Source organism: Aliiroseovarius sp. D2-2 (genome assembly GCF_055809455.1).
In genome coordinates this window covers 3,118,497-3,220,661 of sequence record NZ_CM147913.1, presented here as the reverse complement: position 1 = coordinate 3,220,661, position 102,165 = coordinate 3,118,497, and the positions used below count along the sequence as shown (strand labels likewise).

Sequence of the window (102,165 nt, the reverse complement as noted above, 5' to 3'; positions counted from 1 at the left end):
ACGTCCCCAATCAATGTTCTGGTGACGAGCAGTTCTCCTGAGTAATCTGTTGGAATAAGCCATCCTTGGAATGATCGCAAAGCAGGGTTTGACGCATCGTCCCTAGAGATAAGGAGCGTCCGTACATGTCGCCTGATGTCCTAGTTTTCGCCGCAGCGGCCACATTTGTTTTTGGCTATTTGATCATCAATCAGGTGATCCTGCGGGTGATGCTGTTGATCGGCACCGGTCTATACATTTGGTATTATGCCGTCGTGGCCGATACTCCTCTTTGGCCTGCAATATGGGCCAGTACTGCCACCGGAATGGCGAACCTGATTGGGTTGTCCAATCTGTTCATTAGGAGGTCCAGATGGATCCTTCCGAAGCGGGATATAGATCTCTATCCTTCGTTCAGCGCTCTCCCTCCTGGGGATTTTAGAAAACTAATGTTAATGGCGCGACGGGAAAATCACCCAAAGAACAAAGTGTTAACGACCGCAAGCGCGGAAGTTCCCGACCTGTACTATGTCATTTCTGGACTGGTGGATGTGCAAAAGCAGGGCAGCTGCTTTCATATGCGAAGCGGCAACTTTGTTGGTGAAGTCGCGTTTCTGACGAACGAAAAGGCTTCTGCAACGGTCGTTATGGCAGAGGAGGGCGAACTGTTGTGCTGGGATGTTAATCAGCTGAGAGCACGCGCGGCGCGGGACGTTAGATTTCGGTTGGCGTTGGATGCCATCATATCTCTCGACCTAGCGCGCAAAGTAGCAAAGGCAGGGGCGCCGAAGGCGACGGCGATGAACGACCTTGAGAATGCAGTGTGAAACTATCGCGCGTAGCGAAGTAGCAACGTCTCAAGTCCAGGATTCGGAACGGGGTGATTCAGATCTCCATTAGACCGGTGATCCAGCGACACACCAACCCGTTCTCCATTGTCCCGATAGTATCCAGCCTCGATCCCAGACCGGAACTCTAAGGGGTAGCCCAGAACGGGCCCTTCCTCTGATCGCATCCACCAGCCTGGCATGAAGCTCAGCTCGGCGTAGCCGGGACCTTGGGGCGTGCGAAACTCGTTTACCGCTCCAACGCCGACCCAAACATCTCCGAGAGTATCGAAGGACACTCCGACTGTTGGGCGGAAAGGGCCAAAGCTGATGGGGGCGTCGTAGCGATAGTAAGCTTCGCCGCCAATGGAATCGGCTTCAAAGATCAGCGCACCGGCCGAAGCGACATGGCGAACGGCCTCGATACTGGGTTTCACGCAGCCGCGGTCGCAGTGATTGACGAACATGTCGATCAACCCTGTCAGAAGAAACAAAACTGCAAGCGTGCCGTCCATGAAACCCTCGTGCGTTGCCAGAGACTTAGCGGAGGAGGAACCCAAAGTCACGCCCACCTCTTGCCGCCCGCATTTTGTGACGGTTTTTTTGCCGATTGCGCTTGTGGTTCCTAAATCATCGCCCTATATACGCTCTACTACTGGCGCGGGATGGAGCAGCCCGGTAGCTCGTCAGGCTCATAACCTGAAGGTCGTAGGTTCAAATCCTACTCCCGCAACCAAAATCAGCGATTTGTCGCTTTGATCAAAGCCCGCCACTATGGCGGGCTTTGTCGTTTTCCGGGGATAGATCATTGATGGTTGGGCAAGCAGCGTGGTGGCTTGGTTGCAATAGGTTGGTGTCCTGAGTGCGGATACATCGCTGTCGAATGCGTGCGAAATGACAAACCCTTCTAAAACTGGTACTTAAGGTTAAAAGAAGTGTGTGGGGAGCGGTTTGGAACAGGTTTTTTTTACGTTTGAGATGGGCGTTGTTTGCGCCTTGTTGGCATTCACAGTTTTTCTTTTTGTCTCGGAAATAGTCCGAATAGATCTGGCGGCCATTTTGGTTTTGGTCCTGCTGGGGATTCTTAGTTACCTGCCGCCATTGTCCAACCTTGCCAACGTAAACGAGCTGTTCAACGGGTTCGCTTCAAACGCTGTGATCTCAATCATTGCCGTTATGATCGTTGGGGCCGGGCTTGATAAAACCGGCATCATGAACAAAGTCGCTGCTACGATCATGAAGCGTGGCGGCTCGACCGAGGCGCGTATTCAGCCAATTGTTGCGGGCACAGTTGGGGTGATTTCCAGCTTTATGCAGAATGTTGGGGCTGCGGCATTGTTCCTTCCAGTGATCAGTCGAATTTCGACGCGTTCCGGGATCCCGATGAACCGCCTAGCGATGCCCATGGGTTTCTGTGCGATCTTGGGCGGGACGATGACCATGGTTGGGTCTTCCCCGCTGATCTTGTTGAATGATTTGCTGCAAACCGCGAACTCGACATTGCCAGAGCATCAGAAGATGGAGCCATTTGGCCTATTTTCTGTGACACCGATTGGGGCGGTGTTGGTCTTGTCCGGAATTCTGTACTTTCTTTTGCTTGGCCGCTGGGTGCTGCCGGGCGGGGGCGCAACCAGTGATGGCTCTGTCGGGCATGGGATGTCTGCCTATCTGAAACGCGTTTATGGGCTGAAGGCCGAGGTGTACGAGCTGGAGGTTCCTGAGGACAGTCCACTTGTTGGGCAGATTTTGGCAGACGTAAATCTGGACAATCATCTGTACATTATCTCCACCTTCTATCGCGGCAAGACCTCGATGGTGCAGGTGCTGACGGCTGAGATCGCAGCCCCCTGTCGCTTGGCCATTATCGGCCGGAAGATGGTGATTGACGCATTTGCCGAAAAATACGGCCTGAATGTGCTTCCACAGCTTGATGTCTTTGGAGAGGATTTTGCCCCCACAAATGCGGGTATAGCCGAGATCGTGATCCCCCCGGAATCCGACCTTATTGGGAAATCTCCGCGCGAGCTGCTTCTTCGGAAGAACTATGGCCTGTCGCTGCTGGCGATCCATCGTGGTGAAGAAACGTTAAGCCATGTTGAAACTGATGATCACATGCCGACCGCCATTGGTTTGGTCGAGTTTCAGGTGGGGGACATGCTTGTGTCCCACACGCGTTGGGACAATCTGACAAGGCTGAAGGATGATCGCAATCTGGTCATCATGACATCCGATTTCCCGCAAGAGGAGCTTCGTCCACACAAGGTTGGGTGGGCGATGCTATTTTTTGCGATATCTATTTCGATGATCTTGTTTACGGATGTTCGGCTGTCACTGTGTCTTCTGACGGGTGCCGTCGGGATGTTGCTGTCCCGCGTGCTGTCGATCGACGAAGCCTATCAGGCCGTTGGCTGGAACACCGTTTTCTTGCTGGCCTGTCTTATTCCGCTTGGTCAAGCTGTGCAAAACACCGGGACGGCGGAATGGATTGCTCAGGGCATCTTGGTGCTTCTTGATGGTTGGCCACTTTGGGCTTTGCAGGCTGGCATTGCCGTTTTGGCCACCGCATTTTCGCTGGTTATGTCCAATGTTGGTGCAACGGTGTTGCTGGTGCCATTGGCAGTTTCGATCGCCATAGCAGCGGGCGGTAATCCTGCGGTGTTCGCGCTGACTGTCGCTATTTCTACGTCGAACTCGTTCATCATCCCAACCCATCAGGTGAATGCGCTGATCATGGGTCCAGCTGGCTACAAGGTGAAGGATTTCATCAAGAGCGGCGGCATAATGACCGTTATCTTCATGCTGGTCTCGTTGCTAATGCTGAACTTGGTGTACTGACCCACAGCACTTATGGGTGGGTAGGGAACGGTACATAGAACATCCGTCGTGTCAGGCGACCAAATGTTCGTCCCTAATCTGAAATTGGACGTTTTAACCTTCTGAAGAGGTCGCCATGAGGGTGCGCATCTTTTCAATGGCCGATTGCATAGCGCCTTCAAGCCAAAGCCGGGCGCCATCACCCATGGTCGTGTATTGGTCCAATGCACCTTGTGCCTGTGGGAAGCGGGCAGAGATCATGGGGGCCAGCACATAGAGAGCAACCAAAAGCACTGCCAACAGCAGTGTCAGGCTGAACCCACGACGAAATCCGCTGCGGCCAGATGCCACTTCGGCGCCGGTTGGGCTTAAATCGATTTTTTCGTTTTCAGCTTCTGCTGGAGCGTCGAGGGTCGAATTGATTTCCTCAATATCAGGAAGCATATCGCGGCTTTTTAGTTCGCGTTCTGTGACTGCTTCTTCAGGAACTTCTTCCTCGGATTTCATGCGCTTGATGCGTTCAGAAAGCTCTTCTTCGACCTCTTGCGCGGCATCCAGACCAAGATCGGGCTGCGTTTCCAATCCAGTTTGATCCGCTTCGCGCGCGCGCAGCTCTTGCTGGGCTTCTTCTTGCAGGATCTGTTTGACGTCTTCGCTGACTTCTGTTCGCGGTGGGGTGACGGATGCAGCGACTGCTTCTTCTAGTTCTGAAGTGTCTTCGTCATCTTCCACCTCCGGCAACTCGGCCTCAGGTGCTTCAGGCGCGTCATCTACTAATTCGGGTTCTGGCTCTGGATCAGATGCAGCGGGGGCGGAAATTTCGACCTTGGGTTCCTGAGCATCATCATCAGATGGCGTCGATGGAGCTGGGGCCTGAAACCAGGTGTGACTACAATTCGAACATTGCACATCTCGACCCGTCTCGGGCATGACGCGATCATCAACTTCGTATTGAGCACCGCAATTGGGACAAACCAAACGCATTTTTTCCCGTTCCCCTAAAACTGGCAGGATATTCATTGCCTTATTCATGAGTAATATGAGCAAAGATGTTGTGAAAATCAAACACTCCTGTGTCGCACATTGAAACAATCGTCTAGCTGAGGCACAACTGGCGACAAGTAAGCACGAGGACATCAAATTGATCGAGCTGGAACAGGTCGCCTACGGGTATGGCACCGGGACACTATTGTCCGGTGTTTCAATGTCTTTGGCGCAAGGGTCTTTTCACTTTCTGACTGGTCCTTCAGGCGCAGGCAAAACCACCTTGATGAAGCTTTGTTATGGCGAACTGGTCGCCGAACAGGGGCATGTCGCGCTGTTTGGGCAGAATGTTCAGGCGATGGAGCGGGACGATATCGCCGAGATGCGCCGGCGCATTGGCGTTGTGCATCAGGATTGTCAGTTTTTGGATCATCTGAATTTGGCAGAAAACGTGATGCTTCCACTGACCGTTTCTGGCCGGTCGTTGCATGATCCGTCTGAGCTGCAAGACCTTTTGGCGTGGGTCGGACTTGAGCGACAGGCCGATGCTAAGCCGCCAGAATTGTCCGGGGGTGAACGTCAACGCGCGGCCTTGGCGCGGGCGGTTATCATGTCTCCGGATGTCATTCTTGCCGACGAGCCAACAGGTAACGTGGATTGGGAAATGTCGTTACGGCTTTTGCAGCTGTTGATCGAACTGAACCGCATGGGCAAGACAGTGGTGATCGCAACCCACGATATGAACTTGATCCGGTCTGCAAAATCGCATGTTCAGGCGCGTGTTCTTCGGATTTCGAACCATCAGATAACTCTGGCGGGGGCGGATCTATGAAGAGCTTCCTACCCACCCTGCTTCGGTTCCTGTCTGGCGATGCCCAAGCGGATCGCGTGGTTCCACCAACCGGATTCACAGCTCGCTTGACGGTGTTTGCTTCTGCGGCAATGGCGTTCCTTGCTGTGTTTGCCTTGGCGTTGTCTTTGGCAACAGGTCGGCTTGCTGATCGTTGGGGCGAGGCTTTGGCGAAAAGCGCGACAATTCGCATTTCTGCCCCGGCTGACCAGATGGACGCACAGCTTCTTGCCGTGACCGAAATTCTGGCCACAACACCGGGAGTGAAAGAAGCGCGACCATTGGGTGAGGAAGAGCAGCGCGCTTTGCTTGAACCTTGGTTCGGTCCAGATCTGCCGCTTGATCGCCTTCCAATCCCGCGACTGGTTGAGGTTATTGAGGATGATGAAGGGTTCGATGCTGACGGTCTTCGCGCCCGATTGGCTGGTGAAGCGCCGGGTGCCATTCTGGATGATCACGCGCGTTGGCGTGAGCCATTGGTGAAAGCGGCCAAACGGCTGAGATCTCTGGGCTGGCTGGCGATTGTGTTAATCACGACCCTTGCTGGCGTGGTTATCACACTCGCGGCCTCGGCTGCGTTGTCCGCCAACGAACAGGTCATTCGGGTTCTGCGTCTCATCGGCGCGCGCGACAGCTATATCGCGCATGCGTTCGTGCGCCGCTACACGCTGCGTGCACTAGCGGGCGCTGCTGTTGGTACGGTTCTGGGGGCGTTGGCTCTGTTTCTTCTACCATCTGCTGGCCAACAAGGCGGCTTCCTGACCGGGCTGGGCTTGCAGGGGTGGCAATGGCTGTGGCCATTCCTAATCCCGCCATTCGCAGCGTTGGTTGCTTTCGCAGCCACCCGTCAGGCAGCATTGACCGTCTTGCAGGAGAAACGCTGATGCGCCACGCATTTCAATGGCTAAGGTCACTTCTGTTCATCACTCAGATGTACATCATGTTGCCAATCGTTGGTTTCGTGGGTGTCCCGCTTGTGTGGATCAAACGCGATAACGCGTTCAAGGTGATCCACTTCTATTGCAATTGGGTCCGTTGGACTGCGTCTTGGATGATCGGCCTGAAAAGCGAGATCCGGGGCGAGGTGCCAACAGGCGAGGTTTTGGTCGCTGCAAAACACCAGTCTTTCTTCGATATCCTGCTGCTGGCATCCGTCCTACCGCGTTTGAAGTTCATTTATAAAAGCCAACTGAAATGGGCGCCGATTATCAATATATACGCCGTTTACACAAACTCGGTGCCAGTTAACCGTGGCAAGAAGGGCGCTGCGATGAAGCAGATGGTTGCCGCTGTGAAAGATGGACAAACGGAACCGGGGCAGCTTGTGATCTTCCCTCAGGGCACGCGCGTCGCTGCCGGGGCAAAGAAGAACTACAAGGTTGGGATCGGCGTGCTTTACAATGAAACTGGTCTACCGGTTGTTCCGGCATCAACCAATGTCGGTGTGTTCTGGAAGCGTCATGGCATCATGCGCCACCCTGGCCTTGCTGTGCTCGAATTTCACGATCCGATCGAACCAGGGTTTGAGGTGGAACCCTTCATGGTGAAGGTGGAAGCCGCTGTTGAAACAGGCTCGAATACCCTGATGGAAGAAGCCGGGCTGAAACTGGAGAGCTAATGGATTTCATCGAAAGTGAAGCCGCGCTTGAGGCGCTTTACGGCACGCCCGGAGAGGCGTCTTTGGTCAAGGTCGCAGATCGACTGACGCCCACCTATCGGTCTTGGATTATGGCGTCGCGTTTCTGTGTTCTTACGACGATTGGACCAGAGGGCACCGATGGCAGCCCACGCGGAGATGATGGTCCCGTGGTGCTTGAATTGGATGAACATCACTTGGCGATGCCGGATTGGCGCGGCAATGAACGCATCGACAGTTTGCGCAATATCGTGCGCGACCCCCGTGTTTCATTGATGTTTATGGTGCCGGGGTCCAACAATGTCGTGCGTGTGAATGGTGAAGCAAAGCTTACCGCTGATCCCGATCTATGCGCCCGGTTCGAGAAAACTGGGAAACAGCCCCGGACCGTGGCTGTTATCCGTATCCACGAAATCTATTCCCAATGTGCCCGCGCCATCATGCGCTCTGGTATTTGGAGTGCCGGCGACGAAAGTATAGGCCTGCCCAGTGTAGGCGACATGTTGAAAGAGATGACGTCTGGCACATTTGACGGCGCAAGCTATGACAAGGAATGGCCCCAGAGGGCGAAAGCCACGTTTTGGTAGCCGTCAGGCGCTGAACTGCGCATAGGCGTCACGTGCCTTGGCGCTGTATGCCAATGACGGGCCGCCGCCCATATAGGTCGCCATGGCAAGGGCCTCGTTTAATTCGTCCAGCGTGGTGCCCAGACGGACAAGGGATCGAACGTGGAAGCCAATGCAGCTGTCGCACCGGGTCGAGATGGCGATGCCAAGAGCAATCAGTTCCTTGGTTTTCTCGCTCAGCGCGCCGTCGGTCTTTGCGGCGGTCCCCATCTGGCCGAAACCCTTCATCGTGTTGGGTACGTCCTTGGCGAGATGTCCAATATTGCGTTCGGTTTCTGCAAGAAATGCTTTCCAATCCACGGGGAACCCTCCTGATATGTGGTTCCTGTGAATATTGTGGACGAAGGCCGGGCTTCCAACCCGTCCCACGAAAGCGTGATCTGGTCTTTAAGCCGCCAGACCCTTCGATCCCATCTTCAGGAACTTCTCGCGACGCTCTTTCAAAAGCTTGTCGCCTTTTTGGCGTTTCATCAGCTTTTTCAACTCGGCCTCGATGGCGCCGCCAACGGCAGAAATCGCTTCGTCGCGACCGCGCTGTGCGCCACCCATGGGTTCCGGAATAATCTGGTCGATCACGCCAAGCTGCTTCAGGTCCTGAGCCGTCAGGCGCAATGCTTCGGCCGCTTCGCGCATCTTCTCGGCATCTTTCCACAGGATCGACGCACAGCCCTCGGGCGAGATCACGGAGTAGATTGAATGTTCAAGCATCATGACCGAATTGGCCGTCGCAAGCGCAACCGCGCCGCCCGATCCGCCTTCGCCAATGATCACCGAAACCACCGGGGATTTCACGTTCAAGCAGCGTTCGGTGGACCGCGCAATCGCCTCGGACTGGCCGCGTTCTTCTGCCCCTTTGCCGGGATAGGCACCGGGGGTGTCGACAATCATCACAATGGGAAGACCAAAGCGATCGGCCAAATCCATCAATCGGATCGCCTTGCGGTAACCTTCCGGGCGGGCCATGCCAAAGTTGCGTTCGATCCGCGTCTTTGTGTCGTGGCCTTTTTCCTGGCCCATAACGACAACAGGGATGTCGCCGATCCGGCCTAATCCACCCATGACAGCATGGTCGTCAGCAAAGTTCCGGTCACCCGCAAGCGGAGTGTATTCTGTGAACAATGCTTTGATGTAGTCACGGCAATGTGGACGATCGGGGTGACGCGCGACTTGGCATTTGCGCCACGGTGTCAGGCCCTCGTAAAGCTCTTTCAGAAGTTTCTCGGCCTTTGCATCAAGCGCCTGTGCCTCGCCTTCCACATCCATCTCTTCGTTGTTACGCGCCAGCGCGCGCAGTTCTTCGGCTTTGCCTTCGATTTCGGCCAGCGGTTTTTCAAACTCGAGATAATTGGTCATAAGTCAGCCTGATTGCATGTCGTTCAGAACTATATGCCGTTTGACGCGCGGTATTACAACTGCTGCTCTATTTCTGAAAGCGGCAACCGGGCAAGATTTTTGCGTTTCGTTTGTCGCAATAGGCTCACACCAAAGCAAAAGGGACTTCATGCGACTTTGGTCTAAGTGAGGATGTGGCGGGCTGTTAGGCCCACCACAACAATCTTAACCGGTTGCCATCGCGATGAGTTTCGCGAATTGATCTTCGCTTAGTACGCTGCGCCAGTGATCGGTGCAGTTAGACCGCATCATCACCAGTTTAACTTCGTTTGCGCCGATCTTGTCAGCTATGGCCTGGCGATCTTCAGTCGATTGACCTTCGATGATAGCTTGCCGTAGGGATGCGCGCAGTTCGACGGTCTCGGTTTCCAGCGCTTTGCGTTTGGCCGGCATTGTCGAAATCCAGTTTTTGACATCAGCGCGCTGATCTTCATTCAGTTCCAGAACATCCATGTTCTTTGCCAAGATCCCAGTCAGCTGAATAACAGGCCGCGAAAGACCAGTTTCGGCTGGGTTGGACGGCTGCATTTGCGCCATCCCAGCCCCCGAAAGGCCGAGGGTAAGGGCGGTAGCGATTAGAAGCGGTTTCATCAATGAACCTTTCAGATTGGGATGCGTCCCCAATAGGCCTCGTCATGACCCACCGCCAATTTATCGTCGACTGAGGTTTTGCCCATGCGACCGGATGCCCTGCGACAGTCTGTTCCAACGAAAAAGGCCCCGCAATTTGCGGGGCCAGTCGGAGTGTGTCCTTCGTTCAGTGTCCGGCGATCAGCTCGGACTGAGCGACAATTACCTCGGCCTGTTTGATCGACGCGATGTCGACAAGGCGGCCTTTGTAGACGGTTGCGCCCTCGCCGTTGGCTTTGGCTTGTTCCATCGCGGCTAGAATCTCGCGGGCTTCAGCAACGGCTTCTTCAGAGGGCGTGAAAACCTCGTTCGCCAGCGCGATTTGTTTCGGGTGGATGGCCCATTTGCCGACCATACCCAACGTGGCCGAACGCTTGGCCTGTGCGATGTAGCCTTCGTCATCCGAGAAGTCGCCGAAAGGTCCGTCGACAGGCAGGATGCCATGTGTGCGGCAGGCGGCGACGATGGCGGCCTGTGCCCAGTGCCACGGGTCGGACCAGTGCTTTTCACCTTCGCGCATCATGTAATAGTTTTCCTGCGTGCCACCGATGCCGGTGGTCTGCATGCCCATCGATGCTGCGAAGTCAGCGGCGCCAAGCGACATGGCCTGCAGGCGCGGGCTGGAGGCTGCGATAGCTTCCACATGTGCAATACCTGCTGCGGATTCGATGATGACTTCGAAGCTAACAGGTTTGGTGCGACCTTTGGCTTGCTCGATCGCGGTGACCAGCGCATCCACGGCATAGACGTCTTCAGCGCAACCCACTTTCGGGATCATGATCTGGTCGATGCGGTCCCCGGCCTGTTCCAGCAGGTCCACGACATCGCGATACCAATAAGGCGTATCAAGGCTGTTGATCCGCACTGACATGTACTTGTTGCCCCAGTCGATGGTGTTCAGGGCCTCGATGATATTGGCGCGGGCCACGTCTTTGTCAGATGGCGCGACTGAGTTTTCGAGAATCCAAGTTGATCACGTCAGCAGCAGAAGCCGCCATTTTCGGGAAGAGCTTGGTGTTTGAGCCCGGGCCAAACAGCTGGCAGCGGTTTGGGCGAGACGGGGCGGCGGGTTGCAGTCGGAAGGACATGGCGGGCCTTTCGGTAAGGATGTTGCGATTTCTTAGCTGCAATCGTTATTAAATTGCCGCGCCGCCCGCAAGGTTATTTTGCAGTTGCAGCATATCGGACGATTCCGAGGGATTTGCCAAAGTGTGTCGAAGAATTTCGCGTGATATCGTCAAACTGTCGTAGCTTCTTGCCTATCTGTCGTGTTTTCGGGGGATTTCGCAAAGATTTGCACCACATAATCGTGAAAATGCTCCGAAGGATCTCCAACATTTTATCGAAAGGGCCACGGCCATGATCAAGACACCGTATCTTTTGTTCCTGGGCGACGCGCCCGATCAACTGGCCGCAAAAGTGGCCATTGGAATCCGTGATTGGCGTCCGGAAAACGCCGTGGGACAGTTCCGCATGGAAGGCTGTGGCGCGGATCTTGGCCTGACCGACATGTCCCTGCAGGAAGCTAAAGCTGCTGGCGCCAAAACGCTGGTGGTTGGCGTGGCGAACCGGGGTGGTGTGATCTCGAAAGAATGGAAGAAGGTTTTGGTGATGGCGCTGGAGGAAGGGTTCGACCTCGCCTCGGGTCTTCATAACCTTCTGCGCGATGAACCCGATTTGGTGGCCGTCGCCGAAGCGACCGGGCAGGAGTTGCACGACGTGCGCATCCCGGAAGTCGAATACCCAATTGCCAATGGCAAAACGCGCACCGGCAAGCGGTGTCTGGCTGTCGGGACCGATTGTTCCGTCGGCAAAATGTACACTGCGCTGTGCATGGATGCCGAAATGCGCGAGCGTGGCATGAAATCGACCTTCCGTGCCACCGGTCAGACTGGCATCCTGATCACCGGTGATGGCGTGCCTTTGGACGCAGTGATTGCTGATTTCATGGCTGGTTCGGTCGAATATCTGACCCCCGACAATGATGAAGATCACTGGGATCACATCGAAGGACAGGGATCACTGTTCCACGTGTCGTATTCAGGTGTGACCATGGCGCTGATCCATGGCGGCCAGCCAGATGCGCTGATCCTTGCCCACGAGCCGACCCGTGAACACATGCGTGGTTTGCCGGAGTATCAGCAGCCCGGGCTGGTAGCGTTGCGCGATACTGCGTTGACGCTGGCGAAGGTGGCAAATCCGGCCTGTCAGGTGATCGGTATTTCGGTGAACACGCAGCATTTGTCGGATGACGACGCGAAGGCTTATTTGGCCAAAGTCGAAGCCGATATGGGCCTGCCGACCACGGACCCGTTCCGTTATGGCGCGGGCAAACTGGTGGATGCGTTGGCCGCCGTGTAAGACTAGACAAGGCTGGGTCCACCCGGCCTTTCATTTCACGTTACGAAAGAGGCTCCCGTGCAGCTATCCGTCACCGCAGATGTTTTCAAACTGGCGCAGGTCTTCACGATCTCGCGCGGCTCGCGCACTGAAGCCAAAGTTCTGACCGTGCGCGTTCAGGATGGTGATCATGCGGGTTGGGGCGAATGTGTGCCCTATGCGCGCTATGACGAAACGCTTGAAAGCGTGACGGACGAGATCATGGGCTTGCCCGGCGACATCACGCGCGATGCGCTTTATGATCTGTTGCCTGCAGGGGCTGCACGCAATGCGGTGGATTGCGCGCTTTGGGACCTAGAGGCAAAGAAAGCGGGCAAACGGGTTTGGGAGCTGGCAGGTTTGAGCGCGCCGGGACCCGAGATCACCGCCTACACGCTGTCACTGGCGGAACCCGCCGAGATGCAGGCACAAGCCGCAAAAAACGCACATCGTCCGCTGCTGAAGATCAAGCTGGGCACGCCCGATGACATGCAGCGACTAGAAGCGGTGCGCGCCGGTGCCCCCAAATCCCGTATCATCGTGGATGCCAACGAAGGCTGGTCCGCCGAGGTATACGCCGAACTTGCCCCGCATCTGGTGCGGCTGGGCGTTGGGCTGGTGGAACAGCCGTTGCCTGCGGGCGAGGATGAAGCGCTTATCGGGATGGAACGCCCGGTGCCGGTTTGTGCTGATGAAAGCTGTCATGACCGCACGAGCCTTCCCAAACTGAAGGGCAAATATGATGTGGTGAACATCAAGCTCGACAAAACTGGCGGGCTGACCGAGGCGCTGGCGCTGCGCACGGCTGCGTTGGCTGAAGGTTATGATGTAATGGTCGGCTGTATGGTTGGTTCATCCCTTGCGATGGCGCCCGCTACGTTGGTCGCCCAAGGGGTCATGGTCACCGATCTGGACGGGCCGCTGTTGCTGGCCGAGGACCGGGATACTCCGCTTCAGTTTGACGACGCGGGCGTTCACCCGCCCAAGGCCGCGCTTTGGGGCTGATGTCAGCCGCGCCCGGCGATCTGGGTCAGAAAGACGCCCAGCCCCATGACCGTAATCCCTGCTACGCGCCAGAAGGTAAGCGGAGTGACTTGCGCGCCGAACAGACCGTAATGGTCAATTGCGGCTGCCGCGATCAACTGTCCGATCAGCACGAAGAACACCGCATTTCCGACGCCGAAACTGGGTGCGACCCAAGTGATGGTCAGCACGTAAAACGCAACCAGACAGCCCGCGAGAAACAGATGTGGTGGCGATCCGGTAGCGGTTTTCAGCGACGCGCCCGACATCAAGAACACGATGACAGTGGTCAAAAGCGCCACCATGAACAGGATCACACCGGCCGCAATTGGCGACCCCATGCGCTGCCCCAAAGCGGCGTTCAGGGCGGCCAGAACCGGTATGCCGATCCCGGCGGTCAGCATGATGGCGGCGGATTGTGTGGCGCTGGGCATGGGGATTCCTTTGACTCTGGCGTCGGTATTTGTATCAACAGCCCAACAGGAAACGCCGCGCGGGTCAAATGCCCCGTAGCGTCACATCAAGGAGACCTCAAATGACCCGCACCGTATACGTGAACGGAGAGTTCTTGCCCGAGACCGAGGCGAGCGTTTCAATCTTTGACCGTGGGTTCCTGTTTGCGGACGCGGTGTACGAGGTGACCAGCGTTCTGAACGGAAAGCTGATCGACTTTGAAGGTCATGTTGTACGTCTGGCGCGTTCGCTGAACGAGTTGGGTATCGAGAACCCCATTTCGAAAGAAGACTTGTTGGAAGTGCACCGCGAACTGGTGCGGGTGAACGAAATCGACGAGGGTCTGGTCTATCTGCAAATCTCGCGCGGGGCCGACAGCGACCGTGATTTCGTGTTCCCGGACCCCGAGAAGGTGAAGCCGACTGTTGTGCTGTTCACCCAGAACAAGCCCGGTCTGGCCGCGACTGTGAAGTCGATGAAGGTGATTTCGATCGACGATATCCGCTGGGGTCGTCGCGATATCAAGACGGTTCAGTTGCTCTACCCGTCGATGGGTAAGATGATGGCCAAAGCTGCCGGTGCGGATGACGCGTGGCTGATCGAAGATGGCTATGTGACCGAAGGCACATCGAACAACGTCTATATCGTGAAAGGCGGCAAGATCATCACCCGCGGCCTGTCCAATGACATCCTGCACGGCATCACCCGTGCGGCCGTTCTGCGCTTTGCTGAAGAAGCCCAGATGGAGATCGAAGAACGGAACTTCACCATCGAAGAAGCACAAAACGCGGACGAGGCATTCTTCACCTCAGCCTCGGCCTTCGTGATGCCAGTGGTCGAGATTGACGGCCATGCGCTGGGCGGTGGTGCGCCGGGCAAAGTAGCGCTTCGTTTGCGCGAGATTTATTTGGATGAGAGTCTTAAAGCAGCGGTTTGATCTGAAATCGATACAGACACTTAAGGGGGCCGCATCAGTGGCCCTTTTCTTTATGAGGGCGTTTGGGAGGCTCGTCAGGCGTGCAATCAACTCCGGCGATTTTGGTGCTCCGAACTTCCCCAAACGCCAGGCGCAATGCACCTCAACCTTTCGCGGCGAAATATCACGTCAGCGAGCAATCCTGTTGGCTTCTGCCTGCGAGCCGTGCCAACCCCATTGACTTAAATCGCACTCGCTCCCTCAGACCTTTGCCGGGAGCAGGTTTTGAAGACGAGCTACTACAGGCTTAGCCCAAAACCAACTCTGACCGGCTAAGCTATTGGTCAAAAAGGAACGGCTCTGCCGCGGCGGGCCGAACGTTGTATCGTATCACAAAAATGGTGTAGAGCGTCGCGCACCATTGACTCGATGCTGCGGTTTTTCTGAAACTGATCAGTGGGCCGCGCCACGCAATACTGACCCAAACGTCAAGTATTCTGACCCAGACCGACCTTTCGCCTCTGCAATCGCCAAGGGGCAAGTCGCGGGAGGAAACGGTCCTTGGCGGATGCTAGGTCTGTGATACCTCTCTGACATGACAGTTTCTCTTTCAGATGCGAAGAAACTGAACTCCAGACAAACAATGGCAGCACTTGGTGTACTATTTGCGTCGGTCTGTTTTGGCATCGTTCCGTATTTCAGCAGAAATTTGACCGACCAAGGACTTGTCCCACATGCAGTCGCTTTTTACCGATATGTCATTGCCGCAGTGATCCTCTTCCCTGCGTTTCTGAGCCAGCTGAAAGCGTGGCGTGAACTCGTCTGGGGTTTATGCGCGGGTGCCGCAATGGGTTTGGGCTGGATCGGATATGTGACAGCAGTCGAGACGATATCCGCGTCAACTGTTGGTGTGCTCTACATGACCTACCCCGTATTCACCGTAGTTATCGCGTGGACACTATTTTCCGAAACGCCATCACACCGAGCTTTGATTGCTTCTAGTTTGATCATTTTGGCTGCCGTTATTGCGGGCAATCCGTCTGCGATTCCATCTAACCAGTTGGCTACGCTGGCTATTTCTCTGGCGGCCCCTTTAGGGTTCGGGTTTGGCATATACGTGCTTGTTCATCGCCTTTCGCGAATACCCCCGCTTGCAAGGATCGCTTCAGTTTCATTGGAATCCGTATTGGCACTGGCACCCCTTGTGGCAAGCTCGACATCGGCCGATATTCTGCCCAAAGATTTTGACACATGGATGTTGATTTTGGGAATTGCGGTCTTGTCCGCTCTCGTCCCGCAGTTGATTTACACCGTAAGCTCGCCAATCATCGGAGCGTCGCGCACTGCAGTTATCGGGAGTGTCGAACTTCCGACGATGTTCTTCGTCAGCATGTTTGCATTCGGAGAAACCCTAACCTTTTCTCAACTCATTGCCTGTGCGCTAGTCGTCATAGCAATTATAGTTACACGAAGCCGCGTCACACGAAACGTAACGACAAATATCGCCCGTACCCCTTAAGGCTTGTCTCGGTTTGACTGTCACGATGGGCTCGAACTGGACATTCGTTGCACATTTCACGAACGCCCGGTTCTTGCGGAAAAGGTCAACTTTTGACGCGAAGGTCAAATTCGCCTGACGTTCGACAAAATGGAAAATGGCGCTCTGGGGAGGATTCGAACCCCCGACCCCCTGATTCGTAGTCAGGTACTCTATCCAGCTGAGCTACCAGAGCGCGGTAGGCGGGGATGTAACTGGCCCGACGGGGGTTTGCAAGGGCGAAAGTTGACCTTTTTTCGAATTTGTCGACCTAATGGACCTCGCCAGAGGTGTTGCATTTTTTAGTAGCCCTGAAAGGGTCAGTTGGCCCAACGATCCAGTATGACGTGAAGGCTCTGCGGGGTCTGATCGCAACCAGCTTTGGTGTCTTCTGTGTGATCAGAAAGCTGAGGGGCAGGGGAGGGCTGGATCACACCATTCAGCTTGGTAAAGCTACTGCGCGCTGCATTGTGGGGGTGATCTGGTGCCTCTGCTAAGGACAAAACGGGTGCGCAGCATGCATCCGTTCCCTCAAGCAGCTCGGCCCATTCATCGCGTGTTTTTTCCCTGAACTTGGCACTGAACTTCGCGCGTAGATTTGGCCAAGAGTTGACATCATGCTGATCAGGAAGGTCAGCGTCTGCCAGCCCGATGCGTTCCAGAAGCTCGGCATAGAATTTCGCCTCAAGCGCGCCAACAGACATGTGACCGCCACAAGCACATTCATAGACCGTATAAAAGGGTGCGCCGCCATCCAGCAGGTTGGCTTCGCGTTCGTCCGCCCAGATGGCTGAGCCGTAGAGCGAATAGATCATTGCCATCAGATGCGCGGTGCCATCTGTGATGGCGGCATCTACCACCTGACCTTTCCCGGTTGTTTTCGCGGCGTGCAGTGCGGCCAGCATCCCTGCGACCAGATACATGCCACCACCACCGAAATCGCCAAGAAGATTTAGGGGCGGCACAGGATGTGCACCGCCTATGGCATGAAGCGCGCCAGTGATCGCGATGTAGTTGATGTCGTGCCCTGCAGATTGTGCCAGCGGACCGGTTTGGCCCCAGCCGGTCATGCGGCCGTAAATCAAAGCGGGATTTTCTGGAAAGTCCTCTGGCCCCAGCCCCAAACGCTCCATCACCCCGGGGCGCATGCCTTCGATCAGCATGTCGGCGCGCGTGATCAGATCATGAGCGCGCTTAAGATCTGCGCTGTCCTTAAGGTCCAGTTCGACATAGCCGCGCCCACGGTTCAGAACATCCACCGTTTGCGGGATAAGTGGCTTAAGGTTCGGGCGCTGGATGCGCACAACATCCGCACCCATATCGGCCAGCCACATGGCGGCAAAGGGAGTAGGGCCAAGCCCTTGTATTTCTACAACTTTCAATCCATCGAGTGGGCGCATCAAGGGCTCCGTTTTAGGTGTCGATCGAACGCGCGATCAGCTCTTTCATAATCTCGTTTGTGCCACCATAGATCATCTGCACGCGGGCGTCCGCATAGAGACGGGCAATAGGGTATTCAGTCATATAGCCATACCCTCCGAACAACTGCAGGCATTCGTGCATAATCTCGTTCTGCACTTCACTGCCCCAGTACTTCGCCATGGATGCCGTCGGAGCGTCGAGCGTCCCGGCGATCAGCTGTGCGATGCAATCATTCACGAAGCTGCGCAGCACCTCGGCTTTGGTTTTGCATTCGGCCAGCTTGAAGCGGGTGTTCTGAAAATCCATCACGCGCTGGCCGAAGGCTTTGCGTTCTTGCGTGTAGGCGATGGTCTGTTCCAGGGCGAAATCGATGGCGCCCAACGCCTGAATGGCAATCAAAAGGCGCTCCCACGGAAGCTGTTTCATCAGTTGATAGAAGCCTTGCCCCTCTTCACTGCCCAATAGGTTGGTCAGCGGTACCTTTACGTCTTGGTAAAAAAGCTCGGACGTATCGTTGGCTTTCATGCCCAGTTTCTTAAGGTTCTTCCCGCGCTGAAATCCCTCACACTGATCGGGTTCAACAACGATCAGCGAGACACCCTTGGAGCCTGCATCTGGATCCGTCTTGCAAACCGTGATGACCAGATCTGCGGCCTGTCCATTGGTGATGAAGATTTTAGAGCCATTGATCTTGTATTGGTTCCCATCTTTCTCAGCGCGCGTTTTCACAGCCTGAAGATCAGATCCTGTACCCGGTTCCGTCATCGCAATCGCGCCCACGATGTCACCTGATGCAAGCCCCGGCAGCCAACGCGCCTTCTGTTCCTCAGTGCCATAAGCGGTGATGTAGTGGATCACGATCGACTGGATGCCATAGCCCCATCCGCAATCCCCGGTGCGGGTTTGTTCATATATTACAACGCTTTCGAAGCCCATATCGCCGCCGGCGCCGCCGTGCTCGTCCGGGATAGCGCCACCCATGATGCCGGCTTGACCTGCCGTGCGCCAAAAATCGCGATCCACAATGCCCTGATCCACCCAACGTTCGATGTTGGGACTAAGTTCGTCTGCAAAGAAACGATTGGTCATATCAGCAAACATGCGGTGTTCGTCGCTGATCCAGCTGGCCGAGGGCGAAAACAGGCTCATATTGGGCTCCGATTTAGGTGTTTTTCAAACTATACGCGGGTCTCATGGCAATCGGACTGGTAACGTGGCGTTACACGGGTTAAGCCGACGCAAGGGAACGTGTGTATTTGCGCGACAATGCCCCACAAACCGCCGATGCGGATATGTTTTTCGTGCGTTGTATGTACGGATCACGTATTGAGATTGAAAAAAGACGTTAGACGGAGATTGCGGTGACTACTGCACGGGTGGATTATCTCAAATATGCGGTGCTTGGCCTGTTGGGTTCAACAGCAACACCTGCGATGGCGCAGCTCGGAACCGAGACGACAAGCTACACGCTGTTCGGTACGCCGGGTTTGATTCTTATGCCGACCGCCGAAGTTGCGGAAGACAGCGAATTGGCCTTTTCGTATTCTCAATTTGGCCCAAACGCGAACGGCACACTGAGCTTTCAGGTACTGCCACGGCTGACCGGTAGTTTTCGCTATACAAAGCTGGACAACTACTGGGTCAGTGGACCCCTACGTGGTCAGGATTTCTTCGATCGTAGTTTCGATTTGCAGTACCGAGTGCTGAACGAATCCAAATATCTTCCGGCCGTGTCGGTCGGTGTCCGCGACTTTATTGGCACCGGTGTCTACTCGAGCGAATACGTCGTTGCGACGAAAAGCTTTGGCGACAAGCTTCGTGTGCATGGCGGCTTGGGCTGGGGACGCTTGGCGTCGCACAATCCCATTGGTCGGATCGGAGACGCGCGCCCGGATTTTGACGTAGGCAATGGTGGCAATCTGAACTTCGGTCAATGGTTTCGCGGGGATTTCGCCCCGTTTGCCGGTCTTAGCTACAAAGTAAACGACAAGCTTACCTTCAAGGCCGAGTATTCATCGGATGCGTTCGTAAAGGAAACCGAACGCGGCACCATGGAATACAATTCACCCTTCAACTTCGGGGTCGACTATGAACTGTCCCCCGCTTTCCACCTGAATGCGTCTTATGTTGCCGGCAGCACTTTCGGCGCAGGTTTGACCATTCGCCTGAACCCTCGCAATCCGCAGGCGCGTTCAGGCAATGAAAGGGCACCGCTGCCCGTCAAGCCACGCCCAGCACGCACGGGTTCGGCGGCCTGGAGCACCGATTGGGTGTCAACGCCCGAGGATCAGGCCAGCATTCGTAAAGTCGTTTCCGACGCTCTGGGCAAGGAAGGCATCCGCTTGAAATCCCTTTCGCTGGGCGCAACGCGGGCCGAGTTGAAAATCGATAATAAGCGCTACAACTCGCAACCGCAGGCTATCGGACGCACCGCACGTGTTCTGACACACGCATTGCCGCCGTCGGTCGAAACTTTCAAAATCACGCTCACACAAAACGGCATTCCTTTGTCCACGGTCACAATGCGCCGCAGTGACATTGAAAAGCTGGAACACGCACCCGCGATTGATATTTACGAACGCGTAACGATCGACGAAGCCACGCCGAACTCGCTGAAAAATTCAGACCTTCCTAACTATGACACGCGGTTTACTTGGGCGCTGGCACCTTACATGGCGATCAGCTTCTTTGATCCGTCCAGCCCGGTACGTGGCGACTTCGGTCTGCGCTTTAGTGCGAAGTATGAACTTGCACCGAATATCATTCTGTCAGGTGCCATTCAGAAAAGCATCTGGGGCAACTTGGATGATGATCAACATTTGGACACATCTGTTCTGCCGCATGTGCGGACCGATGGAGCGCTTTACGCTCAACAGGGTGACCCCGCAATCGAGCATCTGACCGCATCTTGGTACGAACGTCCGGGCAAGAACCTCTACAGCCGTGTCACTATTGGTTACTTGGAAAAGATGTTTGGCGGTGTTTCTGCAGAAGTGCTGTGGAAGCCTGTTGATAGCCCCTTGGCACTTGGCGCTGAAGTCGCATGGGTTAAACAACGTGACTATGATCAGCTGTTCGGCTTTCGTGACTACGATGTCGTGACGGGTCATGTTTCTGCTTACTATGACTTTGGCAATGGCTTCTCGACGCGCGTCGACGCAGGTCGTTATCTTGCCGGGGACTACGGCGCGACATTCTCGGTCGACCGGACCTTTGCGAACGGCTGGAAAGTCGGTGGTTACTTCACCAAGACAAATGTTTCGGCCGAAGATTTCGGCGAAGGCTCATTCGACAAAGGGATTCGCATCTCGATCCCATTTGAGTGGGCGCTAGGCACACCATCGAAAAGTGAATCAGCTGCAGAACTGCGGTCCCTTGAACGTGATGGTGGTGCACGCCTGAATGTCGATGGACGCCTGTTTGATTGGGTCGAAGAAGGTCACGGCGATGCCTATGCTGGCCGCTGGGGCAAGTTCTGGAGGTAACAGTGCTGGGTTTTAATCTGAAATCGCCGCTCCGTGCGGTAGCTTTGGTGATGTGTGCGGCTGCAGGTCTTACAGCATGTGGATCTGACAATGACGAAATCGCGCTTTCGAAAGCGACGGCCGGTTTCTTGAAGCAGACCGGCAAGAAGATCACGTCCAAGGTAGCCGGAGGAGGTGGCGACGCAAAAGCTGCCACCGCTCAACCCGCGGCCGCAGCTGATCCAAATGCCCTGATTACCAATGCGCTTTCGGCCACGAAGGGCCCGATTGCGATTGTTGTTCGTCTGGATACCAACGCGGTTCTTGCTATGAACCCTGTGGGTCGGAACGGGGACTACGTAACTTGGGGCAGCGCGCCGGGGCAGGGGATCACTTATAAGCGTGGCGTGATGACAAACACCCGTGGCTTAGGTGAGGACCTGATGTCTTCACGTGTTGATACTGCGATTTCGGCAATCACTTCGCGACGCGATGCGGACTATTCGCGCGAGCATTTCTATCTTGGTGATTTGGGACAAACCAGTCAGTTGACACTTAACTGTTCGCTGCGCCGTTCAGGCACCGAAAAAGTAGCAATTGGCGAGATCAATGCAAACGCTGTCATCATGAAAGAAAACTGCCGCAAGGACGGGATTGCATTCACCAATATCTATTGGGTGGATGGGGCTGGCCGCGTGTTGAAATCCAGCCAATGGGTTGGGCAGCGCATGGGCAGCTTGGCAATTCAAAACCTGCGCATGTAACCGGCATTCGCCTATGCGCTATGATCGCGCATAGGCGTCTTCGTAGCGTGTAATGTCATCTTCACCTAGATAAGCGCCGGTTTGCACTTCGATCAGAACGACATCTTGCGTACCGTTGTTTTCCAATCGATGCTGCGCCCCCAAGGGAACATATACGGATTGGTTGGCGGGCACGTCGAAACTGTCCGGACCAATCGTAACGGTTGGACAGCCTTCAACAACCACCCAGTGTTCAGATCGATGTTCGTGCGATTGCAACGAAAGCACCCCACCAGGATGCACGGTAATAATCTTGACCTGAAAACCGGGTCTGCTGACCAATCGCTCGAACCAGCCCCAAGGGCGATAGTCGCGCGGCATGGTCTTTGCTTGCCCCTTACCCAGTTTGCTCAGGTCTTTTACCAGCTCCCCAATCTCGGCTGATCGGCTTTTGTCCGCGACCAGAACAGCGTCTTTGGTCGCGACGGCAATCATGTTTTCAAGCCCCAGTCCCACCAGCAATTGCTCTGGATCATCGGCCAGCAATAAAGATGACGTACAGTCCACAGCATGGCTGTCACCCAGCGTGACTGTTCCATCATCCAAAGCCTCGGGCTGTTCTTCGCGCCAAATGCTTTGCCATCCGCCCAAATCCGACCAGCGCCCGCCAAAGGGGACCACATGCAAATCACGTTGCTTTTCCATGATTGCGTAATCGATCGAAACGTCAGGCAGCTTTTCCCAATCGCCTTTGGGTAACCGGGTGAATCCCAGGTCACGTTCTTCATTGCACAATGCCGACTGAACCGGTGCGATCATCTCGGGTGCGTGTTCTTTGAAGGCGTCGATCATGTCGCACGCGCGGAAAAGAAATATCCCTGCGTTCCACATGTGACGCCCCTCTGCGAGCATTTGCGCAGCAGTTTCGGGATCGGGTTTTTCGGTGAAGCTTTTCAGCGGAAGGGTGTGCTGGTCGGCTGTGGGTTTACTGGACAGTTCCAGATAACCATAGCCGGTTTCGGGCCGATCCGGAGTTATGCCAAATGTGGTTAGGTGCCCACCTGTGACAGCGCTTATCCCCTTCACAACGCTGTTGGTGAAGTCCTCATGGTCTGGCAACAGGTGATCAGCTGGCGTGACAATGCAGATCGCCTCAGGGTCTTTGCTGTAGGCGGACAGGGTTGCGGCCAGGACTGCTGGGGCCGTGTTGCGCGAAACCGGTTCGAGCAGAATCTGTTCAGGCAAGCTTGTGATCTCGCCCATCTGCTCAACCACGTGGAAGCGATAGCTTTCGTTGGTGACAATGATCGGGCGCATGTAGGCCGGACCTTGAAACCGTTTGATGGTGTCTTGAAACAGGCTATCTGCACCGGCCAGTTTTCTGAACTGCTTGGGATAGGATTGTCGCGAGATTGGCCAGAGCCGTGTTCCGATGCCGCCTGCCAATACAATCGGAACAATCTTTTTCACGTTGGAGATTCTCCGGATGCATGATGCCTGTGCCCAAGACGCGTTTCACACGTCTTGATAGAATCATGTCCGCTCCAACGAAAAACGGCAAGCCCGAAGGCTTGCCGTTTCAAACAAAATCTTCTTGCGAAGAAATTGTTATTATTCGCTCGACGAATCCGAAGCAGCGATGATGCCAGCAACCAGGGCCAGGCCCAGCAGTGCCATGCCGGTGTTACCCAGCGAGCTTGCAGCTTCTTCAACTACAACTACTTCTTCTTCAACAACCGGGTCGCTGTAACCGCCAGCAAAAGCAGGTGCGGTCAGGGCGAACATGCCAGCAGCGGCAAGGGTCATGACTTTTTTCATGTCTCATACTCCATAATTAATTAGCGGGCGCCGCTTGTTTAGCGAGCCGTCCATGATTGTTTTGCATACTCGTGACCGCATTGGAAGTCTGATTTTCGGATCAATGCCCATATGATATGTAAGTTTTTGACCCTGTGGCAGTGTTGCAATACCCGCCATCAGCCCGAAAATATCTGGGTAAGGAAAACCGCACCACAGTGCCGGGAATTAGGGCGAATACCAGCACCAGCACCCGTATGGCGCAGGTTTCGACGCAAAATGTTCTTTCTATGGCCCGGTGATTCCATCCATTCGCGCACTGCCAGTTGTGCCAAACTGCGATAACTATGGCGCCCGATTGGCTTGCCAGAAGGGGTAGTGAATACACATTTTCCAGAAGAGCGAATCAAGAAACGGCGGCCGTCGACATTGTACAGACGCATGACGCCGATATTCTCGGCACCGGTCCTGAATTTAAGCCCCGAAGACTTCAGTCGCTTGCTTAGTGTCCTTGAGGATCCACCGGACGCTTTGTGACTCAATTTCCCTGACCGTGCCATCCAGACAGAATGCTTGCTTGCCTGCCGCCGCAGACCGCTGGCCGCTGAGAGCTTGGAGCGACCGTGTTTGCAGCGATAATAGTTCACTTGGGCAAGGATTGCAGCATCCAGTTTGGATTGATTTAACCGTTTGTTAGATATGATTTTTTCCTCACCGGACACTCGCTGAACAGCGCATTTTGCACTGGCAGATGCAGGTGTGACGATGACGGCAAGACAAGCCATCAAAACTAAGGGCAACAGTTGGCGCAGCATTCTGAGCTCCGGTACGAGTGGTGTGATCAGGTTTAGCACGTGATTGCTAACAAAGTCATTGGGGAATACAGGGCGAATTTCGAGCGATTATCTGGCGCTTTCCATTGACTTGATGCGTTGTTTACCGCACCAAAGTTCTACTGATTTATTAATTATATGAGAGAAAAGACCGATGAAAATCGCGATGATTGGAACGGGCTATGTTGGGCTTGTATCGGGTGTTTGTTTTTCTGATTTTGGACATGAAGTTGTGTGCGTCGACAAGGACCCGCGCAAGATCCAGATGCTTGAAGCCGGCAAGGTGCCGATTTTCGAGCCGGGACTTGAAGATTTGATGGCGAAAAACGTTCAGGCTGGCCGGCTGACATTCACAGAAGATTTGAAAACAGCGGTAAAAGATGCGGAAGCCGTTTTTATTGCCGTTGGAACGCCGACACGGCGCGGAGACGGCCATGCGGACCTGACATATGTCTTTGCTGCCGCCGAGGAAATTGCTGATTCGCTGGATCACTATGCCGTAATCGTTACCAAATCGACGGTCCCTGTTGGCACCAATCGCCGGGTTTCCGAGGTCGTTGCAAAAGCCAATCCTAATCTCGAATTCGACGTGGCTTCTAATCCCGAATTTTTGCGTGAAGGTGCTGCGATTGATGATTTCATGCGCCCAGATCGCGTGGTGGTTGGCGTTGAAAACGATCGCGCCGCAGATGTCATGGCTGATATCTATCGACCTCTTTTCCTGCGTGACTTCCCGATCGTTGCAACTGATCTGGAAAGCGCCGAGATGATCAAGTACGCCGCCAATGCATTCCTGGCGACCAAGATCACCTTCATGAACGAGATTGCCGCGCTTTGTGAACGCGTGGACGCGGATGTGAAGCAGGTTTCCAAAGGTATTGGGCTAGATGGCCGCATTGGAAACAAGTTCTTGCATGCCGGGCCGGGCTATGGCGGCAGCTGTTTTCCGAAAGACACCAAAGCACTTGCCCGCATCGGTCAGGAAAACGGCATGGCAATGCAGATTACTGAAACCGTTATCAATGTGAATGAAGATGCCAAACGGCGGATGATCGACAAGGTCGTTGACATGTGCGGTGGCTCGGTTGCGGGTAAGACAATCGCTGTTCTTGGCGTCACGTTCAAACCCAATACGGACGACATGCGTGATGCGCCCAGTCTGACCATCGTTCCGGCTTTGATCGGCAGCGGTGCGACTGTCCGCGTGGTGGATCCACAGGGTCTTGCTGAAGGCGAGGCACTTTTGCCGGGTGCACATTGGTTCGAAGATGCGTATAAGGCAGCCGAGAATGCGGATGCGGTTGTGCTTCTGACCGAATGGAACGAGTTCCGTGCACTGGACTTGAAACGTCTGGCCGGTTGCATGGAAACAGCGGCGATGGCCGATTTGCGCAACATCTATTCGCCATTGGATGCGGAGCGCGCGGGATTTTCGGCTTATAGTGCCGTAGGTCGTCGCGGGTTTGGCACCGGAGAATGGTATGACTGAGGCAGCTTTCCAGAACTGGGAGGCGGCAGGCAAAGAACGGAACGGGCAGAGGTTGAAACGACTTTTCGACATTGTGTTGGCGCTTGTGCTTTTGGTGCCGGTGATTCCCGCGCTTGCGGTGCTGTATATTGTCGTGCTTGTGAAAGATGGACGCCCGTTCCTCTATCGCTCGCGTCGCAATACCGCGTTTGATCAGGAATTTGACTTGATGAAAATCCGCACAATGCGGACCGTACCAGCGCATGAAAACGTTGGTATCACAGGTGGGCACAAAAAAGGTCGAATCACCAGACTGGGCCGTTATCTACGCAATCACCGTTTGGATGAACTGCCGCAGCTATGGAACGTCTTGAAGGGCGAGATGAGCTTTGTTGGCCCGCGTCCACCCGAACCACGCTATGTTGCCGAATGCCCAGAAATTTACAAACAGGTGTTGTTGGATCGACCTGGCATTACCGGGTTGGCCTCGATTGTTTTCCATTCGCATGAAGAAAAGATGCTGGCTGAATGCGAGTCTCAAAAAGAATCGGAAGATGTCTATATTCGGCGTTGCATCCCTCGTAAGGCACATCTGGACATGATCTATCACCGGAACAAATCGCCGATGTTGGACATGTATGTGCTGTACCTGACAGCGGCAAAGCTTTTGCCGCTGCCTGGACGTCGCGCTGCCCGCATCCGCGGGCAGTAATCTTGGCTTAAAGCGCTGTTCCGTCCGCAACTTTCAGCCAAGATGTCCCGTCGCAATAGGCCAGTTGAGCACCTCCGATCGCATCTGACACAAAGGCAATCCCACCGGCACCAATGATGGCAGGAGTTGGCAGGTTGGCGGTGAAGACGGGGGTTAATTTCATAACGCCGTCGACGTCCAGCTTGGCGTCTGGGGTCTTGCCGATCCCCACGTCTCCGTCCCCGGTTGCGACAAGCGTGTTGTGCCATGTCGATCCGTCCGCGCTGGTTTTGACCGAGAAATCATCATTTCCAGCCAGCCCCATTTCGGCGCGTCCTGACCAATTGTCCTGAAACAGCAGTGAACCCGTGTCGCTGCTGCCCGCCTTGTTGATCTTCAACTGGTGCGAGCCGCCGGCATGCGACAGAAGGGTTGCTTCGGACGAGACAGAAAGACGGTTGGTTGCATCGGCGCTTGTGTTGATTCCGACCAAATTCAGGTTGTTGGTATCGGGCGTGACTTTGGCCCACACGCTACCGTCAAACCGCATTTGGGAAGACGTAGCTGCTACATCCGCGCGCCAGCCTTCCTGCGGGGTAAAAAACAGCCAGATGCCGTTCTCACGCAAAGCGATGGCGTGATCTTGACCTGCCCAAGCGCCTGTTGCGCCAGTGGTTACGATGTGACGGTCTCCGTCCACCGCAGCGACAGGAGGTGCCGTGTCATCGGAACTGCGAACGCTCAATTGGACCAACACATCCAGCAGCCGCAGGGCTTCGTTGTGGGTCACATGCTTTTGCGCCTGTGAGGGTTGAATAAGGGGAAGGGACAGCACTGTTGATTGGCTCATGGGGATCTCCGCGAAATGGTCGTTCCCGTCCGAGTGATTGGTGAAATTGATTAACGCCATCACATCTAAGCGTACGTTGCGTGGCCCAGATTTCGGCTAGTAGAAACCGATATTGTCTTCCAATTGCGACAGGCTGCTGATCCCGTCGATGGTCAACTTATCGCCGTCACCAAAGTCGAAAATAGCCTTGTTTCCCTTGATTTTGGCGAATTTCAGGATATTTCCGACCGATTTTCGGCCACCACCCCAGAGATCACTGTCAAACAGAACCTTGTCCTGACGATGGTGAAAATCCCGAATTCGATCTGCGCCGTCGTTGAATACAAATGTGTCGCGCCCCCTACCGCCAATCAGCGTATCCCGCCCAGCGCCGCCGTCCAGCCTGTCGTTTCCGTTTCCACCCCGTAGGGTATCGCGCCCACCGTTTCCATACAGATTGTCCCTACCGGAACCACCCCATAGTTGGTCGTTGTAAGTGCCGCCAAAGATACGATCATCGCCTCGTTCACCGAAAAGTTTATCATTTCCAGTACCACCCTCCAACCTGTCGTTTCCGTTTCCGCCATGAAGAATGTCATGTCCTGCATTCCCATAAAGCTTGTCGTTTCCGGTATCGCCCCACAACTGGTCGTTAGAGTTTCCACCAAGCATCCGGTCATAACCGCCCCCTCCGAAAAGTCGGTCATTTCCCGACCCTCCTTCCATGAAATCCCCTCCGTCACCACCTCTCAGAACATCCCAGCCGTCCCCGCCAAACAGAGTATCGCGACCATCGCCACCCCAAAGGTAATCGTATCCCCGACCACCGGTCAGTTGATCGTCTCCACGACCCCCCATCAGCATGTCGCGGCCATCGGCGCCGGCAATGGTGTCAGACCCGTCATGGCCCACAATTTTATTATGACCCGCGTCGCCAATTAATCGATCATCGTAGGCTGTTCCCAACAGATGTTCGGCATTCACAATTTGATCACCGATCATGCTGCCCGCGCCTTCGCCAATGCTCAAATCGACGATTGCGCCACTTGAATTGGCACGCATGTCGATTGTGTCGATCCCGTCCGAACCGTCGAACCAGTCTGCCCCATCCCCTGCAATGAGCCAGTCGTTCCCACCACCGCCGATCAACCTGTCATTCCCATCACCACCGTCAATTCGATCACGCCCCCCGCCGCCTTCCAGAACATCATCGGTTGCGGCGCCTGTCAGTGTGTCGGCGCCCATCCCGCCTGAAATTCCTTCAATGGAATCAAATGTATCGTTTGCTGCTGCCCCGGTGTGCTGCCCTGTGGCAAAGTTGAAGATGAAGCCATCCGTTTCGTTGCTATAGTCGGCGATATCGATCCCGCCGCCGCCATATAGAATGTCAGCACCTTTCCCACCGATTAGTCGGTCATCTCCGCTTTGGCCGTACAGCAGATCATCGCCATCACCGCCTGAAACGACATCATGTCCTGTGCCACCCCAGATTCGGTCATCCCCGGAGCATCCGAAAACGGTATCGTCCCCGCCGTTGGCACGAATAGTATCATCGCCACCGTTTCCAACCAGCGTCTCGGCGTCATGCGATCCGCCCAGGTTGTCATCGAAGTCTGTCGCAGCGATCACTTCGATCGAGTGGAGCTGGTCCCCGATGGCCCATCCCACCCTTAGACCTGTCACGAGGTCCATAATCAGGGCAGAACCCATTGTGGAATAGTCGACGGTGTCGGTCCCATTCCCACCGATGAATTGGTCGGCTCCGTTGCCACCTATCAGAATGTCGTCCCCATCCCCTCCGTCCAACAGGTCGTCCCCATCTCCGCCGATCAAAGTATCGTTTCCTTGGTTGCCGATCAGCTCATCATTGCCACCCAGCCCTCTAAGCGTGTCGCTACCACCACCTCCGGCCAATCGGTTTTGCCCATCATCTCCGGTTACGTCGTCCGCATGCGCGCTGCCGACCACGCCTTCGATACTGATCAGAACGTCACCCGTGCCCCCGCTGCCATCCTGAAGTGAAATGGTGATGCCCGTCGCGCTTGTGGCATAGCTCACACTGTCCAGCCCGATGCCACCGTCCAGCCAATCCTGACCAGACCCGCCACACAGTATGTCATCCCCGGCACCGCCGATCAGTGTGTTGTTCCCTGCGTCACCGACCAGAACATCATTGAAATCTGACCCCAACAGGTTCTCGATGGAATCGAACTGCTCGCCTATTGCGGCATGATCTGTCTCGCCGGTTTGAAGGTTGACCACCACGCAATCATTGGCTCCGGCATAGGACACGGTGTCGATGCCCGACCCGCCATAGAAAAGATCGCCCCCGCCGGACCAAAGCAGCACGTCGTCACCGGCCATCCCATGCAATGTATCAAAACCTACGTTGCCTGCGATCGTGTCATTGCTTGCGGTGCCGTTTACGGTTTCGGGGAAATAATCGAATCCGCTTGGTGGACGGTCTAAGGACAGCGTGTCTTTCGTCGTGAAATCGGATGCATTCAGCGACCCGCCCCCAGCCCTATGGACGTGCAGGACTTCATCCCGGTAGGTGATGATCGCCCCCCAACCCGTCGAGGTAATCTGTAGTTGGCTGGCGTCATACAGCATGTGATAGCCGCTTAAATCTAACTTGTCCTGCGCGGGATTGAAGTCGGTGATCGTGTCTAGGCTGTCATCGCCGGTCAAGCGGAAAAAATCCGCACCTGCCCCGCCGGTCATTGTGTCCTGACCCGCGCCGTCGTCCAGAATGTCGCGACCTGCGCCACCAGATAAAGTGTCGTCGCCATATCCACCAAGAAGGATATCGCTGTTGCTTCCACCTGACAACGTATCGGCAGAGATCCCTCCCTGCAGCGTGACCCCAGCAGGCTCGGGATCGACAGTGAAACGCGTTATACCGGTTTCAGTTTCACTTGTGGCAAAGATCACAATCTGCCCGTCTACAAAGGCTGCATCCAGAGCGGAAACATTTTGCAAAGCGGTGGCATTGGTGTCCCAGATCGTGTCCAGATGGACCAGCTTCCCGTTGGGCAGCAGTGTGAACAACGATAGCCCGTCATCCGATCCTCCTGCAATGACATATAAGCGATCCCCCACTTGGACTGTCGTCATCTCGGTCACGTCCGCAAAGCGTGTGAACCTGTTGTCGATCACGTGGTCCACCGGGGTAAGTTCTCCTGTCGGTTCGACTTTCAAAACGGTCAGAGACGAACTGCCCGCGCTGGCCATCACGACGTATTTCTGGTTCCCAACTGCGCCTGTTGCCAGCTTGGTTGGGGTCCCGACAGGCAGCACTGTATCGGCGGAATGTTCAGACACGAGCGTTGGTGCGCCATTTGCATCCAGAACGTAACTGGCAATGCCATTCCCAGAAGACGAGGCCGTAATCAGGACCTTTTGCGTGCCAAGGTCGATGGTTTCGAAATCAACCAAATCCGGCTCGGATTGGTAGCCGGGTTGACTGAAATCTCCTTGTAAAATGAACTCGTTATTGCTGTTGATCGTGTAGTGGTGGAACCCGGTTCCCGTGATGCTTGCTGCGTATATATGTGTGACGCCGTTGATCACTTCGGCGTGCAGCGCGGTCAGCAGCCCGATCCCACCCGGCCCCCATTGATAGGATGCCGGATCGGACAGTGTTGCGTTGGGCTCAAGCGTTAATCCACTGATTGCCCAATCGCTTTGACCAAAGGCCATAAAAACGGTCGTGCCATTGTGGTCGACCGCTTCAATTACCGGAGTGGACGACGACACCGCCCCCCCTCCGGTCCAGACCTGATCCGACAGCGACAGCGTAGCCCCCGTGCCGACCTCATAGATCATTGCACCATTGCTGGATGCGCTGATCGACATCAGACACGCTTGGCCACCTTGCCAAACGATTTGAAGATCCGAGATACCGGAATCGTATAGTTGGCTGACACCAGAACTGATGCCAGCAAAATTGAATATGGTCACCCCAACCACCCTCGATTTCACCCTCGCGCCTAAAACGCCCTTTGAGTGTGTTGGTTGGGGGTTAACGAGAGTTTATCTGCCGTCAGGGATTTGTTTAGGAATTGTTTGCAATTGAATCTTAGCAATTCCCTAACAACTGCGCGCCAATTTGCCCAATTGAAGGCTGTGCCGTGTCGTCATGTTGCCTTAATTCTTGCTTTGATTGAGGTTCCATGTGAATCAGACGTTCATTTCGCAACTAGTGGAGATTTCAGGAATGATGAGTGCCCCACAGAATACCAGCTTCGAATTTCCGCAGCAGGTAAATGCTTCGAATTCTAAGTATGCGAGTAAGCCCTTTGGGGATGTCAGTGACTTTGTGAAGCAGCTAACTGTGGATTTCGCGAACTATTTTGGCGACCCCGTGAATGCATCTTTCGATTTGCGTCCGGGGCGGGTGCTGACCTACAACGTGTCAAATCTTTCGAAGGCCGGGCAGTGGTTTGCGAAAAAAGCTTTGGCGGCATGGTCTGCCACGACGGGCATCACGTTCAAGCAAGCCAAAGCAAGCAATGCGGACATTAGCTTCGTTCAGAATGATAACTCCGGAGCGTACGCCTCGAGCCAGTTCAATTCCAAAGGCGATATTGTTAAGGCTAAAGTTAACATCCCACCGAGTTGGTATAAGGGCGAGGAATACGACCTCGGCAGCTATGGCTACCAGACATTTCTTCACGAAATCGGCCACGCATTAGGGCTTGGGCATGCCGGAAACTACAATGGCACAGGCGGTTTCGCAGGTGACGCGCGTTTCTCAAATGACAGCTGGCAGATGTCGGTAATGTCATATTTCTCGCAAGCCGAGAATCCGAACGTTTCGGGATCTTTCGCCTACATCTTGACGCCAATGCCTGCGGACATCGCGGCAATTCACAAGCTATATGGTGTCCCGTCATGGGGTAAAAAGGTTAACCCTTGGAAAACCACATGGGGTTTCAACTCGAACGCTGAAGGCCCTGCCAAAGAATTTGCGAAAATCAAACCCGTAGGGGCGATGACCATCTTCGACCAAGGCGGTCACGATGTAATTGATTTTTCCAAGACAAGCGCGAACCAGAAAATTAGCTTGGTTCCAGGTTCATTTTCAAACGTACTTGGAAAAAGCAAGAATGTTCAGATCGAATCCAACACCTTGATTGAAGATGTCAAATCGGGTCGCGGAAAGGACCTGCTCAACGGAAATGACTTGGGAAATACCATGTTTGCGGGGGGGAAGGCCGATATCGTGTTTGGCCGGAAGGGCAACGATTTCCTGTACGGTCAAGATGGCTGGGATGATTTGCAAGGTGGAGATGACAAAGACTATATTTATGGCGGCAATGGGTCAGATAAACTGAGTGGTGGATCAGGGAATGACAGGCTTAAAGGCAATGCTGGAAATGACAAGCTTATCGGCGGAACGGGCGCAGATCGGCTGGATGGCGGATTTGGCAATGACACGCTTACTGGTGGCGCGGATGCAGATACCTTCGTATTTGAGTTCGGAGGGAATGATAGAATAACCGACTTTAATGCCGCAGAAGGTGATACGATCCAGATTGATAGAGATTTGGTGTGGACATCTAATGTCACCACCTTCTTGACCAATCACGCGAAAGTTGTTGGATCTAACGTGGTTATAAGCGTTGCGAAGGGTTACACTCTAACGGTTGAAGGGGTTACTGATCCGATGGAACTTGTCGACGACATTACGTTCATCTGATCATGGCTTGATCCGGTATTTTGGGGGCTGAGCATGTATTGTGCCAGCCCCTTTTGCTTTCCTGCAAACCTGCCTGTTTCAGCGCCCTCGATGCCATTCCTGTTTGCCAAAAAACGTGGGATGTGGAACAACGCCGAGGGTATTCAGGTTGGAGATTAGGATGAACATCTTACTTGTCGGGGCAGGTCTAAGCGGCGCGGTTATCGGTCGCGAACTGGCAGAAGACGGGCATCAGGTTACCATCGTTGAAAGCCGTGATCACATTGCGGGCAACTGCCATACCCTGCGTGATCAGGAAACGGGCATTATGGTCCATGTTTATGGCCCGCATATCTTCCATACCGACGACACCGAGGTTTGGAACTATGTGAACCAACATGCCAATTTTCTGCCCTTCAAAAATCGCGTAAAGACGACCTCGAAAGGCACTGTATTTTCACTGCCGATCAACCTTCATACCATCAACCAGTTTTTTGGCCGTTCGATGCGACCGGATGAGGCGCATGACTTCATCACAAGCGAACAGGCGGATACCTCAATTGATGATCCGAAAACGTTTGAAGAGCAAGCTCTGCGTTTCGTGGGCAAAGACCTCTATGAGGCATTCTTCAAAGGCTACACGATCAAGCAGTGGGGGATGCAACCCTCTGAACTTCCAGCAAGTATCTTGAAGCGGTTACCAGTTCGCTTCAACTATGATGACAACTACTTCTTCCACAAGTTCCAAGGTATGCCGGAAGACGGCTATACTGCGATGGTCGAGAAGATTTTGGATCACCCATCCATCACTGTGCACCTGAACACTCGGTTCAGTCGGGAACAAGCGGATCAGTATGATCATGTGTTCTATTCTGGCCCGCTGGATGGGTATTTTGACTTTGAACTTGGCCGTCTGGGCTATCGCACATTGGACTTTGAACGCTTCACGTATGATGGCGATTATCAAGGGTGCGCGGTCATGAACTATGGTGAAGAGGACGTGCCCTTCACACGCATCACCGAACACAAGTATTTCAGCCCGTGGGAGGAACACGAGGGGTCTGTTTGCTATCGCGAGTTTTCGCGTGCATGTGAACCTGATGACATCCCCTATTACCCAATCCGTCAGATCGACGAAAAAGCGTTGCTGGCAGAGTACGTCGAACTTGCTAAGGCCACAAAGGGCGTAACCTTCGTCGGTCGCTTGGGTACTTATCGTTACCTCGACATGGATGTGACAATTCGTGAGGCACTGGACACAGCAAACATGTTCCGAGGATCCGTTGCGGATAAATCGGACATGCCAACTTTTGCAGTAACGCCCTAAGGCGTCTTTAGGTCGTGATGCGTCTGTCTTGAATAGAAAGGCGCGCGTCTCTGTCGCGAGCATAAGTGCCGTTTGAACGCCAATTTCTGGCGCGAGGGTCAGGCCTTATTTCCCGACCTTCGTCATTTCCAGTATCTCAGAATGTGACCGCGTCGTGCGTTTGCGCAGCCCATCTGTCACGGCAGCCCGGCGTAGCGCATTGTAAGCAGGTTTCTTATCCCCGTAGCGGCTTGCCGCCATGCGCCACGATATTAGAAGCAGCGGCAACAAAGCCCAAAACAGCACACCAGCCGCGCGTCGATACATGATCAACCCATTGCGATAGGCGTAGTAGACCTTCCAAAGCGGCTTGTAGGTCTTCTTTTTGTCTTTTTGGAAAGTCGAGCAGTCATGCACAAAGCGAACCGACGGATCAAAGTCGATCTTGAACCCGCGTTTGCGCAGCCCCAGCGTATAAATCACGTCATCGCCGTATATAAAAAGCCCTGGGTCAGGCAGCCCCACCGTGTCCAGCATTCGTTTCGAAATGAACAACCCAACGAAGGACGTCAAGTCGATCGGGTGTGGTTTCTTCGCCGTGTAGGCGCTGTGTGGAATGTGATAACCGTCACGCCGTTTGATCAAAGTGCGCACGAATGTGCGGGGTGACCAGAACGGGTTTACCGACGGGCGGTTCATTTCGCAAATGCGGCCATCGGGATAGTACACCGCCGCAGCGACTGCCGTGTCGTCCGGGCGTGCATCCGACATAAAGTTGTCCAGCATGCCCGGTTCCGGCCACGCGTCATCGTCCATCACCACATACCAATCGGCCTTGTGATGCGAAAAGGCGCGGCGCAACCCCTGTTCGAACCCGCCCGCACCGCCGCGATTGGTCGAACTGGTCAGAATATCAAGTCGTGGATCATTTTGAGTGGCCAACCAATCCGCCGTGCCGTCCGTGCTGGCATTGTCCACAACAACAATTGTGGCCAGACCAAAGGGAGTGTTTTTCAAGAGGTTCGCCAAGGTTAACTTCAGCTTATCGAGCCGGTTGAATGTCACGACCACAGCAACCAGACTGCCATTCGGACTGGCTTTATCATGCATTTTCAGAACCTTACTCTTACTTGATCGGGTGCGGCGTTGCGGTGGGTTTTCCCCTTAATTTGCAGGGCTTGTCAATGCTCTTACCCTGGCAGCCGGGGTATTGGGTGCCAAAAGGGGACAATGCTTTGAATTGAGGACACAGTGTTTGACCTTTGGGGTGGAGAGCTTTAGTTGAACGGGCAACATTTACAGATATTTTACTGGGCAAACGAACATGAAAAATTCAACTTCGCTGGTGCTGATCGGGGGCTTTGGCTTCGTCGGGCGAAACATTCTTGACGTGATCGCACAGGACGATCAGTTCGAAGGCCTCGAGCCTATGGTGATCGACGATCTATCCAACGCGGTACCCGGACACGAAGCACTGGATCTGCCAAGCTTTGCCGGCGGTTACGAGGATGCTGGGGCTATCGATTTCCTTGACCAGCAGAAAGCCACCGATGGTGGGCGCGTGTTTGTGTTCCTTGCAGGCGAAACCCGCGTGGCGGAATCCAAAGATCGCCCTCTGGACTTCATCGATGCCAATATCGCCAATCCCTCTAAATTCGTGATGGAGGCCGTCCAGCCCGGCGACCACTTCATTCTGATCTCGACTGCTGGCGCACTGTTTGATGGCACGTTCGAGGTTCGCACGAGTTCGGCCTATTGCCCCAAGAATTTCTATGGCGCGACTAAAGCGGCAGAAGAGATGATCCTTGAGAAGCTGGTCGAACTGCGCGGCGGCACGTTCTCAGTCATTCGCATGACCAACGTCTATGGCCGCTTCTCGGACAAGAAGAAAAGCGCTATCCACGCCTTCACCCGTGCCATCGTCGAAGGTGGCGAGGTGTTCATCAACGGCGACGGCGAGCAGTCGCGCGATTTCATCTATGCAGGTGATATTGGGCGCGGGATTGCCACTCAGGCCAAGCGCGTGCGCGATGGCGAGGAATATGATCGCGTGAACATGCTGGGTGCTGGCGTCTCGACCACTTTGATGGATGTCGTGGGTGCGATCGAAGAGGCAAGCGGTGAAAAACTGAACTACACCAAAATCCCGGCTGAGGATCTTTTGAAGACCGAACCGCGTGATGTGATCGCCTCGGCTGACGACGTGAAAGTTCTTCTGGGCGACCAGATCACCAATTTCGCCGACGGCATTCGCCAAACCTATACCTACTATTCGCGCTAGGCTGTCGCAGCTTCACGGATAGAGGTTTTCCTTTGATAGAAACGGGTCTATAGCTCGTTCGAACCTTATTATAGCGGGTAGAGAAACATGAAAGTAATCATTCTAGGTGGTGACGGATTTTGCGGCTGGCCGAATGCGTTGTATCTGTCAAACCGTGGCCATGACGTCATTCTCGTCGACAACCTGTCGCGCCGTGAGATCGACATTGAGCTGGAAGTTGACAGCCTGACCCCGATCCGTCCGATCGGCGAACGCATCCGCGTTTGGAAAGAGCTGACCGGCAAAGATATCCAGTTCCACAACTTCACCGTGGGCGAGCAATACCACCGCCTTCTGACGCTGATCAAAGACGAAAAGCCGGATGCAATCATCCACTTCGCCGAACAGCGCGCAGCGCCTTATTCGATGAAGTCGGCCCAGCACAAGCGCTACACGGTTTCGAACAACCTGAACGCCACCAACGACGTTCTGGCTGCGATCGTCGACAGTGGTCTGGACATTCACCTGATCCACCTGGGCACTATGGGTGTCTATGGTTACGGCACCGCCGGCATGAAAATCCCTGAAGGCTATCTGAAGGTGAAGGTCAACACCCCCGAGGGTGAAACCGAGACCGAGATCCTGTACCCAACCAACCCGGGTTCGATCTATCACATGACGAAAAGCCAAGACCAGCTGCTGTTCGCCTTCTACAACAAGAACGACGACGTGAAGGTCACCGACCTGCACCAAGGTATTGTTTGGGGCACGCAAACCGCTGAAACCAAGATGGACGAACGTCTGATCAACCGTTTTGACTACGATGGTGACTATGGCACGGTTCTGAATCGCTTCATCATGCAGGCTGCTGTGGACTATCCGATGACCGTACACGGCACCGGCGGACAAACTCGCGCATTCATCCACATTCAGGACACCTGCCGTTGTATCGAGCTTGCGCTGGAAAACCCGCCGCAAGCTGGCGAGCGTGTGAACATCCTGAACCAGATGACTGAAACGCACCGCGTGCGTGATCTGGCCACAATGATCCACGACATGATGGGCGCCGAGATTGCCTATCTGGAAAACCCACGCAACGAAGCCGCCGAGAACGAGCTACACGTCGCCAATGACCGCTTCCTGGGTCTGGGTCTTGAGCCGATCAAGCTGGAAGGTGGCTTGATGGACGAAGTCAAAGAGATCGCCGAGAAATACGCAGGTCGCTGCGACACGACCAAAATCCCCTGCGTCTCGCTCTGGAAATAATACAACTAGGGCCGCTGCTGAATAGTAGCGGCCCTTATTCTTTCTTGTCCTTGGCAAGTAACGGTTGGGGCTCTCGCCCGGCGCCCAACATCGGCCTTTTCACCTTTTTCAAAATCATGTTCCTGTCAAACCCGTCTCGCGCTAGTTTGAGCACAACTACGTATGTGTGTGGACCAGTGCCTGTTGTTGACGTTGCCGTGCCACGCCTTAGGCGTTTGACTGTGTAGCTGAATACTCGCAAGAAGCGGTGTTCACTGAGGGACAAGGGATCAAGAAGGTCATGACAAGGCTCATTATTCACGCAGGTCTTGGGAAGACGGGGACCTCTGCGTTTCAAGAGGCGATGAAAAGCACTCAAGGCCACCTGCGCCAAGGGGGCATGGTGTACCTTGGACCGCAAGCAACAACTCTTACTTTTGGTGATGATCAGTTTGCCTTCGAAGCGACCCGCGGCCGGCCAGAGAGGGTCAAGAATTCCCTAGCCATGCTCGAACGTATGGTCAGCGGAAACCCAAGCATAAAACAGGTTGTTTGGTCGGATGAGAAGATTGGTATGAGCCGAGCTCTGCCCGCCCTTGTTAAGACCTTCGGTGAATTCATCGACAACAGTGCAGCGTTTGAAGACCTTGAGGTTATTCTGTGCTTCCGTAGGCAGGATGAATGGGCTGAATCCGCGTATCGTCAATGGGGGACTAAGCACAAGACCAGCGCTGGTACAGGCGTTGAGCACCCGATGGAATGGCTGAAGCGCAACCAGCATTTTCTGAACTATCTTGGTCAATACAAAACCTGGTCCCAGCTTGGTCAGTCACGTGTTCGGGTCATATCCTATGACGACATCAAAGCGTCCGGTGGGACTGTTCGACACTTGTTTGGTGCGTTGAACATTCCATACGAAGCCAACTCTCTTGAGGCATTTGATAAAAGCCATACTTCGATGGATGTCGCGCGCAGCTATATGAACGCTTTGTTTAATGCCTCTGAGGAAGGTTCAGTAAAGCCAAATTCTTTCAAGGAGTTGATGGATTTTTATCAGCTCCCGAGATTGGCCAGAAAGAACAGTATCCTTTTTCTCGAACGAGGGTTGCCGCGAAATTTTAGCCAAATACGAGGGCGATAACCGGGAGCTTGCCAGCATTGCCTTGGGACGTGAAGAGCTGTTCCCATCCGAGCGCACCGAAACACTCAGACCCTACACGAATGGCACCGAGGACGCCTTGATCTATCTAACGAAGATAACGGCGCGTCAGCACAAGTTGATTGTGTCGCAAGAGGATCAGCTGAATGCATTGAAAAGCAAAGTGGACTCACTGGAACGTCGCAGCGTTCTGACGTGGTTTTCTAAATTAGTATCGCAAAAGCAACGCTGATTAGACCGAGAGGCCGCACTTGCACATTGGCCAATCCCTCCAACTTTTCACTAGCAATGCGTGCTAGCTTTGTTATTCAAGGCGCCAGTAAACAGAGGTAATAATTGTGTCGAGATTGATCTCAAAGAGCTCCATTGTCGCTCTGGTTAAGCGTTCATTTAATTTCGGATTTCGCCCGCTGGAGTTGCCCGAAAAATACAAGCAGAAAGGTCAGCTCGAGACGCAGTCCGAGTTTGAGGCTCTGCAGCGCTTGTTTCTCAAAAATGACCTCCACGCGCTGTCCAGCGCAAGACGTTGGATTGGCTTTCTTCCGAAGTACCGCAAGATTTACAACACCGTTAAGTCCAATTTCGACTATCGCTATTACTTGGCCCGCAATCCCTCATTGGTTTTGGAAGACATGGATCCAGTGGCGCATTACATTCGCCATGGTGAGCAATACCGGTATCAGCCAACGCCTTGGTTTCTTGGGGATGCCTATCAAACGCTCCATCCGAAGAACAAAGGCAAGTTCAATCTGTTCTATTACTGGCTGACTTCGGGGCGGGACAAAGGTGAGATTCCGATCCCTTTTCCGGGTTATGAAAAGCTGCAACGGCTATCCAATAAAGATGCACTGGCTGGATTTCACGAGTTTGTTCATACAACAACTGATCTGCAAGAACGCTTGGAGCATGGTGAGCTTGGGCGGATGGTGCTGCAGGCCAGTAAGGTTGAACCTTTGGTTGCCGAGACGTTCGCAGTTCGACAAAACGTGAAGGTGCCACCACTGAACACTCCGCGTTCGGTCGATCGCATGGCTGGCCTAAAAGACCTTCATCTTCAACTGAACCACAAGCGGTTCAAGGCCGTCGTCGTCGTGGATGATCTGCGCAGCTTGCTGAACAAGGGCGCATGGTCGGATAGCATGTTGAATATCGCGAAGCTGTTCCCTAAGGGGCAATTGCTTGTCCTTGTGACACGAGTGCAAACCGGGAGTGCCCCTAATATTTCCGGAGACATCTCAGTCGTTTTCCTGCCCAAAATGATAAACTTGTCCAATTCAGAAAAGTACCGATTTGTCGCAGAATTCTTAAAGACAATTCGGCCGGGTATCGTCATTTCAGCCATGTCCGTTTTCTACTCTGAAGTCTTGTCTGGTTTCAGAATTCCACTTAGCTACAGCTTCCGATCGGTTCTGTTGTGCGGTGATGAAAAGGCACCAAATGAAGCGCGCGGCAATGCAAAGCTGATCTATAGGTTCCTAGAAACCGGCATGGATTTCGTTTTCCAATCAGAAGAGGGTTTGGAGAGGGCGGTGAAAAAGCACGCTATCCCCACTGCATTGCGATCGCATTTGCATGTGATGCCCAGCGGCTCTGACCTATCGCCAAGCGAAGAAGCAACTTTAAAATCCATCATTGTAGGAGAGCTGACTGATGAGCGCTAAGTTCGATCTTGCAGTTGTCATGACAGCCCATAATGAAACGATTGTTTCGGCACCAACGATTGAAGCTGCGGACCTTGCCGTCGAATGCGCCGTGGCCGCTGGATATACGGTACAGCGACTGATCGTTCTGGATAATGCCACCGATGCGACCACCGAGTATTTTTCACAGGATTGTTTTGATCACTGGGAAAAGCAGGTTGAAACAAAGGGGGATCTTGGTCTGGTCAGGAACGCGGTTATTGACCAACTCGATTGCGAAAATGTTGCGTTTCTGGATGCCGATGATCTTTTCAGCGAAAACTGGCTGAAGAATGGGTTGGACGAGTTGGCAAAAGCAAAACGCGCAAATGAGAAAGTGATCTTGCACCCCGAACTGAACTGGTTCTTTGATGGTGGCCAAAGCGCGTTTACCAAAATCAATCAGGATTCTATCCTGTTCGATCCCTATCATTTCGTGTTCGCAAACTACTATGACTTACTGTGCATGTCTCCATTGGCGGCGCATAAAGAATGCCGCTATGTTAGCCGTGAAGTGAAAAAGGGGCTGGCGTTTCAGGACTGGCAATATGGTGTCGAAACCATGGATCAGGGTTGGAAGCATATTCATGCACCCGACACGATCATTTTTAAGCGCAAGCGTGACAACTCGCTTGTCAGCGATGCACGCGCACATCGTTCAATTCTCAGGATGATCGAGCCGCTGGCAATCGACAAGATAGACAAGCTTGGTTCGGCCTAACTCGCTAAGGTGGGTTCTTTTCTGCAAAGCCTAATCGGTAGTTATGTCGGATGAAGGGGGCAGTCAGAGGCCCAGCAATCCATGCCTTGCGCTTGCACCGCATTTAGCGCTTCTGTAGGCAATGGGATGACCAAGGCATTTGCATTTGTGTTCTGGCGGTAACTCAAACGACATTAGGACCAAGATTTTAGAATGGCACTTGAAAAATACTCTGCTCAGAACGCGTTTGAAATATTCAAAGACAATGAATACTCAAACTGGCCCGAACGCAATTCGATGCAAGATCGTTTTGCTGGGCAGGCGTCCCCAGAATTCAGTGCAGGCATCCAGCTTAATCCGGGCGAAAAAGTTTTTACTATCGGGTCCTGTTTCGCGCGCAATGTCGAGCGTGAGTTGAGCACACTTGGTTTCGAAATCCCCATGAGGTCTTTCGAAGTCGACAAAAAGTATTGGGGTGGCGAGCCAACTACCCTTTTGAACAATTACGTGGTTGGGGCCGTTATCCCGCAGATCAACTGGGCTTTCGGAAACGGCGAACCGTTCTCGATCGAAAAGAACTGCGTTCCCATCGGCAAGAAGTTTAAAGACCTACTGATTGCCGGGAATACCCGCCCGATGGAGAAAGATGATGTGCTGGATCAACGTGAGCGCATCAACGAAATCTACCGACAGCTTTCGGATACACGTGTAGTCATTCTGACCTTGGGGTTGATCGAAGCCTGGTGGGATAAAGCCGCCCAGATTTATATTAATACCGCACCTCCAAAGCAGGCCGTACGGGCCGAGCCAGATCGCTTCGAGCTTCATGTTCTTGAATACGAAGACGTTCTAAAAGATCTTCAGCAACTGGCAAAGATGCTCAAAACACACTGCCTAGACGGCTTTCATCTTGTTTTGACTGTATCTCCTGTTCCGTTGACCTCAACATTCCGCAATGCCGACATTGCTGTTGCCAACAGCTATTCGAAAGCCGTGTTGCGTGCTGCCGCTGAAAAGCTTGTTCTGGAAAATGAGTTTGTGTCGTATTTTCCGTCATATGAATCTTTCATGCTGACGGCTAAATCAAGGGCCTTCGTTGGGGATCAGGTGCACCCTAACCCGCAGCTCGTGGCACACAACATTTCGCGATTGGTGCAGGCTTACACGGGTCAAGATGCAGAAGATCCAAACTTCTTCATCAGCAAATCCGCAGCGCTGGTGAGAGAAAACCGAAAAGAAGATGCCACCAATATCCTAAAGGAAGGGCTTGATGCTTTCCCTCAAAGTGGTGAACTTCGCACCCGTTTGGCAGAGCTTTACGTTAAACAGAAAGAGCCAGATACTGCACTTCAGATCCTAGATCATGAAGCGACCAATTCAATCGCAGAAGCGTGGCTTTTGAAGTCCAAAATGGCATATAGAGCGAAAGATTTCGAAGCAGCGCTTAACCATGCGCAAAGCGCTACAGAGCTTTGGCCGAACTACAAGGCGGGGCTGTTTAACCTGGCCCTGGCGCAGATTGAGCGAGGTCAGCTTGAAGATGCTGAAAAGGCAACGAAAAAGCTATCTTCACATAGCCAAATCTCAATCTGGAGAAGTAATGTCTTCTTCTTGCAGGGCTTGATCAATGAAAAGCAAGGCAATGCGGAAAGCGCACACGAACTGTTCAAACGTGGCGCAAGTTACAATGAAACGAAACACATCAAAGAAGCTCTTCAACGTGTTGGTCCAAAGCCTTCGAAAGCAAGGAAGGTTTTAGGTCGCTTGCGCTCTCTACTTTCGTCCTGATTTAAGAAGGGCGGGGTGCTTTCAGCTCACTATTCTGAAGCTCTGATAAGCAGTTACAGCAATCCATTATATGTTCGAACGAAGCATACCCATAAGGGCATGTAGGCTTTCCGGAATTGTAGAGCCATTGCTTTTGCACAACCGAAAGCATGTACTTGATTGCTCAGCATTTGCTGATGAGGTGCCCCCTGAATTCTTGTATGTGCAACCCTGCGACACTATACAACCAGCGACGCAAGAAAGGTTTGTTATGAAAGTTTCGATTTACTCCGCCTATCACAAGTTATCGCCGCGGGTTTCGTCGAAAAGCATCAAGCCCATTCATGTGGGTGCGGCTCAAGCTGGCTCCCCTTTGTCAGGCATGTTGGCCGACAACACCGGCGATCATATCTCGGATAAAAATGGATCGTTCTGCGAGCTAACAGCCCTTTACTGGGCATGGAAAAACGATACCGACAGTGACTTCATCGGGCTGATGCATTACCGGCGCCTTCTGGACGTGTCGGGTGTGATCACCGATGGCCCACCCGAGGCTTATGTAGGTGCTTTAGATATCGAAGAATGGACGGGTCGAGCTGAGGCGTGGATGGACGCCGAGTTGGATAACTGGGACATCGTATTGCCGCGTCTGCACAAGATGGGGGTGAGCGTCGAGAACAACTATCTTCAAGGTCATCACAAAGAAGATTTCGACAAGATGCGTGATGTGATTGCTGAAGATCACCCGCAGTATTTGGAAGCTTTTAATACAGCTGCCAAATCTATGGATATTCGACTTGGCAATATCGCCTTGATGCGTCGCGAGATTTTCGATCGGTACTGTGCGTGGCTGTTTGACATCCTTCTGAAGGTGGATGCCGCAGCGATTGATCGTTCAAATTACAGCGCCTACCAAGCCCGTTATATCGGCTTCCTTGCGGAGCGGCTTATGACAGCGTTCATCATTCATGAACAGAGAACAAACCCATCGACGCGGATCCGTGAAACCGCGATTATTAACCTGTCAAAAGCTGTCGTGACGCCTTACCTGACCAAGCAGGATAAGCCCGCCGACGACGTGGTGAGTATCGCGATCGCGGCTGACCGCGCTTATCTGCCCCATGCGTCTGCAATGATGAACTCGCTACTGACACATGCTGACCCTAAACGGCCAATCGACCTCTATTTTCTGCATTCTGGAATCGAAGACGACGATATTGGAGTGTTCGACAGCTGGCTAAGCTCTCAGCGGTCAAATATCAAATTGCATGCGATTGACACTGGCAACTACTTTGATGACAGCTATCGGTCCTCCAGCCGCGCACCTTCGAACGCGACCTACAACCGCTTCTTGTTGTTCAACCTGCTTCCAGGCCTGGATCGGTTGCTGTATCTGGATGTGGATATCATCCTGAAAGAAGACGTCTGCAAACTTTATGACTCAGTCATTGGCGACGCCAAGATCGGGGCAGTTCCAGATTGGATCATGACTCGGACTTTGACCGGTCCAATTCCAACGATTGATCCTGAAGTTCCCGACCTATCCGCCTATCACCGCAACCGGCTGGAGATGTCGGACACGCAGATTGCACGTTACTTCAACGCGGGCGTTCTTTTGTTCAATTTCAAAGCCATGGGTGATCTAAGCGCATTGGGGCACCATCTGCTGCACGAGGCTCAGAACGGCCGTTACTTATTCCGCGATCAGGATATTTTGAACAAGGCATTCAAAGATGACTTGTGCCTCTTAGATGCGCGCTGGAACGTCTTCAACTCGGTCGATGCGGCCTTTTCCAAGGTGCCAAAGCCAAACCACACCAAGGCGATGGAAGCGCGGCGCGACCCTTGGATTATCCATTATGCCGATCGCGCCTATAAACCCTGGCACGGGGTAGCTGTCCCACAATCCGGCTTTTATTGGCAAGCCTTGATCAACACACCTTACTACGGTGAGGTCATGGCAAACCTTCAGGCTGCCAGTAAACGCAAGTTGTTTGATAAAACCCGTATCGTTGACGCCGGAAAGGCTGTGGGGCAAAAATACCCTGCGCTAAACCGCCCACTTTTGATTGCCTACAACATCATTCGAAAGATCCGGTGAGGATATGAGGAAGGTCCTGAAAACCCTAAGCAAACGCTTGCAGCGAAGGCCGTCACCGTCGCAAATCGAGGGGCAAGTACACATCATAGCGTCGCCCTATAAAACCGGTTCGACGTCGGTGGGGAAGTCGTTGATTGCACTTGGGGTTGGGCGAAGCGAGATGCCACATGATGGCGCGCTCTTAAAAAGCCTTAAACCTTCTGTACAATTTTACAGAAAGAAGCTGGCGGAGGGTCCGGATTTTCACAGTTTTAAAACGGCTGAAAAAGAACGACTGCTGGAAAGATTTCAGCCCTTGGTGGCGAGCGCTTCACAGTATGACATCTTTCATGATGCTCCTATGGGCCACGCACATCTACACCCGTTCATTCGCAAAATTCTTGCACCAGAGGCGCGGTTCATTTGGGTTAACAGAGACGCTGAAGGTTGGTTGGAAAGTGTGCGAAAATGGGAAACATCACACCCAGAAATCTATCGCCAGCACGCCTTATGGGAAAGTAATCCAGAGGCGCGTATCACCAACCGTTTGGCATTTTGGAAACGTCAACACGAAGCATTTCTTCGATTGGCTGAAACGTTCCCCGAGCATTGCCTCGAACTTCGCTGGAGTGATTTGAAAAGCTATTCAGCATTGGCTCAGTTCTATGGAGTGCCGGAACCCGCAGAGGATTTCCCTCATAGCAACGCCGCAAAATCTTAACGATTATCCGCGTTCAGCTTCCGCCGCCGCGAACTATCTTTCCATCCACAATGTGGATTCCACATTCGGTTTTGTCACTGTCAGCCCAGCGTCCTGCACGGGCGTCTTCACCCGGTTTGACGGCACGTGTGCAAGGCTGGCACCCGACTGAAAGATATCCCTGCTCTTTCAAAGGATGCTCTGGTAGATCATGCACTTTGAAATACTCCGCCACGTCATCGGCGCTCCAGTTCAGTAGAGGGTTAACCTTCAACCAACGATCTTGGGTCTCAAACAACTCAAGTTCGGACCGTGTAGCGGCTTGCCCACGCTTTCTACCGGTGATCCAACAGTCCAGCCCTCTGAGGGCCGCCAACATCGGGAGCGTTTTGCGCACGTGGCAACACAGGTCGGAATTTGTTTTGTGCAATGAGTCATTTGGATCATCTGCAAGAACACTGGCCGGGCGGGGTGTGATGGTCTGAATGTTGCACAAACCAAGTTTCGAAACGAGTTCCTCGCGATAAGCCATTGTCTCGGGAAAGTGCATCCAAGTATCAAGAAAGATCACTGGAACATATGGATCAATTCTCGACACCATATGAAGAAGTACGGCTGCTTCAGTCCCGAAGGAGGATACCAGCCCGATACGTCCGGGAAACAATGTCTTGATTGCATGTTTAAGAACATCTTCAGCGGCAAGCTGATCATAGCTCTTGGTCAGGCCCTGCGCTTTTTCACGTAGCTCAATACGTGCATTTGTTTCCAGAGCGTGCATGACACTGCCTTCGGTATCTTAGTAACCAGATGTTTAGGGCCGCTACTATTCAGCAGCGGCCCTAGTTGTATTATTTCCAGAGCGAGACGCAGGGGATTTTGGTCGTGTCGCAGCGACCCGAGTATTTCTCGGCGATCTCTTTGACTTCGTCCATCAAGCCGCCTTCCAGCTTGATCGGCTCAAGACCCAGACCCAGGAAGCGGTCATTGGCGACGTGTAGCTCGTTCTCGGCGGCTTCGTTGCGTGGGTTTTCCAGATAGGCAATCTCGGCGCCCATCATGTCGTGGATCATCTTTGCCAGATCACGCACACGGTGCGTTTCAGTCATCTGGTTCAGGATGTTCACACGCTCGCCAGCTTGCGGCGGGTTTTCCAGCGCAAGCTCGATACAACGGCAGGTGTCCTGAATGTGGATGAATGCGCGAGTTTGTCCGCCGGTGCCGTGTACGGTCATCGGATAGTCCACAGCAGCCTGCATGATGAAGCGATTCAGAACCGTGCCATAGTCACCATCGTAGTCAAAACGGTTGATCAGACGTTCGTCCATCTTGGTTTCAGCGGTTTGCGTGCCCCAAACAATACCTTGGTGCAGGTCGGTGACCTTCACGTCGTCGTTCTTGTTGTAGAAGGCGAACAGCAGCTGGTCTTGGCTTTTCGTCATGTGATAGATCGAACCCGGGTTGGTTGGGTACAGGATCTCGGTCTCGGTTTCACCCTCGGGGGTGTTGACCTTCACCTTCAGATAGCCTTCAGGGATTTTCATACCGGCGGTGCCGTAACCATAGACACCCATAGTGCCTAGGTGGATCAGGTGAATGTCCAGACCACTGTCGACGATCGCAGCCAGAACGTCGTTGGTGGCGTTCAGGTTGTTCGAAACCGTGTAGCGCTTGTGCTGGGCCAACTTCATCGAATAAGGCGCTGCGCGCTGTTCGGCGAAGTGGATGATTGCATCCGGCTTTTCGTCTTTGATCAGCGTCAGAAGGCGGTGGTATTGCTCGCCCACGGTGAAGTTGTGGAACTGGATATCTTTGCCGGTCAGTTCTTTCCAAACGCGGATGCGTTCGCCGATCGGACGGATCGGGGTCAGGCTGTCAACTTCCAGCTCAATGTCGATCTCACGGCGCGACAGGTTGTCGACGAGAATGACGTCATGGCCACGGTTTGACAGATACAACGCATTCGGCCAGCCGCAAAATCCGTCACCACCTAGAATGATTACTTTCATGTTTCTCTACCCGCTATAATAAGGTTCGAACGAGCTATAGACCCGTTTCTATCAAAGGAAAACCTCTATCCCGTACGCCAACAAAGCATGGCTGGTTTAGGTATCTTTGGGGCTGAGTATGTTGATGTAGATAGGCAATTTAACCGCCGAAATCGGCGAAAATCTGCTTACTGAACCTTAGGACATCGTGCGGATTACTGTCCGAAACCCCACCGGCAGAATGAGCCAAGTAGTACCTACTTGTACATGATGTCGTCGTGGTAGCGGTTCAACAACGTCAGTCCTAATGACAAGGTCGCAAGAGAAACGCCGAATGTGTAGATGTACGAGATATAGGTGGGTTCATAAGTGGCATAAACTCCCATCCGCATTTGGCCGACCACATGAATCATTGGGTTCCACCAAAGTATGTCTTGAATGAAGCCGGGCAGGTCGTCGAAATTGTAGAGTACGCCAGAAATCAGGAACAGAGGCCGCATAATTACTTTCCAAAGTTGCCGCCACCAATCGAAACGCCAGAATAGAAAACAATTGAGTGTACCAACGCCAATTCCCAAAGAAATTGTCATTAAGAAAGAAAGCCCCATTTCTGGAATGTTTAGGAACACGAAAGATGGGCTTATCATCACCATACCGCCGATCAAAATCGCGCTGATCAGCATTTGAGTGATGCTATTAAGGATTACACGAGCCAAAATGGCATCGACAAATGTCACGCGAGGATAACCCAGCAGCGGCCTCGAGTACTTGATCGCATTCGCCGATTTTGAAGAAAGCTGGCGGAAAAGGCCAAGAGGCAGCATGCCGGTGGCATAGTAGAGCGCAAAACTGTCACCGATCGATGGGGCGCGAAGCGCCAAAGAGAAAATGATAGTTAGAAAGGCGATGCCGCTGATGGGCTCAATCAAGGCCCAGAGATACCCACCAGAAGACCTGCCATAGGTTGATGACATCTCGCGCAACATTAGTGCGCTAATGGTTCGTCCCATTTTGAAACGGGTAGGATCTGCAGTGCGTGAAGTGATCATGTGAGTATTATCGAGTTGATTCGTCCTTACAGGTATCCGATAACTGCCGACAATGCATATGATTTGCAAAATGTTTTGCCGTGGATATCTGAATGACCGAGCCTTCCGAAGCGCCCAAACCCGAACCAAAAGCAAAAAACGTCAAGGAAGCTCAACCGTCTAATGCCGAGCAGGACGAGCTTGATGACGATGGTTGGGGTGAAAAAGAGAAGAGTGAGCAGATGGAAAAGCAGCTGCCACCTCTTCGTCCCCACGCAAAGAAAGCGCGAGTTCGCAAAAGGCACAGCACGATTCGCCGCCTATTCTTGCTGGGCATACTTGTGCCGATCTTTCTGGCAACGGGTTACCTGTATCTGGTCGCTAAGGATCAGTACGCTTCCTATCTGGGATTTTCGGTGCGGGCCGAAGAAAATGCGTCGCCGGTTGAAATGCTTGGCGGAATTACCGAGCTGACTGGATCGTCCAGCGGCACTGATACCGATGTACTGTTCGAATTCATCAAAAGTCAGCGGATTGTCCGACTTGTCGATGCTAAGCTGAATCTGCGCGAAATGTATCATATGCCGTCAGACCCGTTTTTCGGCATTGATCCTGACGTTACGATCGAAGGGCTTCAAAAGTTCTGGTCGCGTGTAGTGAAAGTTTTCTACGATAGTGGGTCTGGTCTGATCGAAGTGCGTGTCACTGCTTTCAGCCCAGAGGATGCGAAGGCAGTTGCCGATGCGATCTATGACGAAAGCACCGTCATGATCAACAAACTGACCGCCGTTGCTCGTGATGATGCCACCAGTTATGCACGAAGCGAGCTTGAGAAAGCCGTAGAGCGGCTTAGTAGCGCGCGCGCCGCCATCCAGAAGTTTCGGCTGGAGACACAAATCATTGACCCTGAAGCCGACATCGTTGGTCGCATGGGGCTGTTGAATTCACTTCAAAACCAATTGGCTACGGCACAGATTGATCTGGATATTCTGATGCAAACTGCTCGTGAAGGGGACCCTAGGCTTATTCAGGCGCGTCGTCGCGTCGAGGTGATCCAACAGCGACTTGATCAGGAACGCGCTCGGTTTAGCTCGACTGATGGTACAGTAAATGGTGCTTACGCAAACCTGATTGGTGACTACGAACGACTGTCCGTCGATAAACAGTTTGCAGAGCAATCTTATTTGTCGGCACTTGCATCGTTGGACGTTGCGACTTCTGAAGCCGCACGTAAGTCGCGCTACCTAGCTGCCTATATCGAGCCGACTTTGGCCGAAAAAGCTGAATACCCGAAGCGACTGATAATTCTTGCCACCTTGTCATGCTTTTTGGTCGGCATCTGGGTCGTGGCAGTTATGATTTATTACTCGGTTCGTGACAGGCGATAGGGCTTTCCTATGATCCGAATTCGAAATCTACGCAAAGCGTATCGCCTGAAAGGGCAGACCAAGGTCGTTGCAGATAACATCTCGATTGATTTTGAATCGGGAAAGGTGATTGGTCTTTTAGGTCGAAATGGAGCCGGTAAGTCCAGCTTGCTGCGTATGGTCGCTGGGACCATGCGACAAGACAGTGGAACCATCGAATATGACGGTACCGTCAGTTGGCCCGTTGGGTTTGCAGGCAGCTTCCACGCCGATTTGACGGGTGCGCAAAATACTAAGTTTCTTGCCCGCATTTACGGCGTTGATACCCAAGAACTACGTGAATATGTCGAAGATTTTTCCGAGCTGGGTCAACAGTTCTACTTACCTGTTCGGACATATTCTTCCGGGATGAGATCACGGCTTGCCTTCGGCCTATCAATGGGGATCAAGTTCGATGTCTATCTGGTGGACGAAGTGACATCGGTCGGGGATGCGTCATTCCGTAAGAAAAGCATGCGCGTTTTCAGGGATCGGATGAAAAGCAGTGGTGCGCTTCTGGTAACTCACAACCTGCGTGTCATTCAGAATGTATGCGATGCAGCTTGCATTTTGAATGAGGGCCGGTTGACCTACTATGATGACGTTGTTGAAGCGGTTGAAACTCACCGAAAAATGACTGCCTGATAGCCACAAGTAGCGGACGGGATACTGCAAATTGTGCTCAGTCCGGAAATAACACCGAAATATGCTTCTGTGTGCTTGAGAAATTAGTGCATCGTTACTAATGTGGCGCGAAATTGGTTTGCTGCCTTGAACCACAAAGATATCTGGGGGTTGCGCGTATGCGTTTTATTTTAATTGCAGTTTCGGCTTTAGTATTGGCCAGCTGTGGAGCGCCTCGTGGGGCGCCCATTCAGTCCGAAATTGTCGGCGGAAACGCTGAGGACCGAACCGATCTGGCCGTCTACAACGTCACCAAAGCAACTTTGCCAGCAATTTCTCGCTGGCCTGCACCGAATGCGGATGGAAATTATTCCTGGCCGTCGCGTGGGGCTGCTGGTGCAGAAAAGCCGATCCGGTCCTTTGATCGCGTGGATGTGACGGTCTGGGACAGTGAGGAATCCTCTCTACTGTCGACGCCGAACCAGAACACCGTTCAAATGCAGAATATGCAGGTATCCGCTGGCGGGACGATCTTCCTACCTTTCGTTGGTACTGTTCATATCGCAGGAATGCCGCAGTCCGCAGCTCGTGCCCGAATTCAGCGCAAATATGTCGAAGTCATCCCCTCGGCGCAGGTTCAGCTGAACGTCACCCAAGGCACACGCGGAACTGTGTCCGTGGTCTCGGGCGTTGCACGCCCCGGACCAATCACGCTTGATGATCCAAGTTTCACTGTCCTCAACGCGATCGCAGCGGCTGGTGGTCCTCGGAAAGGCGTAGACAATCCAAGTGTCAAATTGATCCGAGGCAACCGGACGTACTCACGCCCGCTGGATCAGTTGATGTCGAATTCATCCTATGATGCTTTTATGCGTCCCGGCGACAAGCTGGCACTAGAATCTGACCGTCGCTACTTCCGCTCGTTGGGAGCCGCGTCGAAAGAGGCTCTGATCCCGTTCTCAAAATCCGAGTATCTCGGCCCTTGATGCCGTATCCTTGATTGGTGGCCTGACCGCTTCTCGTGCAGATCCCAAAGGGATTCTGGTGCTGCGTGAGTATCCGCAATCCGCGGTGCGTAAGGACAACAAAGGTCCCGACAACGCTCGTAGTGTCTTCGTTATCGATTTAACCACAGCTGACGGCCTGTTCAGCGCGGGCAAGTTCAGCATTCGAAGCAAGGACACCGTATTGGTAACCGAAAGCTCGGTTGCTGCCGCCAACACGTTGATTGGGCTTCTGGGTAGGCTTACAGGCATCGCAGTTGATGTGAACAAGCTCTAGAAACCGAAACCTTCGGAAGAAAACTTGGGGCGTGCTTAAAGGCACGCCCTTTTTCGTTGTTAATCCACATGCCGCATCCTTAGCTTTCGCGCCCAATTGCTTGACCCTTCTGCGCGCTGTCCTTACCCATTATGTTTCAAGGAGAACCGCCCATGCGCAACGCAGACGAAGCCCTTATCGTGATCGACGTGCAGAACGATTTCTGCCCCGGCGGCGCACTTGCCGTGACTGAGGGCGATCTGATCGTGCCACTGATCAATGCCATGCTGCCCGACTTCGCCGTGAAGGTCTTCACGCAGGATTGGCACCCGGCGGGCCACAGCTCGTTCGCAACCTCCCACGATGGCAAAGCGCCCTTCGAGGTGACTAAGATGCCTTATGGCACCCAAGTCCTATGGCCCGATCATTGCATGCAGGGCACTGACGGCGCGGCTTTCCACACAGACCTTATGACCGACCCCGCCGACATGGTGATCCGCAAAGGGTTCCGCCCACAGATCGACAGCTACTCAGCGTTCTTTGAGAATGACCAGACCACCCCCACCGGGCTGGAAGGTTACCTGCGCACCCGTGGCGTCACCAAGCTGACCCTCGTGGGTCTCGCCACTGATTTCTGCGTCGCCTATTCCGCCATCGACGGCGCAAAACTGGGCTTTGACGTGACCGTTCTGGAACAAGCCTGCCGCGCCATTGACCTTGATGGATCACTGGCTGCTGCCCGTGACAACATGCGCGCCGCAGGCGTCAAGCTGGAGGCCTAAATGGTTGATATTGCGTCCCGAGTTTATAACCACAACTGGAAGATCGACCCGATCGTCCGCTCGTTGATCGACACCGACTTTTACAAGCTTCTCATGTGCCAGTCGGTTTTCCGCAACAAGCCCGACACCAATGTCACCTTCAGCCTGATCAATCGCTCGAAACACGTGCCACTCGCCGACTTGATCGACGAAGGTGAACTGCGCGAGCAATTGGACCACATCCGATCCCTCTCGCTGTCCCGCGGTGAAAGCACTTGGCTGCGCGGCAACACGTTCTACGGCAAACGCCAGATGTTCCGCCCGGACTTCATGGAGTGGTTCGAGGGCATGCGCCTGCCGCCCTACCACCTTGAACGCGTCGGTGACCAATACGAGCTGACCTTCGAAGGCTCTTGGCCCGAAGTCATGCTGTGGGAAATCCCCGCGCTTTCGGTCTTGATGGAGCTGCGTGGCCGCGCCGTCCTGCGCGGCATGGGCAAGTTCGAACTGCAAGTGCTTTACGCCCGCGCCATGACCCGCGCGTGGGAGAAGATATCAGGCCTCCGATCCCTCGACGGCCTGCGCCTCGCTGATTTCGGCACAAGACGCCGCCATTCCTACCTCTGGCAGGACTGGTGCGTGCAAGCAGCGATGGAGGGGCTGGGCAGCAACTTTGTCGGCACGTCAAACTGCCACATCGCCATGAAGCGCGATATCGAAGCCATCGGCACCAACGCCCACGAGCTTCCCATGGTCTATGCCGCCTTGGCCCAAGATGACGACGCACTGGCGCAGGCCCCTTATGACGTGCTGGCCGATTGGCAACAGGAACACGACGGCAACCTGCGCATCATCCTGCCCGACACCTATGGCACCAAGGGCTTTCTGGACAACGCCCCCGATTGGCTGGCCGGCTGGACCGGCATCCGCATCGACAGCGGAGACCCCGCAACGGGCGCCGAGAATGCGATCAACTGGTGGAAATCCCGCGGCGAGGATCCGACCCAGAAAATGGTCATCTTCTCGGACGGTCTGGACACCGACAAAATCATCGAACTGCACAGCCAATTCGCGGGCCGCGTCCGCACCAGCTTTGGTTGGGGCACGTTGCTTACGAATGATTTCCGAGACCTCGTCCCCGACAACGCCCTCGCCCCATTCTCGCTGGTCTGTAAAGCAGTCGAAGCGAACGGGAGGGCGACAGTGAAACTGTCGGACAACCCCAACAAGGCGATGGGGCCGGAGGATGAGATTGCGCGTTATAAGCGCGTGTTCGGCGTTGGGGATCAGGTCGGGATGGAGGTTGTGGTTTAGATACTATTCCCGACCAAAGACCGCGATGGCAGCCGGAACAGTGGTACTTGTATTTCCCAAAAAGACAGGATCGCCATCATTTGACAATATTACACCGGCATCACCAAACGAAGATATTGCTACGGCCCAGTACTCACAGCTTTTTGACCTATTCAGCCCCAGTTCCCACGGCTTGCAGTTCCGCGCGGACAGTTTGTAAAAACTCTCGCTTTCGAGAAGTTCCGCGAGGTTCGAAAGAGAAGTGGGATTGATGGTATGAAGAAACGTAACGCTCCCAGTTAGATCCCATGCAGCAACATTCCATCTCTCATTTCTCCCGACGAAAGCTTTAATATCATCAGATCTTCTGGATCTAGCATTTCTCGCTCCAATCGCTCGCGGCTCAAGAATACGTGGACCTACCTGGATAACATCATTGCAGGAGGTGAAGTACTCAATCCGCGTTTCATCCCATTCTCGCGATTCCTCTAATAGTGTCATATCGGGGATATACCGAAATCTTTGGTCAGGTAGAAATTTCACATCGAATACATAAGGTACCTGCCCAGAAGATTCGTCTTTTCCGCTATTTTCACGCCAAGCTATTGCATCGACACAAAATGCGGCTGTGAGGTTCTGCGCGCTCATAAACGGATTCAGTTCTTGGCCTCCGATTCTCAGAAAACCTGCAATCTGCGGGTTGTTTGTCTGTTCCAAATATCCGGAAGAAAAAAGTGCGATTAGATTCTCATCCTTCTCTCTTAGAGCAGAATATATCTCCTTGAGAGAGTATTTTGGTGTTTCGAATTTGCCAGATTCCTGAGCTACAAGGTTATGATTTCTTTCCAGTTCTGTCTTTGAGTAGATATTCTTACTTTCAATGATCTCTACTCTAATGTCCGCTGGTTTTGATCTAACAGCTGCGAAGCGAATATTTCCCGATGTGCTGTCGGTAGTGGTTGCGGGGCCGTCGTTAGTGCTCGGCCATTCACCGGCGCAAACAGCGCTGGCTGATACAAACACAAAGACGAAGGTAACCCATCTAGCTGCACCCATCTGCTTCCTCCTTCGTCGAAAGGACGAATATGTCGAAATCATATTCGATGTTTGGTTTTTCTCCTGACGCCTGAATCGAAATCGGGATTACCGCTTCGTCGGGGTTATTTTTGAAATGGGATATTATCGAACAAGTAATTTCAGTGTTTCTGATCGTCAGATCGTTCCCAAACGGTATAGGCTTGGGCTCGTTTCCAACCTTCAGAAAATACTCTCCCTGAAAGTAATTCAGGGGTCTTTCCTTGTCGCCTCTCTCGTCGTTCCCACTGTATCGTGTATTGTGAAAGGCGCTTACCCTGTAAGTCTGGTTGGCTGTGAAGTAAGTTCGCTGTTGGCTTTTTTCGATTAAGACCTGTTGCGCATCACTACTGTTGGTGATGCCAAGCGCTGAAAGACTAGACGGCACTCCCTTCCCGAGATGTCTGTGGAGGTTAAATGAGAAAACCGTATCAGTTTGGCGCTGCATGTCGTCAAGTTTTGACAGCCGGGTTTCCAGAAGCTTGTCATTCTCTACCAACATCCTCAGAAAATTGGCATCTTCGATTGCTTTAGAACCAAGGACATCAAATATGGTTCTATCATCGACGACTTCATTTTGACCCGCTAGCAGTCGAAGCACATAGTGCCGCGCTTGTTCGTCGACCATATCTTTTAGAAGAAACCGATAAATGCCCGCTACAGCTGTTGTGACAACAGCAATTGCCCCTATCAGCTTTGCCAGATTGATAACACCTTGGGTCAGTGTTTGCCGAATATCCGTTTTCTTGACATTCGGTTTGCCTTCCGCACCCAAAGATTCACCTTTTTTGCTATTCTCCATTGAAAAAAATTCTCGATTTTTAATTTATGGTTGCATAGCACAATTTGGAGGATAAATGAAGGCTGAGGTGCAAGCATCCTAATTGGTGGTTTGCGATCGAACCATGTTCGTCTGGCAGAAAAACTCACCTCTAAGCGCGGTCAAAATCTAAATGCTGCGGGAATTTTCACGTTAAACCCACTAACAGTCTGGCCCTTGCCCGCCCCTTATCCCCCAAGAAACCCCCGCGCCGCCGCGACCGCTCTTTCGGTATATCCAGCGACCTCCGACCCTGTCGGATCGTATCGCGGAACCGACCAACCCATAGACGCAAAGCGGCGCATCATCAGGAACATGGGCAGCAGGTCTTCGGCCTCTTGGCTCAGCGCGCGATGCTCCCGATATCCCGCCAGCGCCGCCGCTTTGATCGCCTCATATGCGGGTTCGTCGACGTTTTGGGTCATCATCACCGCAAGGTCATACAGCCGAAAGCCAAAGCCCGCGTCGTCGAAGTCGATCAGGGTCAGGACGTCATTGTGAATAAACACATTTTCACGCAGCACATCTGCGTGGATCAGCCCGAAATCCGCACCGTTCTCAAGGTAGACTGTCGCCAGATCATGCGCCACGGCGCGGGCGCGCAGGACCACATTCCGGTCGTCTTCGCTTAGCGCTGGGCATTCCCAAAACCGTCCCCAGAACGGGTCCTCGCCCAGCAGTCCGGGGATGTCCCAGCGGTGGCGGGTGAAGCCGTCGGGCAGGGTAATCTCGTCCGTTAGGTTGTGCAGTTTTGCGACCTCGGCCCCGACCTGTCGATACAGCGCGGTTTGATCCGCGACCGATCCGTCAAGCGGCACGCCCCCGTCTCCAATCGGCGCGCCATCGACCCACGTCACCATCGTCGCCAGCTGGTCGCCCTCCATTGAAAAGACAAGATGACCGTCGGTCGTCGGGATGGGGGAGGGCACGCGCATGCCCTTCTTCGCCAGCGCGCCCATCCAATCGAGTTCTGACTGAATGGCGGCCGCGGATTGATAGCCCGGACGGTGCAGCCGCAGCGCCGCGGGCTTCCCAGCAACCCGCACTTCATGCACCGCATTCTCGCGGTCCTTGATCATCCGCACATGCTGCGCGCCCCACGCTTTAAGCGCTTGTTTCAAGGCTGTATTCATGCGGGCAGGGCCTTCAGTGAGGCGTCCAAGGTTTCGACCAGAAGTTCCGCTTGGCTGCGGTCAAAACACATTGGCGGGCGGATTTTGATCCCGTGGTAGTAGCGGCCCACGAGGTGTAGAAGCACGCCGCGATTGCGCATTTCCTCGACCATGTCCTTGCAGAATCCAGCCGCCTTTTCTGGGTCACCGTCCCGCGTAAACTCGATCCCTAAGAACATCCCCGCACCACGCGTGTCCGCGATCATCGGGTGTTTCAATTCCTTAAGTAATTCAAGGGTATAGTCGCCAGTGTCACGCGCATTATCGACCAGGTGCTCTTCTTCCAGAACGTCCAGAACGGCCATCGCGGCCGCCGCCGAAACCGGGTTGCCGCCGAAGGTGTTGAAGTATCCAAAACGCGTGCGGAATTCCGCCAGGATTTCAGGCCGCGTCACAACGGCAGCCACCGGATGCCCGTTCCCCATCGGCTTGCCCATCGTCACGATGTCCGGCGCCAATCCAATCCGGTCATGCCCCCAGAAGTTACGCCCCGTGCGGCCAAAGCCCGGCTGCACCTCGTCCGCGATGATGATGCCGCCAGCGCGGCGCACGACCTCGACCGTCGGATCGAGGAACCCTTTAGGCAGATCCGGAAAACCTTCATTGGCGAAGAATGGGTCGAGGATCAGAGTCCCGAACCCGTGCCCTGCTACTTCCAACTCCTCAATCGCGCGCTGGATGCCGTCTGCAAAGGCTCGGGCTTGCGCCTCGGAACTGCCGCCCAGCGGGCTTAACGTGTCGGGCGATGGAACTTTTTTCACCCAGTCAACGGCTCCCCCAATCGGTGTCCGTTTCGCAGACATGTGGCTGACCAGATCGGTGTTGCCGTGATACGTGTTGTCGGTGCAAATGATGCCAATCTTGCCCGTCATTGCACGCCCCATGCGCAGCGCGATGTCGTTGGCCTCGGACCCGGTGCAAACCATGATCATCGTGTCTAGATCGTGATCCATTGTACCGGTCAGGCGTTCGGCGTAGTTCAAAATGCCCTCGTGCAGATAGCGGGTATGTGTGTTCAGCGTAGAGGCCTGTTTGGTGATCGCTTCGACAACTTTCGGATGGGCGTGACCCACATGCGGCACGTTGTTGTAGCAGTCCAGAAAGCGATTACCCTCGGCGTCCCAAAGCCAAGCGCCTTCGCCACGAACGATATGCACCGGATCGCGGTAGAACGTGGTCATGTTCGGCCCAAGCAGCCGTTCACGGCGCTTCAGTAGATCGGTAGTCATGCGAATTAGTCCTCGTTTATACGGCCGCGCAGGGCTTTGACTTGACCGCGTCGGGTCTTGGTATCCATTCGGCGCTTCTGTGATCCGCGTGTCGGTTTTGTTGGAATGCGTCTTTTCGGAGCCACCAGTGCTTTGCGCACCATTTCAGCCAGACGCTCTGCCGCAATCTCGCGGTTACGGGCTTGGCTTCGGGTGTCTTCCACGCGGATTGTTATCGCACCATCCTGTGCCCATTTGCGTCCAGCAATGCGCTTCAGGCGTGTCTTCACGGCTTGGGTTAGATGGGGGGATCGTGCCGCTTCAAATCGAAGCTCAACAGCTGTCGAAACCTTGTTGACGTTCTGACCACCCGGCCCGGATGAGCGCGAGAAGCTTTCGCTTAGCTCCCAGTCTTGCAGGGTGATATCGTCGTTCACGCGGATCATGGCTGCACCCTATTCTGTTCTGGATCCAAAATGGAAGGGCCGTTTGATCAAAGCAATTCCACACTACGTTGTTTCAAGATGGTACGGAAACGCTTTTGGAAAGTGAAAAGGGCCGCCCATTAGGACGACCCTTTCGAGAATTAAGGAGATGGGGCCAGTTAGACCATGGTCAACTTGGCCCGCGTTCCTGCCCGGGGGCTGCCCCGGATAGACGCGACCTAGATTGTCCCGGCACCTCGCTCCGTTGTATCTCTTGACATGGACACCTCCTTTCTCGCTGTTTCTATATCTAGGAGCGTGCCACATATTTTGCGTTTGTCAAAACTTTTCACACAGGATTTGGTGAAAGTTTCGTGACGAGGATGCGAAAGGGCACCAAAGCAAGCAGCGCGAGAACCAGTTTCACCATCCAGTCAGCCATCGCCAGCGACACCCAAAGAGGGGCCATCGGGCCTGTGCCTAGAAGCGGTAAAACCTCTCCTGCCCAACTGACATCGTTGGCTGGTTCAAGGAAAGTCAGGGCACCCGAGAATGCGATGGTAAAGAAGATCGCGGTGTCGATCGAACTGCCAACCAAAGTCGAGACGACGGGCGCGCGCCACCAGCGTCCTTCGCGCAGACGATCAAAGATTGCAACATCCAGAAGCTGCGCGCTCAGGAAGGCGATGCCAGAACCAAGCGCAATTCGCAGGGTCACCAGCGGGCCAAATTCGCCCATGATTTGTGTGCCGATAAAGCTACAGATCACGCCTGTTACGAAGCCTGCAAAGACAACTTTACGCGCAGCTTTGGCGCCGTAAACGCGGTTCATCACATCGGTGACGAGGAAAGCGAGCGGATAGGTGAAGGCGCCCCAGGTCAGCCATTGGCCGAAAAGGAACTGCACCAAAATGTTTGAGGCCACGACGATGGCGGCCATGGCGATTACGCCAATTAGAAGACGGGTCATATTGTTGGTCCGTTTTAGCAAGGTTGCGGAGACTTGGCCCCTGAATGCCAGGGACGGAGTGCTCATAGCGGGCCTAAGCGGGCAGATCAAGCCTTGTTAGCAAAGGGATCGTCGCGTCAGTTTGCGGGTTTCGCCTGTGCTTTGCTTTGCTCTTCAGATTGCGACACCACAACGTATTCGACAAATTCGGTGACTTGGAAGAACTTGAAGTTGTCATCTGACACCATGGTCAGGCGGATGTTGTCACCGTCATCTTTCCAGACGGCCAGCCCTTCCAAATTGTCGTGCAAGCCGACCGGGGTGCGCAGCAATTCAACTTCGTTTGTGAACCCGTCTGGCTCAATATCAAACCTGCGGACCCGATTGGTGAACCCCAGAACACCGCTAAGATGACGTTCCAACAGGTAGAATTTTCCATCAGGCCCGATATCTGCGCCAACGGGCAGGTAAGGCGCGAAACGCGGGATCGAGAACGGCTTTTCCCATGTCTTGTTGCCGGCAGGCAGGCGATACACGGGGAAAGGTGATCCCTCGACGCCGGTGCGTTCTGGAATGGTATAAAGCGTTCCAGCGTGATCGATCGCCAATGCCTCAAGCGAAGAGTTGTTTTGCAGCCCCTTAAAATCGGGGTGATTTTTTAACGCACGGCCTTTGTTCTTAACGCCGCCAAAACGCATGACGCGGTGTTTGGCCTCAAAACTCACAAAGAACGCACCATCCATGTTCGAGGCCAACCCCTCGCTATCACTGCGAAGGCGCGGGAAGGGGCCACCCTTGGAGGATTTTAGCGGACCAAGTTGCACAGTATTTAGGCCCGAGATCACCTGGTCCTCGCGTTCGAAGCTGCCTTGAGCGACATAACCGCGATCGGTGATAGTAATGAAGTCTTTGCCATCTGCGCTGATCTCAAGGCCGGAAAAGCCGCCGAAATTCTCGCCTTTGCCGTGCCAGCGATAGGCCGACACAAGCTGTGCATCCGACACGGGTTGCGCGCCAAGATCAAGCGTCAAAAGTGCGGCAAGCGCCGCTATCGCGAAGACAAAACGGGTCCGCATTGGCCGGGTAGATCCTTAAGTGTCAGAGGGCCGCGGGGCTTGCGGGGCTTAGACGGTTTGCTGGGTTTCGGGGCGGGTTTGGGATGCAGTATATCCTGCACCCACTTTTCTGCGTCTTTGCAGCCATCACCTGCGGGAGGAGCAGATTGATTTGCGCAGCCCTTCACGCCCTTCGGACAGGAAAGACGAACATGAAAATGGTAATGGTGCCCCCACCACGGACGAATTTTCCGAAGCCAACGCCGGTCGCCTTTTGCGTCCTTACACATCTGGACCTTTGCGCCGGGGAAGACAAAAATGCGCGCTACGCGTTTGTCTTTTGCGGCCGCTTTGATGATTTCGTGGTGGGCACGTGACCAGTTCTGGTTCACATATGCACCTTTCGAACGGCGGGTCGAGATGGATGAAATCCCTTCGCGTTCGGATGCGGATAGGTTCAGTCGTTTGGGCGGCAACATCCAAATGTCGGCATCCAGCCCAATCTGGTGCGATCGATGACCCGTTAGCATCGGCCCGCCGCGTGGCTGGCTAAGGTCACCGACATACAATCCCTTCCACCCCGGCTGGGCGGCCGCTTTGCGCGACAGTTTCTGCACGAAATCGATCAGCTCTGGGTGGCCCCAGTTGCGATTGCGCGACAAGCGCATCGCCTGCCAAGTCGGTCCGGTTTGTGCAAGCTGTTCAGCACCTGCCAAACAACCTTTGGCATATGATCCAAATGACGCAGAGCGGGTCGCTGTGCCTTTTCGCGCGGCCCCAAACAATTCTTTAGCGGGCTGTTGTGCGACCACGACCGAGGTGCTCGCCCCAAACATCATCACACCAGCTGTGATTGCGACGACCCACTGTTTGAATGCTCTCATGCCCAAAATGACCTCTTACTGTTCACCATCAGGTTTAACCCAGATCAGCAGAATAAGTCCCAGCAAAAAGAGCCCGATAAGCGGGGACACGCCGAGCCGCGCGCTGCCAGTTAGCGTGGTGAACCACGCAATCAGCGCAGGGGCCATGAAGGCGGTTGCGCGTCCCGATAGCCCATAAAGCCCGAAGCTTTCGGTTGGCGCATCAGGGTCGGTATGGCGCACCATCAATGACCGGCTGGCGGATTGAAGCGTGCCGCCCATGCCGCCGATCAGAATGCCGCATCCAAAGAAGATTGCGTCAGGGATGCTTGAATCCGGCGGTAGCGCGATGCCAAAGACGGCCTCGCGGGTCATGTTGACGATCAAAATACAGACCGCGATCAACACAAGAATTGCACAGATGATGACTGGCTTCGGGCCGTGTTTCCCATCGATGCGCCCACCAATCCAGCTAAAGAGCGCCGCTGCAATCCCGGCGATGATCCCAAATATTCCGATCAAGACAATCGACCAATTCAGAACAAGGCTCGCGTAGACACCACCAAAGCCATAAAGCCCGTTTAGCGCATCGCGATAGAACATCGAACTGCCCAGATACGAGGCCAGACTGCGCTTGTGCCGCAGCCCCTTGATCGTGCGCCCAAGGATTGCAAAGGCTCCGGACAGGCTGTGTTTCATGCCCGGTTTGGGCACGTCCTTTACCCAAAGTGCGTAAGGGATCATGAAAATGGCGAACCAAATCGCCACGAAAGGACCAACGATGCGGGTGCCTTCGCGTGCCTCTGCGTCCAGCAGGCCCAAACCAGGTTCCAACCCGACCAGTGTTTTTCCGTTCGGCTGTTCCATGAAAAAGACCAGCATGATTGCCAAGGCTATCAGCCCTCCGACATACCCGAAGGCAAATCCGGATCCGGAAATCTCTCCGACTTCATCCTTGTCCGCCAGACTGGGCAATTGCGAGTTGGTGAAGACCAGCGCGAACTCAGCCCCAATGAAGCCAAGCGCGAACATGAAAATCATCGGCCACAGGTTCGATCCATCAGGTTGCGTCCACCATAATGACCCAGCGCCGATGACGTATAGCAGTGCAAAAAAGGCGACCCACGGGCGTACGCGCCCGGCGGTATCGGCCAAGGCGCCCATGATTGGCGCGCCAAATCCCACAATCAGACCTGCCGCCGCCAGCCCCCAAGACCACATGCTTTGCGCTTTGGCATCGGCGGCTTCTTCAGCCAGGCCCTGTGTCATGAAGTATTCAGCGCCCACTGCCGCGAAGTAGGGGCCGAAGACAAAGGTCAGAAGCAGCGTGTGATAGGGCTGGCTGGCCCAATCGAACCAATACCATCCCCAAATACGCTTGCGTGCCGAGATTTCTGCCATGTCTGCCCCCTGTTTTTCTCGATCAAACAGGGAAACAGCTGTGCGGGCAAGGGGAGTTACTGCTCAGGCGGCCAAGGTCGCGTAGCGTCAGCGTCTATCCATGCCTGAACCCATGCGGGCAATTTGGGCGCAGGGCCAGTATGCCCGATAGCCTCAAGCACTCTATCCGTAGACACGATGCCGCTTCGATCCGTTACAGCCGAGCGGTAGACGATCTGGTTGGCGCATTTATCCCCAAGCCACATTGTCTGTTCGACATAGACGAATTTCTCGTCCCATCCGACCAAACGACTGCGCATTTCGAACCGGGCAAATGTGCGGATACGCATACGGTAACGCACGCTTGCACCGGCCATGGTCAGACCCCAGCGGTTCTTGATCAAAGTGCGGCTCAGCCCCGTGCGGCCCGCCAATGGAATCCGGCCCAGATCGTACAATGTCAGGGTTCGCCCATTGTTCAGTTCGCGCCACAGATCAATGTCCCACGGCCAGCACCGGTGGTGACTGATATGTGTCCCATTGACGGGCAGAGGCTCGGCGCGGGCGTATTTCGCCATCTCTTTGATCATGCGAATGAAGGGGTACATATGCGCTCCTATGGAATGTGTCCGACCTGCCGCGACTTTTGAGGAAGGTCAATCCATACCATGCGTCACCCTTGCCCTTGGGGCATGGGCAGCCTAGATGACAAAGACCCAAATTCAAGGAGCCGACATGCAATCCCTGATTCAAATCCTGATGCTGATCATAGATATCGTATGGTTCATCATAATCGCGCACATTGTTATGTCGTGGCTGATCAATTTCCAGGTTCTGAACCTGCGCCAGCCCGTTGTGGCCCAAATTTGGTACGGTCTGAATCGTTTGCTAGAGCCCGCATATTCGCGCATCCGGTCTTTCTTGCCGAACATGGGTGGATTGGATCTTGCGCCATTGATCGCGTTGATCGTGATTTACGCAATCCGAATTATCCTGATCAATAACGCGGCGACTTTCTACTAACGCCCTTGCCGCCTTCGCGCTGGCATGGGAATGTGCTGTCAAAACACCGAGCAGCACATACATGCCCCGCGATCTTGATCTACTGAAAACCGTTTTTGGTTTCGATGAGTTTCGGCCCGGTCAGGCCGAGATCGTGCAGGCCGTTTGCACCGGTCAAAACACCCTTGCCATCATGCCGACTGGTGGCGGGAAATCCCTTTGCTTTCAACTTCCTGCATTGGTACGCGACGGCGTGACGGTGGTGATATCCCCGCTGATTGCCTTGATGCGTGATCAGGTGCGCGGGCTTCAAGCGGCTGGGGTGACGGCTGGGGCGCTGACCTCGGGCAATACTCAGGAAGAAACCGATGCGGTGTTCGAAGCGATTGAGCGGCAAGAGCTGAAGTTGCTTTATATGGCGCCAGAGCGATTGGCTTCGGGCGGAACCATGAACCTTCTGCGTCGGATAGGGACCAGCATGATCGCTGTGGATGAAGCGCATTGTGTCAGTCAATGGGGCCATGATTTCCGCCCTGATTACCTACGCATCGGAGAGTTGCGGCGTGCGCTGGACGTGCCATTGGCCGCGTTCACGGCGACCGCAGACGAAGAAACCCGCACCGAAATCATCGAAAAGCTGTTTGACGGCACACCACCGCAGACCTTTTTGCAGGGGTTTGATCGCCCCAACATCCATTTGGCGTTCACGGCCAAAAACAGCCCACGCCAGCAAATTCTTTCCTTTGCGGCTGCACGAAAAGGGCAGTCGGGAATTGTCTATTCGGGAACCCGCGCGCGGACCGAAACATTGGCGAAAGCACTGAGCGACGCAGGCCACATGGCGGTGCACTACCACGGCGGCATGGAGGCAGAGGCCCGGCGCGAGGTTGAGCGTCAGTTTCAGCAAGAAGACGGTCTGATTGTTGTGGCAACCGTGGCTTTTGGCATGGGCGTAGATAAACCAGACATTCGCTGGGTCGCGCATTCCGATTTGCCCAAGTCGATTGAAGCTTATTACCAAGAAATCGGCCGCGCTGGGCGCGACGGAGCCCCGGCCGAGACACTGACGCTTTTCGGAGCGGATGACATTCGGTTTCGGCGCACTCAGATTGATGAAGGGTTGGCGCCAGCCGAACGTCGGTCGGCGGATCACGGGCGGCTGAATGCTCTGCTGGGATTGGCCGAAGCGCATGGCTGCCGCCGCCAACAGCTTCTGGCCTATTTCGGGGAAGAGGCGGAACCCTGTGGAAACTGCGACCTCTGCACCACGCCGCCTGATCTGTTCGACGGAACGGTCGACGTAATGAAGGCCCTGTCAGCAATTTTGCGTACTGACGAAAGCTTTGGCTCTGGGCATGTGATCGACATTCTGCAGGGCACGATGACGGACCGGGTGCGTGATCGTGGCCATGATGGATTGCCGACCTTTGGTGTGGGAAAAGACCACGACAAACGCCTGTGGCAGGCGATCTTTCGGCAAATGCTGGGACTTGATTTGGTACGACCCGATCCGGAACGGCATGGTGCGCTTCGGATCACAGAAAAAGCTCATCCGGTGTTGCGCGGTGAAGCGCAGGTCACCCTGCGACGTGACACGCTGAAGGCCGCACGTAGGCCTGCGGCAAAGATGTTGGTGTCGGAAGAGGACGCACCGCTGTTGTCAGCCCTTAAAGCCAAGCGCCGGGCTTTGGCCGAAGCCGCAAGGGTGCCCGCTTATGTGGTGTTTACTGACAAAACGCTGATCGAGATGGCGGAAACGCGTCCCGCCACATTGGATGATATGGCGCGGATCGGCGGGGTCGGTGCGAAGAAACTGGAAAGCTATGGGGCTGCATTTCTCGAGGTGATCTCGGGCGAAGTTGAACACATGCATCCCGCACGCCGCAAGTTGGCAGGGCGCACCGCTGGTACTGTATTTGATCGTTTGCAGGATGCAGCGACCGCGCTTTTGCGCGGCGAGGATGGCACCGGTAAGTATTTGACCATTGCACCGGGCACATTACGCAAAATTGCGGAGCGCAAACCGGCAAGCCTAGGGGGCCTTGGCAGGATCTCGGGTATGAATGACGCCAAGGCCGAACGATTTGGCCCGGCCTTTTTTGAGATTTTCAGCGAAGGGGAATGACATGTTGGTTGTGGTATCACCGGCCAAGCGGTTGGATGAAAAGCCTGCACTAAATGGTGCGGGTACCCGTCCAAGGTTTTTGGATCAGGCTGGAATTCTTGCAGATACGGCGCGTGCGGTTGGGGCAGATGGGCTTGAGAAGCTCATGCACATCTCGCCCAAGCTTGGCGCTCTGAATGCTGAGCGGTTCGACGTTTTCGGAAGCGGGCAAGGAGAGAAACCAGCCATCGAGATGTTCGCAGGCGACACCTATGCCGGGTTGGATGCAGCCAGCTTGGATGAAGATGCACTGCGATACGCTGATGGCCACTTGTGCTTGTTGTCTGGGCTTTACGGATTGCTGCGTCCGCGCGATCAGATCGCGCCTCATCGACTTGAGATGGGGACACGTATCACCAATCCGCGCGGCAAGAACCTGTATGAATTTTGGGGCCCTCGCATTGCGGATGCCCTGAATGAAACCGCCGAACAGACCCAAAGCAATGTTTTGGTGAACTGTGCATCTATCGAATACTTTTCGGCTGTGCAGAAGGACAAGTTGAAGCTCCGCGTCATCACTCCGCAATTCCTTGAGATGAAGAACGGGACGCCCAAAGTGGTTAGCTTCTTTGCCAAAAAGGCACGTGGATCTTTGGCGCGATATGTCATGCAAAACCGATTGCGTGACCCCGAGGCTCTGAAAGACTTTGATCAGGGGGGATACCAGTATCATCCCGACACGAGCACGCCTGATCAGCCGGTCTTCCTGCGCGACGAAGTGTAGTTACACTTCGTCCAGAGGGGGCGTGACGCCTTCAGGACAACTGTTCAAGATCTCTTCAAAGATTGCGGGTTTGCGCAGCGGCTTGGTCAGATGTTTGTCCAGCCCGTGCGACATGATCTCCTCGGCGTCTCCGGGCATCGCATGTGCGGTCAGGGCGACGATACGTGTGCGGGGCAGGCCTTGGTCCTGTTCCAGAAGCCGGATACGGCGGGTGGCTTCTTTTCCGTCGACCTCGGGCATAGAGATGTCCATGAAGATTAGGTCAGGTTTGAAGTCTAGAAAAGCCTCGACTGCTTCCAAACCGTTGTAGGCGAAACGTAAATCAATGTTCAGAGATTTGACCAGTTTCGACAACACAAGCTGGTTCGTCTTGTTGTCTTCGGCGGCCAATACACGCATCGTGCGCGTTTGATCGGGAGTGGGTGCTTCTTTTATATCGGGCGGCAGTGTTTCCGCCTCGATTACGTCCTCTGAACTAGCATGAAAACTAAGCTTACTGATCGTTTCGAATAGCACATTCCGCAGCACCGGCGTGTGAAGAATGTGAGTGGCGGTGGTGACGCAGCTGCAATTGGCTTCGCGTTTCTGAGGAGGGGTTAGCAAGATCAGATCAATGTGCGGATGCGCTGATCTGAGCGCTTGTAATGGGTCGTCGTCGGGTGTGCCGGCAGCGCAAAGTGCCTCGTCCACGAACACCACTTGTGCACCTGCGCATATCTTTGAAAGCTCTGCAGTTCCAGTTGTTGTCTCAACGACAAATCTTAGCGCTTTAAGCCTTTTTTCAAGGATGCTTTTGTTCAGCCCTTCTGACAGGGCCAAAACCGCTTTGCCCGGGTCTTTGGGAAGTATGGGTTCGACCACCTGTTCCAGTGCAGGCAGCGCAATATTAAAGCCAAAGCATGAACCAACACCTTCTTCACTTTCCAGCCAAATCTCGCCGTCCATAAGCTCGACCAATTGGCGGGCGATGGCCAGGCCAAGTCCGGTGCCTTCATAGCGACGATTATGATCGCCTTCGACCTGATTGAACTCGCCGAAGATATGAGCCTGCATTTCTTTGGGAATACCGATGCCGCTGTCTTCGACTGAGATATGGACGCGATAGCCCCCGTCATTTTCTGCTGGCAACCCGATGGTGCGCACTAGCACATGCCCTTCCGAGGTAAACTTCACCGCATTCCCAATAAGGTTGGTCAAAATTTGCCTTAGACGTATAGCGTCACCCATGAAAGTTGAGGGCATAAACAGATCGAAGTCGATCGAAAGCTGAATGCCGTTTTCCTGCACCGTTGGTTGCAGAAGTGTGACAACATCCAAAATGGTCTTTTCCAGATCAAATGGTTCAGGATGCAGGGCGAGCTTCGCAGCTTCAATCTTGGAGTAATCCAACACGTTATTGATGATAGCCAGAAGAGCCTCGCCGGACTTTCTGATTGTGTCCACATACAGGCGCTGCTCTTCATCCAGATCCCCTTCAGCCATCAGTTCAGCCATGGACACAACACCGTTCATAGGGGTGCGAATTTCGTGGCTCATATTGGCAAGGAACGCTGATTTAGCTCGGTTTGCGGCCTCGGCACGGAAGCGAGCTTCCTTTAGTTTGGTTTGATAGGTGATGGTTTCGGTAATATTCAGGCCAAGGCAAACCATATCTCCATCACGTGACCGACGGTCCACCAGTTGGATGTGGGTACCATCCCACAGACGCAGGTTCAAAGGGTCGCGTTTCGGCGCGCGCCAACGGTCCAGCATCATGTCGCGCCATGCCAATGGGCGCAGCTCGCCTATGTCAACGATACCTTCTTCGGTGGCGATGTTTAGGATGTCGACATATCGGATGCCCGGGGCGACGCAATGAAGCCCGTCAAAAGGCTTCAGATAGGCGCTGTTGGCGGCAATCATACGATCGGTCTGGTCAAAAACGGCAAACCCGTCTTCGATGGTTTCCAGAAAATCCCAAAGGCGTCGTTTTGCGATCACGACTTCCATGTTTGCTTTTTCAAGGTCAGCGCGGACTTGGGTGTTCTCCCCTTTGATTTCTTCGACAACCTCGCGGGTCTCGGTAATCTCGTCCGACAGTGACAATGCATGTTGCGACAGTATTCGGTTTGCGTCCGAAAGCTCGGCTTGTTTTTGTGCGAGCAGTCGTTCAGCGGCCATTCGGGCCCGCCGCTCATGTGCAAGAATATCTTCGATTTTCATCCCCGGTTCTCCGGATTCCAAAGCTGTCGAATTCAGCATCGGGCATTACGGTGAACAGGAACTTAATGGGAACGGGAAAATTTGAGACAGAAAGCAAAAACCCCGGCGCGAGGCCGGGGTTTTTGAATTACTCTTCGTCGTCCTTGCTGTCAGGCAAGTTGAAGAGGCTGTCCGCATCCGGAAGCTCTTCTTCTTTTTCTTCGGGCGCATCCGACAGCGTGAACGTTTCAAGCCCTTCGATCGCGCTGGGCATCTTGGGTTCTGTACCCATGGCAAGGCTCTGCTCGGTCGAAACCAGCTTGCGACGTTCGTCATCTGACATCACGCCGCCTTCTTTGGCTTGTTTGGCCGCAGCTTTTTGAACCGCTTGGTCCAATTCGCTTTGCTTACATAGACCCAAAGCGACCGGATCGATTGGTTCCATGTTCCCAATGTTCCAGTGCGTGCGTTCACGGATCGATTGGATGGTCGGCTTGGTGGTGCCCACCAGCTTAGCAATCTGCGCGTCGGCCAGTTCCGGGTGGAATTTCACGAGCCACAGGATCGAGTTTGGGCGATCCTGGCGCTTAGACAGCGGGGTGTAGCGCGGACCGCGGCGTTTTTCTTCGCCTGCAGCAGCGGCATAGATTTTCTGCTTCAACGTATGCAGCGGATTGCCTTCCGCCTTTTCGATTTCGCCTGCATCAAGCTGGTTATTGGCGACAGGGTCGAAACCCTTCACACCAGTTGCCACATCACCATCGGCGATGCCCTGAACTTCCAGCTCGTGCAGGCCACAGAAATCGGCAATTTGCTTGAAGCTCATTGTCGTGTTGTCCACCAGCCAGACGGCGGTGGCTTTTGCCATGATCAGTTTGCTCATCTGAACACTCCTTCGAATTGGGCCCGGATACAACTTTCCCGCGCCCTGGCTGGGCTGTCTGGTGCCGTTGGGCCTTCCAGACGGGTTTCCGTTGTCGGGGAACTTGAGGTCTATATAAGGGGAGAAGCAGAAAGAGGGAAGGGCAAATGCGTCAACTGGTATTGAGCAGCATGTTGTGGCTGCTGACTGCGATGGGCAGCTGGGCTGAGGGCGAACGCGCCGGAGAGTTCGACTATTACCTTTTGTCGCTTAGCTGGTCGCCCAACTGGTGCGCCACAACCGGCGACAAACGCGGGTCTGAACAATGCGATCCTTCGCGTGATCTGGGATGGGTCGTACACGGGCTGTGGCCGCAATACGAGCGCGGTTGGCCAAGCTATTGCAAGACTGCCGTTCGCCCCCCGACACGCAGCATGACTGCCGCGCAAGCCGATCTTTTCGGTACAAGCGGAGCTGCGTGGTATCAGTGGAAAAAACACGGGTCCTGTGCAGGGCTTGAAGCAGGTATCTACTACGACCTAATACGCGAGGCTTTCGGTATGGTGAACCGTCCCGAGGTATTTCGGAAACTAGAAGATCCGGTGCGGCTGCCTGCGTCCGTGGTGGAAGAGGCGTTCCTTCAAGCAAACCCCGACTGGGACCCTGATATGCTGACCATCACCTGCAAAGGAGATCGCATTCAGGAGGCGCGCCTGTGTCTGACGAAAGACCTAGAACCGCGCATCTGTGCCCGCGATGTTGTGCGCGATTGCACGGCGCAGAAAGCGCTGCTTGATCCGGTGAGATAGACTCTAATTCTGTGGCTTATAGCCGTTTTGTAAGGACGGTTTCGAAGTCCGCACATGTGGCCTGAACAGCGGTCCAACCCTGTTTGGAATAGAGCGCAGGAAGATGGGTCAGCGCAAATAATGCGTCTAGTTCGTGGCGCGCCGCCTGCTGTGCGGCGATGCGCACCAACTGTGTGGCGATGCCCTGTCGCCGGTGCTGGGGGGACACCAACACTGTGTTGACCCAAACGCCAGATCGCGTGACGTTGGGCCGCGGCGCGATGGTAAACGTCAGCCCCCCGATCAACTGTATTTCATCCAGAACGGCCAGGATATCTGGTGGTATGATCGGTACAGCTGGGCACTGCGGATCGGCGGACACGGGCGCCGAAAAAGCGGCCGCGCCCCATTCTGTTGTGTTCCGCTGATGCAGCTCGCTCCGCATTCGTTCGGAAACGTCGCGTGATGATAAAAACCGTAGCATCGCCGCAGCATCATGACCATCGACCAAAAAAGTGCAAGATTTTACCGTCGTTACCCGGCCAGCCCAGCCCCAAGGAAATAGGGCCACAGGATCAGCGCAAACAGGCCTTTCCAGAAGCCGAGTTGCAGATATCCGAGTGAAAACAGCCAGCCAATAAACCACAGACTGCCGATGCACTCTCCACCTTTTGATTTCGAAGCCATAAGTCCCTCCATATGTTAATGGTATTAACTTATAGGTAGTATAAGCAGGACAGTTTTCAAGGTCTGCTTTAGAGCCCAATGCGGATATCTTGAGCGTTCTTCAATTGACAATTTTAACGTAAATGTCGGATTCCGATGTCGAATGATCAGGTGAGAATACAAAACCTGCCTTTTTGAGCACTTGAGCGGAAGCAGGATTGTCGTTGCTGACCCCTCCAACCAACTTAGTCGTGCCCCCAAGACTTACCGCAGATACGAAACCTCTCACAAGTTCCGATGCGATTCCTTTGCCCCAGGCTGTCTCGGCAAGCAGGTAGCCAATGTGTAGGTCTCGGTTTTGGGCGCTGTTGGGAGCTGAGGCAAAAATCAGCAATCCTACTAGTTCGTTGTTTCCTTTCCATTCAACGAGCAGAACTTCGCTTTCTTCGGCTCGTGCGTCCACCCACGATGAAATGTTAGCATTTTGGTCGCCCAGTTGAAGAGGTGGCGGGAGGTGTTCAAGAACACTTTCGGACAGGATGTTCGACAACGCTGCCTCCAGTTCCAAGCGCGCTGACTTGTCTTCCAAAGTTGCCTGCCAGCTTCGAACCGAGAGCCTTTCGGTAGTGAATTGATCAACAGGCATGCTGGCTCCAATAGTTCAGAATTTTCCGTGAGAATACCGGATTGCATTTGATTGTCGAATGTCAGCTTCGTTCCGATGCTAGACAATTACCAAATGTGTTTGCCAAGTGGATAAGGTGAATCCCCTAGGACATACTTCCCAGTATTTGTGCGATCATCATGCGTGAACGGGTCTTGGTTCGACCTCCAAATTGGGCTGGAGGTGCCGATGTAAGAGCAGCGACTGGGTGCCGAAAATTGTTGAACCGCTCACAGCCCGTCGTGATTTAATGCCTGTGTTGCGGTGAGTAGTTGCGCTACGCAGGAAGCAAAGCTGAACCCGATTGTGGAGCGGACTAATTCTTTGATTTTCTGAGTGCCCATAGAGGGCAGCGTTCATTTCGAGGATGATTTACCAATCAAGCTGCCACCTGATAGCCGCTTAAACCACCCGGCTTCCTTTCGTGATGTCTCTTCTGCCAAAGGCTCTTCGGCTCGTTTTTCGTATCCAAGGTGTTTGAAATCGGCCTCGTAGAAGTCGTTTGCACGCACAACGTCTGGAAAATCCCAGTTAATCTCGCCCTTAAACGCCTCTGATGAGATCTTGTGAGAGACAGTTTCGGGTGCAGGCAAACCAGTTTCTTCGCAAACCTGAGCAATGATCTGTTCTAGGCCATCCTCAAAATGGAATACATTGACTTGATCGCCAATGAATTGCCACTGGGGGAGAAGATGATTGTCCAGACGATTTGGATTAGAGCGGCAAGCTTGCAGTTGCTTCTCTAGCCAAATTGGAAATGCAGACACTCCTCCCCACAACCCTTCCTGAGCACCGATCCAACGCATTTTGTATTCGGATTCAAGGCGTTTGTAGGGATTGCGAACGACCGTAAAGCAGTAGTCGAAATATCCACCTGAGAAGAGTGCTGAAACGTCTGACCAGCGGAAGTGCTGAGGTGTGACCTTCAAGGGTTCAGGAAGCCCCCGGCAATACATGTTTAAAGGCGCAATGCCTTCAAGCCACGTTTCTATTGTTGTCCCACCGGTCTTTGGAATGTGGATGAACAGGATGCGTTTTCCCTCATGTTCGATGTAGGGCACTAGTTAATCTCCAGTACAATTTTGCCGATGTGCGTGCTGGTTTCCATGCGTGCATGCGCCTTGGCCGCGTCCTCCAACGCAAAAGTCTGATCCATGACTGGCGCGATACGGCCAGCGTCCAGCAGGGGCCAGACTTTGTCGGCCAGCTCATCAGCGATGCGGGCTTTGGCAAGGTCGGATTGCGGGCGCAAGGTGGAACCTGTGACGGTCAGGCGCTTGGCCATGATCATTGCGAAGTTGATTTCAGCCTTGGGGCCAGACAGGAAGGCGATGTGGACCATGCGGCCATCGGGGGCCAGAGACTTGATGTTGCGGGCGATATAGTCGCCGCCAACCATGTCGAGGATCAGGTTCGGGCCGCCTTCGGGTTTCATCACCTCGACGAAATCTTCGTCTTTGTAGTTGATGGCCCGTTCCGCGCCCAGGTCGCTGCAAACGGCGCATTTTTCGTCCGAGCCTGCAGTGGTAAAGACCCGCGCACCGAACGCATTGGCCAATTGGATTGCCGTGGTTCCAATGCCGGAACTTCCACCGTGCACCAAGAACCGCTCGCCGGCTTGTAGGCCGCCGCGCATGAAAACGTTGGACCAGACGGTGAAGAAGGTTTCGGGCAGGCAGGCGGCTTCTTTCATGCCCATGCCATCAGGGATGCGAAGTGCGTGGGCTGCTGGGGTGGTCACGTATTCTGCATAACCGCCGCCGGGCAGTAGCGCGCAAACCTTGTCGCCCACAGCCCACTGCGTAACCCCATCGCCCACGGCCACGACCTCTCCTGATGCCTCAAGGCCGGGTAGGGGGCTGGCGGTGGGCGGCGGGGCGTAGCTGCCGGCGCGTTGCAGTGCGTCGGGACGGTTCACACCAGCGAACGCTACTTTGATCAGGATGTCACCCGGACCGGGTGAGGGGATGGGCTGTTCACAAATCTGTAGAACTTCAGGACCACCGGGTTCGGTAATCTGAATTGCGCGCATGGTATCGGTCATGTGTCGTCCTCGTCGGGGGTCCATCGGCCTGGATAGTTCGGATTGGGGGCGCCGGGGGCTTTGATCGAATGCAGAATCTTCCCCGGCCCCGACATGAATGCTTTGTAAAGCGCCGATCCGCGCGCCTGTCCTTTGATCTTTTCGATCTGCATTACGTCGTCGATGCGGCGATCAAGGAAGGCCCAAGTGGCTTCGTTGTCATCACTCTCATCGCCCAGCCAGAACAACACGACCGAGGAATAAACGGCGGACAAGGTTGCACGCTTTGTGTACCAGTTCAGATCCGTCGAACTGTCGCCAAGCGTTTCCCAGATTAATCCGCATGTCGCCCAAAGCGCAGCCGCCCCGTCGCTTGCGTTTTGGGGCATTGCAAAGAAACTCATGCCCTTGCGCACAAGTTCTTTATCCGCAACTTCAAGCCGGAACCGTACGCCCGCCGCGATCTTGTCGCGAAAGCGCATGTTGAACAGATCTTCGGCCTGCAATCGCGCGACCATCTTAGTGTCCCCAGCCCTGTGATAGGCCAGTGCCAGATCGACCGCACCGCGCGGATAAATCGCGCGCGCATCCGTTTCGGATAGGCCGCAATCGTCTGCTGCGGCTCGAAGGGTCGCGTCAGACCACCCGTCAAAGGGAACGTGATTCAGGGCGGCCTCAAGCAGTTTGTCTTTTTCAATCATAGACAGTTCCTCGCATTTGAAGGTGAACTGGACAAGAGCCTTCGTCGCTGCTATGAGCCAGCTTCCTGCTACTTTTTGCAAACTCTAACTTAGAAAGGTGGTGACAACCACATGCAGGTTTCGGTTCGTGATAACAACGTCGATCAAGCGCTTCGTGCGCTGAAGAAAAAACTTCAGCGTGAAGGTGTCTTCCGTGAGATGAAGCTTAAGCAACATTTCGAGAAGCCCTCCGAGAAAAAAGCGCGCGAGAAGGCGGAAGCAATTCGCCGTCAGCGTAAGCTGGCTCGTAAGAAAGCACAGCGTGAAGGTCTTCTTTAAGATTGAACAGTGTTAGATGGGCAGGTTGTCAACTGTCTGTCAAAACGACCCCCGTAAGCGCTGCTTCCGGGGGTTTGTTGTTTTTGGGGTTAGCGATTTTGCCAAGCATCCAGAATGTAACGGCTGGTCATCAAATCCAGATGCGCGCCGCCTCCGTTTTTATAAAGCGTGATGTCATCAGCCTGGCGGGTAAACACACCATCCTTGTGATCATAAAGATCGCCCACGACATCATCACGGCTGATCACCCCTTGCGCCAGCGGGTCTTTGAATTCGCCAATGTGATCCAGAACTGTATCGCGGCTGTCCACAAACAGGCGGGCGCGGGACAGGGTGGTGTCGTCAGCTTCGCGCATGTCGGGGCGGTATGCACCGATTAGGTCAAGATGCTGGCCGGGGCGCAGCCATTCCCCTTTGATCAAGGGATCGGTGGTCATCGTGGCCGAGGTGATGATGTCAGCTTGTGCAAAGCCCTCTTCCAACGAGGTGACGGCCTCGGTCTTGTCGAACTCATCCGCAAAGCGCGCGGCCCCCTCCGGGCTTCGGTTCCAGATCAGGAAACGTGCGTCAGGGAACATGGCGGCATATGCCATGCGCAGGTTGCGCCCGACGGTTCCAGCGCCAACGATCAACACCACTTTGCTATCAGACCGCGCCAGAAGCCGTGCGCCAAGTGCGCTGTCGCCAGCGGTCTTCCACTTGGTGACCAGATGGAAATCCACAATCGCCTCAAGCTGTCCCGTCACGTTATCATACAGATTGACCGCGCCATGGATCATGGGCTCGCCCCGTCCTGGATTGCCCGGCATGATATTGGCGGTTTTCACGGCGCTGCCCAACCCATCGATCCAGGCAGAGCGGGTCAGCATCGTATCTTCGCCGCGATATAGGAACGTGTCCCCAATCTGGGCCTTCGGTTTTGTGTGACCGTCCAGAAAAGCGTCGGCCAGATCATGCCAGCTTAGCAAGCTGTCTGCGTCAAATGGAATAAGCTCGGGGGTCACAGGTCGCTCTCCTTGATCAGGTTGCGGGCGATAAGCTCATCTGCCCAATTGCGTGCGGTGGTGAAGTGGTGGGTTTGCCAATCACGTCGGGCGGCGGCATCAACGTTTTCCTGCCGATCGTCGGTGAACAGAAGCTCTGACGGGGCGATACCGCAGTCCTTTTCAAGCATCTGATAGATCTGCGCGCTGGGCTTTGTGACGCCCATGTGTCCCGAAATGTAACGGCGGTCGAATTCGGTTAGAAAGTCATATGCGGCCTCGCCGATGACGAAAGGGTCGATACCGAAGTTGGACAATGCAAAAACCGGAGTGTTGCGTGCCTTCAAAGCACGCAGTGTGTCGACCGACAGATCGATGGCCGGACTGGCCAGTTCAAGCCAGCGATCATGCCACCAGCATATTTCATCGCGAAACTCTGGGTGTTGTTCAGCCGTGTCATAAATCACCTGACGAAAATCCCCGCCGCGATCGATCAGTTCGTTCATGAAGTGCAAATCCACCGTGGCGAACATCTCTACCCGGCGCTGTTTGCCGATCCATTGATCATAGAGCACTTCAGGTTGCCAACGGATCAGGACATTGCCGATGTCAAAAACCACGGCGGTAACGGGAGTATTCTGTGTCATGCCGCGACCTTAGTGCGTTTGCGCGGAAACGGAAGTCATAAAGGCCCCAGAATGCTATCGTGCTTTTCTGTTGTCCCGATCAGGATCGTTTTGCGCGGCGCGGGCGTGATAATCCACAAGGCTGACAATATCTGCAGGCTCGGAATCCGCGGGCACACAGGCATGCGCATTCGAGGCCAGCGAAAAGACCGACACATCCGAAAAGAAGCTGGTGCTTGTCACAAAAATTATGCGCGCTTTTGGTAGGCGATATGCGATGAAATCCGCCAATGCAAAAGGGCGCCCGCCGTCGATATCTGCATCCAACAGAATGGCGTCAAAATCCTGCTCAGACAGCAATGCAGTGGCTTGTGGCTTCGTCGCCGCATGGGAAACGTGCATACCCTGCCGCACCAAATGTGCAGACCAAATCTTGGCCAGATCAGGGTTTTCTTCGATGATTAATATTCGCATTACGTTCTCCGCGCATGCGGTATCGCATGTCTTGCAGGATTCTCCAAATCGTACATGATTGCGCCCTTCTGTCGTCCAACGGCTCTGCTGTGGCGCAATTTGCGTTGTCTTTCACGGCGATTTCCGCTTGAACCATGAACAGCAAATTTAGGAGCGCGCAATGACAACCTGGATCACCATCTGTGACACCTGCAAGCACGAGGATTGGGCCGAGCGCGGGATGGATCAAACCGATGGCGAGGCTTTGGCAGCTCTGATCGAAGCCGCGGCCGAGGGAACTGAAATACGTACCCGACGTGTGTCCTGTCTGATGGGGTGCGATAACAGTTGCAACATTGCCATTCAGGCCAACGGTAAACTGTCATACACGCTTGGACGCTTTGATGTGACGGATGAGGCCGCAAAAGGTGTGGTTGATTATGCCGTGGCACATGCGGAAAGCGAAACGGGGCAAGTGCCCTATCGTGAATGGCCACAAGAAGTGAAAGGTCATTTTGTAACGCGCCACACGCCTTTGCCGGAGGACACATGACCCCAGCGAAAGAACGCGACCATGGGGGCGGTTTGGATGCCGCGATTGCGCGTTTTGGCGGCACGCGGGCTGGTTGGTTGGACCTGTCTACGGGCATCAATCCACTGCCTTATCCCGTTGGGAGTTTTTCCCAGGATGCTTGGACCGCGCTGCCCGACATGGCGGCTTTTGCGCGTCTGGAAGCAGCCGCGCGCGCGTTCTGGAATGTGCCGGCAGACGCAGCCATTTTGGCAGCGCCGGGCGCTTCGGCTCTGATCGCACGAATTCCCGCTCTGTACCCTGCCGGTCAGGTTCAGATAGAAGGTCCGACCTATAATGAGCATGCGGCAGGATTTCAGGCGCAGGGCTGGGATGTCGTTGAACACGCCGCCCCGGTCCGTGTTGTAGTGCATCCCAACAATCCGGATGGGCGCGTGTGGCATGATCTGGATTTGGAACGCTCATTGACTGTGATTGACGAAAGCTTTTGTGATGTCTTGCCTGATCAAAGCCTGATCCATACCGCCTCGAAACCGGGCGTTCTGATCTTGAAGAGCTTTGGCAAATTCTGGGGGCTTGCAGGGCTTCGACTTGGGTTCGTGATTGGGGATCCTTCGCTGGTCGCCAAGCTGCGCGATGCCGTCGGGCCATGGCAGATCTCTGGTCCAGCCTTGGAACTTGGCGCGCAGGCATTGGAAGACCACGCTTGGGCGGATGAAACCCGCACCCGATTAACGCAGGACAGCGAACGGCTGGATGCGCTGATGAAGAACGCAGGGGCGAAGCTGGTCGGCGGTACGACGCTTTTCCGACTGTATGATGTGGGGGACGCGCAGGCATGGCAGGACCGACTGGCCGAGCACCATGTTTGGTCGCGAATATTCCCCTACTCATCACGTTGGCTGCGTCTTGGTCTGCCTCATCCAGATCGTTGGTTACAGCTTGAGGCAGCACTATGAGCTGCGCCGGTGTTCTTGTCTTAGCGCTGCTGCTGGATGCCTTTGTGGGTGAACCAGATTGGGCGTGGAAGCGTGTACCGCATCCCGCTGTTCTAATGGGGCGCGCAATTGGCTGGCTTGAGCGCAATCTAAATGAAGGCGATCATCGTTTCTTTAACGGAGCGGTTGGGGTCGTAGTGCTGGCTGCCTTGGTGGGACTGCTTGGCAACGCAATTTCATATCTGCCTTTTGGCGGGCTTCTCGAAATCATTGTCGCGGCGATCTTGTTGGCACAGAAATCTTTGGCGCAACATGTTCAGGCTGTGGCGGACGCGCTTCGTCAGTCGACGCAAGATGGTCGCGAAGCCGTTGCCATGATTGTCGGGCGTGACACCAAGAACATGTCGGATGACGCGATTGCGCGTGGAGCTATTGAAAGTGCGGCCGAGAATTTTTCGGACGGGGTGGTGGCACCTGCATTCTGGTTCCTTATTGCAGGCTTGCCGGGGCTGATGATCTACAAGCTGGTAAACACCGCAGACAGCATGATTGGCTACCGCAACAAGCGCTATGAACAGTTCGGAAAGTTTGCAGCCCGTTTGGATGATGTTCTGAACTGGGTTCCCGCGCGCCTGACGGCATTGATCCTGATCCTGGCCAGCCGGAAGTGGCACGCTTGGTCGGTGATCCGTAAAGATGCCCCTTTGCACCGGTCACCAAATGCAGGTTGGCCCGAGGCGGCGATGGCCGCGACCCTTGGTGTCGCCCTTTCCGGCCCGCGCGCCTATCACGGAGAGATGAAGGATTTTCCATGGGTGAACGGTGAAGGCGCTCGTGACATAGGTGTAAAAGAGATCGATCAGGCCGTGGATGCGCTTTGGTCGGCGTGGTTGGTTTTGCTCGGGATTGTGATCGCGCTGGCGGTTGTCACTTGATGCGATTTCGGTAATCTGCCGCTTCTGCTGATAACCAAAGGTATTCACATGCAAAGACTGATTTCTGCTGCGGCCGTCGCCGTGACAATGGCGCTGCCCTTACAGGCCGAAACCGTTGCGTGTGGGGGAAGCTTTTCAGGTTTCGTCGGATCCATGAAAGATGCAGCCATTGCCAAAGGGCATTCCAAAGCCACGGTCGACAAGTTCTTTGCCTCGGTCCGCAAGGATCAAGCCACGTTAAAAGCAGATCGGTCCCAAGGATCTTTCAGCGCCCCTTCGTCGATTTTTCACGCCGCCTGATCAGCAAGGACCGCATTGATCGCGGCCGCGCCATGCTGCGCAAACATGCCGATGTGTTTGCGCGGATGGAGTCCACATATGGTGTAAGGCCCGGTGTGCTGACTGCCTTTTGGGCGTTCGAAACCGACTACGGCGCGTTCCAGGGCGATTTCAACACTTTGAATTCTCTGGTCACGCTGTCGCATGACTGTCGCCGGTCAGAATTGTTCCAACCGCAGGTTTTTGCGGCATTGGAGTTGTTTGAGGCAGGTGCCTTCAATCCCGCGACCTCAACAGGGGCATGGGCGGGCGAAATCGGCATGGTTCAAATGCTACCCGGCGACATCATCGAAGCAGGTGTTGATGGCAATGGCGATGGTAAGATCGACCTGCGCAGAACGCCTGCTGATGCGCTTTTGTCTGGCGCAAATATGCTGCAGTTACTGGGCTGGCGTGCAGGTGAGCCTTGGTTGCAAGAAGTCACGGTCCCTGCCGATTTGAACTGGGCCGAGACCGGGTTGGACACGACAAAATCCGTGTCAGATTGGGCCGCGCTGGGGGTTAAGCCGCGCAGTGGACAGCTAGGTGCAGATGCATTGAAGGCTTCGGTGATTTTGCCGCAAGGCCGAAAAGGACCTGCTTTCATCGCCTACCCCAATTTCCGCGTCTATTTCGAATGGAACCAAAGCTTTGTCTATGTAACCACCGCCGCCTATTTCGCAACGCGTCTTGAAGGGGCTCCGGTGTTCAATGCGGGCAATCCCGATCCCGCCTTCAGCGGTCCTCAGATGAAAGCCCTGCAAAAGAAGCTGTCATCACGTGGTCATGATGTTGGTAAGATTGACGGAATTCTGGGCGCTAAAACCCGCGCGGCAATCCAGAAGGAGCAGACTCGGCTGGGGCTGCCAGCGGATGCGTGGCCTACAGCCCAACTGCTTAATGCGCTCTAAGTAAGATTGCCCCCAACGTTTGGGTTGGGGGCGGCTGCTTACGAAAGCGCTTTTTCGAAGCTTTCGATAACTTCCGTCCAGATGTCAAAAATCTCGTCGAAATCGGTTATGCTGACTCCGTCCTGACCGGTATATAGGTCGAACTCAAGCATTTTACGCCCATCTTCGGCACGATAAGCCCGGCCATAACGTTGCTCTGCGTTCCATTCATTTAGTCCTTCCAGCGTGATCTCGCTGTCATCAGTGTAGGCCGCGAAAAACTGAAGTGAGTTGCAGTTTTTGTTGTTGCGACAGCCATAGAAGAAAACGACCATTTGGGTGCCATAATACTGTACCTCGACCGAGGGGTCGCCGACGCTGTCATCAACGAGCTTCGCAGGTGCACCAAGGTCTTCGAAATACTTCAAAACGCTTTCTGGTTCGGATGCTTTGACTTGTTGCGCTGTTGCTGCCTGCCCAGCCAGCAAGGCCAGGGCCAAGGCGCTGGAAAAAAGAACGGATTTCATTGGTTTCTCCAAATATCGCTTTGTTTCGAACCTAGGGGGAAGGTCATGCATCGGCAAGGGTGCTGCCTGCTTAGGCGACCATCGCTTCGGCATTTTTAAGATCGACGCTGACCAATTGGCTGACACCTTGTTCAGCCATCGTCACGCCGAACAGACGATCCATCCGTGCCATCGTCACCGCGTGGTGCGTGATGATCAAGAAACGCGTGTTTGTACGGCGGGTCATTTCATCCAGCAAGTCGCAGAATCGGGTCACGTTGGCGTCATCCAAAGGCGCATCAACCTCGTCCAGCACACAAATCGGGGCTGGGTTTGCCAGGAACACTGCAAAGATCAGCGCCAGCGCCGTGAGGGTTTGTTCCCCGCCAGACAACAGGCTTAGGGTCGACAGTTTCTTGCCCGGCGGCTGACACATAATCTCAAGCCCGGCATCCAAAGGATCATCGCTTTCGACCAAAACCAGCTTGGCTTCGCCCCCGCCAAACAGGTGTTTGAACAATGTGCCGAAGCTTTCATTGACCTGCTCAAAAGCCGTCAGAAGCCGCTCGCGACCTTCCTTGTTCAGGCTTGAGATCCCTGACCGCAGTGTCTTGATCGCTTCTTCCAAGTCGGTTTTTTCATTCAGAAGATGATCGTGTTCTTCCTGAACTTCCTTGGCGTCTTCTTCGGCGCGCAAGTTCACAGCGCCAAGCGAATCCCGCTGCCGTTTCAACCGGTTTACGTCGTGTTCGATCTGCTCAGATGACGGCATCTTGTCCGGGTCGGCCCCAAGACCTTCCAACAGCACGTCTGGCGTGGTTTCCATTTCTTCTTCGATGCGTTCGGCCGCCAATGCGACGGTTTCGCGGGCCGCGTCTGAACGGGCTTCGGCGCGGGCGCGGGCTTCACGGGCTTCACCCGCCGCCCGTTCGGCGTCGCGTTCGGCATTTGCGGCTTCACGTTCCGCGGTTTCGCCAATCGCAAGATTGTCGGCGGCAGCTTTGCGGCGGGCTTCAGCCTCGCCGATCGCGTCGGCAAGTTCGTCTCGCTTGGCAGCCAGTTCTTCGGGCGCGGCCTGCGCAGCCTTCAATTCGTCTTCGCTTTCGGTTTTGCGTTCGTCCAGTTCGGCAATCCGCTTGCCTGCGGTTTCCAGACGATGCTTCCAGCCGGATACCTCTTTGGTGATTTCCTGAGACCGTCGGGTCCGGGCTTCGCCCTCGCGGCGCAACTCATCATGGGCCGAGCGTTTGGACATCATGGTCATCCGCGCGGCTTCCACAGCCATCTTGACCTCTTCGACCTGCGTGCGCGCAGCGTCAAGATCACCCAGATTCGCCACGCCACGTTCCGCCTCGGCCAGACGTTGGCGCGCACCCATGGCTTCTTCCTCGTGGCGTTTCACGGCCAAGCCTAGGTTTTCCAGCTTGCCCTCGGCGATGTTCCGGTCCGCTTCGGCGCGGGACAAGGCGCGGTTGGCTTCAGTCACGTCGCGGTCCGCATCGCGCCGGGCGTCACGGGCGCGTTTGTCGGTCTCGGTTGTCTCGATCAGGCGGGCTTTCAGCGTATCATGTGCTGCACGGGCACCATCTGCGCGCGCCGTAGCCTCTTCCAGATCCTGCTTGAGTTCCTGCAAACGGTTCAGTTGCTCAAGGCGCAGCGCTGCCGTCGAGGATTGATCCTCGGTCCCGGCCCGGAAGCCGTCCCAACGCCACAGATCACCTTCCATAGATACCAGCCGCTGGCCGGGTTTCAGGTCAGGTTGAAGGCGGACAGCATCTTCGGTCGAGACCAGACCGATCTGGCTCATGCGGCGGGCCAGAACCTCGGGCACGGTCACGTAGTTCGACAAAGACATGACCCCATCCGGCAAAGGCTGGGGCTGACTGTATCCGGGCAGGGATGCCCAACCTGATGGCGCATCGCCATCGATTTCGGGCGCACGAAGGTCATCAGCCAGTGCTGCACCCAGTGCTTTCTCGTAGCCTGATTTCACCCGGAGGCTATCAAGCACCTGCGTTCCCTCAGCCGCATCGCGTTCTACCAATCGAGACAACGCCTGAACCTCGGCGTGAAGCGCGTTGACTTCCCCTTCGGCCGAGGAACGCGCAGCGCGGGCGTCTGCCTCGCGCGATTGCGCGTCGGCGCGGGCTTCGTCCGCAGCAACAAGGGCTGCTTCGGCGTCTTCGGACGCTTTTGCGGCGGCAGTTTGTGCGGTTCCTGCTGTCTCAAAATCAGCCGCGGCCTTATCCACGGCGCCCTTGGCATCGTCCATGGCAGAGCGCGCGCGATCGGCTTCGGCGTCGCTTTTCTCAAGCGTCTTTTGGCTGTCATCCAGAAGGCGGTGCGCGGATTGGTGGCGCGCAGCCAGCCGCGCGACGTCTTCCGTCAGTTGCGTCAGGTCACCCTCACGCTCCTGCAAAATCGCCGCACTGTCGCGGGCGTCAACGTTAGACGTTTCCAGCGCATCGTCATGCCCTTCTGACGCTTTGGCCAGCTGTTCTTGTTCCCACTCCAGCCGTTCAATGGTTTCAACCGCGTCCTTGTTCAGCCCATTTTCGCGGTCGATGTCGCGGGTAAGTTGGGTGATCCGGCCTGTCAGGGTCTCGATCCGTGCGCGTGCTTGGTTTTCCTGATCGGACAGCTGGTCACGCTGAACCTGTAGGCGCTGCAAAATGGCGGCGGCAACGGCTTCTTCTTCACGCAGCGGAGGCAGTCCATCTTCGGCGGTCTGCCGCGCTTTGGTCGCTTCGCGCGATGCACCCTCGGCGGCAGCGGCGGATTTAACCCGCTCGGTCAACTGGGTCTCTGCGTCAAGACGGGCGATGTCAGCCTCGCGCCAGCGACGATAGAGCAACAGCCCTTCGGCAAGGCGCAGGTCGTCGCCAATGGTGCGATAGCGTGCAGCTTGGCGTGCTTGCCGAGCAAGCTGCCCCAGTTGCGAAGCAAGTTGTTCAATCACGTCGTCTACACGCGACAGATTTGTCTCGGTCCCTTTCAGTTTCAACTCCGCCTCATGGCGACGTTGATAGAGGCCCGAGATGCCAGCGGCTTCTTCCAGAATGCGCCGACGTGCTTTGGGCTTTGCGTTGATCAGTTCGCTGATCTGGCCCTGTCGTACAAGCGCAGGCGAATGCGCGCCGGTGGACGCATCTGCAAACAGCATCTGCACATCACGCGCGCGCACGTCCTTGGTGTTGACCTTATAGGCCGACCCTGCGTCACGGGTGATCCGGCGCACAATCTCCAGATTGTCGCTTTCGTTAAACCCGGATGGGGCGAGCCGTTCGCTGTTGTCCAGAAGAAGCGAGACTTCGGCGAAATTTCGGGCTGGACGTGAGGCGGCGCCAGCAAAGATCACGTCTTCCATTCCGCCGCCACGCATTGCTGTCGGGCGGTTTTCGCCCATCACCCAACGCAGCGCTTCCAAAAGGTTCGACTTGCCGCAGCCGTTTGGTCCAACCACACCTGTCAGCCCGTCCGCGATCACCAGATCGGTCGGGTCTACAAAGCTTTTAAAGCCATTCAGTCTGATCTTTGAAAACCGCAAGCGGTCTGCCTCATCCTTGATTCTTATCGTTCAATGATTGTTCGGATCGAAATGCGCTGAGTCAACGGCTCACACCGATATATGGGTGGATTGGCGAAGTTATCCACAAGATATTGCATTGGGGCGGGTTTGCCCGAAGGTCAATCTGCCGCCAAAACCTGTTTCAAGGTCGGTTTCGATCTTGACCCTTTGACCCCTCACACGGCAAAGAAGACACGCATGGTTCCCAATGGGACATGAGGGAATGCAGCGGAGACGACCCACACCGGGGTTTGATGCTGCAGCCGCCCCCGCGACTGTAAGCGGAGAGCGCCCGCCTTGCGCCACTGGCCCTTTAGGTCGGGAAGGCGGCGGCGCGCTTCGACCCGCGAAGCCAGGAGACCTGCCATGCGAAAACGCAACCACCCGTCGGGGAGACGGGGATAGGAGATCAAGATGCAAGCAAAGATACCTGCCACCGTTGTCACCGGCTTTCTAGGCGCGGGCAAAACGACGCTGATCCGTCACATGTTGGACAATGCCAAAGGAAAGCGCATTGCGCTGATCATCAATGAATTTGGTGATCTGGGTGTGGATGGCGACATCCTGAAAGGTTGCGGCGACGAAACCTGCACCGAGGATGATATCATGGAGCTGTCCAACGGCTGTATCTGTTGCACTGTGGCCGAGGATTTCATCCCGACGCTGGAGAAGCTTTTGGATCGTGACACACCGCCCGATCACATCGTGATCGAGACCTCGGGTTTGGCACTTCCGCAACCGCTGGTCCGCGCGTTCCAGTGGCCCGAAATCTCGACCCGTGTGACCGTCGATGGCGTGGTGACTGTCGTGGACGGGAAAGCCGTGTCTGACGGGCAGTTTGCATCCAATCTGGAAGCGATCGAGGCTCAGCGAAAGCTGGACGAGAACCTCGACCACGAAACGCCTTTGTCAGAGCTGTTCAAAGATCAGGTTAGCTGCGCGGACATGATCGTTGTGAACAAATCCGATCTGCTGGGCGACACGCAGGCCGATGAATTGGTGGCGAAACTGGCTGGCGATAGCCGCGATGGCGTTCAGGTCGTACGCTCGACCATGGGTGCGCTGCCAGTTGAAGTTCTTTTGGGGCAGGGCGTGGGTGCCGAAGGCGACATGGATGCGCGCCTGTCGCTGCACGAAAAAGGTCATCATCACCACGAAGACCACCACCATGATCACGACGATGACCATCACCATCATGACGATCACCACCATCACCATGATCACGACCATGAAGCCTTTGAAAGCTTTGTTGTCACTCTGGGTGAAGTGGCTGATCCGAAGGTGTTTGCTGAAAGAGTTGCCGACGTGATCCGTGCCAACAACATCTTGCGTTTGAAGGGTTTTGCAGCCGTCGAAGGCAAACCGATGCGCCTGACGTTACAAGCTGTCGGCCCCCGCGTGGACACCTATTTCGACCAGCCTTTCGGGGCGCAAACCCGTGAAACACGGTTGGTGGTGATCGGTCAATCGGGCATGGACCGCGCAGCCATCGAACAGGCCCTAACCGCATGACGATCGAAGTTGTGCCCAGTGATCCACGTGATCCGCAGGCCACGGCGTTGCTACAGCAAAGCCATGCCCTGATGGAAAGCCTGTTTCCGCCAGAGGACAACTTCTTTCTCGACATAGGTGACCTCTGCGTGCCGGAGATATCATTCTTCGTCGCGTGCGAGGCAGATGTGATATTGGGCACGGCGGCCTTGGCCGACAAGGGCGACTACGGAGAGGTGAAGTCGATGTTCGTCTCGTCCGAAGCACGCGGAAAAGGCGTCGGTGAGGCGCTGTTAACACAGCTCGAAGCCACGTCACGCGCGAAGGGTCATGCGGCCATGAAGCTGGAAACAGGCAATGTGCTGCACGCCGCGCATCGTCTTTATGAACGCGCAGGTTTCACAAAATGCGGGCCGTTCGGGGACTATCCCGAGGCCAACAGCTCGATCTTCATGGAGAAAACGCTGTGAGCCGCGCTCAGTCTTTCTTGGCCGCTGCCGCCTTCATGCGCGCCAGTAACGCGGCCTTATCGTCTTTACGGTTAAGCGGGTTTTTCTTGGTCCCACGGGCATTGTGCTCGGAATGGCGCGGGGTGCCTTTGGCGGGTTTCGGCGCGCCTGCTGCTTTGTAATCCATTGGATCCACCTTGATCGGGTCATGTTTGCCCGGTCCATAACACCTTAGTGCAAGGGACGCGACATGCATCTTCTGGCAGCCACACCGGGCAGCATTGATGACGGAAAAGAACCGGTCGATCTGGGGCAGACGCCTTCGGATCTGGTTTTCATTTCTGCGGCAGACACAGAATTGGCCGGTCTGGCGCAAGCACGTGCCGAAATGGACGCGGCGCCGGGCTTGCGTTTGGCAAATATGATGCACTTGGCGCATCCGATGTCGGTCGATCTGCACATCGACAATTGTGCTTCAAAGTCCCGACTTGTTGTGGCGCGGGTTTTGGGCGGCGTCGGCTATTGGAAATACGGGGCCGAGCAATATGCCGCGCATCTGCGCGAAGCTGGCGTGCCTTTGGCACTGCTGCCTGGCGATGACAAACCGGATGCTGAATTGCGCGCGCTGTCGACCGTATCGGATGAGGACTACGATGCGCTCTGGGCCTACCTTGTGGAAGGCGGACCAGAAAACTCCGTTGGGTTTTTAAACTACGCCAAAGCCATGATGGACGGCGGCGACAACCCCGAGACCGCACGACCTCTACTTCGGGCAGGTGTTTATTGGCCGGGGGCCGGTGTGTCGGACCTGTCGGCTGCCCAAGACGCATGGACTGAAGGGGCACCAATTGTACCCGTCGTCTTTTATCGTGCGTTGGTACAGGGTGCGGGACTAAATCCGATCAATCGGCTGGTGAAAACGCTGTTGCGCCAAGGGCTGAACCCCATGCCAGTGTTCGTGGCATCTTTGAAAGACCCGGTGTCTGTCGCCACTCTGGAAAGCCTGTTCATCGAAGCCGCGCCAGATGTGATCCTGAACTGTACGTCTTTTGCGGTTGGATCGCCGCATCAGGACGATCACGGGACAGGGCCTGCAAACCCTTTTCAGCAGCCGTGGTGCAATGACGCTCCGGTTTTCCAAGTGGTCCTGGCGGGATCCGGCGAAGATGTCTGGGCTGACGGCCTGACGGGTCTATCGGCACGTGACATCGCCATGAACGTGGCCCTGCCCGAGGTGGACGGACGCATCCTATCACGTGCGATTTCCTTCAAAGGCGAGGCATTCTTTGACGACGCCACCGAATGTCCTATCGCAACCTATAAGGCGCGCGGGGATCGGGTTCAGTTTGTGGCCGAACTTGCCGCGAATTGGGCGCGCTTGCGACGCGCAGGGGCCGGGTCGCGCAAAGTTGCGTTGATCATGGCGAACTATCCCAACAAGGATGGGCGGCTGGCCAATGGCGTGGGCTTGGATACACCGGCTGCGGTGGTGCACACTCTTGGGCTGTTGGCGGATCAAGGATATGCGGTTTCAGATGCGCCCTTAGACAGCGATGCCTTGATGCAGGCCGTGATGGCGGGGCCGACCAACTGGCTGACCGACCGGGCGGATCGCGTGGGTGGCGAACGCTTTTCGCTAGAGGATTATCGCCGTCAATATGATGCACTTCCTTGGGAAATGCGCGATGCGATGGAAAGCCGCTGGGGTGCGCCTGATGCCGACCCGTTTTTTGCGGACGGCGGCTTTGCGCTGTCGGTCCTGAGCTATGGTAACGTGGTGGTCGGGGTACAGCCTGCGCGAGGCTATAACATCGATCCGACTGACACGTATCACTCGCCCGATCTGGTTCCGCCGCACAACTTCTTGGCTTTCTATTTTTGGCTTCGTCACGAATTTGGAGCCCATGCTTTGGTGCATATGGGTAAGCACGGGAACCTTGAGTGGTTGCCGGGTAAGGCCGTGGCCCTGTCCGAGACCTGCTGGCCCGAGGCCGTGATGGGCCCGATGCCGCACGTCTATCCGTTCATCGTGAACGATCCCGGTGAGGGAACGCAGGCGAAACGGCGTTCGCAAGCGGTGATCATCGACCATTTGACCCCGCCACTGACACGCGCCGAGACCTATGGACCTTTGCGTGATCTCGAAGCCTTGGTGGATGAGTATTACGAAGCTGCAGGCGTAGACCCGCGCCGGATCAAGCACCTGCGCCGTGAAATCCTGACCCTGACCCAAGCCACGGGATTGGATGCCGATGTGGGCATGTCGGGCGACGATGAGGACAGCGATCTGGCGAAGCTCGATGCGTACCTGTGCGAGCTGAAAGAGGCACAAATCCGCGACGGGTTGCACGTGTTTGGGCAATCCCCGCTGGGCGATCTGGAGCGTGATTTGGGCATCGCACTGGTCCGTGTACCGCGTGGGCAGGGCGAGGGCGGGGATGCGTCTTTGATCCGCGCGCTGGCTGCCGATTGCGGCGTAGATATCGACCCGCTCGATTGTGACATGGCGACCGCTTACGAAGGACCGCGCCACGAGGCTCTTGAGATGCTTGATGCGGGTACGTGGCGCAGTAATGGCGACACGGTGGAGCGGCTAGAGCTGTTGGCGCAGAAGGCCGTCGCGTGGGACGCAGTGCCGGAAACGTTCAATGTCACGCGCCCCGTGTTGGAAACCTATCAAGGGCAGGTTCTGCCCTCGGTCCGCGCTTGTGGGCCGGATGAAGGAAAGGGGCTTCTAACGGCCCTATCCGGGCAATTCGTTGCCCCGGCGCCATCTGGCGCGCCAACCCGCGGACGTTTGGATGTGCTGCCGACAGGGCGTAATTTCTTTTCGGTCGACAGTCGCGCAGTGCCGACGCCAACGGCTTGGGCGCTGGGCTGGAAATCAGCAAGCCTTCTGATCGACAAGCATTTGCAGACCCATGGCGACTGGCCGCGTTCTATGCTGGTCACGGCATGGGGCACGGCCAACATGCGCACGGGCGGCGACGACATCGCACAGGCTTTGGCATTGATGGGTGTGAAGCCGAAATGGGACAGCGCCAACCGGCGCGTGACTGGGTTCGAAGTGATCCCATCCTCGGCTCTGGGTCGTCCGCGTGTGGACGTAACACTGCGCGTTTCGGGCTTTTTCCGCGACGCCTTCCCGCAGTTGATCGCTTTGGTCGACAGTGCGGCAAGGGCGGTGCAGGCACTGGATGAACCTAGTGATGTAAATCCAGCCGCAGCCCGTGTACGTGCTGGTGAAGGCGCGTCGCGGGTCTACGGATCAAAACCCGGTGCTTACGGTGCTGGTCTTCAGGCAATGATCGACGAAAGGCTTTGGGCGGACAAGGCGGATCTGGCCGAGGCTTATCTTGAATGGGGCGGCTATGCCTATGGCGCGGGCAGTGAAGGCGCGCGTGATCGCGAGGGGTTCGAGACGCGACTGGGTCAGGTCGAAGCCATCGTTCAGAACCAAGACAATCGTGAACACGACCTGCTGGATAGCGACGATTACTACCAGTTTGAAGGCGGCGCTGCCGCAGCAGTTTCGACCCTGCAAGGGCGCGATCGTCCGATCTATCACAACGACCACTCGCGGCCAGAACGTCCGGTGATTCGAACGTTAGAAGACGAGATCGGGCGGGTTGTACGATCCCGCGTCGTGAACCCGAAATGGATCGATGGGGTAAAACGCCACGGCTATAAAGGCGCGTTCGAGATCGCCGCGACGGTCGACTACATGTTCGCCTTTGCCGCCACAACGGGTGCCGTGCGCAGTCACCACTTTGATCTGGTCTACAGCGCGTTTATCGAAGACGACGAAACGCGAGAGTTCATTGAAGAGCACAACGAACCAGCGCTTAGAGAGATTGCTGAACGGTTGCGCGAAGCGATTGAGCGGGGGCTTTGGAACCCGCGTTCAAACTCGGCCCGCGCTGCGCTGGACCAGATCTGACGGTTAAACCGTGGCCCAACACCTAATCATCGCAGTCAATCTCGGCGCGTTGGATCGCCTGATCACCTGACAATGAACCTTCAACAACCTTGCAGCCGGTTGCTTGTTCAATCGCGATTTGGGATCGGGCGAGAATCACGGGAACGCGGGGAAGGGCTTCAAAACCGGTCCTGTAAACCTCGACCCAGGTTTCACGCTGATGCACCGAAAAGACCGAGCCTTCGACCTCGACTTTGGTTGTGGCTGTGTCTCGATGCATGAATTGCGGGCTGGGGCTGTCGCATCCAACCAGAACAGATGCTCCCAGGAAAACAAGGGTATAGGCGGTGCGCATGGCGTGGATCTCCTTCCCGACCACCCTGCAGAAGCTTGGTTAACAAAGGGTAAATCCTTAGCCGCGACCCTCCGCGACATCTTGTGCACTCAGCCGGGCTTGTAGATCGTTGCGATTGCAATTATAAGATATTCAAGAAAACGAATATGAATGGAGAGATCCAATGCAACTCACTCGTCCTGCGGATAAATATTCGCCACTTTATTTCTTTGCCTCAGTAGGGGCAGGTGGCCTGTCGGTCACTTTTTTCATGTATCTGATGTTTTGGGTAAAACACCCCGGTCAGCCCGTACCGGTATTCGAAGACATCATGGCCGCCTTCACCGCCGGATCAATGGGTATGAAATTTGCCATTTCCGTCGCTTGGGCAGGGATCGCCGCCATGGTTTTCCTGAATTTAAAGTACCTGATCTGGAACCTTAGAAAGTTCTCGGCCTTCCGTAAGACCGAAGCTTATACGAACCTGAAGAACTCAAATGCCGAAACCACTATCTTGGCGATGCCTCTGGCACTTGCGATGAGCGTGAACGGCCTGTTCGTTGCTGGGCTGGTGTTTGTACCGGGCCTGTGGTCCATCGTTGAATACCTCTTCCCCTTCGCCATGGCCGCGTTTCTGGCCATTGGTTTCGTGGCGCTTAGCTATATCGGGGATTTCCTTGGCCGAGTTCTGTCCAAGGGTGGGGTTTTTGATGTAACCGCCCATAACAGCTTTGCGCAGATGCTGCCGTCTTTTGCTCTGGCGATGACCGCAGTTGGCTTTGCAGCCCCAGCAGCGATGAGCGGAAACACCATTGTTGTTGGCGTGTCCCTGGTTGGATCGACTTTCTTTGGCGTGGCCTCGATTGTCTATGCGTCGCTGGCACTGTTCACGGCGTTTAACTCGATGCTGCATCACGGTACTGCCAAGGAAGCGGCCCCAACTCTGATGATCGTGATTCCTTTGATGACCATTTTGGGAATTATGTTCATGCGTCAGAACCACGGCCTGCATGCCACATTTGATGTGCATGGATCAGCGGCAGAAACCATGGTTTTCCTTGCCCGCCTGATGGCTGTACAGGTGCTGTTCGGGATGCTTGGCTTGGTCGTTCTGTCGCGTGTAGGTTACTGGAAAAGCTTCGTTTTCGGCAACGAAACGTCGCCGGGTTCCTATGCCTTGGTTTGCCCGGGTGTCGCGCTTTCAGTGCTGCTGCAATTCTTCCTTAACTCAGGCCTAGTTAAGGCCGGAGTGGTCGACAAGTTTTCGCTCACGTACTGGGTGATTTCCGCCATTGCCATAGCTTTCCAGTTCGCCATGATTGCTCTGGTTGTTCGTTTGAACAAACAGCATTTTGGCCGCGACGAAAGCTCGGCCGTACCAGCTGAGTAACACGCCACTCACGGTGGCCAAAATAAGCGGGCGCTTCGATATTCGGGGCGCCCGCACTTGCATCTGCCTGAGAGTGCTTTCACAGTGGGTTATCTTTTAGAAGTGAGGCTAGAATGACCGTAGATTCCGACCGCCACGCCACAAAGATGGCGAAGAAGAAAGCCGCGCGTGATAAAATCATGGCGACAAAGACCGATAAGAAAGGTCTGATCATCGTGCATACGGGCAAGGGCAAGGGCAAAAGCTCGGCCGCGTTCGGGATGATTTTCCGGTGTATCGCTGCTGATATGAAATGCGCCGTGGTGCAGTTCATCAAAGGTGGCATGGATTGTGGCGAGCGCGATCTGATCAACGCCAAATTCAGCGATGTATGTGAGTTTTACACGATGGGTGAGGGCTTCACCTGGGAAACGCAGGACCGCACCCGCGATATCGAAATGGCGCAGGCCGCGTGGGAGAAGTCGAAAGAACTGATCCGCGATCCATCGAACAAGATGGTGCTGCTGGATGAGATCAACATTGCCATTCGCTACGACTATGTCGACGTGAACGAGGTGGTGAAGTTTCTGGTCGAAGAAAAGCCTGACATGACTCATGTGGTCCTAACCGGGCGCAATGCCTCGGATGATCTGATCGAGGTCGCCGATCTGGTGACCGAGATGGAATTGGTGAAGCACCCGTTCCGGTCAGGCATCAAAGCGCAAATAGGGGTCGAATACTGATCCCAAAAACGGGAGGAGAGACGATGCCAAAATTTTACATGGCTTATCACGAGCCGACGGATGTACCTGACGACAAGAAGGCCGAGATGCAGGCCGCGTATAAGGCTTGGATTGCCAAATATGCGGATGTGTTTGAAATGCCCGAGACACCCTTCAAGGCGCAGTGGACCGTCGATAGCGATGGCCACCGCGAAGGGTTCAAGCAGCCAATGATGGGGTTTTGCGTGATCAACGCACCCGACGCGGACACCGCGCTGGCGATTGCCAGTGAAAACAGTTTTATCCAGATGGGCACAATTCATCTGGCAGAGCTGATGGAGATGTCGAGGGGCTGAAGACTAGCAGCGGGGCGCGGGCATCAACCCGCTTCCCCCTGCGCACGCAACTGATCCAGCGTCAGGCCCGGTGTGGCGACTTGTTCGTCTACGACCAGTTCTATCACGGCCAGTTTTCCCGAAGCTTTGGCGCGTTTGAACGCCGCTTCGAAATCTTCGGTTTTCGTGACTGTTTCCCCATGACCTCCATAAGCACGGGCCAGATCGGCAAAGTCAGGGTTCGTCAGTTCCGTGCCTGAAACTCGCGCGGGATAGGTCTTTTCCTGATGCATGCGGATCGTACCGTAACGCCCATTGTTCACGATGATTGCGATGGGGTTCGCACCATGCTGAATGGCGGTCGACATCTCGTTCAGCGTCATCTGAAACTCGCCATCGCCAAGCCATGCAATGACGGTGCGATCCGGGTGCTGAAGGCTTGCTGTAACGGCGGCGGGGAAGCCATACCCCATGGACCCTGAAGTTGGGGCCAACTGCGTGCCAAATTCCTTGAACCGGAAATAACGGTGCAGCCATGTGGCGTAGTTGCCCGCGCCATTGGTCATGATCGTATTTGCCGGCAGATTGTCCGACAGCCAGTGCATGATGCGTTCAAGCTTGATGGGACCGGGGGTTTCGATTGGGGTCTGGAAGCTCTCGTAAGATGTCCGCCCATCGGCGGCCCAACCAGACCATGGGTGGTCCTTCACCGGCGTAAGTTGCGTCAAGGCTGCGATCGCGGTTGCGCCTGTTGCCACAAACGTCTGATCCGCGTGATAGACACGGCCCAGCTCCTCGGCGCAAGGATAGACATGAACGATGTTCTTGCCTGTGGCTGCGGGGTCCAACATCTCGTAACTGCCGGTCACGATGTCGCCCAGACGGCTGCCCAGAACCACCAGCGTATCCGCCTTGTCGAACATGGCTTTCAAGCCGGGATTGATGCCCAGCCCAAGGTCTCCGACATAGTTGGGATGGCCGTTGTCGACGTAGTCCTGACGCCGGAAAGCCGTTGCGACAGGCAGAGCATTCGCGGCCGCGAAGTTCATAAGTTCTGTGCCAGTCTCAGCCGACCAGCCCGGCCCACCTGCGATCAAAAGCGGATGCGTTGAGGTCGCGATTGCGGCCAAGATGGCCTTTGCATCCGCGTTGCCGACGTGGCCCTGCGTGGCAGGAACGGCTGGCCGATCTGGCACGTCCGCCATGTCGCTGAGCATATCTTCGGGCAGGGCCACCACGACCGGACCGGGCCGACCCGTTCGCGCAACGTGGAAGGCGCGTGCGAGGTATTCAGGCAAGCGATCCGTCTGCTCCAATTCGCAGGCCCATTTGGCCAAGGGCCCGAAAAACGCACGGTAGTCAACTTCCTGAAACGCCCCACGGTCCCGATGACCACGCGCGATCTGTCCCACGAACATGACCATCGGTGTGGCGTCCTGCATCGCAATGTGAATGCCAGCAGATGCATTCGTCGCCCCCGGCCCGCGCGTGACAAAGACCACACCCGGCGCGCCGGTCAGTTTGCCATGCGCTTCGGCCATCATCGCGGCCCCACCTTCCTGACGGCACACGATGTTTTCAATCCCGCTGTCGTAAAGCCCGTCCAAGGCCGCAAGAAAGCTTTCACCCGGTACCGAGAAGACGCGGTCCACGCCTTCGGTTTTCAAATGATCCACCAGAATTTGTCCGCCGTGACGCATGCTATGCCCTGTCTATTGCTTGACCTCTTCGGTGATGCACCCCCTAATCGGGATAACGCGAACACGGAGGCTCATTTGTCCAAACACCAATTGCTTGGCATGTCCGGTTCCCTGCGTAAAGACGCAACGAACCGGTTTCTTCTGCGCAATGCTGCGCGGCTTTATGACAATGCTGATTATACCGAGGCAGATCTGGACCTGCCACTTTATGATGGCGACCTTGAAGCGGCGAATGGTGTGCCTGATGCCGTGGTGAAACTGGCAGGACAGATTGCTGCGGCGGATGCTGTGATCATCTCGACGCCCGAATACAACAAGATGCTGTCTGGTGTTCTGAAGAACGCGCTGGATTGGGTCAGCAGGGTGAAGCCGCAGCCTTGGGAAGGCAAACCAGTTGCGCTTATGTCCGCGGCAGCTGGCCGGGCAGGAGGCGAACGTGCGCAGGCGTCGCTCGTTTCGGCTATGACAGCGTTTCAGCCGCAGTTGGTCGTTGGCCCGGAAATTGCAGTCGCAGGAAGCTCGGGCGAGTTCGACGCAGATGGTAAGCTGACCAACGAGCGCTATGAGGCGAACCTGAAAAAGCTGATGGAAAAGCTTCGCGTGGCCGTAGATTAGCCCTCAATCTTTCGAGAGATCTCAATCAGATTCCCATCCGGATCGCGCACGTAAAGTGACTCGATGGGGAACGCCGCGCCCGTGCGCCGGACGGGTCCTTCGATGATGGGGACGCCTTTGTCCAGCAGATGGGTTTGCCATGTGCCAAGGGGATCTTCTGTAAGCAAACACAGATCAGCACTGCCCGGCACAGGAGCTTGCGCCTTTGGTTCAAATTCTTGACCTGCCACATGCAGATTGATCTTTTGCACCCCAAATTTCAGCGCCCAACGGATTGAACCATCGGCTGGCTGAAACCGTTCAGACTGCATCCCAAGCACGCCCTCATAAAACCCAATCGTTGCGTCAATGTCCGTCACAGTCAGCACAAGATGATCGAGCGCAGAAAGCTTTGGTGACATCTTCTTTTCCCTTCGGACATAACGCGTTACGATTTGGTCATGCAGGACATATCACACGACCCTCACATCGTCACCGATCAGTTGGATCCCGCCCGCGCTTCGGCATTTCTTGTCGCGCTGGGGACAGCGGGTACACTGAAGGCTGGCGATCCGTTGCCCCCGTTCTTCCACCAACTCTATTTCTGGGACGCACAGCCCCCGTCACGCCTTGGTCGTGATGGACATCCTAAAGTAGGAGGGTTGATCCCTGACATGGGTCTGCCACGGCGTATGTGGGCAGGAGGTCGGCTGTCTTTCTCTTCGCCGCTTCTTGTAGGGGAAGCCGCAGAAAAGCGCAGCTTCGTCGAGGCGAAAGCACATAAAACGGGTCGCACAGGTCCGTTGGCCTTCGTGACTTTGCGGCATGAGATTTGGCAATCCGGGCAGCTTGCAGTGACCGAGCATCAGGACCTTGTCTATCGCGAAGACCCAAATCCCAACGGGCCCGCGCCAACGCCCCTTCAGGCCCCCGATGATGAGGATAGTCTTGAGGTTTGGGACTTCAACTCGACACTGTTGTTTCGCTACTCGGCCCTGACGTTTAACGGGCATCGCATTCACTATGACTTGGATTATTGCCGGGATGTTGAAGGCTACGACGGCCTTGTCGTGCATGGTCCGCTGTTGGCGCAACTGCTGATGCTGAAAGCTACACGAGAGCTTGGGCCTTTGTCGGAGTTCACGTTCCGTGCAAATTCACCGGTTTTGCATGTTGAAGCCGCAGGTCTTTGCAGGAAGGGAAACTCGCTGTGGGTGCGTGGGCATGACGGGCGGTTGTGTATGGAAGCGACAGCGCGTCCGGCCGATGTCTAAAGGCTCGACTCGACCCGGAAATCATCCGGGATCGCATCACGGCCATCCAGAACCAAGTCCGCCATCAGCTCGCCCACACGCGGGCCCATGCCAAAACCGATCTTGAAACCGCCATTGGCTATGAACGCACCTGTGCGGGTAGGGTGTTCGCCCAGCATCGGCGCGCGGGATTTGGCACGCGGGCGCACGCCAGCCCAGCGTTCAATCACGGGGGCGTCTTTCAGCGCAGGGCAGGCCGCGCAGGCGCGGGCGATCACATCTTCCAGCGCATCGTCACAGCTTGAGGGATCGTGGAATTCCCGTTCGCTGGTGGACCCGATGGCCACCGTTCCATCTGCGTGAGGGATAATATGTACCGCGTCTGCGAACAGCTGCGGCATGTCGCGCGCGTCATAATCCAGAAGGGCGCTTTGGCCCTTCACGCCGTTGCCGACGGGTTTGCCAAGCTGTTCAGACAACTCAATCAATCCACGCCAACCAGTGGCCCAAACCTCGACCCCTTCGGGTGGGCCTTCAGTCACAATCTCGCCGCCCTTGGCTTGGATCGCGGCGACCAAAGCCGCACCTGCGCGGCGCGGGCTCATGCGGGCGGTCAGTGTGTCGTGGATCAGGAAGCCTGTCTGGCTGATTGGCGCCCAATCCGGGAAATCCGACGCCGGGCGGACCTGCCACACAGCCTTGCCCTGCCAGAGCGTGTCCGCTTCGGCCGCACGCGCACGTGCCAGCTCAAGCAAGCGTTCGTCTGCAATGGGCTGCAACCGTCCGCTGCGCGCATAACCGGGGGAGAGGCCTGAGACCTCTTCAACCTCGGCCCAATAGCCTTCTGCCATGATCAGGCTGTCGAACTGGAAAGCTTTCTTGGCGTTCCAGCGTTCGGGAACATGCGGGGCCAACGCGCCGACCAACCCGCCGGACGACCCTGCACCCGGCCCATTCGGGTCGATTACCCGCACTGTCGCGCCACGACGCGCGCAGCTCCACGCCACAGACAGACCAAAGATTCCCGCGCCGTAAACCGTCACATCAGCGATTGCCATTGGGGCGTTCCTTCTTCATGGTCGCGCGAGTTTCAATGAGGGTTCTAAGGCACATCATGACAAAGCGCCAGACAGCGACCATCACGTGGAAAGACAGCGGTGTGCCGGTGGCGGATCGGTTCGACGACCCCTATTTCTCGCTTGAAGACGGGCTGGCCGAGACGCGCCACGTGTTCATCGATGGCAACGACCTTCCCGCGCGTATCGGCGCGGGCTCTCACATTGCAGAGCTGGGGTTTGGCACCGGGCTGAACATGCTGGCCGCCTTTCTTGCTTGGCGCGACGCGGGCGCGCCGGATGGCGTTCGCTTTACCTCGTTCGAGGCCTTCCCGATGGAGGCCGCCGACATCGACCGCGCTCTGCAAGCCTTCCCCGAAGCGCGCGCCGTGGCGGATCCGTTTCTGGCGGCCTGGGCAGATGGTCAGCGGCGGCTCGACATGGATGGGTTCGCGGTTGAGGTGATCGAGGGCGATGCCCGAGAAACGCTTGCCACTTGGGAAGGCCGCGCGGATGCGTGGTTCCTTGACGGCTTCTCACCCGCGAAAAATCCAGAGCTTTGGGGTGACATGCTGATGGGCGCGGTCGGCGCGCACACCGCGCCAAATGGGACGTTTGCGACATTTACCGCCGCAGGTTTTGTTCGTCGCGCCCTAGACGTAGCAGGTTTCGACGTGGAACGTATTCCCGGATACGGGCGCAAGCGGCATATGAGCCGCGGCAGATTGCGACCCTAGGGGACGCAATGGATCGCAACAACCAAATCGGCATCTGGCTTATGGTCGCCACGACCTTTGTCTTCGCGATGCAGGACGGAATCTCGCGCCATCTGGGCGGGGAATACAACGTCTGGATGGTGGTGATGATCCGCTATTGGTTCTTCGCGGCCTTTGTTATTGTGATTACACGGCGAAACGGGGGCCTTTCACAGGCGCTTAGACCCGCGCGCCCTTGGTTGCAGATCACACGCGGAGCGCTTTTAGCGCTAGAGATTTGCGTGACCGTTCTGTCGTTCACGCTGCTGGGCCTTGTGGAAACCCATGCGATTTTCGCGGTGTACCCGCTGATGGTGGCCGCGTTGTCCGGTCGGGTTCTGGGCGAGCATGTGGGCTGGCGGCGTTGGGCCGCCATTGGTGTAGGTTTCATTGGCATACTGGTCATCCTGCAACCAGGATCAGGTGTGTTTTCGCCCTATGCAATCATACCTCTCGTCGCGGCTGCTATGTTCGCAGTCTACGGGTTGATGACGCGGTTGGCTGCGAAAACGGACAGCACGCAGACCAGCTTCTTCTGGACGGGCATTATGGGCGCGGTCGTCATGACAGTGATCGGCGTCTGGTTCTGGGAGCCGATGTCCCAACGGGATTGGGTGTGGATGGCGCTTCTATGCTGCACTGGTGTGCTGGGCCATTGGCTCTTAATCAAATGCTACGAATTTGCTGAGGCCAGCACCGTCCAGCCCTTCGCTTTTCTGCAGCTTGTGTTCGTCAGCATCATCGGTGTCTTAGTCTTTAGCGAAACTCTGCACACCAATGTTGTGATTGGTGCGGTGATCGTCGTGTCGGCCGGGATATTCACTCTGATTCGCAGCCGGCGCGCTACTTCTTAAGCTCTTTGGACAGGCGCAGAGGTTCCGTCTGTCCCTTCAAGCGCGCCCGGTAGACAGGCAGGCTTTCGGTCACGCGCATGACGTAGTTGCGTGTTTCGCGAAATGGGATGTGTTCGATCCAGTCGATGATGTCGACTGACGACGAGCGCACATTGCCAAACTTCTCGGTCCAACTGCGTGAACGACCGGGACCAGCGTTATAGCCCACGGAAATCAGCACTGGATTGCCTTTGAAGTCTTCAATCAGCTTGGCCAGATACTCGGACCCGAGCCGCGTGTTGTAAGTGGGGTCTGTGGTCAGCCGCGCTTTGGAATAGGGCATATCTAGCCGTTTCGCCATGTCAGACGCTGTACCCGGCATCAACTGCATCAGCCCGCGCGCACCCGCGCCCGAGACCACGGATGGGTCAAATTCGCTTTCGCGGCGTGCAATGGCCAGCTCAAGCGCGCGGGGAACAGTGCGGTTTCCGCGCCCGATATCAGGTGTTGGAAAATATGCGCGGGCAATCGTGTGGCCCTGACGCGCGGCCTGTTTCGCGATCATGACTTGAAGATGTGGCTCTTTCACGCTTTCAGCCCACTTTCCAAGCTGCCCCAATTCCTCACGCGATAGGCTTTCGGCCAAATGCACCGAAAACCGCTCGGCCCAATAAAGCTCGCCCGCAGCGTGCAGCAGGCGCGCGGCCTCCATCACCGATCCACCCCAGAAGTTTGCCTGCTTGTGGTCAGGGAAGGGCTCGGAACCCGTCAGGCGCGGGTCCATAGGAACGCCGGCTTTTTCGGCCGCCAGAAGGCCATAGAAACTTGTCTGGTACTCTGCGCCAAATTCATAGGCTGCCTGAGCGCTGATTTTATCACCCTGCGCCTCATAGGCGCGTCCGTTCCAATACCCAGCGCGACCCAAACTGATTGGAGTCTCAACCCCCTGCTGGAAGGTTTGGAAGTGGGTACTGGCGGTTGCGGGGTCGTTCAATTTGCGAAGTGCCAAATAGCCCGCCAGCCATTCCAAATCGTTCCGACTGGACCCGTTCGGGATGTGATGTGATGCTGCAAGGCGATAGGCCTGTTTGGATTTCCCTTCGCGCATGGACCAGCGGGCCAACACACGTCGCCAGCTTCCCCAGCGATCAGGCTCTCCCAAAGACTGCGCCGATTTGGATCGTTCAAGTAGCAAATCCGCCGCGTCCTGATTGCGCCCTTTGGAGGCGCGCCACAGGAATCGTTCATAGGCAAGGCCCGGGTCATCAGAAAGGCTGGCTGGAACAGCTTTGACCAACGCGTCCACACCATTTTGTTTGCGACGCAACCCGATGCGTGCCTTTGCCAAGACCTGCTGGCCAGAGGTCAGTGACGGCAACAGGCGCGTCGCTTCCTTGGTGGACCCGCGCCACAAAAGCATGTCTGCACGATCCCAATGGTGGGATTTCAGCGCGTCGCCGTAACGGGATAAAAACGCATCGTGTTCGTCCTGATCCAGCGACATGGACACCCAGGCCAGAATGATCTGTGCCTTAGCCTCTTCCGTCTTGCCGGTTGCCTTCAACGCCTCAGCCAGTCGCAACGCGCCCCGGCCGGTTTGCGGAGGTTGGTTTTTGAAGAAGTCTAGCACCTCGGATGGGGTGTGGTTATGGGGGATCGATTTTTCGGACCGCTTACGCAGAAGTTTCAATCCCGGCCAATCAGGATGGCGCGCCAAAAAAGCACGCGTATCGGCAAAACTTCCCTTTGCTTCGCGCAGACGATGCCATTCGACAATGTCAGACGCCAACGCCCCGCCATTGCGCGCTTGGGCAGAGGCCGTTCCCCATTCATCCGCACGTGCAGATTTAATGGCGGCCTGAAACGCCGAAACCGCAGCTGAGTCCTGTGCGACCGCCCCCGTAAATGAGGGTAAACCGATGAAAACAGCCAGCAAAAGGGCTGGCGTAAAGCGCGAAATGATCCTGTTCATATGCAAAACCTATCTTTGTGGCGCTAACACGCAACACACAAACTTGGCATTTGTGATGAACCCGGCTAGTTTCCGCCGCGTTTGTAGGGTGATTCAGCGTCCGTACACAGACATAACTGGAAACACAGACAAAATGGAGCGTGTCATGTTTAAAGCGATCTCTTCCTGCCCTGGTTACGCCGTTCAAGAACGGTGCAGTGGATTTCGACGCGCTCAAACACCTTGTAGAGTGGCAGATCGAAGAAGGTTCATCAGGTTTGGTGCCTGTGGGGACGACCGGCGAAAGCCCGACTGTGACCCATGAGGAACATGAGGCCGTGATTGAAGCGGTGGTTGAAGCCGCCGCTGGACGCGTACCGGTCATCGC

The 102,165-nt window shown here is 55.1% G+C and carries 96 protein-coding genes, 2 tRNA genes, 2 pseudogenes and 1 riboswitch (1 of these 101 cut by a window edge); of the genes and pseudogenes, 52 read left to right on the top strand and 48 right to left on the bottom strand.

Translation table 11 applies throughout. The features are described from left to right. The first annotated feature begins 125 nt into the window (after window positions 1–125). Window positions 126–806 (top strand): cyclic nucleotide-binding domain-containing protein, encoded by a 681-nt coding sequence (locus AC0L6A_RS15970; RefSeq protein WP_473291379.1) that lies wholly within the window; start codon window positions 126–128, stop codon window positions 804–806. 2 nt (window positions 807–808) lie between these two features. On the opposite strand, the gene AC0L6A_RS15965 is transcribed toward AC0L6A_RS15970, so the two are convergent. Beyond that, the gene (locus AC0L6A_RS15965) at window positions 809–1,321 is read right to left on the bottom strand and encodes an acyloxyacyl hydrolase (RefSeq protein WP_473291378.1); all 513 of its coding nucleotides are present in this window, start codon (window positions 1,319–1,321) and stop codon (window positions 809–811) included. 144 nt (window positions 1,322–1,465) lie between these two features. On the opposite strand from AC0L6A_RS15965, the gene AC0L6A_RS15960 reads away from it, so the two are divergent. Together AC0L6A_RS15960 and AC0L6A_RS15955 are read left to right on the top strand one after the other, a co-directional pair. Beyond that, window positions 1,466–1,542: transfer RNA gene (locus AC0L6A_RS15960), tRNA-Met, on the top strand. Between the two features lie 215 nt (window positions 1,543–1,757). Further along, entirely contained in the window at window positions 1,758–3,641 is a 1,884-nt protein-coding gene (locus tag AC0L6A_RS15955; protein WP_473291376.1) for an SLC13 family permease, read from the top strand. Between the two features lie 93 nt (window positions 3,642–3,734). On the opposite strand, the gene AC0L6A_RS15950 is transcribed toward AC0L6A_RS15955, so the two are convergent. Further along, entirely contained in the window at window positions 3,735–4,652 is a 918-nt protein-coding gene (locus tag AC0L6A_RS15950) for a zinc-ribbon domain-containing protein (RefSeq protein WP_473291375.1), read from the bottom strand. Window positions 4,653–4,761: 109 nt separating this feature from the next. Here AC0L6A_RS15950 and AC0L6A_RS15945 point away from each other — a divergent pair, with 109 nt between their 5' ends. The 4 genes from AC0L6A_RS15945 to AC0L6A_RS15930 are packed head-to-tail and all read left to right on the top strand — an operon-like array spanning window position 4,762 to window position 7,677. After that, window positions 4,762–5,436 carry a cell division ATP-binding protein FtsE gene (locus AC0L6A_RS15945; RefSeq protein WP_473291374.1) on the top strand — a complete coding sequence of 225 codons (675 nt, stop codon included), beginning with the start codon at window positions 4,762–4,764 and terminating at the stop codon, window positions 5,434–5,436. After that, entirely contained in the window at window positions 5,433–6,338 is a 906-nt protein-coding gene (locus AC0L6A_RS15940; protein WP_473291372.1) for a cell division protein FtsX, read from the top strand. Before AC0L6A_RS15945 ends, AC0L6A_RS15940 begins: the two co-directional genes overlap by 4 nt. Continuing rightward, on the top strand, window positions 6,338–7,072 hold the full coding sequence (locus AC0L6A_RS15935; protein ID WP_473291371.1) for a lysophospholipid acyltransferase family protein: 735 nt from the start codon (window positions 6,338–6,340) through the stop codon (window positions 7,070–7,072). The genes AC0L6A_RS15940 and AC0L6A_RS15935 overlap by 1 nt, the downstream gene beginning before the upstream one ends. After that, window positions 7,072–7,677 carry a pyridoxamine 5'-phosphate oxidase family protein gene (locus AC0L6A_RS15930; protein ID WP_473291369.1) on the top strand — a complete coding sequence of 202 codons (606 nt, stop codon included), beginning with the start codon at window positions 7,072–7,074 and terminating at the stop codon, window positions 7,675–7,677. The genes AC0L6A_RS15935 and AC0L6A_RS15930 overlap by 1 nt, the downstream gene beginning before the upstream one ends. A 3-nt stretch (window positions 7,678–7,680) precedes the next feature. On the opposite strand, the gene AC0L6A_RS15925 is transcribed toward AC0L6A_RS15930, so the two are convergent. From AC0L6A_RS15925 to AC0L6A_RS15910, 4 genes and pseudogenes are all read right to left on the bottom strand, one after another. Next, window positions 7,681–8,016 carry a carboxymuconolactone decarboxylase family protein gene (locus tag AC0L6A_RS15925; RefSeq protein ID WP_473291367.1) on the bottom strand — a complete coding sequence of 112 codons (336 nt, stop codon included), beginning with the start codon at window positions 8,014–8,016 and terminating at the stop codon, window positions 7,681–7,683. A gap of 87 nt (window positions 8,017–8,103) precedes the next feature. Continuing rightward, window positions 8,104–9,069: an acetyl-CoA carboxylase carboxyltransferase subunit alpha gene (locus tag AC0L6A_RS15920; protein WP_473291365.1), complete on the bottom strand. Its 966-nt coding sequence runs from the start codon at window positions 9,067–9,069 to the stop codon at window positions 8,104–8,106. Between the two features lie 204 nt (window positions 9,070–9,273). Continuing rightward, window positions 9,274–9,699 (bottom strand): hypothetical protein, encoded by a 426-nt coding sequence (locus tag AC0L6A_RS15915; RefSeq protein WP_473291363.1) that lies wholly within the window; start codon window positions 9,697–9,699, stop codon window positions 9,274–9,276. A gap of 166 nt (window positions 9,700–9,865) precedes the next feature. Then, window positions 9,866–10,826 (bottom strand): annotated as a pseudogene (locus AC0L6A_RS15910) (L-malyl-CoA/beta-methylmalyl-CoA lyase). A gap of 271 nt (window positions 10,827–11,097) precedes the next feature. On the opposite strand from AC0L6A_RS15910, the gene dgcN reads away from it, so the two are divergent. Beyond that, on the top strand, window positions 11,098–12,099 hold the full coding sequence (gene dgcN, locus AC0L6A_RS15905; protein WP_473291362.1) for an N-acetyltransferase DgcN: 1,002 nt from the start codon (window positions 11,098–11,100) through the stop codon (window positions 12,097–12,099). 57 nt (window positions 12,100–12,156) lie between these two features. Next, window positions 12,157–13,122, top strand: a complete 966-nt coding sequence (dgcA, locus tag AC0L6A_RS15900; protein WP_473291361.1) for an N-acetyl-D-Glu racemase DgcA — start codon at window positions 12,157–12,159, stop codon at window positions 13,120–13,122. A 2-nt stretch (window positions 13,123–13,124) separates the two neighbouring features. On the opposite strand, the gene AC0L6A_RS15895 is transcribed toward dgcA, so the two are convergent. After that, window positions 13,125–13,574, bottom strand: coding sequence for a DMT family transporter (locus AC0L6A_RS15895; protein ID WP_473291359.1), 450 nt, complete (start codon window positions 13,572–13,574; stop codon window positions 13,125–13,127). A 101-nt stretch (window positions 13,575–13,675) separates the two neighbouring features. Here AC0L6A_RS15895 and AC0L6A_RS15890 point away from each other — a divergent pair, with 101 nt between their 5' ends. Then, a complete protein-coding gene (locus tag AC0L6A_RS15890) occupies window positions 13,676–14,530 on the top strand; it encodes a D-amino-acid transaminase (RefSeq protein ID WP_473291358.1) in 855 nt (284 codons plus the stop codon). A gap of 574 nt (window positions 14,531–15,104) precedes the next feature. Further along, complete coding sequence (locus AC0L6A_RS15885) at window positions 15,105–16,028, top strand: DMT family transporter (RefSeq protein ID WP_473291356.1); 924 nt, start codon at window positions 15,105–15,107, stop codon at window positions 16,026–16,028. A gap of 137 nt (window positions 16,029–16,165) precedes the next feature. Here the strand turns inward: AC0L6A_RS15885 and AC0L6A_RS15880 are convergent. From AC0L6A_RS15880 to AC0L6A_RS15870, 3 genes are all read right to left on the bottom strand, one after another. Beyond that, a tRNA-Arg gene (locus AC0L6A_RS15880) sits at window positions 16,166–16,242 on the bottom strand. Window positions 16,243–16,366: 124 nt separating this feature from the next. After that, the gene (locus tag AC0L6A_RS15875) at window positions 16,367–17,446 is read right to left on the bottom strand and encodes a CaiB/BaiF CoA transferase family protein (protein ID WP_473291354.1); all 1,080 of its coding nucleotides are present in this window, start codon (window positions 17,444–17,446) and stop codon (window positions 16,367–16,369) included. 13 nt (window positions 17,447–17,459) lie between these two features. Next, entirely contained in the window at window positions 17,460–18,617 is a 1,158-nt protein-coding gene (locus AC0L6A_RS15870; protein WP_473291353.1) for an acyl-CoA dehydrogenase family protein, read from the bottom strand. 212 nt (window positions 18,618–18,829) lie between these two features. Between AC0L6A_RS15870 and AC0L6A_RS15865 the strand changes: the two genes are divergently transcribed. Both AC0L6A_RS15865 and AC0L6A_RS15860 read left to right on the top strand, forming a co-directional pair. Continuing rightward, window positions 18,830–20,953 carry a YjbH domain-containing protein gene (locus AC0L6A_RS15865; RefSeq protein ID WP_473291351.1) on the top strand — a complete coding sequence of 708 codons (2,124 nt, stop codon included), beginning with the start codon at window positions 18,830–18,832 and terminating at the stop codon, window positions 20,951–20,953. Between the two features lie 2 nt (window positions 20,954–20,955). Beyond that, window positions 20,956–21,696: a YjbF family lipoprotein gene (locus AC0L6A_RS15860; RefSeq protein WP_473291350.1), complete on the top strand. Its 741-nt coding sequence runs from the start codon at window positions 20,956–20,958 to the stop codon at window positions 21,694–21,696. Window positions 21,697–21,714: 18 nt separating this feature from the next. Here the strand turns inward: AC0L6A_RS15860 and AC0L6A_RS15855 are convergent, their stop codons facing one another. From AC0L6A_RS15855 to AC0L6A_RS15845, 3 genes are all read right to left on the bottom strand, one after another. After that, window positions 21,715–23,145, bottom strand: coding sequence for a mannose-1-phosphate guanylyltransferase/mannose-6-phosphate isomerase (locus AC0L6A_RS15855; protein WP_473291348.1), 1,431 nt, complete (start codon window positions 23,143–23,145; stop codon window positions 21,715–21,717). A 141-nt stretch (window positions 23,146–23,286) separates the two neighbouring features. Further along, complete coding sequence (locus AC0L6A_RS15850; RefSeq protein ID WP_246933882.1) at window positions 23,287–23,493, bottom strand: hypothetical protein; 207 nt, start codon at window positions 23,491–23,493, stop codon at window positions 23,287–23,289. Between the two features lie 158 nt (window positions 23,494–23,651). Beyond that, a complete protein-coding gene (locus tag AC0L6A_RS15845) occupies window positions 23,652–24,287 on the bottom strand; it encodes a CAP domain-containing protein (RefSeq protein WP_473291347.1) in 636 nt (211 codons plus the stop codon). A gap of 172 nt (window positions 24,288–24,459) precedes the next feature. Here AC0L6A_RS15845 and AC0L6A_RS15840 point away from each other — a divergent pair, with 172 nt between their 5' ends. Together AC0L6A_RS15840 and AC0L6A_RS15835 are read left to right on the top strand one after the other, a co-directional pair. Further along, a complete protein-coding gene (locus tag AC0L6A_RS15840; protein ID WP_473291346.1) occupies window positions 24,460–25,794 on the top strand; it encodes a UDP-glucose dehydrogenase family protein in 1,335 nt (444 codons plus the stop codon). Continuing rightward, a complete protein-coding gene (locus tag AC0L6A_RS15835) occupies window positions 25,787–26,485 on the top strand; it encodes a sugar transferase (protein WP_473291344.1) in 699 nt (232 codons plus the stop codon). The genes AC0L6A_RS15840 and AC0L6A_RS15835 overlap by 8 nt, the downstream gene beginning before the upstream one ends. A 7-nt stretch (window positions 26,486–26,492) precedes the next feature. Here AC0L6A_RS15835 and AC0L6A_RS15830 read toward each other — a convergent pair whose 3' ends face one another. Together AC0L6A_RS15830 and AC0L6A_RS15825 are read right to left on the bottom strand one after the other, a co-directional pair. Beyond that, window positions 26,493–27,314 (bottom strand): DUF2793 domain-containing protein, encoded by an 822-nt coding sequence (locus AC0L6A_RS15830; protein ID WP_473291343.1) that lies wholly within the window; start codon window positions 27,312–27,314, stop codon window positions 26,493–26,495. Window positions 27,315–27,410: 96 nt separating this feature from the next. After that, complete coding sequence (locus AC0L6A_RS15825; RefSeq protein WP_473291342.1) at window positions 27,411–31,256, bottom strand: calcium-binding protein; 3,846 nt, start codon at window positions 31,254–31,256, stop codon at window positions 27,411–27,413. A gap of 214 nt (window positions 31,257–31,470) precedes the next feature. Between AC0L6A_RS15825 and AC0L6A_RS15820 the strand changes: the two genes are divergently transcribed. Together AC0L6A_RS15820 and glf are read left to right on the top strand one after the other, a co-directional pair. Then, entirely contained in the window at window positions 31,471–32,997 is a 1,527-nt protein-coding gene (locus AC0L6A_RS15820) for a M10 family metallopeptidase (protein WP_473291340.1), read from the top strand. A gap of 160 nt (window positions 32,998–33,157) precedes the next feature. Next, entirely contained in the window at window positions 33,158–34,303 is a 1,146-nt protein-coding gene (glf, locus tag AC0L6A_RS15815) for a UDP-galactopyranose mutase (RefSeq protein WP_473291339.1), read from the top strand. Window positions 34,304–34,408: 105 nt separating this feature from the next. On the opposite strand, the gene AC0L6A_RS15810 is transcribed toward glf, so the two are convergent. Next, window positions 34,409–35,392, bottom strand: a complete 984-nt coding sequence (locus tag AC0L6A_RS15810) for a glycosyltransferase (protein WP_473291338.1) — start codon at window positions 35,390–35,392, stop codon at window positions 34,409–34,411. 214 nt (window positions 35,393–35,606) lie between these two features. Here AC0L6A_RS15810 and AC0L6A_RS15805 point away from each other — a divergent pair, with 214 nt between their 5' ends. From AC0L6A_RS15805 to AC0L6A_RS15765, 9 genes are all read left to right on the top strand, one after another. Continuing rightward, window positions 35,607–36,563: an NAD-dependent epimerase/dehydratase family protein gene (locus AC0L6A_RS15805; RefSeq protein ID WP_473291336.1), complete on the top strand. Its 957-nt coding sequence runs from the start codon at window positions 35,607–35,609 to the stop codon at window positions 36,561–36,563. A gap of 87 nt (window positions 36,564–36,650) precedes the next feature. Beyond that, window positions 36,651–37,808 carry an NAD-dependent epimerase/dehydratase family protein gene (locus AC0L6A_RS15800; RefSeq protein WP_473291335.1) on the top strand — a complete coding sequence of 386 codons (1,158 nt, stop codon included), beginning with the start codon at window positions 36,651–36,653 and terminating at the stop codon, window positions 37,806–37,808. A gap of 343 nt (window positions 37,809–38,151) precedes the next feature. Beyond that, a complete protein-coding gene (locus AC0L6A_RS15795; RefSeq protein ID WP_473291334.1) occupies window positions 38,152–38,928 on the top strand; it encodes a hypothetical protein in 777 nt (258 codons plus the stop codon). A gap of 22 nt (window positions 38,929–38,950) precedes the next feature. Then, window positions 38,951–39,178, top strand: coding sequence for a hypothetical protein (locus tag AC0L6A_RS15790; RefSeq protein WP_473291333.1), 228 nt, complete (start codon window positions 38,951–38,953; stop codon window positions 39,176–39,178). A 106-nt stretch (window positions 39,179–39,284) separates the two neighbouring features. Then, complete coding sequence (locus AC0L6A_RS15785) at window positions 39,285–40,607, top strand: hypothetical protein (protein ID WP_473291331.1); 1,323 nt, start codon at window positions 39,285–39,287, stop codon at window positions 40,605–40,607. Continuing rightward, complete coding sequence (locus tag AC0L6A_RS15780) at window positions 40,597–41,346, top strand: glycosyltransferase family A protein (RefSeq protein WP_473291330.1); 750 nt, start codon at window positions 40,597–40,599, stop codon at window positions 41,344–41,346. The genes AC0L6A_RS15785 and AC0L6A_RS15780 overlap by 11 nt, the downstream gene beginning before the upstream one ends. Before the next feature lie 192 nt (window positions 41,347–41,538). After that, window positions 41,539–43,113, top strand: a complete 1,575-nt coding sequence (locus tag AC0L6A_RS15775; protein WP_473291329.1) for a GSCFA domain-containing protein — start codon at window positions 41,539–41,541, stop codon at window positions 43,111–43,113. A 250-nt stretch (window positions 43,114–43,363) separates the two neighbouring features. Then, the gene (locus AC0L6A_RS15770; protein WP_473291328.1) at window positions 43,364–45,193 is read left to right on the top strand and encodes a DUF4422 domain-containing protein; all 1,830 of its coding nucleotides are present in this window, start codon (window positions 43,364–43,366) and stop codon (window positions 45,191–45,193) included. A 4-nt stretch (window positions 45,194–45,197) separates the two neighbouring features. Continuing rightward, window positions 45,198–45,893 carry a sulfotransferase gene (locus AC0L6A_RS15765; RefSeq protein ID WP_473291327.1) on the top strand — a complete coding sequence of 232 codons (696 nt, stop codon included), beginning with the start codon at window positions 45,198–45,200 and terminating at the stop codon, window positions 45,891–45,893. Between the two features lie 13 nt (window positions 45,894–45,906). On the opposite strand, the gene AC0L6A_RS15760 is transcribed toward AC0L6A_RS15765, so the two are convergent. The 3 genes from AC0L6A_RS15760 to AC0L6A_RS15750 all read right to left on the bottom strand — a co-directional run bounded on the left by AC0L6A_RS15760 (window position 45,907) and on the right by AC0L6A_RS15750 (window position 48,906). Continuing rightward, entirely contained in the window at window positions 45,907–46,650 is a 744-nt protein-coding gene (locus tag AC0L6A_RS15760) for a phosphoadenylyl-sulfate reductase (RefSeq protein WP_473291325.1), read from the bottom strand. A gap of 70 nt (window positions 46,651–46,720) precedes the next feature. Next, window positions 46,721–47,878: an NAD-dependent epimerase/dehydratase family protein gene (locus AC0L6A_RS15755; protein WP_473291324.1), complete on the bottom strand. Its 1,158-nt coding sequence runs from the start codon at window positions 47,876–47,878 to the stop codon at window positions 46,721–46,723. A gap of 236 nt (window positions 47,879–48,114) precedes the next feature. Next, window positions 48,115–48,906 carry an ABC transporter permease gene (locus tag AC0L6A_RS15750; protein WP_473291322.1) on the bottom strand — a complete coding sequence of 264 codons (792 nt, stop codon included), beginning with the start codon at window positions 48,904–48,906 and terminating at the stop codon, window positions 48,115–48,117. 92 nt (window positions 48,907–48,998) lie between these two features. Between AC0L6A_RS15750 and AC0L6A_RS15745 the strand changes: the two genes are divergently transcribed. The 6 genes from AC0L6A_RS15745 to pncB all read left to right on the top strand — a co-directional run bounded on the left by AC0L6A_RS15745 (window position 48,999) and on the right by pncB (window position 54,250). Then, complete coding sequence (locus tag AC0L6A_RS15745; RefSeq protein WP_473291321.1) at window positions 48,999–50,273, top strand: KpsE/RkpR family capsule polysaccharide export protein; 1,275 nt, start codon at window positions 48,999–49,001, stop codon at window positions 50,271–50,273. A gap of 9 nt (window positions 50,274–50,282) precedes the next feature. Next, window positions 50,283–50,936, top strand: coding sequence for an ABC transporter ATP-binding protein (locus AC0L6A_RS15740; protein ID WP_473291320.1), 654 nt, complete (start codon window positions 50,283–50,285; stop codon window positions 50,934–50,936). Between the two features lie 158 nt (window positions 50,937–51,094). Next, complete coding sequence (locus tag AC0L6A_RS15735; protein ID WP_473291319.1) at window positions 51,095–51,901, top strand: polysaccharide biosynthesis/export family protein; 807 nt, start codon at window positions 51,095–51,097, stop codon at window positions 51,899–51,901. 10 nt (window positions 51,902–51,911) lie between these two features. Then, window positions 51,912–52,196: a hypothetical protein gene (locus tag AC0L6A_RS15730; RefSeq protein WP_473291318.1), complete on the top strand. Its 285-nt coding sequence runs from the start codon at window positions 51,912–51,914 to the stop codon at window positions 52,194–52,196. A 152-nt stretch (window positions 52,197–52,348) separates the two neighbouring features. Then, the gene (gene pncA, locus AC0L6A_RS15725) at window positions 52,349–52,957 is read left to right on the top strand and encodes a bifunctional nicotinamidase/pyrazinamidase (RefSeq protein WP_473291317.1); all 609 of its coding nucleotides are present in this window, start codon (window positions 52,349–52,351) and stop codon (window positions 52,955–52,957) included. After that, window positions 52,958–54,250: a nicotinate phosphoribosyltransferase gene (gene pncB, locus AC0L6A_RS15720; RefSeq protein WP_473291315.1), complete on the top strand. Its 1,293-nt coding sequence runs from the start codon at window positions 52,958–52,960 to the stop codon at window positions 54,248–54,250. It begins immediately after the preceding gene. Between the two features lie 3 nt (window positions 54,251–54,253). On the opposite strand, the gene AC0L6A_RS15715 is transcribed toward pncB, so the two are convergent. The 10 genes from AC0L6A_RS15715 to AC0L6A_RS15670 all read right to left on the bottom strand — a co-directional run bounded on the left by AC0L6A_RS15715 (window position 54,254) and on the right by AC0L6A_RS15670 (window position 63,783). Beyond that, window positions 54,254–55,285, bottom strand: a complete 1,032-nt coding sequence (locus tag AC0L6A_RS15715) for a hypothetical protein (protein ID WP_473291314.1) — start codon at window positions 55,283–55,285, stop codon at window positions 54,254–54,256. Beyond that, a complete protein-coding gene (locus AC0L6A_RS15710) occupies window positions 55,272–56,105 on the bottom strand; it encodes a hypothetical protein (RefSeq protein WP_473291313.1) in 834 nt (277 codons plus the stop codon). Before AC0L6A_RS15710 ends, AC0L6A_RS15715 begins: the two co-directional genes overlap by 14 nt. 206 nt (window positions 56,106–56,311) lie before the next feature. Beyond that, on the bottom strand, window positions 56,312–57,256 hold the full coding sequence (locus tag AC0L6A_RS15705; RefSeq protein WP_473291311.1) for a phosphotransferase enzyme family protein: 945 nt from the start codon (window positions 57,254–57,256) through the stop codon (window positions 56,312–56,314). Further along, complete coding sequence (locus tag AC0L6A_RS15700; RefSeq protein ID WP_473291309.1) at window positions 57,253–58,524, bottom strand: aspartate aminotransferase family protein; 1,272 nt, start codon at window positions 58,522–58,524, stop codon at window positions 57,253–57,255. The genes AC0L6A_RS15705 and AC0L6A_RS15700 overlap by 4 nt, the downstream gene beginning before the upstream one ends. Before the next feature lie 5 nt (window positions 58,525–58,529). After that, complete coding sequence (gene arfB / locus AC0L6A_RS15695; protein WP_473291307.1) at window positions 58,530–58,949, bottom strand: alternative ribosome rescue aminoacyl-tRNA hydrolase ArfB; 420 nt, start codon at window positions 58,947–58,949, stop codon at window positions 58,530–58,532. Between the two features lie 328 nt (window positions 58,950–59,277). Continuing rightward, complete coding sequence (locus tag AC0L6A_RS15690) at window positions 59,278–59,898, bottom strand: queuosine precursor transporter (RefSeq protein ID WP_473291306.1); 621 nt, start codon at window positions 59,896–59,898, stop codon at window positions 59,278–59,280. A gap of 116 nt (window positions 59,899–60,014) precedes the next feature. Then, window positions 60,015–60,953 carry an esterase-like activity of phytase family protein gene (locus tag AC0L6A_RS15685; RefSeq protein ID WP_473291304.1) on the bottom strand — a complete coding sequence of 313 codons (939 nt, stop codon included), beginning with the start codon at window positions 60,951–60,953 and terminating at the stop codon, window positions 60,015–60,017. Next, window positions 60,926–61,771, bottom strand: coding sequence for a penicillin-insensitive murein endopeptidase (mepA, locus tag AC0L6A_RS15680; RefSeq protein ID WP_473293526.1), 846 nt, complete (start codon window positions 61,769–61,771; stop codon window positions 60,926–60,928). The genes AC0L6A_RS15685 and mepA overlap by 28 nt, the downstream gene beginning before the upstream one ends. Before the next feature lie 60 nt (window positions 61,772–61,831). Next, window positions 61,832–63,196, bottom strand: coding sequence for an MFS transporter (locus AC0L6A_RS15675; RefSeq protein ID WP_473291302.1), 1,365 nt, complete (start codon window positions 63,194–63,196; stop codon window positions 61,832–61,834). A gap of 56 nt (window positions 63,197–63,252) precedes the next feature. Next, entirely contained in the window at window positions 63,253–63,783 is a 531-nt protein-coding gene (locus tag AC0L6A_RS15670; RefSeq protein ID WP_473291301.1) for a thioesterase family protein, read from the bottom strand. Between the two features lie 127 nt (window positions 63,784–63,910). Here AC0L6A_RS15670 and AC0L6A_RS15665 point away from each other — a divergent pair, with 127 nt between their 5' ends. The 3 genes from AC0L6A_RS15665 (at window position 63,911) to yaaA (ending at window position 67,065) form a co-directional block, all read left to right on the top strand. Beyond that, on the top strand, window positions 63,911–64,198 hold the full coding sequence (locus AC0L6A_RS15665; RefSeq protein WP_246933853.1) for a YggT family protein: 288 nt from the start codon (window positions 63,911–63,913) through the stop codon (window positions 64,196–64,198). Window positions 64,199–64,259: 61 nt separating this feature from the next. After that, window positions 64,260–66,302, top strand: a complete 2,043-nt coding sequence (gene recQ / locus AC0L6A_RS15660; RefSeq protein ID WP_473291299.1) for a DNA helicase RecQ — start codon at window positions 64,260–64,262, stop codon at window positions 66,300–66,302. A 1-nt stretch (window position 66,303) separates the two neighbouring features. Beyond that, entirely contained in the window at window positions 66,304–67,065 is a 762-nt protein-coding gene (gene yaaA / locus AC0L6A_RS15655; protein WP_473291297.1) for a peroxide stress protein YaaA, read from the top strand. Here the strand turns inward: yaaA and AC0L6A_RS15650 are convergent, their stop codons facing one another. Continuing rightward, window positions 67,066–69,267 (bottom strand): ATP-binding protein, encoded by a 2,202-nt coding sequence (locus AC0L6A_RS15650; RefSeq protein ID WP_473291295.1) that lies wholly within the window; start codon window positions 69,265–69,267, stop codon window positions 67,066–67,068. 127 nt (window positions 69,268–69,394) lie between these two features. Further along, the gene (locus tag AC0L6A_RS15645; protein ID WP_473291294.1) at window positions 69,395–70,129 is read right to left on the bottom strand and encodes a DUF1013 domain-containing protein; all 735 of its coding nucleotides are present in this window, start codon (window positions 70,127–70,129) and stop codon (window positions 69,395–69,397) included. Between the two features lie 146 nt (window positions 70,130–70,275). Here AC0L6A_RS15645 and AC0L6A_RS15640 point away from each other — a divergent pair, with 146 nt between their 5' ends. After that, the gene (locus tag AC0L6A_RS15640; RefSeq protein WP_473291293.1) at window positions 70,276–70,917 is read left to right on the top strand and encodes a ribonuclease T2 family protein; all 642 of its coding nucleotides are present in this window, start codon (window positions 70,276–70,278) and stop codon (window positions 70,915–70,917) included. Window positions 70,918–70,933: 16 nt separating this feature from the next. Here AC0L6A_RS15640 and AC0L6A_RS15635 read toward each other — a convergent pair whose 3' ends face one another. The 6 genes from AC0L6A_RS15635 to AC0L6A_RS15610 form a co-directional block, all read right to left on the bottom strand. Beyond that, window positions 70,934–71,278 (bottom strand): GNAT family N-acetyltransferase, encoded by a 345-nt coding sequence (locus tag AC0L6A_RS15635; protein ID WP_473291291.1) that lies wholly within the window; start codon window positions 71,276–71,278, stop codon window positions 70,934–70,936. Between the two features lie 152 nt (window positions 71,279–71,430). Continuing rightward, complete coding sequence (locus AC0L6A_RS15630; protein WP_473291290.1) at window positions 71,431–71,583, bottom strand: hypothetical protein; 153 nt, start codon at window positions 71,581–71,583, stop codon at window positions 71,431–71,433. A gap of 100 nt (window positions 71,584–71,683) precedes the next feature. After that, window positions 71,684–72,208 (bottom strand): GNAT family N-acetyltransferase, encoded by a 525-nt coding sequence (locus AC0L6A_RS15625; protein WP_473291288.1) that lies wholly within the window; start codon window positions 72,206–72,208, stop codon window positions 71,684–71,686. A gap of 374 nt (window positions 72,209–72,582) precedes the next feature. Then, on the bottom strand, window positions 72,583–73,287 hold the full coding sequence (locus AC0L6A_RS15620) for a sulfotransferase family 2 domain-containing protein (RefSeq protein WP_473291287.1): 705 nt from the start codon (window positions 73,285–73,287) through the stop codon (window positions 72,583–72,585). Next, a complete protein-coding gene (locus tag AC0L6A_RS15615; protein ID WP_473291285.1) occupies window positions 73,287–74,270 on the bottom strand; it encodes an NAD(P)H-quinone oxidoreductase in 984 nt (327 codons plus the stop codon). Before AC0L6A_RS15615 ends, AC0L6A_RS15620 begins: the two co-directional genes overlap by 1 nt. Continuing rightward, window positions 74,267–74,950, bottom strand: a complete 684-nt coding sequence (locus AC0L6A_RS15610) for a COQ9 family protein (RefSeq protein ID WP_473291284.1) — start codon at window positions 74,948–74,950, stop codon at window positions 74,267–74,269. Before AC0L6A_RS15610 ends, AC0L6A_RS15615 begins: the two co-directional genes overlap by 4 nt. Window positions 74,951–75,061: 111 nt before the next feature. Here AC0L6A_RS15610 and rpsU point away from each other — a divergent pair, with 111 nt between their 5' ends. Continuing rightward, window positions 75,062–75,268 carry a 30S ribosomal protein S21 gene (rpsU, locus tag AC0L6A_RS15605; protein WP_007255353.1) on the top strand — a complete coding sequence of 69 codons (207 nt, stop codon included), beginning with the start codon at window positions 75,062–75,064 and terminating at the stop codon, window positions 75,266–75,268. A gap of 89 nt (window positions 75,269–75,357) precedes the next feature. Here rpsU and AC0L6A_RS15600 read toward each other — a convergent pair whose 3' ends face one another. From AC0L6A_RS15600 to AC0L6A_RS15590, 3 genes are read right to left on the bottom strand one after another with little or no spacing between them, the layout of a single operon-like run. Continuing rightward, window positions 75,358–76,272, bottom strand: coding sequence for an ornithine cyclodeaminase family protein (locus AC0L6A_RS15600; RefSeq protein ID WP_473291282.1), 915 nt, complete (start codon window positions 76,270–76,272; stop codon window positions 75,358–75,360). Further along, window positions 76,269–76,898 (bottom strand): HAD family hydrolase, encoded by a 630-nt coding sequence (locus AC0L6A_RS15595; RefSeq protein ID WP_473291280.1) that lies wholly within the window; start codon window positions 76,896–76,898, stop codon window positions 76,269–76,271. Before AC0L6A_RS15595 ends, AC0L6A_RS15600 begins: the two co-directional genes overlap by 4 nt. A 54-nt stretch (window positions 76,899–76,952) precedes the next feature. Further along, on the bottom strand, window positions 76,953–77,351 hold the full coding sequence (locus tag AC0L6A_RS15590) for a response regulator (protein ID WP_473291279.1): 399 nt from the start codon (window positions 77,349–77,351) through the stop codon (window positions 76,953–76,955). 160 nt (window positions 77,352–77,511) lie between these two features. On the opposite strand from AC0L6A_RS15590, the gene AC0L6A_RS15585 reads away from it, so the two are divergent. The 4 genes and pseudogenes from AC0L6A_RS15585 to AC0L6A_RS15570 all read left to right on the top strand — a co-directional run bounded on the left by AC0L6A_RS15585 (window position 77,512) and on the right by AC0L6A_RS15570 (window position 80,964). Beyond that, window positions 77,512–77,883 (top strand): DUF1636 domain-containing protein, encoded by a 372-nt coding sequence (locus tag AC0L6A_RS15585; protein ID WP_246927933.1) that lies wholly within the window; start codon window positions 77,512–77,514, stop codon window positions 77,881–77,883. Beyond that, window positions 77,880–78,821 (top strand): threonine-phosphate decarboxylase, encoded by a 942-nt coding sequence (locus AC0L6A_RS15580; protein WP_473291277.1) that lies wholly within the window; start codon window positions 77,880–77,882, stop codon window positions 78,819–78,821. The genes AC0L6A_RS15585 and AC0L6A_RS15580 overlap by 4 nt, the downstream gene beginning before the upstream one ends. Next, window positions 78,818–79,735 (top strand): adenosylcobinamide-phosphate synthase CbiB, encoded by a 918-nt coding sequence (gene cbiB / locus AC0L6A_RS15575; RefSeq protein ID WP_473291274.1) that lies wholly within the window; start codon window positions 78,818–78,820, stop codon window positions 79,733–79,735. Before AC0L6A_RS15580 ends, cbiB begins: the two co-directional genes overlap by 4 nt. Before the next feature lie 48 nt (window positions 79,736–79,783). Continuing rightward, a pseudogene (locus tag AC0L6A_RS15570) lies at window positions 79,784–80,964 on the top strand (lytic murein transglycosylase). Between the two features lie 38 nt (window positions 80,965–81,002). Here the strand turns inward: AC0L6A_RS15570 and AC0L6A_RS15565 are convergent. Together AC0L6A_RS15565 and smc are read right to left on the bottom strand one after the other, a co-directional pair. After that, window positions 81,003–81,470 (bottom strand): YbjN domain-containing protein, encoded by a 468-nt coding sequence (locus AC0L6A_RS15565; RefSeq protein ID WP_473291273.1) that lies wholly within the window; start codon window positions 81,468–81,470, stop codon window positions 81,003–81,005. 70 nt (window positions 81,471–81,540) lie between these two features. Continuing rightward, the gene (gene smc / locus AC0L6A_RS15560) at window positions 81,541–84,996 is read right to left on the bottom strand and encodes a chromosome segregation protein SMC (protein ID WP_473291271.1); all 3,456 of its coding nucleotides are present in this window, start codon (window positions 84,994–84,996) and stop codon (window positions 81,541–81,543) included. 203 nt (window positions 84,997–85,199) lie between these two features. Next, a riboswitch (cobalamin riboswitch) is annotated at window positions 85,200–85,400 on the top strand. A 31-nt stretch (window positions 85,401–85,431) separates the two neighbouring features. Here smc and cobW point away from each other — a divergent pair. After that, a complete protein-coding gene (cobW, locus tag AC0L6A_RS15555) occupies window positions 85,432–86,529 on the top strand; it encodes a cobalamin biosynthesis protein CobW (protein ID WP_473291269.1) in 1,098 nt (365 codons plus the stop codon). Beyond that, window positions 86,526–86,978, top strand: a complete 453-nt coding sequence (locus tag AC0L6A_RS15550) for a GNAT family N-acetyltransferase (RefSeq protein WP_473291267.1) — start codon at window positions 86,526–86,528, stop codon at window positions 86,976–86,978. Before cobW ends, AC0L6A_RS15550 begins: the two co-directional genes overlap by 4 nt. Window positions 86,979–86,985: 7 nt before the next feature. Here AC0L6A_RS15550 and AC0L6A_RS15545 read toward each other — a convergent pair whose 3' ends face one another. Further along, window positions 86,986–87,144 carry a hypothetical protein gene (locus tag AC0L6A_RS15545; RefSeq protein WP_246927923.1) on the bottom strand — a complete coding sequence of 53 codons (159 nt, stop codon included), beginning with the start codon at window positions 87,142–87,144 and terminating at the stop codon, window positions 86,986–86,988. A gap of 63 nt (window positions 87,145–87,207) precedes the next feature. On the opposite strand from AC0L6A_RS15545, the gene cobN reads away from it, so the two are divergent. Beyond that, window positions 87,208–90,897: a cobaltochelatase subunit CobN gene (gene cobN, locus AC0L6A_RS15540; protein WP_473291266.1), complete on the top strand. Its 3,690-nt coding sequence runs from the start codon at window positions 87,208–87,210 to the stop codon at window positions 90,895–90,897. Between the two features lie 22 nt (window positions 90,898–90,919). Here the strand turns inward: cobN and AC0L6A_RS15535 are convergent, their stop codons facing one another. Beyond that, window positions 90,920–91,231: a hypothetical protein gene (locus tag AC0L6A_RS15535; protein ID WP_473291264.1), complete on the bottom strand. Its 312-nt coding sequence runs from the start codon at window positions 91,229–91,231 to the stop codon at window positions 90,920–90,922. Window positions 91,232–91,394: 163 nt separating this feature from the next. Between AC0L6A_RS15535 and AC0L6A_RS15530 the strand changes: the two genes are divergently transcribed. The 3 genes from AC0L6A_RS15530 to AC0L6A_RS15520 all read left to right on the top strand — a co-directional run bounded on the left by AC0L6A_RS15530 (window position 91,395) and on the right by AC0L6A_RS15520 (window position 93,657). Next, the gene (locus AC0L6A_RS15530) at window positions 91,395–92,600 is read left to right on the top strand and encodes a TsoY family (seleno)protein (protein ID WP_473291263.1); all 1,206 of its coding nucleotides are present in this window, start codon (window positions 91,395–91,397) and stop codon (window positions 92,598–92,600) included. Between the two features lie 113 nt (window positions 92,601–92,713). Then, window positions 92,714–93,322, top strand: coding sequence for a cob(I)yrinic acid a,c-diamide adenosyltransferase (cobO, locus tag AC0L6A_RS15525; RefSeq protein WP_473291261.1), 609 nt, complete (start codon window positions 92,714–92,716; stop codon window positions 93,320–93,322). Window positions 93,323–93,345: 23 nt separating this feature from the next. Beyond that, window positions 93,346–93,657, top strand: a complete 312-nt coding sequence (locus tag AC0L6A_RS15520) for a YciI family protein (RefSeq protein WP_473291259.1) — start codon at window positions 93,346–93,348, stop codon at window positions 93,655–93,657. A gap of 23 nt (window positions 93,658–93,680) precedes the next feature. On the opposite strand, the gene AC0L6A_RS15515 is transcribed toward AC0L6A_RS15520, so the two are convergent. Next, on the bottom strand, window positions 93,681–95,336 hold the full coding sequence (locus tag AC0L6A_RS15515; RefSeq protein ID WP_473291257.1) for a thiamine pyrophosphate-binding protein: 1,656 nt from the start codon (window positions 95,334–95,336) through the stop codon (window positions 93,681–93,683). Between the two features lie 99 nt (window positions 95,337–95,435). On the opposite strand from AC0L6A_RS15515, the gene AC0L6A_RS15510 reads away from it, so the two are divergent. After that, entirely contained in the window at window positions 95,436–95,951 is a 516-nt protein-coding gene (locus tag AC0L6A_RS15510; protein WP_473291255.1) for an NADPH-dependent FMN reductase, read from the top strand. Here AC0L6A_RS15510 and AC0L6A_RS15505 read toward each other — a convergent pair. Next, window positions 95,948–96,352 (bottom strand): VOC family protein, encoded by a 405-nt coding sequence (locus AC0L6A_RS15505; RefSeq protein ID WP_473291253.1) that lies wholly within the window; start codon window positions 96,350–96,352, stop codon window positions 95,948–95,950. The two genes, AC0L6A_RS15510 and AC0L6A_RS15505, sit on opposite strands and share 4 nt — an antisense overlap. Window positions 96,353–96,391: 39 nt before the next feature. Here AC0L6A_RS15505 and AC0L6A_RS15500 point away from each other — a divergent pair, with 39 nt between their 5' ends. Next, entirely contained in the window at window positions 96,392–97,204 is an 813-nt protein-coding gene (locus tag AC0L6A_RS15500; RefSeq protein ID WP_473291251.1) for an HTD2 family dehydratase, read from the top strand. Here AC0L6A_RS15500 and AC0L6A_RS15495 read toward each other — a convergent pair. Next, window positions 97,201–98,241 carry an NAD(P)/FAD-dependent oxidoreductase gene (locus AC0L6A_RS15495; protein WP_473291249.1) on the bottom strand — a complete coding sequence of 347 codons (1,041 nt, stop codon included), beginning with the start codon at window positions 98,239–98,241 and terminating at the stop codon, window positions 97,201–97,203. The two genes, AC0L6A_RS15500 and AC0L6A_RS15495, sit on opposite strands and share 4 nt — an antisense overlap. A gap of 56 nt (window positions 98,242–98,297) precedes the next feature. Here AC0L6A_RS15495 and mnmC2 point away from each other — a divergent pair, with 56 nt between their 5' ends. After that, on the top strand, window positions 98,298–98,975 hold the full coding sequence (gene mnmC2, locus AC0L6A_RS15490; protein ID WP_473291247.1) for a tRNA (5-methylaminomethyl-2-thiouridine)(34)-methyltransferase MnmC2: 678 nt from the start codon (window positions 98,298–98,300) through the stop codon (window positions 98,973–98,975). An 8-nt stretch (window positions 98,976–98,983) separates the two neighbouring features. Further along, a complete protein-coding gene (locus AC0L6A_RS15485; RefSeq protein ID WP_473291245.1) occupies window positions 98,984–99,847 on the top strand; it encodes a DMT family transporter in 864 nt (287 codons plus the stop codon). Here the strand turns inward: AC0L6A_RS15485 and AC0L6A_RS15480 are convergent. Next, window positions 99,837–101,798 carry a lytic transglycosylase domain-containing protein gene (locus AC0L6A_RS15480; protein WP_473291243.1) on the bottom strand — a complete coding sequence of 654 codons (1,962 nt, stop codon included), beginning with the start codon at window positions 101,796–101,798 and terminating at the stop codon, window positions 99,837–99,839. The two genes, AC0L6A_RS15485 and AC0L6A_RS15480, sit on opposite strands and share 11 nt — an antisense overlap. A gap of 140 nt (window positions 101,799–101,938) precedes the next feature. On the opposite strand from AC0L6A_RS15480, the gene dapA reads away from it, so the two are divergent. Beyond that, window positions 101,939–102,165: the beginning of a 4-hydroxy-tetrahydrodipicolinate synthase gene (dapA, locus tag AC0L6A_RS15475; RefSeq protein WP_473291241.1), read on the top strand. Its footprint extends 655 nt past the window's final position; 227 of the gene's 882 nt are visible here — the first part of the coding sequence; it begins with the start codon at window positions 101,939–101,941; the stop codon falls past the right edge of the window.

Excerpts from the sequence above, each read along its gene's own strand:
- AC0L6A_RS15630 (WP_473291290.1), bottom strand. The coding sequence starts at position 71,583 with ATGGCTTCGAAATCAAAAGGTGGAGAGTGCATCGGCAGTCTGTGGTTT.
- AC0L6A_RS15645 (WP_473291294.1), bottom strand. The coding sequence starts at position 70,129 with ATGAGCAAACTGATCATGGCAAAAGCCACCGCCGTCTGGCTGGTGGAC.
- AC0L6A_RS15800 (WP_473291335.1), top strand. The coding sequence starts at position 36,651 with ATGAAAGTAATCATTCTAGGTGGTGACGGATTTTGCGGCTGGCCGAAT.
- AC0L6A_RS15890 (WP_473291358.1), top strand. The coding sequence starts at position 13,676 with ATGACCCGCACCGTATACGTGAACGGAGAGTTCTTGCCCGAGACCGAG.
- AC0L6A_RS15745 (WP_473291321.1), top strand. The coding sequence starts at position 48,999 with ATGACCGAGCCTTCCGAAGCGCCCAAACCCGAACCAAAAGCAAAAAAC.
- AC0L6A_RS15565 (WP_473291273.1), bottom strand. The coding sequence starts at position 81,470 with ATGAAATCCGTTCTTTTTTCCAGCGCCTTGGCCCTGGCCTTGCTGGCT.
- AC0L6A_RS15650 (WP_473291295.1), bottom strand. The coding sequence starts at position 69,267 with ATGAAAATCGAAGATATTCTTGCACATGAGCGGCGGGCCCGAATGGCC.
- AC0L6A_RS15715 (WP_473291314.1), bottom strand. The coding sequence starts at position 55,285 with ATGGGTGCAGCTAGATGGGTTACCTTCGTCTTTGTGTTTGTATCAGCC.
- cobN (WP_473291266.1), top strand. The coding sequence starts at position 87,208 with ATGCATCTTCTGGCAGCCACACCGGGCAGCATTGATGACGGAAAAGAA.
- AC0L6A_RS15500 (WP_473291251.1), top strand. The coding sequence starts at position 96,392 with ATGCAGGACATATCACACGACCCTCACATCGTCACCGATCAGTTGGAT.
- AC0L6A_RS15675 (WP_473291302.1), bottom strand. The coding sequence starts at position 63,196 with ATGGCAGAAATCTCGGCACGCAAGCGTATTTGGGGATGGTATTGGTTC.
- AC0L6A_RS15515 (WP_473291257.1), bottom strand. The coding sequence starts at position 95,336 with ATGCGTCACGGCGGACAAATTCTGGTGGATCATTTGAAAACCGAAGGC.
- AC0L6A_RS15640 (WP_473291293.1), top strand. The coding sequence starts at position 70,276 with ATGCGTCAACTGGTATTGAGCAGCATGTTGTGGCTGCTGACTGCGATG.
- AC0L6A_RS15670 (WP_473291301.1), bottom strand. The coding sequence starts at position 63,783 with ATGTACCCCTTCATTCGCATGATCAAAGAGATGGCGAAATACGCCCGC.
- AC0L6A_RS15550 (WP_473291267.1), top strand. The coding sequence starts at position 86,526 with ATGACGATCGAAGTTGTGCCCAGTGATCCACGTGATCCGCAGGCCACG.
- pncB (WP_473291315.1), top strand. The coding sequence starts at position 52,958 with ATGGTTGATATTGCGTCCCGAGTTTATAACCACAACTGGAAGATCGAC.
- AC0L6A_RS15885 (WP_473291356.1), top strand. The coding sequence starts at position 15,105 with ATGACAGTTTCTCTTTCAGATGCGAAGAAACTGAACTCCAGACAAACA.
- arfB (WP_473291307.1), bottom strand. The coding sequence starts at position 58,949 with ATGATCCGCGTGAACGACGATATCACCCTGCAAGACTGGGAGCTAAGC.
- AC0L6A_RS15700 (WP_473291309.1), bottom strand. The coding sequence starts at position 58,524 with ATGACTACCGATCTACTGAAGCGCCGTGAACGGCTGCTTGGGCCGAAC.
- AC0L6A_RS15505 (WP_473291253.1), bottom strand. The coding sequence starts at position 96,352 with ATGTCACCAAAGCTTTCTGCGCTCGATCATCTTGTGCTGACTGTGACG.
- AC0L6A_RS15850 (WP_246933882.1), bottom strand. The coding sequence starts at position 23,493 with ATGAAAAAAGTCATGACCCTTGCCGCTGCTGGCATGTTCGCCCTGACC.
- AC0L6A_RS15765 (WP_473291327.1), top strand. The coding sequence starts at position 45,198 with ATGAGGAAGGTCCTGAAAACCCTAAGCAAACGCTTGCAGCGAAGGCCG.
- AC0L6A_RS15710 (WP_473291313.1), bottom strand. The coding sequence starts at position 56,105 with ATGGAGAATAGCAAAAAAGGTGAATCTTTGGGTGCGGAAGGCAAACCG.
- AC0L6A_RS15610 (WP_473291284.1), bottom strand. The coding sequence starts at position 74,950 with ATGATTGAAAAAGACAAACTGCTTGAGGCCGCCCTGAATCACGTTCCC.
- AC0L6A_RS15810 (WP_473291338.1), bottom strand. The coding sequence starts at position 35,392 with ATGCATGATAAAGCCAGTCCGAATGGCAGTCTGGTTGCTGTGGTCGTG.
- glf (WP_473291339.1), top strand. The coding sequence starts at position 33,158 with ATGAACATCTTACTTGTCGGGGCAGGTCTAAGCGGCGCGGTTATCGGT.
- AC0L6A_RS15920 (WP_473291365.1), bottom strand. The coding sequence starts at position 9,069 with ATGACCAATTATCTCGAGTTTGAAAAACCGCTGGCCGAAATCGAAGGC.
- AC0L6A_RS15795 (WP_473291334.1), top strand. The coding sequence starts at position 38,152 with ATGAAAAGCACTCAAGGCCACCTGCGCCAAGGGGGCATGGTGTACCTT.
- AC0L6A_RS15870 (WP_473291353.1), bottom strand. The coding sequence starts at position 18,617 with ATGAGCCTGTTTTCGCCCTCGGCCAGCTGGATCAGCGACGAACACCGC.
- AC0L6A_RS15595 (WP_473291280.1), bottom strand. The coding sequence starts at position 76,898 with ATGACACAGAATACTCCCGTTACCGCCGTGGTTTTTGACATCGGCAAT.
- AC0L6A_RS15935 (WP_473291371.1), top strand. The coding sequence starts at position 6,338 with ATGCGCCACGCATTTCAATGGCTAAGGTCACTTCTGTTCATCACTCAG.
- AC0L6A_RS15840 (WP_473291346.1), top strand. The coding sequence starts at position 24,460 with ATGAAAATCGCGATGATTGGAACGGGCTATGTTGGGCTTGTATCGGGT.
- AC0L6A_RS15950 (WP_473291375.1), bottom strand. The coding sequence starts at position 4,652 with ATGAATAAGGCAATGAATATCCTGCCAGTTTTAGGGGAACGGGAAAAA.
- AC0L6A_RS15940 (WP_473291372.1), top strand. The coding sequence starts at position 5,433 with ATGAAGAGCTTCCTACCCACCCTGCTTCGGTTCCTGTCTGGCGATGCC.
- AC0L6A_RS15530 (WP_473291263.1), top strand. The coding sequence starts at position 91,395 with ATGCAACTCACTCGTCCTGCGGATAAATATTCGCCACTTTATTTCTTT.
- pncA (WP_473291317.1), top strand. The coding sequence starts at position 52,349 with ATGCGCAACGCAGACGAAGCCCTTATCGTGATCGACGTGCAGAACGAT.
- mnmC2 (WP_473291247.1), top strand. The coding sequence starts at position 98,298 with ATGACAAAGCGCCAGACAGCGACCATCACGTGGAAAGACAGCGGTGTG.
- AC0L6A_RS15590 (WP_473291279.1), bottom strand. The coding sequence starts at position 77,351 with ATGCGAATATTAATCATCGAAGAAAACCCTGATCTGGCCAAGATTTGG.
- AC0L6A_RS15665 (WP_246933853.1), top strand. The coding sequence starts at position 63,911 with ATGCAATCCCTGATTCAAATCCTGATGCTGATCATAGATATCGTATGG.
- cbiB (WP_473291274.1), top strand. The coding sequence starts at position 78,818 with ATGAGCTGCGCCGGTGTTCTTGTCTTAGCGCTGCTGCTGGATGCCTTT.
- AC0L6A_RS15580 (WP_473291277.1), top strand. The coding sequence starts at position 77,880 with ATGACCCCAGCGAAAGAACGCGACCATGGGGGCGGTTTGGATGCCGCG.
- AC0L6A_RS15780 (WP_473291330.1), top strand. The coding sequence starts at position 40,597 with ATGAGCGCTAAGTTCGATCTTGCAGTTGTCATGACAGCCCATAATGAA.
- AC0L6A_RS15615 (WP_473291285.1), bottom strand. The coding sequence starts at position 74,270 with ATGACCGATACCATGCGCGCAATTCAGATTACCGAACCCGGTGGTCCT.
- AC0L6A_RS15770 (WP_473291328.1), top strand. The coding sequence starts at position 43,364 with ATGAAAGTTTCGATTTACTCCGCCTATCACAAGTTATCGCCGCGGGTT.
- AC0L6A_RS15835 (WP_473291344.1), top strand. The coding sequence starts at position 25,787 with ATGACTGAGGCAGCTTTCCAGAACTGGGAGGCGGCAGGCAAAGAACGG.
- AC0L6A_RS15685 (WP_473291304.1), bottom strand. The coding sequence starts at position 60,953 with ATGCGGACCCGTTTTGTCTTCGCGATAGCGGCGCTTGCCGCACTTTTG.
- AC0L6A_RS15535 (WP_473291264.1), bottom strand. The coding sequence starts at position 91,231 with ATGCGCACCGCCTATACCCTTGTTTTCCTGGGAGCATCTGTTCTGGTT.
- AC0L6A_RS15915 (WP_473291363.1), bottom strand. The coding sequence starts at position 9,699 with ATGAAACCGCTTCTAATCGCTACCGCCCTTACCCTCGGCCTTTCGGGG.
- AC0L6A_RS15805 (WP_473291336.1), top strand. The coding sequence starts at position 35,607 with ATGAAAAATTCAACTTCGCTGGTGCTGATCGGGGGCTTTGGCTTCGTC.
- AC0L6A_RS15485 (WP_473291245.1), top strand. The coding sequence starts at position 98,984 with ATGGATCGCAACAACCAAATCGGCATCTGGCTTATGGTCGCCACGACC.
- cobW (WP_473291269.1), top strand. The coding sequence starts at position 85,432 with ATGCAAGCAAAGATACCTGCCACCGTTGTCACCGGCTTTCTAGGCGCG.
- rpsU (WP_007255353.1), top strand. The coding sequence starts at position 75,062 with ATGCAGGTTTCGGTTCGTGATAACAACGTCGATCAAGCGCTTCGTGCG.
- AC0L6A_RS15735 (WP_473291319.1), top strand. The coding sequence starts at position 51,095 with ATGCGTTTTATTTTAATTGCAGTTTCGGCTTTAGTATTGGCCAGCTGT.
- AC0L6A_RS15480 (WP_473291243.1), bottom strand. The coding sequence starts at position 101,798 with ATGAACAGGATCATTTCGCGCTTTACGCCAGCCCTTTTGCTGGCTGTT.
- AC0L6A_RS15895 (WP_473291359.1), bottom strand. The coding sequence starts at position 13,574 with ATGCCCAGCGCCACACAATCCGCCGCCATCATGCTGACCGCCGGGATC.
- AC0L6A_RS15965 (WP_473291378.1), bottom strand. The coding sequence starts at position 1,321 with ATGGACGGCACGCTTGCAGTTTTGTTTCTTCTGACAGGGTTGATCGAC.
- AC0L6A_RS15830 (WP_473291343.1), bottom strand. The coding sequence starts at position 27,314 with ATGAGCCAATCAACAGTGCTGTCCCTTCCCCTTATTCAACCCTCACAG.
- dgcN (WP_473291362.1), top strand. The coding sequence starts at position 11,098 with ATGATCAAGACACCGTATCTTTTGTTCCTGGGCGACGCGCCCGATCAA.
- AC0L6A_RS15755 (WP_473291324.1), bottom strand. The coding sequence starts at position 47,878 with ATGAAAGTAATCATTCTAGGTGGTGACGGATTTTGCGGCTGGCCGAAT.
- mepA (WP_473293526.1), bottom strand. The coding sequence starts at position 61,771 with ATGATGTTTGGGGCGAGCACCTCGGTCGTGGTCGCACAACAGCCCGCT.
- AC0L6A_RS15585 (WP_246927933.1), top strand. The coding sequence starts at position 77,512 with ATGACAACCTGGATCACCATCTGTGACACCTGCAAGCACGAGGATTGG.
- AC0L6A_RS15510 (WP_473291255.1), top strand. The coding sequence starts at position 95,436 with ATGTCCGGTTCCCTGCGTAAAGACGCAACGAACCGGTTTCTTCTGCGC.
- AC0L6A_RS15930 (WP_473291369.1), top strand. The coding sequence starts at position 7,072 with ATGGATTTCATCGAAAGTGAAGCCGCGCTTGAGGCGCTTTACGGCACG.
- AC0L6A_RS15775 (WP_473291329.1), top strand. The coding sequence starts at position 41,539 with ATGGCACTTGAAAAATACTCTGCTCAGAACGCGTTTGAAATATTCAAA.
- AC0L6A_RS15705 (WP_473291311.1), bottom strand. The coding sequence starts at position 57,256 with ATGAATACAGCCTTGAAACAAGCGCTTAAAGCGTGGGGCGCGCAGCAT.
- AC0L6A_RS15970 (WP_473291379.1), top strand. The coding sequence starts at position 126 with ATGTCGCCTGATGTCCTAGTTTTCGCCGCAGCGGCCACATTTGTTTTT.
- AC0L6A_RS15760 (WP_473291325.1), bottom strand. The coding sequence starts at position 46,650 with ATGCACGCTCTGGAAACAAATGCACGTATTGAGCTACGTGAAAAAGCG.
- yaaA (WP_473291297.1), top strand. The coding sequence starts at position 66,304 with ATGTTGGTTGTGGTATCACCGGCCAAGCGGTTGGATGAAAAGCCTGCA.
- recQ (WP_473291299.1), top strand. The coding sequence starts at position 64,260 with ATGCCCCGCGATCTTGATCTACTGAAAACCGTTTTTGGTTTCGATGAG.
- AC0L6A_RS15740 (WP_473291320.1), top strand. The coding sequence starts at position 50,283 with ATGATCCGAATTCGAAATCTACGCAAAGCGTATCGCCTGAAAGGGCAG.
- AC0L6A_RS15495 (WP_473291249.1), bottom strand. The coding sequence starts at position 98,241 with ATGGCAATCGCTGATGTGACGGTTTACGGCGCGGGAATCTTTGGTCTG.
- cobO (WP_473291261.1), top strand. The coding sequence starts at position 92,714 with ATGACCGTAGATTCCGACCGCCACGCCACAAAGATGGCGAAGAAGAAA.
- AC0L6A_RS15875 (WP_473291354.1), bottom strand. The coding sequence starts at position 17,446 with ATGCGCCCACTCGATGGATTGAAAGTTGTAGAAATACAAGGGCTTGGC.
- AC0L6A_RS15750 (WP_473291322.1), bottom strand. The coding sequence starts at position 48,906 with ATGATCACTTCACGCACTGCAGATCCTACCCGTTTCAAAATGGGACGA.
- AC0L6A_RS15545 (WP_246927923.1), bottom strand. The coding sequence starts at position 87,144 with ATGGATTACAAAGCAGCAGGCGCGCCGAAACCCGCCAAAGGCACCCCG.
- AC0L6A_RS15625 (WP_473291288.1), bottom strand. The coding sequence starts at position 72,208 with ATGCCTGTTGATCAATTCACTACCGAAAGGCTCTCGGTTCGAAGCTGG.
- AC0L6A_RS15520 (WP_473291259.1), top strand. The coding sequence starts at position 93,346 with ATGCCAAAATTTTACATGGCTTATCACGAGCCGACGGATGTACCTGAC.
- AC0L6A_RS15690 (WP_473291306.1), bottom strand. The coding sequence starts at position 59,898 with ATGACCCGTCTTCTAATTGGCGTAATCGCCATGGCCGCCATCGTCGTG.
- AC0L6A_RS15845 (WP_473291347.1), bottom strand. The coding sequence starts at position 24,287 with ATGCTGCGCCAACTGTTGCCCTTAGTTTTGATGGCTTGTCTTGCCGTC.